The organism is Micromonospora sp. NPDC000316 (assembly GCF_042898885.1).
GTDB lineage: Bacteria > Actinomycetota > Actinomycetes > Mycobacteriales > Micromonosporaceae > Micromonospora.
Map to the genome: position 1 here is coordinate 54700 of NZ_JBIAZG010000011.1, position 115343 is coordinate 170042.

Consider the following 115343-nt stretch of genomic DNA (forward strand, 5'->3'; position numbering starts at 1 on the left):
GCGGGTGTCGGCCAGCCCGCCGTACAGGTCGACGACCTTGCGTCCCCGCACGTAGAGGGTGACCGCGGCGCCGACCTCACCCCGGGAGGCGAAGTTGTCGCGGAAGACGTCGGCGACGCGCCCGTAGCGGTCGTCGACGTCGCCGTGGATCTGCGGCTGCGTGGCCACTGCCTATCCCTTCACTGAGCCCTGGATCAGGGCCTTGATGAACTGTCGCTGGAAGATCAGGAACACGATGAGCGTCGGGGTGAGGATGAGCAGCGAGCCAGCGCACAGCAGCACCAGGTCGGTCCCCCACTGACCCTGGAACGCCCCCAGCGCGCCGGCCATCGTGCGTTTGGTGGCGTCGTCGACGAGGACGATGGCGAGCAGGAACTGGTTCCACGTCCAGAGGAACATCAGGATCGTCAGCGAGGCGATGGCCGGGCGGGCGAGCGGCACCTGGACCCGCCAGAACATCTGCCACGTGCTGGCGCCGTCCACCCTGGCTGCCTCGGACAACTCGACCGGCACGTTTGTGAAGTGCGCGCGCATCCAGAACACGGCGAACGGCATGTAGAGGCCGATCAGCGGCAGGATGATCGCCCACCGGGTGTTGAGCAGACCGAGGTCCTGCATCTGGTAGTAGAGCGGCGTGACCACGGCCTCGAAGGGCAGGGTCAGACCGAGCAGGAACAGCCCGAAGACGAACCGGCCGCCGGGCACCCGCAGCTGGCCGAGCCCGAACCCGGCCATGGTGGCGATGAGCACCGACACCGGCACGACGCCCGCCACGATGAGCAGGCTGGAGCGCAGCAGAGCGCCCATGTTGGCGGCGGTGAAGGCGTCGGCGAAGTTCCCCCACTGCGGGTCGGACGGCCACGCCAGGCCGCTGGGCACGGTGCCGCGCGGCTGCAACGCCGCCGACAGCATGCTCACGAACGGCAGCAGGGTGACGAGAATGAGGGCGATCAGGAACAGCCGGCCCGTCACCTGTTCACGTCGGCTCAGGTTCACGGCTTGTCCTCCCGGGTCAGGCGCTGGATCGGCAGCACGAACGCCAGCACCAGCGCCATCAGCACGACGGCCAGAGCCGAGGCCAGCCCGACCTGACGCTGTGAGAAGGCGAGGCGGTAGATCTCCAGACCGGGAACGGTGGTCTGGAGGCCGGGGCCGCCGCTTGTGGAGATGTAGACGATGTCGAAGCTGGCGAGCGCGGCGATGATCGTCACGGTGAGGCAGACGCCGATCTCCTGCCGCAGGCTGGGGAGGGTGACCGCGAGGAACTCACGGACCGGCCCGGCGCCGTCGAGGCGGGCTGCCTCGTAGAGCGCAGGATCGATCTTGCTCATGCCGGTGACAAGCAGGATCGTGCAGAGACCGAGCAGGACCCAGGCGCCGATCACGCCCACGGCCGGCAGCGCCGTGTCGAAGTCGCCGAGCCAGGCGCGGGCCAGGCCGCCCAGACCGACAGCGCGCAGCACCTGGTTGATCAGGCCGTTCGACGACAGCAGCCAGCTCCACGCGATGCCCGCCGCCACGAGTGGAATGACCTGTGGCAGGAACAGGATCGTCCGGACCACCGTCCCGAACGCTCCAGTGGTGATCCGGCGAACCACGCTCGCCACCAGCAGCCCGAGCGCCACCGGAATGAAGCTGAAGAAGACGATCAGGATGATCGCGTTTCCGATGATCTTCAGCAGGTCGCTGTCGGTGAACACGGTGAGGTAGTTGTCCAGCCCCGCCCAACGGGCCACGCCGACCCCGTTCCAGTCGTACAGCGAGTACTGGACGGTCAGGGCGAGAGGGCGCAGCACGAAGATCGCGTACATCACCAGGGCGGGCAGGACGTACAACCAGCCGGTCCCGGCCGCGCGGGCCCACCGACGTCGGTGGGCCCGCGGGGACGAGGGGTGGGCGGGACGATCCGGCGACGACACCGCGTCGTCCCGCCCGGTTGGTGCGCTGCCGAGGGCAGACGTCATCGGGACAGTTCCTTCTCGTACTCGGCCTGGACCGCCTTCACGTACCCCTCGGGCGTCTGCTGACCGGCGACCAGCTTCTGCATCTCGGGCGTGATCGCGGCGGCGAAGATGCCACCTGTCGCGTTCGCGGTGAAGTCGACAGCGCCGTTCTCGGCCCCGAGCTGCTGCGACGCCTTGAGCGTCTCGGCCAGGACGGTGTTCGGGGCGGCGGCCGGCACCGGAAGGTCGCTCGGGCCGCCCGGGCTGGAGCCGCCGACCGTGACCGCGATCTCGCGGGCCTTGGCGTTGGTGTGGACCCAGTTCAGGAAGTACGCGGCGGCGTCCGGGTTCTTGGCCTTGGCGGAGACGCCGAAGGTGTTCGGTGCGGACATCGCCACGTGCTTGCCGCCGGCGGACTCGGTGGGGAACAGGAAGAAGCCGACGTTGCCGGGCATCGCCTTGTCGAGGTTGGCCGACTCCCAGTCACCGTTGAACATGAACAGGCCGTTGCCCTTCTGGAACTCCCCCACCATGCCCGCGTAGTCCAGGGCGTTGGCGTCCTTCGGGAAGTAGCCGGCCTGGGCCCACTTCTGGATGGTCTGGGTGGCCTTCAGCGCGGCCGGGGTGTCGAAGGTGGCCCCCGGCTTCTGGAAGATCCAGTCGGCGACCTGGGTCGGGTCGCCGAACTGGTTCTGCAGCGCCTGGTGCGGGAAGTTGATGCCCGCGGTGTTCTTGTTGAACTGCATGATCGGCTGGACGCCGCCGGTCTTGGCCTTGGCGAGCAGCTCCTCGAACTCGGCCACCGTTGCCGGCGGCTGGGTCATGCCGACCTGCTCGGCCAGCTTCTTGTTGTAGAACACGCCTGTGACGCTGTAGCCGAGGCCCATCCCGTACAGCGACCCGGAGCCCCGGATGTTCTCGCCGACACGCAACTGCATCAGCTGCGAGGCCGGGAACTTGTCCCAGCCGTACGCGGTGAAGTACGGGTCGAGGTTCTTGAGCAGGCTGTCCTTCACCAGGTCGACCATCGTGGGCAGCCGGATGATGTCGGGCGAGTTGTCCGAGGCCATCACCCGCGGCGCGTTCTCCACGATCACCGTGAACTGGTCCTCGCGAATGTTGAACGTGACGTTCGAGTGCTGCTTGGAGAACTCGTCGGCCAGCGCCTTGGCCAGGGGGAAGCCGGTCTCCGCGTACATCTCCAGGGTGATCGGCGCGGTGCCGAGCTCGGTCTTGACGGCGGCGTCGGGTTCGGCGTTCGACGACCGGTCCGTGCCCGGTGCGCTACAGGCCGTCGCGGCCAGCCCGATGGCCAGCAGCGGCGCCAGGAGCAGCGCTCGACGTCGCGACAGTTTTGTCAGCAGTACTGCCATTTCAGGGCTCCTTGAATTCCTTCACGCGTCCCGCGACCGTGGCCGCGCGACGGCTCCACCGGGACCGCCGCAGTCAGCGGACCGACACGACGCGCACGTCGCGACCGGTCGCACCGCAGCGGCGCGCGTACCGTCACCAATGACCCTCAGTACGGCGACCAGAGCACGCAAAAGGTGGTCGCTAAACTGATTTAGCAGAGCATGCGCGTGAGGCGAGAAGCTGTCAAGGACCCCCCTGCAACGGTCTGGAAACATCGAGTTCACACCACTGCGGGCGGAACCGGGGCGGGCCCTCGGACGGCGACGCATCATGATGGGCGGGAGCGGTGCCTGTGGCACCGCGCCTGATTCGGAGGACTGATGGGCCGCAACAGAGCAACCCTGGCCGATGTCGCGCGGCGAGCTGGGCTGTCCAAGACCGCCGCGTCGATGGTGCTCAACGGCCGGGAGGGCACCCGACTGTCGGCCGAGGCGCACCAGCGCGTGTTCGCCGCCGCCGAGGAGCTCGGCTACCGGCCCAACCTCGCCGCGCGCAGCCTGCGTACCCGCAAGACGGCCACCATCGCCTTCGTCTCCGACATCGTCGCCACCACCCGCTTCGCCGGCGGCCTCATCCGCGGCGCCCTGGACGCGGCCCGGGAGCGGGACCACGTGCTGCTCATCACCGAGACGCAGGGCGACGCCACATTCGAGCAGTACGCCATCGAGGCCATGCTCGACCGGCAGGTCGACGGGGTGATCTACGCGGCGATGGCCACCCGACGGCTCACGGTGCCGCCGGCCATCCTCGGCGGCCCGGTGGTGTTGCTCAACGCCACCAGCTCCGACACCCTGCCGAGCGTCCTTCCCGACGACGAGCGGGCCGGTCGCTCCGTCGCCACCGCCCTGTTGGAGCACGGCCACCGCGAAGCGATCGCGCTCATCGGTCGCAACCGCCTCAAGGAGGGCGACCCCGAGGTCTCCCTCGCCGCCCGGGCACGTCTGCGCGGCATCCACCAGGCGCTCGGCGACGCGGGCGTCACCCTCCTGGCCGAGTGCTTCTGCACCGACTGGCTGCCCGAGCACGGCTACGCCGCGATGCGCGGGCTTCTGAACAGGCAGCAGCGGCCCAGCGCGGTCATCTGCATGAACGACCGGCTGGCCTTCGGCGCGTACCAGGCGCTCGGCGAGGCGGGGCTTACCGTCCCGGACGACATCTCGGTGATCTCGTTCGACGACGACCCGATCGCCGCCTGGCTGCGTCCCAGCCTGGCCACCACCGCGCTGCCCCACGAGCAGATGGGGCGGCGCGCGGTCGAGCTGCTCCTGGACGGCGGCGCCGCCGAGCCGACACTGGTCGGCATGCCCCTGCGCCGCCGCAAATCCCTCGCGCCTCCCGCTGGGTAGATTCGCCACGACGTGCGCCGACCGGCTGCGGGCCGTTTCCAGCTAAAACGGTTTAGTGCTAGGTTTCCGGCCATGCTTCGTCTAGCCGACCACTGGGTGTGGGACAGCTGGTACGCGCAGGACGACAACGGCCTCTGGCACATGTTCTTCCTGCGCGCGTCCCGCGCCCTGCACGACCCGCACCGCCGCCACCACCGCGCCACGATCGGCCACGCCGTCTCGACTGACCTGCGCTCCTGGCGGCTGGTGGCCGACGCCGTGGTCCCCGCCGACGCCCCCGCCTGGGACGACCTGGCGACGTGGACCGGGTGCACGGTCCGGGGCCCGGACGGACTGTGGTTCCTGTACTACACAGGCGTGAGCCGTGCCGAGGACGGCCTCGTCCAGCGCATCGGTCTGGCCGTCTCCGACGACCTGACCACCTGGCGCCGGTACGGCACCGACCCGATCGTGCAGGCCGACCCGACCTGGTACGAGCTGCTCGATCGAGACCTGTGGTACGAGCAGGCCTGGCGCGACCCGTGGGTGTTCCCCGACCCCGACGGCGAGGGCTGGCACATGCTCATCACGGCGCGCGCCAACACCGGGGCGGCGGACACCCGCGGCGTCGTCGGGCACGCCACCTCCGCCGACCTGGTCACCTGGACCGTCCAACCACCGCTGTCGACACCGGCCGGGTTCGGCCACCTGGAGGTCCCCCAGGTCGCGGTCATGGGCGGGCAGCCTCTGCTGCTCTTCTCCACCGACGCCAGCGCCAGCGCCCGCAGCGACGACCACCGGATCTGGGTGGTGCCCGGCGCGAGCGTCCGTGGCCCGTGGGACGTCGCGGCCGCCCAGCCGTTCACGCACCCGCACCTGTACGCGCCCCGGTTGGTGCCCGGCCCTGCCGACGACTGGTCACTTCTCGGGTTCCTCGACCAGGTCGACGGGACGTTCGTCGGCGAGATCACCGACCCCATTCCGGTGCGCTACCGAGCGTCGACAGGACTGACCGTGGACCCGGTGGAAACTGTCGCGACGCGCTGACGCCCGCGCCCCGTGTCGCCGGTTGGTCGGCAGACCGGGTTCTGGTCGGCGCGGCCGATCAGGCGCCGAGCGCGTCATGAGCGTGATTCCGCCCTGGCATCAAGATGCCGGAGCGGAATCACGCCTGTTGAGGTACCCGGGTGGGCCTACCAGGCAGGCGGGGAGGTCGTCACCCGGATCCGTGGATCACCCCTCTAGCGCTGGGTCCAGCGCTGGTTGGCCGCGCCTGTGCACGACCAGAGGATCACCGGCGTGCCGTTCGCTGTCGCGTTGTTGGACACGTCGAGGCACAGGCCCGACTGCGCCCCGCTGATCGTGCCGTTGGCGTTGACCGTCCAGCGTTGGTTAGCCCCGCCGTTGCAGTCCCAGATCTGGACCTTCACGCCCGCCGAGGCGTTCAGCGGGGCGTCCAGGCACTTGCCGAGCGACTGCAGGGTCTGGCCGTTCGCCGTCCAGCGCTGATTGGCTGCCCCGTTGCAGTCCCAGATCACCGGCTGGGTGCCGTTGGCGGTGTTGCTGTTGGGGACGTCCAGACAACGGCCCGAGGCGGCGCTGGCCAGCGCGCTCGACGTCGTCGGCGGCGGAGTGGTGGTGCCGCCGCCGGAGACCCGGTAGACCACCGTGCCGTGCGCCGGGACGCTTGCGGAGATGGCGCCGGTGCTGCTGGTGGTGGCGTTGGTCCAGGCGTCCACGAGCGTGAAGGAGCTGCCGGACTTGCCGATGGCGGCGGCCGTCGTCGAGATCGTCGTCGTCGAGCTGCCCTGGTTGAACAGGGCGACTGCCACGTCACCGCCTGCCAGCGGCTTGGCGAGAACCCGGCGGGTGCCGTCGAACGAGACCTGCGTGGCCTGCAGACCGAGCGAGTCCTGGTTGATGGCGATCAGGTTGCGGTTGGTCAGGATGCTCAGGGTCGCCGACGACATGGAGCGGACGTCGTTGCCGGCGATCAGCGGCGACGCCATGACCGCCCACATCGCGAAGTGGCTGCGCATCTCGGTGTCGTTCATGCCGCCCCGGCCGACCTCCATCATGTCCGGGTCGGTGAATCCGCCGGGCCGCGCGTACCGGGCCAGCGGGACGTTGACGTTGATGATGTTCTGGATCCCCATCGGGTAGCCGTTGGTCTGGCCGGTGTCCCACGCGTTGGTGATGTCCTCCGTGGTCCGCCACATGTTCGACACGTCGCTCCAGTCGCGCTGCGGACCGGTCTTGGCGTGGATGCTGTTGGGGTTGATGCTGTAGACGATCGGCCGGCCGGTCGCGGCAAGCGCGTCACGCATCTTCGCGAACGTGGTCACCTGCTCGTCGATGCTGCCGTTGGGCGAGCACCAGTCGTACTTGAGGAAGTCGACGCCCCAGGCGGCGAACTGCCGGGCGTCCTGCGCCTCGTGGCCCCGGCTGCCGGTCGCGCCGGGGTAGGAGCCGAAGTACTGGGCGCAGGTCTTGTCGACAGGCACCTGGTAGAGGCCGAACTTCAACCCTCGGGCGTGCAGATAGTCGCCGAGTGCCTTCATGCCACTGGGAAAGCGGGTCGGGTCGCCCTGGATGTTGCCGGAGCTGTCGCGGTTCGGGTTGAACCAGCAGTCGTCGACAACGACGTACTGGTAGCCGAGGTCGCGCATCCCACTGCTGACGATGGAGTCGGCCGTCTGCCGGATCAACGCCTCGTTGATGTTGCAGCCGAACGAGTTCCAGCTGTTCCACCCCATCGGTGGTGTCCGGGCGACGCCGTTCTCCAGCGCCTGGGCCATCGGGACGCGGATGCCCACCAGGACGGCGGCGAGCAGCAGCGCGGCCGCCGCCGCCCGCCCCCAGGTGCGGGCTCGGATGATTCGCTTCATGCGCAGGCCATCCTTTCGGTGATGTCGTCCACCACGGACGGATGCCGAACCAGGCGGACGGGCCTTGCTGTTAGCGTTAACAGAAGCGCAGGTCATGTTACGGAGACGTTTCCACGAATTCAACTACTTCCATGCGTGATCCGATGGGACGGCCGACGGCGGGGCCGCCGACCGCCCACCCGCTCATCTCACGAGAACTGCGCGAAGAACCGCCACACCTCGCCCTTGGTCCAGGTGCTGATGCCGCTCTCGGCGTACGTGCCGTCCACCGGCCCCGGCATGTGGCCGTTGTCGAAGGCGGCCCACTGCACCGGGTAGCCGGCCCGGCAACCCGAGTAGGCGGTGGTGACGTGCGTCCGACTGCCGGCTGCCGGCTCACGCGGGCTCTGCGCGGCGCAGCCGTTGTTGCGCACGAACGTGTCCCGCAACGAGCGACCGGCCGAGATGTTGAGCACCGAGTCGCTGATGCCGTGCAGTCCGAAGTACGCGATCGGCTGCGTTCCACCACTGCACCCGCTGAGCTGGGCGCCGCTGAAGACCGCGACAGCCCGGAACACGTTCGCCCGCGCACAGGCGAGCGCGTAGCTCATGCCACCGCCATAGCTGAAGCCGAGCGCGAAACGCTGCGTCGGGTTGACGCAGAGGTCACCCTCGATCAGCCGGATCATGTCGTCGACGAATGTGATGTCCTCACCACCGGAGTTGGCCCAGCCGTTGCCGAGGCCCTGCGGTGCGACAAGGATCGCGCTGTTGTTCGACTGCTCCTGCTGCCCGTAGTAGGACCACGGGGTGCCGCTTGTGCCACCCGAGTTGACCTCGCCGGCGGTGCCGCCCCGCCAGTGGAACGCGAACATCAACCGGTAGCGGTTGCTGTTGTTGTAGTTGGCGGGGACCCGCAGGATGAAGCTGCGACTCTTGCCGTTGCTCTGGATCGTGTGCGTGCCGCTGGACAACGTGGGGTTCTTGCCGCAACCGCCGCCCGTGCCGCTGTCGCCGGACACCTTGACCAACTGCCACTGCTGGTTGGCGCCGTTGAAATCCGAGTACTGCACGACGTTGGCGCCGTCGGCGGTCGAGGCGCCCTGCACCTCCACGACCTTGCCACTGAGTCGGCTGACCAGCCGTACGTTGCCGGCGTCCGAGTCGGCCAGCCGGAACTGCTGGTTCGTCGCGTTGTTGTCGGTCCACTGCACGACCGCCGCCCCGTCGGCTGTCGACCGGTTACTGACATCGAGGACCTTGCCCGAGTGCCGGGACTTCAACCGGTAGAAGCCCTCACCGGAGTCCACGAACTGCCACTGCTGGTTGGCGCCGTTGTTGCGCGTCCACTGGGTCGTCCGCGCGCCGTCGTTGGTGGCCAGGCCGTACACGTCGAGCGCCTTGCCGCTGTTGCGGTTGACCAGGACGTACCAGGCGTTGGTGTCCACGGTCGCCGCCGAGGCCGGCGCCGGGTTGGCCGCGACGAGCGCGCCGGCGGCGAGCAGGGCCGCCGCCGCGGCGGCCAGGCCGGACCGCCAGCGGCGTCGGGGTTGCGGGGTGGGACGAGCCGCACCGTTTGCTCTCATGATTCACTCCCTGGATAGGGCCACGCGTGCGGTGCGCCACGTTGACGCGGCCGGCCCACATTCACGGCCACGCGTTAGCGCTAACACGCCTACTGACAAATGACGTGCATCAATTTCCTTGCGTGGACCGTGCCGACCGACGGTCCACGGCGTACGGGTGTGCCCCGGCCGACCACGAGCGACGGCCAGCCGGGGCGAGCCGGATCAGCTCCGCAGTTGCCACTGCTGGTTCGCGCCGCCGTTGCACGACCAGAGGATGAGCTTGGTGCCGTTCGCCGTCGCGGCGCCGTTCGCGTCCAGGCAGAGACCCGACTGCACGCCGGTGATCGTGCCGTTGGCGTTGATGTTCCACTGCTGGTTGGCCTGGCCGTTGCAGTCCCAGATCACCACAGTGGTCCCGTTGCTGGTCCCCTGCCCGGAGGCGTCCAGGCACTTGGTGCCGTACACCATCAGTTGCCGGCTGGCGGTGGCCGTCCACCGTTGGTTGGTGGCCCCGACGCAGTCCCACAGTTGGGCCTGCGTGCCGTTTGTCGTACTGGAGCCGCCGATCTCGGCGCAGCGCCCGGACTGGACGCCCACGATCTGCGTGTTCTGCGGGTTGGTGCCGCCGCCGCTCTGGACGCCGGCACTGTTGATCACCGCCTGGGCACCCGACGGCCAGTTGCCGTTGGCGACCGTGACGTTGCCGGAGACGACGTTGCCCCGATCACCGTTTGTCACGTTCGTGCTGTTGTTCGTCGACCAGTTGTTGGTGACGGTGAAGTTGCCCATGTTCTCCGCGTACCAGTAGTTGGCCGTGGCCCAGGTGCCGGTGGAGGAGAACACGTTGTTGCGGGCCGTGTAGTAGCGCGAGCCCTCGTCGAAGTAGAGGCCGAACCAGCCGTTGGTGCGCAGGCAGTAGTTCTCGTTGATGGTGCCGCCCTGGTTCGCCGAGAGCGTGTAGATGCACCCGCCGTCGGTCATCTGCTGCATGACGTCGTGCACGTAGTTGCCGATGACCTGGTTGTTGGAGGCGGTGGTGGCCGTCGTGTACCGCGGTTGGTAGTTGTAGAGGCCACGGTTGGCGTAGTGCTGGCTGCCGCCCGCATCGTTGGCGCCCCAGCCGTAGCCGACCGACAAGCCGGTGTACGGCATGTTGTAGACCTCGTTGTGCGAGATCAGAGCCGTGTTCACGTAGGTGGTCAGGATCGACACGACGCCCCGGTATTCCAGGCCGAGATCGTGCACCCGGTTGTTGCTGACGGTGATGTTCCGGTTGACCATCCGCTGGTCGCTCGGGTGGTGGGCGTCGGCGCGTACGCCACCGACCACGATGCCGCCGGCCGAGTTGCGAGCGATCTCCGAGCGGGTGATCGTGATGTTGCTGGCGCCCAGGCCGACGCCGCTGGCGTGGGCGTTGGCGTCGTTGCCGATGCCGATCGCCGTCTGCCCCAGGTTGACGAACTGGGAGTCGCTGAAGGTGATGGTGTTGGCGGCGGAGACCTGCACGGCGGCGGGCATCTGGTTCCAGTTGGGCCGGGTGGCCTCGAACTGGGGGCAGCCCGCCTGGCAGGAGGTGAGCGCGTCCGACGGGCGAGCCCAGGTGCCGGTGATGTGCGCGCCGGTCTGCTGGTCGGCGAAGCCGTTGCTGCTGCTGGGGCCGAGCCAGCTGGTGCCGGTGAAGGTGATCCCGCTGAACGAGATGTGGTGCGCGGGCGCGTCGTAGGTGCCGCCGACGTTCACCAGGGACTGCAACTGCGGCAGCTCCACGGCGACGCTGCTCATGTTCTGCCCGGCCAGGGGGATGTAGTTGAGCTGGCCGCTGCTCGGGTTGAGATACCACTCCCCCGGTGAGTCGAGGAACTCGTACGCGTTGGTGAGGTAGAACGGGCCGGCGCGGTGCGGGCTGGACAGGGTGTCGAACCCGAAGGTGTTGTTGTTCCACGCGGGCTGCTGCATGGTCAGGAAGTTGCCGCTGATGCTCTGCACCGGCGAGTACCTGTCGGTGAACGAGCCGACGCTCTCCACCTCGACCCGGCTCTGGTTGCCGAGATTGTTGAGATAGTTGAGCGCGCTGTTGCTGAACCGCATGCCGCTTGTGGTGAACGTGAAGTCGGACCTGTTCACCGCGGTACGCGCCCGCGTCGCGACGACCCCGTTGACGTAGAGCTGACGACTGTCGAGCCCCGTACCGACGTTTGCTCGCCAGATGTTCTTCCCGGAGTCGACGAGCGACCACCCGGTGACCGCCCGGGCACCGGTGATCGTCGGGCGCGCGGAGGCGGCCGCCCGCCAGATCACCTGGTAGCCGTTGTTGCCGGAGTCGGCGGCTGTCAACCGCAGCGGCGACGAGAGCCGGTACGCACCGTCGGCCAACTCCACGACGATGTCGCCGGTCATCGCGGTGTTGCGGCTGCGCACCGCGGTCTGCGCGGCGGTCAGCGAGCACGGTTGGCTGGCGGAGCAGGTGGTGCCGGCGCCGGAGGGGGACGCGTAAAGGGTGGTGGTGGCCGCGAGGGCCGGGGACGCCGAGGCGGTCACCGCGACCAGGGCTGTCAACGCTGTCGCGGCGGCGCCGGCGAGCATTCGGCGCAGTGGTGGACTCGATGAGACGGACACGGGACGGTCTCCTGACACGAGGGGGTGTGGGGGTGGCGGATTCGCCTCAACCGGGCGGGGTCGGGGCACGGTGGGGCTCGCCGAGGATCTCCCGGAGATAGCGCAGGCCGTCGGTGGCGAGACGGTCCTGCGAGGGTGCCAGCGGACGCCAGATCGACGCGGCGGTCGCGATTGTCTCGTTGTCCGCCGTGAACGACTCGATGCAGACCGGGCCGCGATATCCGGTGGCCCGCAGGACTGTGAAGAAGCGGGGCCAGTCGAAGTGGTCCGCGCCGGGGGCGCCGCGGTCGGTGCCGCTGACCTGGACGTGCTTGACGTACGGGCCGGCGACGGCGAGGGCGGCGTAGGGATCGGCCTCCTCGATGTTCATGTGGTACGTGTCGATCATGATGCCGACGTTCGGGGGCAGCCCGTCGATCAGCTCGATGGTCTGCTCGACGGTGTTGACGACACTCGTCTCGTAGCGGTTCAGCGCCTCCACACCGATGCTCACGCCCCACTCGCCGGCTCGCTCGGCCACCGGCGTCAGGGCACGCCGGAACTGGGCGTAGCACTCCGCGCGGGCCGCCGACGACATCCGCCAGGTGCGGCCGACGGCGGCGTACACCGGGCCGCCGACGCACGGCGCGCCGACGGCCGCCGCGCTCGCCACGCACCCCATGAGGTACGCCACTGTCGACTCGACGACGGCCGGCGCGGCGTTCACCAGATCCCGCCCGGGCGGGGTGACCGCGCAGACGCCGGCCGCGACGAGGCCGTGTGCCGCCAGCAGGTCCCGGGTGCGGGCCGGGTCCCAGTCGCCGGGCTGCTCGATCGGCAGCTCCACCGCGTCGAACCCGAACGAGGCGATCCGCGGGATCAGCTCGGCGAGGGCCGCGTCGTCGACAGGTGAGGCCCACACCCAGGGGTTGACGCCGACGGCGTACACCTGCCGCTACTTCCAGCGCTGCGGATAGCCGGGCAGGTCGGTGCAGCCGCACATCGCGTAGTGCAGCGGCGGCATGCTCGGGTCGAGATACCGGTCCAGGTTGTCCTGCGTGATCGTCGGCTGCGGCAGCTTCCACGGGTTGGAGACGGAGGTGCCGTCGAGGATGTTCAGCGCGGCGATGATCGGCGTACGCCACTGGTAGGTCGGGTAGGTCGGGGCGATCGCCGTGAGGTTCTTGTCCTTCCACAGCTTCAGGAAGTCGAGCTGGTCCTCACCGTTTATCGGCGGCACGGGTTTGCCCGCGTCCTGGAACGCCTCGACAGCCGCCACGGCTACCGCTCCGGCGTCCATCCAGACACCGTCGATCGTGCCGTACCGCTGGATGTAGTCGTTGACGATCTTCTTGGTCTTGGCGGGGTCGCCGTCGGTGAACTCGACGCCGACGACGTCGACCTTCGCCTTGTCGAACGCGACCTTCGCCGCCGACCAGCGGGTCTCCAGGACGTCGACACCGGGCAGGATCCTCAGGGCGAGGACCTTACCGCCGGGCTTCATCCGCTGGCTGACGAACGCGGCTCCGACGTGGCCGAACCCGTACCCGCCGATGGGGTTGATGAACGTCACCGGGCACTTCGTGTTGACACCTCGGTCGAAGACCACGACCGGCAGCCCCGCCTTACAGGCCGCCTCGACGGCAGGGGTGAGCGTGGCTGTGGTGTTCGGCGAAACGATCAGGGCATCGCAGTTCTTGCCGAGCAGGTCGTTGATGTCCGCGATCTGCTTCTGGTCCTTGCCCTCGGCGTCGACGTGCACGAACTCGCTGATCCGGCTCCGCTGCGCGTCGACCTCCGCCAGCATGGTCTTGAACCCGACCTGCCGCCAGGGGTTGTTCAACGCCGCGTTCGAGAAGCAGATCTTGTGTGGACCCTTGTTCTTGAACTTCGCGGTGTCCACCATCGTCGGGTTGAGCACCTGCTCCCACGGTTTGTCGGCGGGCCCGGCCGGGGCGACGTCGAGCAGCGCCAACTCGTTGTCGTAGTCGGCCTGCACGAAGAACTTCGACTGCTCCCCGGTGCCCGCCCCCGCAGCCGCGGAGGTGGTGGCCGACGGGGACGCGGTCGGCTCGTCGGTGGCGCAACCGGCGAGCACCAGCAGGCTCACGGCGGCCAACACGGTTATGGAACGCTTCATCAATTCCCCTTCATCTGGAGGAAGAACGGAGGGCCGAGACCGCCACGGCGAGCAGGATGATCGCGCCCTGGACGGTTGATCTGAGGGCGCCGGAGACGCCCGTGAAGTTCATGAGCGCGAAGAGCGTCTCGAGGGTCAGCGCGCCGAGCATGGCGCCGACGACCGAGCCGCGACCGCCGCCGAGCACGACCCCGCCGAGGACGACGGCGGTGATCGCGCCGAACTCCAGGCCGACACCGGCCTGGAACGACACCCCGCTGTACCCGCCGAGGAGGATCGCCGCGACCGCCGCCACGAGCCCGCTGAGGATGAACGCGATCGTCTTGGTGCGGCCGACCCGTACCCCGCTCAACTCCGCGGTGCGCGGGTTGTCGCCGACGGCGACAAGCGTGCGGCCGAAGTCGGAGCGCATCAGCAGCACGGCGACCACCGCCACCGCCACCAGGACGAGCAGGGCGTACGGGATGCGGCCGAGCAGCGGCACGTCCTCGATGGCCCGCCGGCCGAAGCGGCGGAAGTCCTCGGAGAGGCCGCCCTTCGGGGCGCCGTCGGACCACAGGTACACCGCGCCGACGAGGATCAGGAACATGCCGAGGGTGGTGATGAAAGACGGCACCCGCAGCACAGTGGTGACCAGACCGTTGACCAACCCGACGAGCGCGCCGCCGACGAGCAGCAGCACGACCACCGGCCAGGTGCGCGACGGCTCGCTGTCGATGAGCCGGGCGGCGACGACCACCTGCGCCGTGACCAGCGACCCCACGGAGAGGTCGAACTCCCCGCACACGATCACGAAGTACTGGCCGGCGGCGAGCAGGATGATCGGCGCGGAACGGCCGAGGAACGACATCAGCGACGGCGGGGCGAGGAAGTCGGGCTGCACGGCCGCGACGAGGATCAACAGCACCGCCAGGATCGCGGCGATCGGCACGACCCCGTCGGTGCGGATCCGCAGTGGCAGAGCGCGGCGCTCGGCGATCCGCATGGCTACGATCCCGCCTTTCGGAGAGCCCGTCGGGCGTAGACGGCTACCGCCGCGATGATGATCACGCCTCGGATCACCTGCTTGAAGAAGGCGTCGACCTCGAGCTGGTTGAAGATGGCGTCGATGCTGGCGAGCAGCAGCACACCGCCGACAGTGCCGAGGACACCACCGCGACCGCCGGCGAGGGCGGTGCCGCCGAGCACCACCGCGGCGATCGACTCCAGGTCGTAGAGGCCCTCGGTGCCGACCCGGGGCGCGCCGGAGCCGAGCCGGCTCGCGAGGTACACCCCGGCGAGGCCGGCGCAGAGCGAACACAGCACGTGGGCGGTGACGAGCACCCGGTCGTTGCGGACACCGGAGAGCCGGGCCACCTCCGGGTCGCCGCCCACGGCGACCAGGTGATGGCCGAAGCGGGTACGCGTCAACGCGAACCACGCCGCAGCCGTCACGGCGAGCAGCAGCAGGAACGACACCGGCACCGGCCCGACACGCTGGTAGCCGAGCGTCCGCACGAGGACAGGCGCGCTCTCGCCCGCCGGGCCGTCGTAGCCGTTGTCGAGGTAGCCCTTGAGCAGCAGCCCGACGCCGAGGGTCGCGATGAACGCGTTGATCCGCAGCTTGGTGACCAGCAGCCCGTTGAGCAGGCCGACGGCGGCACTTACCGTGAGCGCCAGCCCGATCGCCGGGAGCACCGCGCCGTCGCTGCCGCTCATCGCCTCCGCGCCGACGAGAGTGCTGAGGCTGATCACGTACGCCACCGAGAGGTCCAGCGAGCCGCCGAGGATGACAAGCGTCTGACCGACGGCGACGAGCCCGAGGCCGGCGGCGACGTGCAGCAGGCTCACCGTCGTCGACTGGTTGAAGAGTTGGCCGCCGTCGAGCAGGACGACCAACCAGCCGACCACGAGTGTGAGAGCCAGAGCCACGAACACGCCCGGGACGGGACGCCGGGCCGGCAGAAGGGACAGTGCACTCACTGGGCCGCCGCCCGTACGGTCCCGATCGCAACTGCCACCACGTCCTCCTCGGTCGAGGCGGCGGGCAGTTCCCCCGCGACGCGGCCGTCGCGCAGGACGATGATCCGGTCGCTCATGCCCAGCAGCTCGGGCAACTCCGACGAGATCATCAGGACCGCCGCGCCGTCGCGGGCGAGACTGCGCACGAGGTCGTGGATGGCCGACTTCGCGCCGACGTCGATGCCCCGGGTCGGCTCGTCGAAGAGCAGGATCCGTGGGTTGATCGCGAGCCAGCGGGCCAGGACGACCTTCTGCTGGTTGCCGCCGGAGAGAAACCGGATCTCCTGGTCGTCGCCGGCCGCGCGGACCTGGACGGCGTCGAGCAGCTCACGGACCCGGACGGCACGGGCGGCACGGCCGGACCGGGTCGCGAAGACGGCCCGGCTGGCGAGCAGCGCGTTGTCGAGCACCGACTGCCGGGCCACGATCCCCTCGCCCTTGCGGTCCTCGGTGACGTAGGCGATGCCCGCCCGCATCGCGGCGCGCGTCGACCGCAGCCGGACCGGCCTGCCGTCGAGCGTGACCTCGCCGGTCGTGAACGGGGACACGCCGAACAGCGCGCGGGCCAACGCCGACCGCCCGGAGCCCTGGAGGCCGCCGACACCGAGCACCTCACCGGCGCGCAACTCGAGGTTGACGCCCCGCAGCTTGCGGTTGCCCGCGTCGCGGACGGTGAGCCGGACCGGACCGACGTCGGCGGCGTCGGCCCGGTCCGGGTAATAGCTGGACAGCTCCCGCCCGACCATGTGCCGCACCAACTCGTCGGCGGTGGTGGTCGCGGTGTCCACAGTGGTCACCCGGCGGCCGTCCTTCAAAACCGTGATCCGGCTGGACAGGTCGAAGACCTCCGTGAGCCGGTGTGAGACGTACAGCAGGCCGATGCCGCGTTCCTGGAGGCGGCGTACCAGCCCGTAGAGCAGCGCGACCTCGTGGTCGGCAAGTGCCGCCGTCGGCTCGTCCATGATGAGCAGCCGCGCGTCCAGGGCGAGCGCCTTGGCGATCTCGACGACCTGTTGCTGCGCGACGCCGAGCCGCCCCACCCGGGCGTCGGCAGGCAGCGCCGTCTCCCCGATCGAGGCGAGCAGCCGGGTGGTGCGGTCGAGCATCGCCCGGCGGTCGACGAGCCCGCGGCGGACCGGCTCGTGCCCGAGGTAGACGTTCTCCGCGACCGTGCGTTCCGGCAGCAGGTTGAACTCCTGGTGGATGATGCCGACGCCGGCCCGCTGGGCGTCACGCGGCCCACGGAACGCGCGTGGTTCGCCGGCGAACTCGACGGTGCCCTCGTCCGGGGCGTACCCGCCCGAGACGATCTTCATGAGGGTCGACTTGCCGGCGCCGTTCTCACCCACGACGGCGTGCACCTCGCCCGGCGCGACGTCGAGGTCGACACCGTCGAGGACGCGGACCCCGAGGAAGGACTTGCCGATGCCCCGAAGGGCGAGCAGCGGTGCCGGACGCGCATCTGACATCCCGGGAGCCCTTCACAGATAGTAGTCATCAGCACGATCGGCGCACCGACTCGGCTGCCGTCCGCTGCACGGGTGACGCACTTTCGCAGCCTGTCGCGGATGCTTACGTTTTTATGGTGCAAACATTTCCTTGACATCGACGAAACATCACACGTATGAAGATAGATGTTTGGATGCGGGTGCGCAATCCTCGATCCGCGACCACAGCCAGGACCATCCCGCGCACATCGGCGGTGGCCGGCGGCGCGTGGACGCCAGGTGCGCTCACCCTCATCTCGGACAAGATCGGATGTTCATCGCTTTATTGACAGATGTCGATGTTTAGCTCATCCTGACGTCGACACCCGCAGGACGACACGCCGCCAACCTCACGCTGCGTGATGTTCTGCGGGCCTGACTGCCGTTTCGGCGGACGGCACGACGACCGACCAGCACTCGTGCCCCACGGTGTCCAGGCACAACCTGAGGCGCTGTCGGGCCGTGGTCGCACTCCCCTGCCCGCCCGACCTAGGAGACGGCATGCGCCGCAACACCCTGCTCATCGCCATGATCGCCGGCCTGTTACTGGCACTCGGCCTCGCACCCCCAGCGGCGGCGGCGCCTGCCTTCCGCGCCCTGCTGTTCACCAAGACCGCCGGTTACCGGCACGACTCGATCCCCGCCGGGATCAGCATGTTCCAGCAGCAGGCGGCGGCCAACAACTTCGAGCTGGTGCAGACCGAGGACGCGAGCGTCTTCACGCCCGCGAACCTGGCCACCTTCGACGTCGTCATCATGTTCCAGACCTCCGGCATGGTCTGGACGTCGGCGGCCCAGCGCCAGGCCATCGAGGGCTACCTCGCCAGCGGTAAGGGCATCGTCGGCGTCCACAACGCCACCGACATGGGCATCGAGGCCGAATACCCGTGGTGGGACCAGACCGTCAACGGCGGCGCCCACATGCCTGAGCACTCCCCCGGCGTGCTGCCCGGCACCGCCATCGTCGCCGACAAGCAGCACCCGTCGACGGCAGGCCTACCGGATCGCTGGAACCGCAGCGAGGAGTGGTACAACTTCGACACCAACCCGCGCGGCAACGTGCACGTCCTGGTGACCGCCGACGAGCGCACCTACAACCCGGGCTCCCGCGCGATGGGCCCGGACCACCCGATCTCCTGGTGCCGCAACGCCGGCGGCGGCCGGGTGTGGGCCACCGCGATGGGCCACGCCATCGACTCCTACAGCGAGACGAACTTCCGTAACCACGTCCTCGGTGGCGTGAAGTGGGCCGCCGGCAACGTGCCCGGCGACTGCGGTGGCACCGTCTGGGGCAACTTCGAGAAGCGCACCCTCGACGACAACACCGTCGACCCCATGGCGCTGGCCGTGGCACCGGACGGCCGTGTCATATACGTCCAGCGCGGCGGCCAGGTCAAGATCTTCAAGCCGTCCACGAACAGCACCGTGACCGCTGCCACGCTCAGTGTCTACACCGGAGGCGAGGACGGGCTGACCGGCATGGCGCTGGACCCCAACTTCGCCAGCAACGGGTACGTCTACCTGTACCACTCACCGGCGAGCAGCAGCACCGACGTCAACCGCGTCTCCCGCTACACGCTCACCGGCGACACGCTCAACCTGTCCAGCGAGGCCCGGATCATCGACATCCCCGCGTACCGTGACCGGACCTTCCCCGAGCCCGGCCACACCGGCGGGTACATCGACTTCGGCCCGGACGGCAACCTCTACATCGCCACCGGCGACGACACGCCGCCGAACCTCGACCCCAACTGGCAGGGCTACGCCCCGCTGGACTGGCGCTCGGGCAAGTCCAACCTCGACGCCGCCCGGTCCGCCGGCAACACCAACGACCTGCGCGGCAAGCTGCTGCGCGTCCGCCCGCAGGCCAGCGGCGGCTACACCATCCCCACGGGCAACCTCTACGCCCAGGGCACCGCGCAGACCAAGCCGGAAATCTACGCGATGGGCTTCCGCAACCCGTTCCGCTTCTCGATCGACCCGGCCAACGGCTGGGTCTACCTGGCCGACTACGGACCGGACCGCAACCCGCCCACCACCAACCGCGGCCCCGAGGGCCTTGTCGAGCTCAACGTGATCAAGGCGCCCGGCAACTACGGCTGGCCGTTCTGCCACGGCGACAACCAGCCGTACGCGCCGTTCAACCCGGACACCGGCGTCGTCGGCTCCAAGTTCAACTGCTCGGCGCCGGTCAACAACTCGCCGAACAACACGGGCCTGACCAGCCTGCGCCCGGTCGTCGCACCCAACATGTGGTACGGCTACGGCACCTCGCCGACGTTCCCGGAGCTCGGCTCGGGTGGCTCCGCGCCGATGGGTGGCCCGGTCTACCGCTACGACGCGGCGAACCCGTCGGCGACGAAGTTCCCGCCCTACTACGACGGCGTGCACTTCTTCTACGAGTGGTCGCGCAGCTACATCAAGGAGGTGCACTTCGACTCCGCCACGGCGGTGACCCGCACCAACCCGTTCCTGCCGACGGCGCGGTTCAACAAGCCGATGGACATGGAGTTCGGCAAGGACGGCTCGCTCTACCTGCTGGAGTGGGGCACCAACTTCGGCGGCGGCAACAGCGACTCCGGGCTCCACCGGATCGACTACATCCAGGGCGGCCGGTCGCCGATCGCCAAGGCCGTCGGCACGCCCACGAGTGGCAGCGCGCCGCTCACCGTCCAGTTCAGCAGCGCCGGCACGACCGACCCGGACCCGGGCAACACGCTGAGCTACCAGTGGACGTTCGGCGACGGCACCACCTCCACGGCGGCCAACCCGTCGAAGGTGTACACCACAAACGGCAACTACACGGCGCAGTTGAAGGTCACCGACAACACCGGTAAGACGGGCTTCGCCAACGTCCAGATCACCGTCGGCAACAGCGCTCCGGTCGTCACCATCACCACCCCGCCCAACGGAGGCATGCTCACCTTCGGTGACAAGGTGCCGTACCAGATCACCGTCACCGACCCGGACGGCGGAACTGTCGACTGCTCGAAGGTGGTCCTCAACCCGGCGCTCGGTCACGACGACCACGCCCACGAGACCACCGAGTATCCGGGTTGCTCGGGCACCATCTCCACCGACCTGCTCGGTGGGCACCCCGATGGCGCGAACCTGTTCTACGTGCTGAACGCCAGGTACACCGACAGCGGCGGCGCGGGCGGCGCGGCTCCGCTCACCGGCACCGCGCAGGTGATCCTCCAGCCCAAGCACAAGCAGGCTGAGTACTACAGCAGCCAGTCCGGCACCCGGGTCATCGAACAGTCCGGCGCGGAGAGCGGCAAGCGCGTCGGCGACATCTCCAACAACGACTGGGTCGCGTTCAACCCGATGAGCCTGTCGGGCATCACGAACGTCAGCTACCGGCTGTCGTCGCCGTCCGGTGGCGGCACGATCGAGCTGCGCGCCGGCTCACCGACCGGCACGCTGCTGGCCACGACGACGGTGCCCAGCACCGGTGGCTGGGACAACTACCAGTCCACCGCGCCGGTGAGCGTCGCCGCCCTCGGCGGGACGCAGACGCTCTACCTGGTGTTCAAGGGCAGCGGCAACAACTGGTTCGATCTCGACGCGTACACCTTCGGGGGTGCCGGTGTCGGCGTTCCCGGCAGCGGCACCGGCGTGGCGGGAAAGACCTGGACGCTCACCGCGCAGCACAGCGGCAAGCTGATGGACGTCAGCGGCGTCTCCACCGCCGACGGCGCCCAGATCACCCAGTGGGCGGCCACCGGCGGCAACAACCAGAAGTGGCAGGCAGTCGACGCCGGCAGCGGCGCCGTCTATCTGAAGGCGGTGCACAGCGGCAAGTGCCTCGACGTCGTCGGCGGGTCGACCGCACAGGGTGCTTTCCTGCAACAGAGCACCTGCACCAACGCCAACCAGCAGAAGTTCCTCGTCACGGCGACGACCACGACCGGTGTGTACACGGTCAAGAGCGTGCCGAGCGGGCTCTGCGTCGATGTCAACGGCGCGTCCACGGCGGACGGGGCACGGCTGCTGCAGTGGGGTTGCCACACCGCCACCAACCAGCAGTGGCGGTTCACAGCGGTATAACCGGCAGGCGCCGGCCACCCGATGATCGGGTGGCCGGCGCTCCGGTGTCAGCCGAGCGTCTACGTCCCGAGCAGCCCGGCCGCGCGCAACGCCGGCCAGAGCTCGTTCGGGACGTCGGCCTCGGCCCGGCGCAGGGTCTCGGCCACCTGGGCGGTGTCGCGCAGCCCGACGACAGTCGAGACCACGGCCGGGTGCTGGCGGACGTACGCCAGTGCCGCCTGCGGCAGGGTGACGCCGTAGGCCTCGCACACGTCGGCGATCCGCCGGGCGCGCATGATCAGCTCCGGTGGGGCCTGCTGGTAGTTGTAGACCGCGTCGGCAGGCGGCCGGTCCCGGGCCAGCAGCCCGGAGTTGTAGACACCCGCGACCACCACACCGACCCCGCGGGCCTGCGCGGCGGGCAGCAGGTCGGCAAGCGCGCCCTGCTCCAGCAGCGTGTACCGGCCGGCGCACATCATGACGTCGACATCGGTCTCCTCGACGAACCGGGCCAGCATCGCCGACTGGTTCATGCCTGCGCCGATCGCGCCGATGACGCCCTCGTCGCGCAGCCGGACCAGCGCCGGAACGGCCTCGGTCGCCGCCTGCTCCCAGTGCTCGTCCGGGTCGTGCAGGTAGACCACGTCGACGCGGTCCAAGCCGGTGCGCTCCAGGCTGGCCTCCAACGACCGGCGTACGCCGTCGCGGCTGAAGTCCCAGACCCGCCGGTGGTCGGCCGGCACGTCGAAGCCGTCGGTGTCCCGCTCATGTGCGGTCTCCGGCGACGGTACGAGCAGCCGCCCCACCTTCGTCGACACCACGTACTCGTCGCGGGGGCGGGAGCGCAGGGCGGCGCCGAGACGCCGCTCGGACAGCCCGAGCCCGTAGTGCGGCGCGGTGTCGAAGTATCGGATGCCCGCCGCCCACGCGGCGTCCACGGCGGCGGCGAACTCGTCGTCGGAGGTCCCCCGGTACAGGTTGCCGCCCTGGGCGGCGCCGAAGCCGAGGGCGGTGAGGTGGACCGCCGGCCGGCGTGGCAGCGCCCGGGAGGTCACGGCTCCCCCAGCCGGTAGGAGCGGCGGGCGGTGTCGCGCCAGATCGCCGCCCGCTCGATGTCGCCGAGCGGGTCGAGCAGTTCGGCGAGCACGTCGACCCACCTGGTGTACGAGCTGGCGAGCAGGCACACCGGCCAGTCGGAGCCGAACATGAGGCGGTCGGGGCCGAACGCGTCGAGGGCGTGGTCGACGGCGGGCCGTAGGTCAGCTGCCGACCAGGACGGTCCGTCCACCTCGGTCACCAGGCCGGAGAGCTTCGCGCTGACGTTCGGCTGGGCGGCCAGCGCCCGCAGGTCTCCGGGCCAGCCGCCGAGGCTCCGCCGTCCGAGCGCGGGTTTGCCGAGATGGTCGAGGACGAACGACACCTCGGGCAGGTCGCGGACGAGCCGGGTGGCCGCCGGGAGTTGGCGGTCGCGGACCAGCAGGTCGAAGGTGAGGTCGACGGCACCGACCGCCGCGATGCCCCGCCGGACGTCAGGCCTGTCGAGGTACGCGGGGTCGGGCTCGGACTGGACCAGATCGCGGATGCCGACCAGCCGTTGACCGCCGCGTGCGGCACGGAGCCGGTCGAGGCGCTCGTCGATGTCGTCGGCGGCGAGGTCCACCCAGCCGACGACGCCGCCGATGAGGGGGTCGTCGGCCGCGACGCCCAGCAGGTGTTCGGTCTCCGTCACGGAGGCGATGGACTGCACGACGACGGTCTCGGTGACGCCTGCGGCGCGGGCCACCGGGGCGAGGTCCGCCGCGGTGAAGTCGTTGTCGATCGCCGCCATTGTCTGCGGGTCGATCCACGGCTGCGGGTGCCGCGCGCGGATCCAGAGGTGGTGGTGGGCGTCGACGATGCCGGGCCGCCCGGCCGGTTGGGTCCGCGTCATCGGCCGAGCCAGCCGCCGTCGACGGGCAGGACGGTGCCGTGTACGTAGTCCGAGGCCGGGGACGCCAGGAAGACGGCGGCGCCGGCCAGGTCGTCGGCCCGTCCCCACCGCCCGGCCGGGATCCGGCCCAGGATGGCCTGGTTGCGGTCGGGGTCGTCGCGGAGCGCCTGGGTGTTGTCGGTGGCGACGTAGCCGGGTGCGATGGCGTTGACGTTCACTCCGCGTCCCGCCCATTCGTTGGCAAGCGCCCTGGTCAGACCGGCCAGGCCCGACTTGGCAGCGGTGTAGCTCGCCACGTTGACGCCGCCCTGGAAACTGAGCAACGAGGCAGTGAAAATGATCTTGCCGTGACCTCTGTCGACCATCTGTCGACCGATCTCCCGGCTCAACACGAACTGACTGGACAGGTTGACCTGCACCACCCGGTCCCACATCTCGTCGGGGTGCTCCACCGCGGGTGCCCGGGCGATCGTGCCACCGTTGTTGACAAGGATGTCCACCGGGCCGAGCGCGGCGACGTCCTCGACCAACCGGTAGACAGCCGCACGGTCACCCAGATCCGTGCGGAAGCCGGTGAACCGGCGACCGGCCGCCCGGACCCGCTGCTCCACAGCGCTGCCCTCGGGCTCCAACTGCGCCGACACCCCGATGATGTCCGCGCCGGCAAGCGCCAGGGCCTCCGCCATCGCCAGGCCGATGCCCCGCCGCGCGCCGGTCACCAGCGCGGTGCGCCCGGAAATGTCGAACAGCGCGCTCATCGGCCGTCCTCGCGCCAGTCAAGCAGCACCTTGAGGACGCCCCCGCCACCCTCCAGCGCCGTGAACGCGTCGGTGACACCTTCGACCGGCAGCACCCGGGAAATCAACTCCCGGGCCGGAACGACACCCTCCGCGACGAGCCGGATCGCCTCGGCGACATCCGCGCGCTGGTACAACCGCGCGCCGACCAACTCCAACTCGCGCCAGAAGAACCTGTGCAGGTTCACCGCGCGTGGCTGCGGGTGGATCGCCACGAGCACCAACCGGCCACGGGTCGTGAGCACGTCGACTGCCGTTCCGACCCCGCCCGCCGAGCCGGACACCTCGAACGCCACGTCTGCGCCCGCACCGCCGGTCCGTTCGTTCACCAACGCCACCACGTCGGTCGGCCCGGGGTCGACAGTCTCGATCCCGATCCTCGAGGCCACCGACCGGCGGAAACCGTCCGGTTCGACGAGCAGGACCTCCGCGCCGCGCGCCCGGGCCACGGCGGCGATGAGCACACCCACCGGGCCACCGCCCACCACCACTACCTGCTCGCCCGGCGCCACCCGACCCCGGCCGACGTCGTGCACGGCGACCGCCACCGGCTCGACGAGCGCCGCGTGGTCCAGCGGCAGATCGTCGGGGAGCGCGAACACCAGATCCGCCGGGACCGTCCACGACGACTGCATGGCGCCGGGCGAGTCGATGCCCAGGAAGTCCATGGCGTGACAGATGTGCGAGTCGCCCCGGCGGCACGCCGGGCACCGCCCGCAGGCGCGCGTCGGCATCACCGTGACGGCCTGCCCGACCGACAAGCCGGTCACACCGTCACCGATCGCGGCGATCCGGCCCGACATCTCGTGGCCGAGCACCGCCGACGCGCCCACCCGCGCGTCCATGTCGCCGTGGAAGATGTGCAGGTCCGTGCCGCAGATCCCGGTGTACGCCACATCGATGCGTACCTGCCCGGGACCTGGCGCCTGCGGGGCGCGATCCTCGATCGCGAGGTCGCGCGCCCCCCGGTAGACAACTGCCCTCATCGCTGCTCCGCCTCGACCTCGTTGGTGTCCGTCGGTCCGAACGGTCGTTGGTGCGCCGCCCCGCGGCGTACCCCCGGCCGTGGTTTCCCCGCCCCGCTCCGGGCGGCGATGGGGTGGCGCCGGGTGGCCACGGTCGGCGCGGCGAGCGGTCCGGTGCGGGCGCCAGCCGTCAGCGCGGCGGCGACCGCCGCCGATGTCCGTCTGGAGGCTACGAACGAGGGTGGCACTCGGATTCCTTTCGATGGGAGACGCGCTGCGGGTTCAGGGCCGCCGCGTCAGGGCCGAACGGATGCGGCGTCCTGGCGGACCGCCACGGAGTTGGTGAGCAGGGATTCGACCCGCAACTCCGGCATGGTGTGGTCGGCCTCCGCCAGCAGCCGGAGGCCTGCCCGCTCCGGGCGGACGTTCGGGCTGTCCGCGCTCGGGCTGCCCGGCCGGTGTCCGGCCGCCACGATCGCCGCCTCGTCGACCCGGACACCGAGACCGGGTGTGTCGCCGAGGACGAACGCACCGTCCTCGATGTGCAGATCGACGCGCAGGCCGATCGGTGGCCGCAGGTCCTGCAATTCGCTGACCAGGTGGTTGGGCACCGAGGTCGCGGCGTGCAGCAGGCCGACAGGGATGTTGCCGATGGGGCTGACCGGCAGGTCGTGGGCGTGCGCCAGGGCCGCCACCCGCAGGAAGTGGGTGACGCCCCAGACGGCGGCCATCTGCACGATGTCGACAGCGCCCGCGCTGATCAACGGCCGGTACTGCTCCAGCCCGGTGAGGTTCTCGCCGGTGGCGACGGCGGCCCGGACGCCCCGACCGACGGCGGCCAGGCCCTCGGCGTCCCACCGCCGGACCGGCTCCTCGATCCAGGCCAGGTCCAGTGTGCGCTCCAGCTCGCAGACGTGCCGCACGGCCTGCTTGCGCGACCACGCTTCGTTGACGTCGAGCATCAGGCCGGGCCGACGCCCGTGGCCCGCCTCGGTCAGCACGTCGCGTACCAGGGCGAGCCGCTGCCGGTCCCGCTCGACGTCGAGGCCGCCCTTGAGCTTGGCGGCGCGCAGGCCGTACCCCGCATAGGTCTCGTACTCCGCGACGAGTTCGTCGTCGCTCAGGGCGATGTCGAGACCCGAGGCGTACGCGGGGACGTGCCGGTCCCGGCCGCCGAGCAACCGCCACAGCGGCTCACCGGCGGCCTGCGCCTTGATGTCCCACAGTGCGGTGTCGAGCGCGCCGATGGTCCCAAACGCCAGGCCCGCGTGGCCGGCCTTGAAGGTCTGCCGGAGCATCCGGTCGTACAGGGTGGTCACCGCGCGGGGATCCTCCCCGTCGATGGCCTCGAAGATCGACTCGATCTCCACGTGCGGCCCCAGGCCGACGCCACTGATCCCCTCGTCGGTCTCGACGATGACGATCGACACCGTTGTGGTGCCGTGGGGAAGGACGCCATTGGCGTCGCCGACGGGCCGACCCCATTGCTGGACGGTCGTCAGGGTCCGATACCCGGTGATGCGCATGTCAGCCTTTCGTGGAACCAGCGGCGACGCCGTCGGCGATCTGGCGCTGAAGGAACAGGTAGACCGCCAGGACGGGAATCGCGGCGATGAGCACCCCGGAGGCGAACGTGGGGATGTCCTCGGAGTACTGCCCGCGCAGCGAGGTCACCCCGACCATCAGGGTGCGGTGGTCGGCCGACGGCATCATCAGCAGCGCGATGAGCACGTCGTTCCAGCAGAACAGGGTGTTGAGGATGCCTACCGAGAGCAGCGCCGGGGCACCCAGCGGCAGCATGATCCGGCGGTAGACGCCGTACACGGTGTTGCCGTCGATCCGGGCCGCGTCGACGATCTCCGTCGGGATTGTCTTGTAGTAGCTGGTCATCAAGAAGATCGTGAACGGCAGGAACTGCGCGACGTAGGCGAGGATCAGCCCCGGGTACGTGTCGACGAGACCGCTGTCGGCCATGATCCGGGCCAACGGCACCATGATCACTTGGAAGGGGACGAAGAGCGCCGCGAGGCAGCCGATGAACAACGCCGACGAGCCACGGAACCGCAGTTGGCTCAGCGCGAAACCGGCCATCGACCCGAACAGCAGCAGCAGGAACACCGAGCAGGCCACCACGAGCAGCGAGTTGGCGGTGTAGCGGGCCATGCCGACGCTGCTCCACGCCGTGGAGATGTTCTCCCAGCGCAGGGAGTCGGCGAGGGAGAAGCGGTCGAGAATGTACTCCCGCCGGGTCTTCATCGCGACGTTGGCGGTGAACAGCAGCGGGTAGATCGTCGCGAGGGCGAGGAGCCCCATCGGAATGACGAGCAACAAGCGGCCCAGTCGGACGCGGGACATCAGTCCACCCTCCCCGTTCGGCGGAGCAGTTTGAGTTGCAGCAACCCGACGACGAGCATGATGACGAAGAGCACCGTCGACGCTGCCGACGCCAGCGCCGGGCGGTTCATCTGGCCCTGCTGGATCCAGATGTAGTACTCCGGCAGGTACGTCGACCCCTCCGGGCCACCAGTCGTCATGACGTACAGCAGGCCGAACATGGAGGTCAGCATCCCGATCATCGTGGTCACGAAGACGAACTGGATGGTGCGGGTGAGGCTCGGGATGATCACGTGCCGGATGACCTGGGGCAGCGACGCGCCGTCGACCCGGGCGGCGTCCAGCAGCGCGGCGTCAAGCGTCGCGAAGCCGGCCAGGAACACCACAAGCGCCATCCCGAACGTCGCCCAGACGTGCACGCCGACGACTGCGAACATCGCGACGTCCGGGTCGCCGAGCCAGTCCACCGGGCCGATGCCGACGGCGCCGAGCACCGAGTTGACCGGGCCGTCGAAGGACAGCAACAGGTTGAAGATCGCGCCGACGATGACCGGGGACAGCACCGCCGGGAAGAAGTAGACGCTGCGATAGAACCGGTGCCCGGGTACGCGCAGGTAGATGAACGTGGCGATGATGCCCGGGATCGCCACCGCCACCGGCAGGAGCAGCACCAGCAACCCGACGTTGCGCAGCGCACCCCGGAACAGTGGGTCGTGGAACAGGTCGACGTAGTTGTCGAGGCCGACGGCAGCGCCGTCACGCTCGCCGTCGCCGGTGAAGGAGAAGTTGACGCCGAGCAGCAACGGCCACAGCCGCATCAGCACGAGGATCAGGACGGCCGGGGCGACAAGCACGAACGGCGCGAGGAGTTCGGTGCGGCGGCCCCCGCCGCCACGCCGGACAGCGGTACGAGCGCGGGGCGGCGGTGTGGGCTGCACCCCGCCGGCCCGCCCGGTCGAAACCGGACGGACCGACGGGAGCGACTTTCCGATCGACACGAGATCAGCTCGCCGCGTCGGATGCGGCCATCTGCTTCACGACCTCGTCGACGGTGATCGAGCCGCTCAGCAACTGCTGGGACAGCCGCCCCATCAGGTCGATCGTCTTGGACGAGAGCGCCACGTGCGGCGCGGGCTTGCCGGTCTTGAGCTCGGAGACGATCGTGGTCACGGCCGGCCCGCCCGCCGACACATCGATTGTCGTGTCGGCGGTGATCGCGCCGGCGTTGGCGTAGAACGCCTGCAGCGCGTCGGTGGAGGTCAGTGAGCGCACCAGGTCGGCGGCAACCTTCGGATCCTTGGTCCACTTGGCGACCGCGTAACCGATGCCACCGTCGTACGGCAGGCTCGGGGTGCTGCCCGCGGTCACCACGGGGGTCGTCATGACGCCGAGCTTTTCGGGCGTGACGAACTCGTTGAAGTCCTTCCAGTGCCCGATGTCGGACATCAGGCCGATGATGTGGGCGGCCTTACCGGACTGGAAGACGGCGAACGCGTCGTTGAACATCGCCGTGGAGTTCGCCCCGTCGTTGTTCAACCCCGCCGTGCCGGTCTCCTTCCACAGCTCGAAGATCCGCTTCACGTTCGGCGAGTTCCAGTCGCGCTTGCCGGCGATCCAGTTGTCGTACTCCTGGCCGGTGAGGACGCCCGACGCCAGGGCGGACAGGAAGAACTGGATGCCGATGCCCTCCTTGTTGCCGACGGCGAAGCACTTGGCACCCGTCGCCTTGGTGATGGTGCCGCAGTTGGCGAGGAACTCCGCCCAGGTCGTGGCCGGCTTCGCCGGGTCGAGGCCGGCCTTCTCGTAGAGCGCCTTGTTGTAGTAGATCGGGTGCCCCTGGAGGGTCACCGGCGCGGCGTAGGTCTTGCTGTCCTTGGCGAACGCGTCCCAGCCGGCCAGCCGCTGCCGGTCCTCGGCCACGTACTCGTCAAGCGGCAGGAGCGAGCCGACCCGGTCGCGGATCTGGCCACCGCCGTTGAACAGGATGACGTCCGGCCCCTTGCCGGCCTGGATGGCCGCGCCCAGCAGCGTGTAGTACTGGTCGAACGGCTGCGCGACGAACTCGACTTTGACGTCCTTGTGCTTCTTGGCGAAGTCGGCCTTGGCCTTCTCCACGTACGCGGCGGAGCTGGCCTCGCCGGACTTCCAGTCCCAGACGACCAGCTTGTCGGCCGACCCCGAGGATGACGAGCCCGATCCTGTCGCGCTGCCACAGCCCGTCAGGGCCAGCCCCGCAACGAGGACTGCGGCCCACACTGCTCGTTGCTTCATCGTTGCTCACCTTCATATGGAGAGTGGCCGCAGAACCGGCCGTCGATGCAAGAATGACCGAGAACGTAACTCGTATGACGTATCACGTCAACGTTTACCCGTACACTGGGGCGGAATCGTGGCTTCGGGCGGCCACGCGGAGGTGAACATGGCGGCATCGAAAGAGACGACCGTGAACGGGACGGCGACACGCACCTGGGCACGCCGACCAGCCAATCTGGCGCGGGCGATCACCGCCGAGTTGGTGAACCGGATCGTCCAGGGCGTGCACCCCTCGGGCACCCCGCTCCCCCCCGAGCCGGTGCTCTGCGAGACCTTCTCGGTGAGCCGGACCGTCATCCGGGAGGCGGTGAAGATCCTCCAGGAGAAGGGCCTCGTGCAGGTCCGCCAGGGCAGCGGCACGCTCGTCACCCCGCCGTCGTCGTGGGACATGCTCGACGAACTCGTCCTCGCGGCGACCATCGCCGAGGACGACAGCCTGGCGATTCTCGACGACCTGGTGGTCACCCGGCGGGTGCTCGAATCCGACATGGCGAATGTCGCCGCCCGGCTCGCCGACCAGGAGACCATCGACAGGCTGCGGGCCCTCGTCGACCGGATGGACGAACTCGTCGACGACCACCTCACCTACCAGGAGCACGACCGCGCCTTCCACGACACGGTCATGCAGGCATCCGGAAACCGGATCGCACGGGGTGTCGTCCGGTCGCTGGAGAGCCAGGTCGTCAACACCGCGCGGTACATGGGCCAGCCCGAGCGCGCTTTGTGCGTGGCATCCAACCAGGGGCACCGGCGCATCTACGAACGCATCGCCGCCCACGACCCCGACGGCGCCGCCCAGGCGATGTTCACCCACATCACCGAGGCCTGGCTCGTCCGTCGCAGCGGGCCGGGCAGCCCCACGCGCCTGCAACGCTGACGATCGGGCGGCCGGAGCAGCCCCGGCCGTGACCTGCGCGCTGGACTGCCGGGTCGGCTGAGATTCAGGGTCGTCCATGGCTTGTGAATGTTAGCGATAACAGACTACTCTCGGGCCGCAGAGGCGAAGGGCACGCTTCACCGCTCCACCCGACCCCGGGCCGATGGAGCCGCGCACGAGCAACGCCCCGCTGGCGGGTGTCCGGGCCTCTCCACAGGACGTTGAGCACCGCCGCCCGCCCCCGCGCGGGAGCCGCGGGCATCCGACAAGACCTCTGTGTGTCGATCCACGACACCGCCACGCGCCAAGTCGAGCACCGTCGGTGACGACAGGCCTCCGCGCGGTGCCGATGCCCCCTGCCCGCGGCCCGCCTCCACTCAATCGATCCGTCAGGTGAGCGTCCCATCCCTGGGAGGTACCGATGAAAACCACACCGCCGACGAGGACCCGACTCAGGCGCACGGGCGCCTGGCTGATGAGCCTGCTGCTCGTCTCGACGCTGCTGCCGGCCAGCACGGCGCGCGCGGACAACCCCATCGTCCAGCACATCTACACCGCCGACCCCGCCCCGCTTGTGCACGACGGACGCGTCTACCTCTACACGGGCCACGACGAGGACGGCTCCACGTACTTCACGATGAAGGACTGGCGGGTGTGGTCTTCCGCCGACATGGTCAACTGGACCGACCACGGCTCCCCGCTCAGTGTCAACACCTTCAGTTGGGCAAGCGCCAACGCGTGGGCCGGCCAGGTCATCGCCCGCAACGGGAAGTTCTACTGGTACGTCCCGGTGACCGCACGGGCCACCAACTCGATGGCCATCGGCGTGGCCGTGTCCGACAGCCCCACCGGGCCGTTCCGGGACGCCATCGGCCGGCCCCTTGTGGGCAACGGCGAGATCGACCCCACCGTCTTCGTCGACGACGACGGCCAGGCGTACCTGTACTGGGGAAACCCCAACCTGTGGTACGTGAAGCTGAACGCGGACATGATCTCGTACAGCGGTAGCGCCACCAAGATCCCGCTCACCACCGCCGGCTTCGGCGCCCGGTCCGGCAACGCGAGCCGGCCCACGCTGTACGAGGAAGGCCCGTGGGTCTACAAGCGCAACGGCGTCTACTACAACGTGTTCGCGGCGGAGTGCTGCTCGGAGTTCATCGGCTACTCGACAGCCACCGGCCCGACCGGCCCGTGGACGTACCGGGGGACGATCATGCCTCGGCAGGGTGGCAGCTTCACCAATCACGCGGGCGTCATCGACTTCAACGGCGGCTCGTACTTCTTCTACCACAACGGCGCGCTGCCCGGCGGCGGCGGTTACACCCGCTCGGTGGCCGTGGAGAAGTTCACCTACAACACCAACGGCACCATCCCGACGATCAATATGACCACGACTGGCGCACCGCAGATCGGCACGCTGAATCCCTACGTACGGCAGGAGGCCGAGACGATCACCTGGGGCTCCGGCATCGAGACGGAGCCGGCGAGCGAGGGCGGGATGAACGTCGGCTTCATCGAGAACGGCGACTACATCAAGGTCAAGGGTGTGGGCTTTGGCTCCGGTGCGACGTCGTTCAGCGCCCGGGTGGCCTCGGCGACCTCCGGCGGCACCATCGAACTGCGTCTCGGCAGCCCCACCGGCACGCGGGTGGGTAGCTGTGCCGTGCCGGGCACGGGCGGATGGCAGAACTGGCAGACCGTCTCCTGCGCGGTCAGCGGCGCCAGCGGCAACCAGGACCTGTATCTGCGGTTCACCGGGGGCAGCGGCAACCTGTTCAACGTCAACTGGTGGCAGTTCCAGAGCGGCGGCAACCCCACGCCGACACCGTCCCCGACAGCGATCCCCACGCCGACACCGATTCCCACGCCCACGCCCACTACGACGCCGACGCCGACGAGCCCGGGTGGGCAGTCCTGCGCCGCCACCCACACGGTGGTCAACAGCTGGCAGGGCGGCTTCGAGGGGCGGGTGACAGTCACCAACGCCGGGGCCAGCACGATCAACGGCTGGCGGGTCACGCTCACCCTCGCCTCGGGGCAGACCGTGGCGCAGAGCTGGAACGGCACCTTCACCCAACAGGGCAACCAGGCGACCCTGGCGAACGCCGCCTACAACGGTCAGCTCGCGGCGGGAGCGTCGACCACTGTGGGCTATCTCAGCGCGAGCACCGGTGGCAACCAACCGCCGAGCAACGTGACCTGCGCGCCGGCCTGACGTCCGCGGTGCCGGCCCGCCTCGTCGGGGCAACGACGAGACGGGCCCGCCCCCGTCGGCCACTCAGGCCCGGAAGCATCATATCTTTTCCATTCAGATTGCTCTATGGTTTCGTCATTGTGTCGGATGCATGACCGGTCTGCACCAGCGCAGACACCCGACAGGGAGACGGTCGACCCGACGAGCGCCGTCCCGAGGAGGCCCCGATATGTCAGATGTAACGCGCAGGCAGGCGCTCACGATCGGGGCAGCGGGCGCCACCGGAGCGCTGCTGCCGCTCTCCCTGCTCGCCGACGACCCGGCCCCCGCGTCAGCCCAGGCGGCGGCCGCCGCCAACGACCTGGCGCTGTGGTACGACGAATCGGCCGGCACCGAGTGGTTGCGGGCACTACCGATCGGCAACGGTCGCCTCGGCGCCATGGTCTTCGGCAACGTCGACCGCGAAACGCTCCAGCTCAACGAGGACACCGTCTGGGCCGGCGGTCCACACGACCCCAGCAACACCCGGGGCGCCGGATCGATCGCGGAGATCCGCCGCCGGGTCTTCGCCAACCAGTGGACGCAGGCGCAGGATCTGATCAACCAGACGATGCTCGGCAACCCGGTGGGACAGCTGGCGTACCAGCCGGTGGGCAACCTCCGCCTGACCTTCGGCACCTCGACCAGCGCGTCGCAGTACACCAGGCGGCTCGACCTCGCCACGGCGATCACCTCGGTGGCGTACGTGCTCAACGGCGTACGCCACGAGCGGGAGGTCTTCGCCAGCGCGCCGGACCAGGTCATCGTGGTGCGTCTGAACGCCGACCGGGCGGCCTCGCTCACCTTCTCCGCCACGTTCGACAGCCCGCAACGCACCACGGTGTCCAGCCCGGACGGCGCCACGATCGCCCTCGACGGCACGTCCGGCAGCCAGGAGGGCGTCACCGGCGCGGTCCGCTTCTACGCCCTGACCCACGCCACAGTCACCGGTGGCACCGTCACCAGCTCCGGCGGCACACTGCGGGTCTCCGGCGCCACAAGTGCCACGCTGCTGATCTCGATCGGCTCCAGCTACGTCACCTACCGCAACGTCGGTGGTGACTACCAGGGCATCGCCCGTCGGCACCTCACCGCCGCCCGCGCTCGCGGTTACGACGAGCTCCGCGCCCGGCATGTCGCCGACTACCAGGCGCTGTTCGGGCGGGTGAGCCTCGACCTGGGCCGCACCGCCGCCGCCGACCGGACGACCGACGAACGGATCGCGCAGCACAGCAGCTCCACCGACCCGCATTTCTCCACGCTGCTGTTCCAGTACGGCCGGTACCTGCTGATCTCGTCCTCCCGCCCGGGCAGCCAGCCGGCGAACCTCCAGGGCATCTGGAACGACCAGATGACGCCGTCGTGGGACTCGAAGTACACGATCAACGTCAACCTGCCGATGAACTACTGGCCTGCCAACTCGACGAACCTGGCCGAGTGTCACCGCCCGGTCTTCGACATGATCAAGGATCTCGCGGTGGCCGGCGCGCGGACCGCCCAGGTGCAGTACGGCGCCGGCGGATGGGTCACCCACCACAACACCGACGCGTGGCGGGCCACATCGGTCGTCGACGGCGCGTTCTGGGGCATGTGGCAGACCGGCGGCGCCTGGCTGAGCACCCTGATCTGGGATCACTACCTGTTCACCGGTGACGTCGAGTTCCTGCGGTCGCACTACCCGGCGATGAAGGGGGCCGCGCAGTTCTTCCTGGACACCCTCCAGACCGAGCCGACCCTGGGCTGGCTCGTCACCAACCCGTCGAACTCACCGGAGCTGTCCCACCACGCGAACGCCAGCGTCTGCGCGGGGCCCACCATGGACAACCAGATCCTGCGCGACCTGTTCAACGGCTGCGCCCGGGCCAGTGAGATCCTCGACGTGGACCCCACGTTCCGGGCACAGGTCCGCGCGACCCGCGACCGGCTCCCACCGACCCGGGTCGGCTCGCGCGGCAACGTGCTGGAGTGGCTGTACGACTGGGTGGAGACCGAGCCCAACCACCGGCACGTCTCCCACCTGTACGGCCTGCACCCCAGCAACCAGATCACCCGCCGGGGCACCCCGCAGTTGTACGAGGCGGCGCGGCGGACCCTTGAGTTGCGCGGTGACGACGGGACGGGCTGGTCGCTGGCCTGGAAAATCAACTTCTGGGCGCGGCTGGAGGACGGCGCGCGGGCACACCGGATCCTGCGCGGCCTGGTCACCACTGCCAGGTTGGCGCCGAACATGTTCGACCTGCACCCGCCGTTCCAGATCGACGGCAACTTCGGCGCCACCGCGGGCATCGCCGAGATGCTGCTGCACAGCCACAACGGCGAGCTGCACATCCTTCCGGCGCTGCCGAGCGCCTGGCCGCAGGGCCGGGTGACCGGCCTGCGCGGGCGCGGTGGCTACACGGTGGGCATCGCGTGGAGCGCCGGCCAACCTCAGGAGGTCCTGATCAGCGCCGACCGCGGCGGCACGGTCCGGTTGCGCTCGCGCCTGTTCACCGCCACCTACTCGGTCGTCGACGCGGCCACCGGCGCCCCGGCCCGCACCACCACCATCGAGTCCGACGTCATCGAGCTCACCGTGCAGGCGGGACAGACCTACCGGGCGTACCCCGGAACCAGCCCGACCCCGACGGCGAGCCCGACGCCCACGCCGATCCCGACGCCCACCCCCACGCCGACAAGCACTCCCCCGCCGTCCGGTTCGGCGACGGCCACCTACGCCATCACCAACTCGTGGGCCGGCGGCTTCCAGGCCACCGTGACCGTCACCGCCGGCTCCGCGCCGATCAACGGGTGGACCGTCTCCTGGACCTTCCCCAACGGGCAGACAATCGGCCAGCTCTGGAGCGGCACCCACACCCAGACCGGATCGGCCGTACGCGTGACGAACGCCGCCTACAACGGCGCGCTCGCCGCCGGCGCCTCGACCACATTCGGGTTCACCGGCTCCTGGAACGGCACCAACAACCCGCCGGCCAGCCTCACCTGCACCACGAGCTGAGCCCGCCAGTCTCCCGCGCGGGAGCTTGGTTCGGCCACCCGCCTACCGGGCGGCGGGTGGCCGAGCCCCACGCGTGACCGCTGCTAGAAGTCGTCGTCGAAGGCGACCGCGCCCGTCACACCGACCTGGTACGCCGACACCCGCCGCTCGAAGAAGTTGGACAGCTCCTGCACGTCCTGCAACTCCATGAAGGCGAACGGGTTGGCCGAACCGTAGTGCGGCGCGATGCCGAGCTGGGCAAGGCGGCGGTCGGCGACGTGCTGGAGGTACTCCCGCATGTCCGGCAACGTCAGGCCGGGCACGCCGTGGCCCAGCAGGTCCTCGGCGAACTGCACCTCGCACTCGACGGCCTCGGTGAGCATCTGGCGGACCTGCTCGGCGAGGTCGTCGTCGAACAGGTCCGGCTCCTCGGCGCGGACGGTGTCGACCACGTCGAACGCGAACGCCATGTGCATCGACTCGTCGCGGAACACCCAGTTGGTGCCGGAGGCCAGGCCGTGCAGCAGACCCCTGGAGCGCAGGAAGTAGACGTACGCGAACGCGCCGTAGAAGAACAGCCCCTCGATGCAGGCGGCGAAGCAGATCAGGTTGAGCAGGAACGTCCGCCGGTCATCACGGGTTCGCAGCTCCCGTAGGTCGCCGAGGGAGTCGATCCAGCGGAAGCAGAACTCGGCCTTGCGCCGGATCGAGGGAATGTTCTCGATGGCGGCGAAGGCCTCGAACCGCTCGGTCTCGTCGGGGACGTACGTGTCGAGCAGGTTGAGATAGAACTGGACGTGCACGGCCTCCTCGAACAGTTGCCGGGACAGGTAGAGCCGACCCTCGGGGCTGTTGACGTGCTGATAGAGGTTGAGCACCAGATTGTTGGCGACGATCGTGTCGCCGGTGGCGAAGAACGCGACGAGGCGGCCGACCAGGTGCCGTTCGGCCGGTGACAGCCTGTCCAGGTCGGCGAGGTCGGCGTGCAGGTCGACCTCCTCCACCGTCCATGTGTTGCGGATGGCGTCGCGGAACCTGTCGAAGAAGTGCGGGTAGCGCATCGGGCGCAGGGTGAGATCCATCCCGGGGTCGAGCAGCATGTGCGTGGTCCTCGTGTCGGTGTCGGTCGTGGTGGCGGCGGCGGTCACTGGCAGGCCTCGCACGACTCGGGGTTCTCCAGCGAGCAGGCAAGCGCGTCCGCGTCGGTCGTGGGCGGCGCGAGGACCGCCACGGTGGCCTGCTGGATGCGGGTGGCGGGACGCGATCGCAGGTAGTAGGTGGTCTTCAGCCCGGCCTTCCAGGCGTACAGGTACATCGAGGAGAGCTTGCCGATGGTGGGCGAGGCCAGGAACAGGTTCAGCGACTGGGACTGGTCGATGAACGGGGCGCGGGCGGCGGCCAGGTCGACAAGCGCCCGCTGCGGCAGCTCCCACGCGGTGCGGAACAACTCCCGCACGTCGGCCGGCAGCTCGTCGACGCCCTGCACCGACCCCTCGGCACGGCGGATCGCCGACCGGATCGCGTCGGTCCACAGGCCACGGGCCTTCAGCTCGCGCACCAGAGCGGTGTTGACCTGAAGGAACTCCCCCGACAGCGTCTCGCGCTTGAACAGGTTGGACACCTGCGGCTCGACGCACTCGTAGCAGCCGGCGATCGAGGCGATTGTCGCCGTCGGCGCGACCGCCACGAGCAGCGAGTTGCGCAGCCCGTACGCCCGCACCCGCTCGCGCAGCGCGGCCCAGCGCGCGGTCTGCGTACCCTCGACACCCCACAGGTCTGGTTGCAGGTCGCCCCGCGCGGCCCGGGTCTGCCCGAACGCCGGGTGCGCGCCGAAGCGGCGGGCCAGGTCGGCGGAGGTCTCCAGCGCGGTCAGGTACAGCTCCTCGCTGATCCGGGTGGACAGCTCCCGCGCAGCCGGCGAGTCGAACGGCAGCCGCAGCGCGAAGAACACGTCCTGGAGGCCCATCAGCCCGAGCCCGACGGGCCGCCAGCGGGGGTTGCTCGCCGCCGCCTGCGCTGTCGGGTAGTAGTTGATGTCGATGACCCGGTCGAGGAACGTCACAGCCGTGCGGACCGTCTCGCGCAGCCGATGCCAGTCGATGCCGCTGCCGGTGAGGTGCGCGGCGACGTTCACCGAGCCGAGGTTGCACACCGCCGTCTCGGCGTCGCTGGACACCTCGATGATCTCGGTGCAGAGGTTGGACAGGTGCACGACGTTGCCCGGCTCGGCCGTCTGGTTGCACAGCCGGTTGGCGGCGTCCTTGAACGTCATCCACCCGTTGCCGGTCTGGGCCAGGGTGCGCATCATCTTCCCGTACAGCTCTCGGGCCGGGACCTGCCGCACGTAGCGGCCCTGCGCCTCGGCCTCCCGGTACGCGGCGTCGAACCGCTCCCCCCACAGGTCGGGCAGCTCCGGCACCTCGTGGGGGTCGAACAGCGACCACATCGCGTCGGCCTCGACCCGGCGCATGAACTCGTCCGGGATCCAGTTGGCCAGGTTCAGGTTGTGGGTACGCCGGGCGTCCTCGCCGGTGTTGTCCCGCAGTTGCAGGAACTCCTCGACGTCCGGGTGCCACGGCTCCAGGTAGACGCAGGCCGCGCCCTTGCGCCGGCCGCCCTGGTTGACGGCGGCGACGCTCGCGTCAAGCGTGCGCAGCCACGGCACGATCCCGTTGGACTGCCCGTTGGTGCCACGGATCAGCGCGCCCCGGGACCGGACCCGGGAGTATGCGATGCCGATGCCCCCGGCGAACTTGGACAGGTTGGCGACCTGCGCGTACCGCTGGTAGATCGAGTCCAGCTCGTCGCGCGGCGAGTCGACCAGATAGCAGGAGGACATCTGCGTGTGCCGGGTGCCGGAGTTGAACAGCGTCGGCGAGCTGGGCAGGTAGGCCAGGCTGGACATCAGCCGGTAGAAGCCGACCGCCTCGTCCGGCGTACGGGACAGGCCGCAGGCCACCCGCAGCAGCCAGTACTGCGGGGTCTCCAGCACCAGCCGGCTCGTCGGGTGGCGCAGCAGGTATCTGTCGTAGACGGTACGCAGGCCGAAGTACTCGAAGCGGCGGTCGCCGTCCGGGTCGATCGCGTCGTCGAGCATCTCGGCGTGCGTCGCGACGAACGCGGCGGTGTCGTCGCCGATCAGGCCCTCGGCGTGACCGATCCGGATCGAGGCGCTGAACGAGGTGACGCCCTGCCGACGCACCTCCTTGTCGACGTAACCGGACAGCAGCCGGGCGGCCAGGCGCGAGTATTGCGGTTCCTCACCGATCATCTCGGCCGCGGTGTGGATGGAGAGCCGATCCAACTCGGCAGTCGTCGCTCCGTCGTACAGGCCGCTTATCGTGCGGGTGGCCACGCGCAGCGGGTCGACGTCGGCGAGGTCGTCGGCCCACCGCTCGACCGCCCGGACGATCCTGTTGACGTCCACCGGCTCGGTGGCGCCGTCGCGCTTGCGGACCTGCATCGGCGTCCGCCGCAGGGCCGTCGCGCCGCTGGCCGGGACTACCTCGGTGACTGTCACCACTCACTCCTCGCGAGTTCGAGACCAGATGGCCCTCGGACGCGCGGAGACAGACACCGGCGGACGCCACGCCCGAAAGGCGTGGGTCAGGTGGCGTCAGCCGTCCCACGCGGCCTCGGACCGCCGTCCACCCGGGTGCGGGTGTACGGCGCGCTGGCAGGTCTTCGGACTCGCGGGCACGACCGGGCTCGCCGGTCTCCTACCGGCCGTCGCTTCCCAGACCGTGTGGCCCAGTGCTGATGACGGCTGTCGTTCCCACTCACCGCTGCGGGACAGTCCCGGATTTCCACCGGGTTCCCTCTTGCCTCGACCACCGGAGCGGCCGAACCAGCTGCGCTCGACACCATATATAGGGGCGGCAGCGTTTGTCACACCCCACATGTCGGCGTCGGCGTGTCGCCGGCGCCGACGCCCACCACCATCGATCGACGGGTCAGCCCGCGAGGGCGATCGGCTCCGAGGCCCGCGTCCGGCGCTCGGCCGCGAAGCTGACCGCCGCCAGGCCCAGGCCGAGGATCGCGAGGATCACTCCCACCCAGGCCGGCGCGAGATAGCCGAAGCCCGCGGCGATGACGACACTGCCCAGCCCGGCACCGAGGCTGTTGGCGACGTTCATGGCGGACTGGCTCATCGCCGCTCCCATCAACTGCGCGCCCGGCGCCACGGTGATCAGGCGCGCCTGGAGGACCGGCCCCAGGTAGAGGCTTGTCGCGCCCACCAGGAACGCGCCCACGAACAGGCCGACACCGTTCGACGCGACGAGGCCGAAGACGGCGATGCTGACGATCATGGCGACGAAACCGACGACCATGCTCCGGCGCAGGTCCCGGTCGGCGAGCCAACCGCCCAGGGCGTTGCCGACTGTCATGCCCAGACCCACCGCGACGAGCACCCACGGCACTGTCGCGGCCGAGAGGCCTGCGACGTCTGTGGTGACCGGCGCGAGGTAGGTGTTGACAGCGAACAGCCCGGCGAGGCCCACCGCCCCGGTGGCCGCCACGAGCCACACCTGCGAGGTCCGCAGGGACCGCAACTCGGCGGCCGGCGAGGCGTCGACCGCTGCCACGACCTCCGGGACGACGGCCAGGACCGCCAGCAGCGTGAGCACGAACACGCCGGCGATCACCAGGTACGCGGCACGCCAGCCGACCGCCTGCCCGAGCCGCGTCACCGCCGGCACGCCCACCAGGTTGCTCACGGTCAGACCACCGAGCACTGCGGCGAACCCCCGGGCCTCGTTGCCGGGGCCGAGCATGGCCGCCGCGAGCAGACCCGCCGCACCGAAGTACGCGCCGTGCGGCAGCGCCGCGACGAACCGGGCCACGAGCACCAGGTCGAACGTCGGCGCGAGCGCCGACGCGACGGTGCCGACGATGAAGAGAGCGAGCAGACCGAGCACGAGCTTCTTACGCGGCAGTCGGGCGGTCAGCGCGGCGATCAGGGGCGCGCCCACCACCACGCCGAGCGCGTAGGCGCTGATCGTCCAACCCGCGCGGGCCACCGCGTCCGACGACGACACGGCGTACTGCTGTGGCAGCAGGCCGCGTGCGATGTCGGGCAGCAGGCCCATCGCGGCGAACTCGGTGAGGCCGACCGCGACACCGCCCAGCGCCAACGCGAGAACCGCCAGCAGGCGTCGATTTCTGCTCAGTGCATGCACCGAGCGAATTTAGCAACAGCGTTGCGTAATAGGGTGGTGAGATGACGCGCACCACAGCCGACGTCACATTCCTGCGCGGCTACAACCAGGCACTGGTCATGGCGCTGGGACGTACCGTGCGGACGTTCGAGCGGTCGACGGTTGTCGACGCCACAGGCCTGACTCCCCAGGCGGTCTCCAAGGTCATCGCCCGCCTGACAGTCGACGGCCTGATCCGTCCCGCAGGTGTCCGCCGCCCCGGCATCGGCAAGCCCGCGATCGTCTACGAACTCGTGCCCGACAGCCGGTACGCGATCGGCGCGCACGTTGCCCGCCGTACGCTGCGGCTGGTCCTTGTCGACCTGGCCGGCACCGTGCACCACTGCGCGGTCAGCCCACTGCCCGGTGACTTCACTCCGGCGCAACTCCTCGACGCGCTGAGTGCCGGCATCGACGCGCTACCCGGCGTCACCGACCTGCGCGGCCGGCTGACCGGCGTGGGCATCGGCATGATCGGCCCGCTGGACCACGCGCAGGGCGTGGTCCGCGACGCCCACGGGCTGCGGCACTGGCACGACATCCCGCTGCGCGAACTCGCCGAGGCGCACCTGGGCCTGCCCGTGCATCTCGACAAGGACGTCACCGCGGGGATCACCGCCGAGGCATGGCGGCACGGCGGGACGTTCGGCGACGCCGCCCTCATCATGGTCGAGTCCGGCATCGGCGCCGGCTTCTGGCTGGGCGGCACCGCCCACCGGGGCGTGCACACGAACGCCGGGGAGTTCGGCCACACAGTTGTCGCCCTGGACGGGCCGCCCTGCGTCTGCGGGCGGCACGGCTGCCTGGAGATCGTGCACCACCACGCCGCCGAGGCCGGCGACATCGCGCGGGCGGCCCGCGTCCTGGCGGTCGGCGTGGTCAACCTGCTCCAGACCCTCGACCTCTCCCGCGTGGTGCTTGCCGGCGCCGACCTCCTGCGCCACGCGCAGACCTACCTCGCGGCTGTCGAGGAGGCCGTGCACACCGACGTGCCCCGCGCGGACTGGCTCACCACCGACGTGACGCTGTCCAGCCTCGGCGCGGACGTGATCGCCGCCGGCGCCGCCATGCAGGTCCTCGACAAGCACTACGGCGTTCCGGATCTCACCCCGCTCTAGGTCCGGACGCCTGCGGAACGCGCGTGGGGCGGGCCGTGACCACGGCCCGCCCCACGCGGCTGCGCTACCGCCTACTCACTTCGCGCCGGTGACGGTGAACGGCCTGGACACCGTCGTCGCCGACCGGGCGCCGGCAACCGTGACGCTCGTCGTGCCCGCCTTCGCCGCGCCCGGGACACCGACGGTCGCGCCGGAGATCACGCCGTCGCCGTTCGCCCGCACGGTGCTGACCGCGAGGCCGTCGCCGAGGGTGATCGTGACCGTCTCGTTCGGCACGAACCCGGACCCGTCGACGGTGATCGACGTGCCGCGCGGACCCGCCGTGCTCAGCAGCGCCACCCGTGGCTGGTAGCCCGGCGCCTCCGCCCGCCCGGTCACCTGGACGGTGGCCGTGGCCGGCGTACGGGTGGACACGCCCGTCGCGGTGACGGCGTACCTGCCGGGCTGCGCGTCGCCCGAGGTCGGGAGCGAGGCGCGGACCGTTCCCGTCGCGGAGGCCGCGACAGTCGTGGTCCGGGACGGGTCGGTGCCGACGCTCACGGTCACCTGCTCGCCGGCGGCGAACCCGCTGCCGTCGACGGTGATCGTGTCGCCGGTGACGACGGTGCCGGCCTTCGACAGCGCGATCGTCGGCTGGGATCCACCCCGGGCGACTGTCACAGTGAAGGCCGTGGTGCTGCTGGCCCGGGTGTCCCACGCCGTGACGTGCACCGTGTAGGTGCCCTCCCGCGCGTAGGTGTGCTGCCCGCTCATCGCACCTGACGATCCGATGGCGACGTCGTCCGGAGCCGTGCCGTCGCCCCACTGGACGCGGGCGCGGTAGCCGGTCGTGCCGGGAACGCCGCCGGTCACCGAACCGAGGTTCGCCGCGAGGGCCTGCCCGGCGGTCGCCGTCTGGTCCTTCGGGGCCACCGTCGCCAGCGCGGGGGCCGGCGTGCCGTCGTTGGCGACGGCGAACACGTGGATCCGGCCCGCCGAACGGGGATCGCCGGTCTGCGTCGGCAGGGTCACCGACACAAGCGTCTTGCCCGCTGGGATCTGGTACGGCGCGGTGGCGAACAGGAACGGCTGGGCGCCGTCCCGGCTCGTGCCGGACAGCCGGTACGCCGTCTTGGCGACGACGATGTTGCCGTAGGACGGGGTGCCGTTGGCGTTGCCGCCGAGCGTCCAGTCACTCAGCTGGATCGGGATGCTCGCCGTGCTGCCGTCGCTGAACGTCGCCGTGCCCGTGGTGCTCTGGTTGCCCTGCGTTCCGGCACCGATGAACGAGATGCTCCGGGCGTCGTCGGGCAGGTCGAGAGCGACAGTCGCACCGTTGCCTGTGGCGTTGTCGGGCTGCCCGGCCGGGATCGCCGGCAGCGTGAACCGCAGCGCCGTCCCGGGGACCTGCTGCTGCTGGCCCTGGACCGCGCCGCCCGCCGTCAGGGCGGCCCGCGCGTACGCCCACGACTTGGCGTCGCAGTCCGCCGCGAGGACCCCTTCGTCACCGATGCAGACGCTGTCGAACGCCGCGGTGAGGCCGGACTTCGGCACGTACGCCACCTCGACGCCGACCGTCGCGGAGCTCTGGCTCTCGCCGTCGCTGACCGTGACGTTCGCCTGGTGGTAGCCCGGCGTGGCGTAGGTGTGCGACCCACCGATGCGGTAGACAGCCCGCGAGCTGAGCGTCAGGGTGCCCTCGGTGACGGGCGTGCCGTCACCCCAGTCGATCGTGGCCCGGTAGCCGTCGGCGGCACCGCCGGTCACGGACGCCAGCGGCACCGAGACGGGTGCGGCGGTCGTCGCGTGCACGCTGCCGGCGGCGGTCACCGTGATGTCGCCGCCGCCGATGTCGAGGTCACCGCCGGCGAGCAGCTCGATCTCGGCGAGGGTGGTCTGCGCGGCGCCGACGGTCTTCGTCACCGCGAGGCGGAACTGGGCGAACCGACCCGGCTTGTCGATCTCGTACGGGCGGGTCTGGTTGCGCCACGGGAACACCTGGCCCTTGCGGGAGTCCACAGTGGTCCAGGTGATGCCGTCGTTGGAGCCCTGCAACAGCCAGTCCCCCGGGTCACCCACACTCGCGCCGGAGGTGACCGTGTAGAACGTCGGCTTCTGCTTGCCGCCACGGAACGCCCAGGTGATCTGCGGCGTCGCCGAGGCGAAGGTCAGCTGCGTGGTCGACGAGTCGTCGAACAGCTTCGACGCGTCCTGACCGCCGGTGGCGGTTGCGGTGCCGAGACCGGGGCCTGTGGTGTCCTGCAACGGCTTCGGTGCCTCGTTGCCCTTGGTCAGCGACGGCGGGGCGTCGTTCTTGCCGCTGCCCCACGACGACGGGTTGGGGCCCATCTGGAAGTCGATGGTGCCGCCCTTGGCGAGCGTGGCCACGTCCAGGGACAGGCCGCGCTGCTTCTTGCCGTTGACCTTCACGTCCTGCACGTACACGTTGCGGGTGCTGTTGTTCGGCGCGTTGACCACGATGTCGCCGCTGCTGCGCCGGACTGTCATCTTGGTGAACTGCGGCGAGCCGATGGCCCAGTGGGTCGACCCGGCCTGCAACGGGTAGATGCCCAGCGAGCTGAGGACGTACCACGCCGACATCTCGCCGTTGTCCTCGTCGCCCAGGTAGCCCTGGCCGATCTCGCTGCCGACGTAGAGGCGCCGCAGGATCTCGCGTACCGCCGCCTGGGTCTTGGCCGGTGCGCCGGCGAAGTCGTACATGTACGGGATGTGGTGCGACGGCTGGTTGCTCATGCCGAGCTGGCCCATCCGCACCGCCCGCGCCTCGAGCATCTCGTGGATGATGCCGCCGTACCCGCCGGGACGGTCGGCGTTCTCCGGGGTGGCGAAGAAGGTGTCGAGCTTGTCCCGCAGCGCCTTCTGACCGCCGTACAGGTTGGCAAGGCCCGTGCCGTCCTGCTGGGCGGTGAACGCGAAGTTCCACCCGTTGGTCTCGGTGTAGACGCCACCCCAGTCCAGCGGGTCACCGGCGAGGAAGTTGCCGGAGGCGTCGCGGCCCTGGAAGAGCTTGGTCTTCGGGTCGAAGAGGTGCACGTAGTTGCGAGCCCGCTCCAGGAAGTAGCGCGACTCCTCCTTGAGCCGGTCACGCTGCGACTTCGGCGTGGCCGGGTCCTTGGCGAGAGCTGCGGCCATGTTGCCGATGCCGTAGTCGTTGATGAAGCCCTCAAGCGCCCACGACACCGACTCCCCCGTGGAGGTCGGGGTGTAGCCGAGGAACAGCGAGGTCTCGATTCCCTTGCGGCCGACCGCGCCGCGCCCGGACGCGACGGTCGCGTCCTTCACCGCCGCGTCGTACGCCGCGAGCGGGTCGGGCAGCTTGACCCCACTGAGGTACGCCTGGGCCAGTGCCACGTTCGCGCTGGTGCCGGTCATCAGGTCGGCGTAGCCGGGCGACGACCACCGGGCGATCCAGCCACCGTCACGGTAGTGCTGGACGAACCCGTCGGAGATCTTGGCGGCGACGTCCGGGTACAGCAGCGCGTAGGCGGGCCACACGGTGCGGTAGGTGTCCCAGAAGCCGTTGTTGACGTAGATCTGCCCGTCGACGATCTTCGCGCCGGTGTGGGTGGCGGTCGACGTGCCTGTCGGCGCCGACACCGGGCTCGCGTACTGCCAGCGTGGCTTGGCGGCGGTGCCGGTGTTCTCCGACTGCGAGTTCGGGTAGAGGTTGAGCCGGTACAGGTTGGAGTACATGGTCACGAGCTGCGCCTCGGTCGCGCCGCGCAACTCGACGCGGCCGAGCCGGTCCTTCCACGCCGCGGTGGCGGCGGCGCGGATCTGGTCGAAGCTGCGCCCTGTCGCCTCCAGGTCGAGGTTGCGGCGGGCCTGGTCGACCGAGAGGAACGACGTCGCGAGCCGCATCGTCACCTGCCGGTTCGCCGAGACGTCGAAGGTCGCCGACGTCGCCGACGAGGCCGTGGGCGCCCGGTCGAAGGCACCGGACACGAACATCCGGCTGCGTCCGGCCGACAGGCCACTTCCGTTGTCGACCCAACCGGTGAACGTGCCGTCCGTACCGATGGTGAAGGTGCCGTTGTAGAAGACGAGGCTTCCGGTCGGCGACCCGGACGGGAAGGTGAACCGCATGATGCCGGCGTGGTCGGTGGGCGACATCTCCGCGACCAGGCCGTTCTGCAACGCGACCCGGTAGAGGTCGGGCTGTGCCGTCTCGTCCGCGTGCCGGAAGGCGACCGCCCGGCTGGCCGGCGTCCCGGTCAGCGAACCGTCGCCGGCCACCGGCATGACCGACATCTGGTTGCGGTCACCCATCCACGGGCTGGGCTCGTGGGAGATCGCGAGGCCCTGGAGCGTGGGCAGGTTTGCCGCGTTGTTCGTCCGGTGGTACTGGTACTCCCAGGAGTCGGACGTCGCGTCGGTCACCGGCGTGAAGAAGTTGAAGCCGTTCGGCACGGCGGTGATCGGCAGGTTGTTGCCGCGCGAGAATCCGCTCGTCGAGTTGGTCCCGCGCCGGGTGTCGACGTAGTTGGTCAGCCGGGAGCCGTCGATCGACGTCGGCGTGCCCGTCACCTCGACGTCGTCGAGCCAGCTGGTGAACCGGGTGTCAGCGGCGGCCTGCGGATTGTCGTAGGCGAGCAGGATGCGGTCGATGGTCTTGCCCCGGGCGACAGTGCCGATGTCGGCCTGCACCGAGTTCCACTGGTCGGCGACGAGCGCCTTCGAGGTGCCCTGCCCGGCGGCTGTCAGCGGGTTGCCGTGCTGGTCGACGGCCGACCGTCCACTGAGGTAGCTGCCGTCGGTGAAGTGCAGGTCGACGGCCGCGAAGGTGGACGGGTACTGCCCGTCCGCGCCCGTGAACTCGGGGAAGATCTTGTAGGACAGCCGGGTGTGGGGGCCGACCGGGATGGCGACGTCGAACAGCTTGTTCGTGGCGTACGAGCGACCGTCGGTCTCGGCCCCGCCCGCGTAGCGCAGGGCGGCGAGCCCGGTGAAGCCGACGTTCGGCTTCGTGGTGTATCCGCCGGCCGGACCGGCGCCGACGACGCTGACCATGGGCGGAGCCGGCGGCCGGGTGTTCGAGCCGTCGCTGATGTCGAAGTCGGCGAGCTGCACGAGGGGTGCGCCGGAGTTCGCCGAGATGGTCAGCCGGTAGTACGCGTAGGCCGTCGTGTTGGTGACGCTGTAGGTGTTCGTGGCGAACCGCTTGGCGAAGCTCTGCCCCGTCTGCCGGTTGAGATCGGTCCAGGTGCTGCCGTCGGCGGAGCCCTGGAGCGTGAAGTCCCTGGGGTCGCGCGTCGGTTCGTCGTCGGCCGAGGTCAGCGCGTACCGCGCAACGACCGTCGGCGTGGTGAGGCGGTACGTCACCGAGCCGGTCCGTTCGAAGGCCAGCCACTTGGTCGCGGGATCGCCGTCGGCGAGTTTCGCGGCGGTCTCGTTGGGCGGGTTCTCGGCGGTCGCGGTGACCGCGGCGACCTGGCCGAGCAGGCTGCCGGGCAGGACCCGGCGGGTCGATCCGGTCAGGTTCGCCTGAACCGGCCGACCTTTCGCGTCGACCTCGACGGTGGTCGCGGCGGGCTGCGGGTCGGCCTGCTCGAACGACGAGCTGAAGGCGCCGGCCGGCGCGGCGCCGGGTGCGGCGCTGGCCAGGGGCGCGGCGACGACAAGCCCCACCGGCAGCAGGGCGACGGTTGTCGCCGCGACCAGCCGGAGGGACACGGTGCGCGCACGGGTGAGATACGGCATGGGGGCGGGGCCTTTCGACTCGATCTGGTCGAGCGGGTCGTACGTGTGGTGGTCGGTCGTCGGTCGTCGGTGCCGGCCTGACATCGTTGTCATCGGGTCTCGACGACATGCGACAGCAGGACCGGTGGGTGGTGGCAGATGTTTCCGGCAGACCCCTTGCCGTGTCAATGGGTTGACCGAAAGGAAACCTAACGGCTTGCCCCATGTGGACGTCAGCGCCTCACCGGCCGCCCGCGGCGGGCTGCCGGGCTGATCGAGCGCGCTACACCGGGTGTTCCGCCGACGGCCACACTCGATTGATCATCGGTTCGGATGCGCTTCGTACCGTTCCGGCCATGACTGTCCTACCCGCATCATCCTCGCCCGGCCGCGCGCCGCGGTTCGTCGCCGTGCGCGCCCGGGCCGCCGCGGCCGTCGCCGCCCTCGCCGTCACCGGCGGCGCCGTCGCGATGGCCGTGGCGACCTCGCCGCCCGCCACCGCCATGCCGGGCGCCGTCGTCGTCTCGGAGAGCTTCTCCGCCGGGTCGCTGCCCGCCGGCTGGAACGCGGTCGACGGCACCTGGAAGGTCGAGAACGGCCGGTTGTACGGCACCTCGGCCAGTTCCGGCGAGAACAACAAGATCACGTTCGGTCGGCACCTGAACGACTTCCGCCTCGAGGCGACCATGCGGTTCGAGTCGGTGTCGGCGGCCACCCGCTGGGCGTCGCTCGGCATCGACGTACCGGCCAACGGCGCCACCCCGTGGTGGATCGCCACCATGCGCAGTGGCACTACCGCCGCCAACGGTCTCGAATTCGCCCAGCGGACCACCGGCAACGCATGGGTCGTGACGAACACCGCGTCCGCCCCGTACGCCGCCGGCACCGGCCGGGACGTGCGCGTCGCGGTGGAGGTGCACGGCAACCAGGCCCGCTGGATCTTCGACGGGCGGGAGGCGATGCGCACGAGCAGCCTCCAGCGTTCCGCCAACGGCGTCCAGGGGCTCTTCGTCAACGGCGCCACCGTCTCGTACGACGACGTCACCGTCACCGAACTGCCCGCGAACGGCTACCTCCGCCCCGAGGGCAGCCCACTTACCGTGATCGCGCACCGCGGCGCGTCCGCCGCCGCGCCGGAGAACACCCTTGTGGCGCAGGAGATCGCGCGCAGGGGCGGCGCCGACTGGATCGAGAACGACGTCCAGCCGAGCAAGGACGGCATCCCGTTCATCCTGCACGACGGCACGGTCGACCGGACCACCGACGGAACGGGCAACATCCGCGACCTGACCGCCGCTCAGATCAAGGCGCTCGACGCCGGTTCCTGGTTCGGCCCGCAGTACGTGGGTGAGCGGGTACCCACCCTGGCCGAGCAACTCGCCGACCTGCGTACTCGCGGTGGCAACCTGTTGGTGGAGATCAAGGGCCGGCACACCCGCGACGAGGTCGCGACGATCATCCGGGTGATCCGGGACCAGCAGATGATGGGCCGGGTCTTCATCCAGAGCTTCGAGGTCGACGCCCTGAGGTACACCTACGAGATCGCCCCCGAACTCTCGCTCGGCCTGCTCCGCAGCAGCCTCGACGCCGACCCGGTGGCGATCTCGAAGGAGCTGCACCTGACCGCGTACAACCCGGACGGCAACGCGCTGCTGGCCAAGCCGGAGGTCGTCGCGCCGCTGCACGCCGCCGGCGTCGCCGTGATGGCCTGGACGATGGACTCCGCCGGTCTGTGGCAGCGGCTGGAGCGGATCGGCGCTGACGCGGTCATCACCAACCGCCCGTCCGAGCTGGTCGGCTGGAACTCGGCCTTCCTGCAACGGCCCGACACGGTGCCGACCGTGGCGATCACCTCGCCGGCCGACGGTGCGCGTCTGGACCGGGCCCAGTCCCCGGTGATCGCGGTCGCCGCCACCAACGCGGACACGGTCACCGTCACCCTCGACGGCACGACGACGGCGGTCGGGCGTGAGCTGGACCTGGCCAAGCTGACCGCGGGCAAACACACGATCCGCGCCGAGGTGACCGGTCCCGCGGGCACCGCGACCGTGACCAGCACCTTCACCGTGACGGCGAGCCAGGCAAGCCTCGGCTACCTGATCCTCACCTCCGGCGCCCAGCCCGGAGCCCTCACCGCGATGACCACCCACGTGGCGCACGGCCAGTACGACCAGCTGGCCACGTACGCCGACCGGCAGGCGGGCAGGCTCGTGCCTGCGGAGGTCGCCAGCGTCATCGCCGCCGACGCGCGGGCTCTCGCGCTGAGGTAGCCCGCGGCACCACCGGGAGTCCCCGCCATCGGCCCGGATGGCGGGGGCTCCCCTCACTCCCGGGTGGCGAGCGTCGCTCATGATTGGGGGGTGATTCGCTTCGTGCTCAACGTGCTCTGGCTCATCTTCGGTGGCGGCATCGTGCTGGCGTTCGGCTACGGCCTCGCCGCGCTTATCTGTTTCGTCCTTGTCGTCACCATCCCGTTCGGTGTCGCGTCGCTACGCCTGGCCGTCTACTCGCTGTGGCCCTTCGGCCGCACCCTGGTGCCCAAGCCGGGCGCGGGGGTCGGCTCGGGGCTGGCGAACGTGCTGTGGGTGGTCCTGGCGGGCTGGTGGCTCGCCCTGTCCCACATCGTCGCCGGCATCGCCCTCTGCGTCACGATCATCGGCATCCCGTTCGGCATCGCCAACTTCAAGCTCGTCCCGGCCGCCTTCTGGCCGCTGGGACGCGAGGTGGTCGACGCGCCCTGACCGCCCGCCGGGCCGGCGAGTTGATCGAGGCGGCCCGTCGTGTCCCGACGGGCCGCCCGGGGCCCGCCCGCAGCGTCGATAGTGGACAATCCGTGGTGCGATCCCGATCCGCCGCGGTGGTGACCGCCACCGACGACCCGTCGATAGGAGCCTGGCATGGCCGGCCCGGATGCCGAACTCACCGCGAAGCTTCAGCCCGACGTGCCGCACGCGGCGCGGATCTGGAACTACTGGATGGGTGGCAAGGACAACTTCCAGTCCGACCGGGCGGCCGGCGACGCCGTGGCGGAGGTCTACCCCGAGATCGTCGTGATGGCGCAGCAGTCCCGCGGGTTCCTGGTGCGGACCGTGCGCTACCTGGCCGCCGAGGCGGGCATCCGGCAGTTCCTGGACATCGGCACCGGCCTGCCCTCCATGCAGAACACCCACGCGGTCGCCCAGGGCATCGCGCCCGAGTCGCGGATCGTCTACGTCGACAATGATCCGATGGTTCTCGTGCACGCCCGGGCGCTGCTGTCCAGCACGACGTCGCAGGGCGTCACCACGTACGTGCCGGCCGACTACCACGACCCGGAGAAGATCCTCGTCGAGGCCGCGCAGACGCTCGACTTCGACAAGCCGATCGCCGTGATGTACATGGGCGTGCTCGGCTACGAGCCGGACCTGGAGGTGGTGCGGTCGATAATCGGGCGGACGATGGGCGCGACCGCCTCCGGCAGCCACCTGGTCTTCTGGGATGGCACCAACACCAGCCCGTCGGTGGTCGCCGGGGCGCAGCGGCTGGCCGACAACGGCGGTGTCCCGTACATCCTGCGCAGCCCGGAGGATCTCGCCAGCTGCTTCGCGGGGCTGACGATTGTGGACCCCGGTCTGGTGCCGATCCCGCTGTGGCGTCCGGACGACGCCGACGCGAAGGGAATCGACGCCTACGGCGCGGTGGCCCGCAAGCCCTGACCGCCGCCGGCCCCGGGGTCCCTGTCCCTTCCGGATCACGGGACGTAGCCTGCTCGGATGCGACACACCCTCACTCCCGGCGACGACACCCTGCACGGTCACTTCCGGGCGGACGCCACGCCGGTGCTCACCGTCGACCCCGGCGACACCGTCACCTATCGCACCCTGGACTGCTGGTGGTCGGCCGGCCCGTACCCGGGTGGGCCCAACCGGGACCGGCCCCGGGTCCCGCAGCGCCAGCCCGACGACGGGCACGCGCTGATCGGCCCGGTCGCGGTCCGCGGCGCTCGGGCCGGCCAGACCCTTGAGGTACGCCTCGACGCCATCATTCCCGGCACCTGGGGAACGACTGTGGCCGGTGGTTGGCAGAGCGGCTTCAACAAGCGTTACGGCGTCGAGGAGGAGGGGGTGGTGCACGCCTGGGAGCTGGACCCGGCGTCGATGACGGGCCGCAACCAGTCCGGCCACACGGTGGCGCTGCGCCCGTTCATGGGAGTGCTCGGCATGCCGCCGGCCGAGCCGGGACGCCACTCGACGATCCCGCCCCGAGCGTGCGGCGGCAACCTGGACTGCAAGGACCTGACGGCGGGCAGCACGCTGCTGCTGCCGATCCCTGTCGACGGGGCGCTGTTCTCGGTCGGGGACGGGCACGCCGCGCAGGGCGACGGGGAGGTCGGCGGCACCGCGATCGAGTGCCCGATGGACGAGGTCACACTGACCCTCGACGTACGCGACGACTTCCCGGTGACCGGCCCGGTGGCCCGCACCGCGGACGCCTGGTTGACGCTTGGCGTCGGCGCGTCCCTCGACGACGCCACGTTCATGGCTCTCGACTCGATGCTGACCCTGATGCAGCGGCTGCACGGCCTCAGTCGCCCGGAGGCGGTGGCGCTGGCGAGCGTCCTTGTCGACGTACGGGTGACGCAGATCGTCAACGAAACCGTCGGCGCGCACGCGGTGCTGCGCCACGACGCCCTCCGCTGACCGCCCGTCGAGATCGGGGGTCTGGGTCAGCGGAGGCGGCGGGCGGCGAACCGCGCCGGCGGCACGGCGATCGCCTCCTGCGCGGCGATCAACTGGATCTCCCGGGTGCCCGCCGCGAGTGTCGCTTCGAGGACGGCGAAGACGGAGGCGATTGTGTGCTCCAGGGCCGTCGCGGGTGAACGGGTCGTCCACAGGTGCGCGAGGTACAGCGCCGCCGTGACGTCGCCTCCGCCGTTCGGGTTGATCGGCAGCAGCGGGGTGGTCACCGCCCAGGCGCCCTCGTCCGAGACGGCCACCACCTCCAGGGAGCCCTCCGGCACGTCGCCGTGCAGGACGCTTGTGACCAGGACGTGCCGGGGCCCTGTCGCGCGGACGACGTCGACCGCCTCCAGCACCTGCGGCAGCGAGTTCGTCGTGCGCCCGGCGAGGAAGTCCAGCTCGAAGTGGTTAGGTGTGATGATGTCGGCGCGCGGCACGACGGTGTCGCGCAGGTACTCCGGGATGCCGGGCCGGACGAACATCCCGCGCCCGGCGTCGCCCATCACCGGGTCGCAGCAGTAGACCGCGTTCGGGTTGGCGGCCTTCACCCGGTCCACCGCCGCCAGGATCACCGCGCCCATGGCCGGGTCACCCTGGTAGCCCGACAGGACGGCGTCGGCGCTGCCGAGCACCTCACGGTCCGCGATGCCGGCGATCACGTCGGCCACGTCCTCCGGCGCCAGCATCGGCCCGCGCCACGCGCCGTAGCCGGTGTGGTTGGAGAAGTGGACCGTCAGGACCGGCCACACCTCGTGCCCGAGCCGTTGCAGGGGGAAGACGGCCGCCGAGTTGCCGACGTGACCGTAGGCGACCGACGACTGGATGGACAGGATCTTCACCGGCCCATCATGGCGGTTGCCGCCGGTGCCGCACGCCCGGCCCGCCGGATCTGTCGAATGACACACGTCGGGCCGCGCGGAGCGGGCTGGCTCGCCTACACGTCGTGGTGGACGTACTCCTGGCTCTGGCGCTCCTTCGGGACCACGAGGTCGGGCGTGCTCCAGGACCGCCACAGCTGGCTGTAGCCTCCCCCTGCCGCCAGCAACTCCTCATGGGTGCCCTGCTCGGCGACGCGCCCGTGCTCCAGCACGACGACGCGGTCCGCGGTGGCCGCCTGGCTGAGTCGGTGGGCGACGATAAGTGTCGTACGGCCCTCGGTGGCCGCCACGGCGGCACGGTCGAGGTCCCGCGCGCCCGCGCTGCCGGCCTCCGCTGTGGCCTCGTCGAGGATCGCGACGGAGGGGTCGGCGAGGACGAGGCGGGCGAGGGCGAGTTGTTGGGCCTGGGCGGCGGTGAGGTGCCGCCCGCCCTCCCCCACGGCGGTGTCGAGGCCGTCCGGCAGGGTACGCAGCCAGGACGTGGCGCCGACGAGGTCGAGCGCGGATGCCATCTCGGCGTCGGTGGCGTCCGGGTCGGCGAGGCGCAGGTCGTCCCGCAGCGGCCCGGCGAAGACGTGCACCTCCTGGCTGATCAGGGCGATCTCCCGACGGACCCGGTGCTCACCCAGATGCGTCAGGGGCACGCCGCGCAGGCGTACCGATCCGTCGGCGGGCGCGATGATGCCTGCGGTGATGCCGGCGAGCGTGCTCTTGCCCGCTCCGCTCGCTCCGACGAGGGCGACGCGTTCGCCGGGCGCGAGGCGCAGGGCGATGTCCTGCAGGACGACGGGGCCGTCGTCGTAACGGTGCCCGCCGATGATCACCTCAAGCGCCGGCTCGGCCGCCGCCCCGGAGGCCTCGGATCGGGCGGGCTCGGCTCGGTGCCGGCGGACCTGGGCCGGGCCGCGTCGGTCACGGACGCCGGATCGGGCGGGTTCGGAGCCGTCGGAGGTGGCCGGCAGTGACGTGACGCCGACGAGCCGGGCGAGGCTCGCCCCGGCCTGCAACACGGAGTCCGACTGAAGCAGCAGCAGGCCGATCGGGTTGAACAGCCTGTGGAAGTAGAGCGCGGCGGTGGTGGCGGCACCCACCGTGGACAGGCCGTCGCGCACCAGCAGGAAGCCGACGAGCAGCACGGCGGCGAGCCCCACGAACTCCGACCTGTTGATCCGCAGGCCGAATCGTGTGTGCAGGCTGAAGATCTCCAACGACAGGTCGCGGGCGATCGCGGAACGATCGGCGATGCGGGCGACGTGGGCGTCCTCCATCCGGTACGCCCGCACTGTCGCCGCGCCGCGCAGCGCCCCGGCCATGGCCTGTGCCCGCTCGCCGGTCGCCACCCGCTCACGCGCGTAGTACGGAACCGACCGCTTGAGGTACCAGCGCAGCGCCACCGCGTACGCCGGTGCTGCCGCCAGCCCGGCGAGACCGAGCCGCCAGTCGAGGACGAACAGCCCCGCCGCGGTCAGCACGATCGACAGCAGCGCACCGAGAAAGGTGGGGCCGCTTGTGGTGATCACGTTCGTCACCACTGCCACGTCGTCGCCGGCCCGGGCGATCAGGTCCCCGGTCCCGGCCCGTTCCAGGGTGGCCGAGGGCAGGTGCAGTGCGCGGTCGAGGACCCGTTCCCGCAGCCGCGCGAGAACTGTCTCGCCGAGGCGGGCGGCGACCGCGGCACCGGCGGCGGTGAGCAGGCCGGCGAGCACCGCGGCGCCCGCGATCACACCCGCCCAGGCCACGATCCGTTCCGTGCCGGAGCCGTCGATGACGTCGTCGACGAGCCGGCCGAGCACCCAGGGGGCGACGAGCCCGGTCGCGGACGCGGCGACGAGCAGCGTGACGGCGATGGCGCTGAGCCCGGGCAGCCGGGCGAACTCGGCGCGCAGGGCGGCCCAGGTCTGCCCGGCGGTGGCCGTCGGCAGCAGTCGCCGGGATTGCGTGTCGGTGGTGGTCGGCTCGTCGGTCACCGCAGGACCTCCTCCCGGTAGCGGGCGTCGCTGGCGAGCAACTGGTCGTGCGGGCCCTCGGCGATGACCCGCCCACCGTCGATCACGGCCACCCGGTGGGTGACGCGCAGCAGGGCCGGACTGTTGGTGATGAGCACAGTGCCCCGGCCGGCCGCCGTCCGGGCGCCGGCGAGGCCTTCGGCGAGCTGCACCTCGGTCACCGCGTCGACAGCCGTGGTCGGGTTGTGCAGCACCAGCACCGGCGGGTCGGCGACGAGTGCCCGGGCGAGCCCGATCCGCTGTCGTTGCCCGCCGGACAGGTTCGCGCCCCGCTCGGTGAGCACGCGGTCGATGCCATGCGGGTGCGCGGCCAGCACGTCCTGCGCCGCGGCGGCCCGCACGGCGGCGTGCAGGACGGTCTCGTCGACGCTGGCCCCGGCGGCGAGGTTGGCGCGCAGCGTCCCCTCGAACAGCGCCACGTCGTGCTGCTCGACGAGGACCGCGCCGCGGACGGCGTCGATGTCCAACTCCTCGGCGGGCACGCCGTCGACGTACACCGTGCCCTGGTAATCCTCGCGGGGCACCCGGCCGGACAGCAGCGCGACAAGCGCCTCGGCCTCGCTCGGGTCGTAGGCCAGCACACCGAGGACCTCACCCGCGTTCACCTGCACGCAGACGCCGTCGAGCCCGGCGTACCCGACCTTGTCGAGGGTGAGCCGCGCCGGGCTCGGCGCGGGCTGCCCGGCGGTGCCCGGCCGGGTCAGCGGGGCGGCGCCGAGGATCCGGGCGACCCGTCCCGCCGACGCGCGTGCCATGGCGAACAACTGCACGCAGTAGCCGAGTGTCTGCACGGGTTCGGCGACGAACTGGGCCAGCCCGACGACGGCGACCAGCTCACCGATGGTGAGCCGGCCCTGCAAGGCGAGCCAGCCGGCGACGCCGGCGACCGCCGCGAGGAAGAGACCGTTGACCATTGTGGTGAGGCCGAGGTGCAGGCCCTTGGTGGTGGCGGCCCGCAGTGTGACGTCCAGGGCGTGGCCGCTGGCCACCGCGTACTGGCGTGCGGCGTGATGTTGCGCGCCGATGCCGCGCAGCACCCGCAGGCCCGTGACGAGATCGACGGCGAGCGCGGTCGTCGCGGCGAGAGCCTCCTGCTGGGACGCGCTGCGCCGGGTGAGCAGCGGCGCCATCCGTTGCAGCAGGACGACCACCAGGGGTACGCCGAGGAGCACCCCGAGCCCGAGCGGAACGTCCACGACGAGCAGCGCGACGGCCGCGACGACGATCGCGGTGACCGCCGCGGCGCACATCCCCGCGACCCGCACCACGAGCGCGGACAACTCGGCGTCGGAGGCGGTGACGGCCAGCAGGTCGCCGTCGCGCATGCCGGAGCGGTGTCCGCGCGGGTCCAGGGCGCTTGTGGCGATCTCGACCCGGACGGCGTGTGCCTCCCTCTCCACTGCGGCGTAGGTGAGGCGGGCGCCGGAGCGGTAGGCGTAGGCCAGAACTGTGAACAGGACGGCAAGACCGGCGAGCGAGAGCAGCAGCGCGGGCACGTCCCCGGTGGCCACCGCACGGTCGATGATCACGCCGATGGCGACCGGGACGAGGGCCTCGGCGGCCTGGTGGGTGCAGAGCAGCGCGGTGCCGCCCAGCACCCGGCCACGTTGACGGCGCAGGGCGCGGCGCAGCACCACACCGCCGGTGATCTCCTGGACTGCCATCGCGTCAGGCGCCGGCGAGCGGGGCTAGGGCGTCGCCGGCTCGGCCCGCGGACGGGATGACGTGGTGGCGGCCGATCGGCAGCATGAGCGGCTTCTCCGACGTCGGATCAATGATGACCTGGCTTTCCAGACCGAACACGGCGCGGACGCACTCCTGAGTCAGGACCTGCGTCGGCTCCCCCGCGGCGTGCAGCTTACCGGCGGCCAGCGCGATGAGGTGATCCGCGTACCGGGCGGCGAGGTTGAGGTCGTGCAGCACCATGACGATTGTCGTCCCACGCGTCTTGTTGAGGTCGGTGAGCAGGTCGAGCACCTCGACCTGGTGGCTGACGTCGAGGAACGTCGTCGGCTCGTCGAGCAGCAGCAGGTCCGTCTGCTGGGCCAGGGCCATGGCGATCCAAACCCGCTGCCGCTGGCCGCCGGAGAGTTCGTCGACCGAGCGGTCGGCGAGGTCCGCGGTCTGTGTCGCGTCCAGGGCCGCCGCCACCGCGGCGTCGTCCTCCCTGCTCCACCGCGAGAGCACGCGCTGGTGCGGGTTGCGCCCGCGTCCGACCAGGTCGGCCACGGTGATGCCCTCGGGTGCCGTGGGTGACTGGGGAAGCAGGCCGAGGGTACGGGCCAACTGCTTGGCCGGCAGCCGGTGCACCTCTTTGCCGTCGAGCAGGACGTGGCCGGCGCGCGGCGCGAGAAGGCGCGACATCGACCGCAGCAGCGTCGACTTGCCGCACGCGTTCGCGCCGACGATCGCCGTGATTTTTCCGGGCGGCACGACGAGGTCGAGTGAGGAGATGACGACGCGGTCCTTGTAGCCGAGCATGAGACTCTCGACCGCGAGCGTATGAGTGGTTGTCACAGCGAGCCTCCCGCGCGGTTCGTCCGGATGAGCAGGTAGATGAGGTACGGGGCGCCGAGCACACCTGTGACGACACCCACCGGGTAGCGCGTGTCGAAGGCGAACTGGCCGACGAAGTCCGCGACGAGCACCAGCAGGGCGCCGACAAGCGCGGACGGCACCAGCAGCGAGCCGGCCGGGCCGATGAGTCGGGCGGCGATCGGCCCGGACAGGAAGGCCACGAAGGCGATCGGCCCGGTCGCCGCGGTGGCGAAGGCGATCAGGCCGACGGCCGCGACGATGACCAGGATCCGGGTGCGTTCGAGGCGGACCCCGAGCGCCGCCGCCGTGTCGTCACCCAGCTGCATCGTGGACAGGTTGCGGGCCTGGCTCAGCAGCACCGGCGCCAGGACTGCCACGGCGAGGGCCACCGGAGCGGCCTGCCTCCAGGTCGCGCCGTTGAGGCTGCCGGTGAGCCAGCGCAGAGCCTCCTGCAGGTCCCACTCGGCGGCCTGGGTCAGGACGTACGCGGTCAGGCTGTCGAGCATCGCGGCCATGCCGATGCCGATGAGGACGAGGCGGGTGCCGGCGACACCGTCCTTGAACGACAGCAGGTAGATGACGAGCGCCACCGCCAGCCCGGCGACGATCGCGAAGGCGGACACCCCCGCCTCGCCGAGGTTCAGCATCACGATCGCGAAGGCGGCCGCGGCGCTCGCGCCGGAGCTGATGCCGATCATGTCGGGGCTCGCGAGGGGGTTGCGCAGCATCGTCTGGAAGGTGACGCCGCCGAGCCCGAAGCAGGCCCCGGCCAGGATCGCGAGGACAGCCCTCGGCAGGCGGAGCGTGCCCACGGTGAAGGAAGCCCCTGCGACGTCCTCGCCGGCGATCACCGCCAGGACGTCGGCCGGTGGGTAGAAGGTGCGCCCCGCCATCAGCGAGCCGGCGAACGCCGCGACGACGAGCACGGCGAGGAGGGCGAGGACGCCACGGCGTCGACGCGTACGCCGTGTCCGTCCGTGGGTGACGGCCGTCAGAGTCGCAGTGCTCACAGCTCGCGTACCTTCTGCCGGCGGACGATGTAGATGAAGAACGGGGCGCCGATCAGCGCCGTCACGATGCCCACGTCGATCTCCGCCGGGCGGGCCACCACCCGGCCGACGACGTCGGCGGCGGTCAGCAACGACGCGCCCAGCAGCGCGGAGAACGGCAGCAGCCACCTGTGGTCGAGCCCGATGAGCAGGCGGCACACGTGCGGCACGACGAGACCGACGAACCCGATGGGTCCGGCGACCGCCGTGGCGGCGCCACACAGCAGCACCGAACCGGCGCCCGCGACGCCCCGCACCACGGCGACCCGCTCGCCGAGCCCCGCCGCGAGGTCGTCACCGAGGGCCAGCGAGTTCAGGGCCCGGCCCGACAGGAGGCAGACCACGAGACCCACGGCCAGGAACGGCAGGGCGTGCCGGATGCTGTCGTAGGTGGCACCGCCGACCCCGCCGATCTGCCACGACCGGAAGTTGCCGGCGACATCGTTGCGGGGCAGCACGAAGGCGCTGATCAGCGACGCCAGCGCGGCGGAGGTGGCGGCGCCCGCGAGCGCGAGTTTGAGCGGTGTCGCGCCGCCGCGCCCGAGGGAGCCGACGGCGTACACGAAGACCGCCGCCAGGCCGGCGCCGAGGATCGCCACCCACAGGTAGCTGGTCGGCGCGGACAGGCCGAACAGGACCATGCCGGTGACCACCGCGAGCGACGCCCCCATGTTCACGCCCAGGATCCCGGGGTCGGCAAGCGGGTTGCGGGTCACGCCCTGCATCACCGCGCCGGCCAGGCCGAGCGCCGCGCCGACGAGCACGGCGAGCAGGGTGCGCGGGATCCGTTTGGTGACGGCGGCCTGCTCCATGGTGTCGTCCACGCCCTGGAACGCGGCGACGATGTCGGACAGGCCGACGCTGCGGGAGCCGAGCGCGACCGACGCCGCCATGAGCGCCAGCAGCACCGCGATGGCGACGAGAAACCAGAGCAGGCGTACCCGTGCCGGACGCCGCACCTCGGCGGCGTCCGGCACGACACGCGTGTCAAGCGTGGTCATGACAGCTGGTCGGCAGCCTTCGCGAGCATCGCGACGTAGTCGTCAAGCACGAACGGGATGGCCAGCGGGGTGGGGTTCGCGGCGGTGCCGAGCGGGGTGGCGCCGGAGAGCATGACCACCGAGCCACGCTTGATCGCGGGGATCTTCGACAGCAGCGGGTCGGCCTGCGCGGCGGCGAGGAGCTTGTCGTCACCGTAGGCGACGATGATGTCCACGTCGTTGAAGACCTGGATCTGCTCGGCGCTCTGGCTCAGGCTGAACTTGTCGGTGCCTGCGGAGAGGGTGGCGATGCTCGCCGGCACCTTCAGGCCGAGGTCAGCGAAGAACTGGGCCCGGGTGTCGTGCGTCGTGTAGAAGCCGATCTTGCTCAGGTCGGTGGGGTCGATGTGCGTCATGAACATCGCCGACTTCCCGGCCAACTGCGGGTACTTCCCGGCGGCGTCGGTCATCTGCTTCTCGATGTCGGCGATGAGCGCGTCGCCCTCCTTGGCGAGGCCGAGGGCCTGGCTCTCCAGCTTGATCGTGTCGCGCCACGCCGTGGCCCAGGGTGCCTCGGGGTAGGCGACGACCGGGGCGATCTTGCTGAGGGTGTCGTAGTCCTGCGCCGTCAGGCCCGAGTACGCGGCGAGGATGACGTCCGGCCGGGTGTCCGCGACGGCCTCGAAGTTGATGCCGTCGTTCTCGTCGAACAGCACCGGCGCGGTCCCGCCGAGCGTCTTGAGCTTCTCGGCGACCCACGGCAGGACGCCGTCGCCGTCGTCGTCGCCGAAGTTGGCCTTCGCCATGCCCACGGGGACGATGCCGAGGGCGAGGGGAACCTCGTGGTTGGCCCAGGCCACTGTCGCGACCCGCTTGGGCTGCTCCTTGATCGTCGTGGTGCCGAGCGCGTGCTTGATCGTGATCGGGAAAGCGGCGGAACTGCCGGCGGCGGAGGTGTCCTCCGGCTCGGTCGAGTCGCCACAGGCGGCCAGCGCCAATGTCGCGGCCAGGGCGACGAACCCGGCCAGGAAGCGGTGTGAGCGCATGCGTCTAGACTCCAATTGCTTGGTGAGGGAAGGCTAACCTAACACAGCAATGTGAGCCGATCTCACTGACTCCCTTACCCTCGGTGACCATCGATCTTGTCGGGGGTGCCGGTTAGCCTGTGGGCACTGTCGCCGCGCCGGCCACGTCGAGCCGGTCGCTGACCCCCTCGGAGGCCCCCATGTCCCAGGAGACGACTTACCTCGAACTGTCCGAAGTGGACGGTGCGCACAAGTTCTACGAGGTCGCCGTCGACGACGCCACGCTGACCGTGCGCTACGGCCGGATCGGCGACCAGGGGCAGACAAAGGCCAGCGCCTATCCGGACAACGCCCGCGCCCGGGCGGCCGCGGCGAAGAAGATCGGGGAAAAGGTCCGCAAGGGGTACGCCCCGGCGATCCCCGGCGTCCGGCCGAAGCGCACCGTCTCCCGCCGGCAGATCGTCAGCACCCGATCCACCGCGCGCACCGCCCCGGTGCTGTGGCGCTACGACTCCGGCGCCCCGGCCTTCGGCATCTTCGTCGACGGGCAGCACTGCATGGTGGGCAACGAGCACGGGGTGATCACCACAGTCGGCCACGATGCCCAGGTGCGCGGCCAGGTCCGCCTCCCGGACGGGGTGAAGTGCATCGTCGCCGACGACTCCTGGGTCTACGCCGGTTGCGACGACGGCAACGTCTACGACCTCTCCGGCAAGGTGCCCCGTGTGGCGTACGCGATCGCACCGGAGATCGACATCTACTGGCTGGACATCCACGACGGCGTCCTGGGCGTCTCGGACGCCGACGGCGGGATCGCCGCCATCGACCACGAGGACGAGTTCCTGTGGCGCCGACCCGGGCGAGGCCGCGCGGCCTGGATGGTGCGCTGCGACACCGACGCGGTCTACCACGGCCACTCCCAGGGTGTGACCGGCTACGACTGGCGCACCGGCCGCGAACTGTGGCACACCCGGACGGGCTCGGTGCTCTTCGGCTGGCAGGAGCACGGCAGTGTGTTCGCCGGGACGGGCACCCGCGAGGTGGTGCGGCTGGCCAAGGACGGCCGGGTCGAGCGCAGTTACCGGTGCGACGCCCCGGTCTTCTCCTGCGCCACCGCCGAGGGCGGTCGGTACGTCTTCGCCGGCGACAGCCAGTCCTCGATCTACTGCTTCGACGCGGCGGGCACCCGGCTGTGGAAGCTCGGCACCGGCTGCGGTTCGGCGTACTCGATGCAGTTCCGCGACGACAGGCTCTACGTCGTCACCACTGGCGGCCATCTGGCGTGCATCGACGCCAGCGAGCCGGCGATCCGGTCGGCACAGGTCGGTGACGTGCCGCAGGTGTTGGACGTCAAGGCGCCCCGCGAGGCGCCGCGGACGGTGGAGCCGATGCTCGTCGAGGTGACGAGCGACGCCGGTGCGGGCGTGGTGGTGCAGTGCCTGAACGACAGCGGGCGGCTTCGGGTGCAGGTGCTCTCCGACGGCTACCGGCGTGACTGGTCTGTGCAGTTCCCCAAGGGCATCCGCGAGCCGGGCGCCCGCTACCTGGTGACCGAGGTCCGCGAGTCCGGCCGAGGCGGGTTCTACCGCGCGTACGGCGACATCCGTCGGCTGCGCTGAGCCGGTGCGCGGCACCCGGCCCGCCCGGCTCTCGACGAGGGCGGCCCGGACGCTCGCCGTCCGGGCCGCCCGATCGGTCGTACGCTCAGCCGCCGAGGCTCGCCGCGGCCGAGGCGATCGACGAGGCAAAGTAGCTCACCTGGGTGTAGACACCCGGGTAGTTGGGTCGGGCGCAGCCATTGCCCCAGCTGACGATGCCGACCTGGATCCAGGCGTTTGCGGCGTCGCGGCGGAACATCGGGCCACCGGAGTCTCCCTGGCAGGTGTCCACCCCGCCGCTGGCATAGCCGGCGCAGATCTCCTGGGCGGCGATGACGTCACCGCGGTAGTAGGAGTTGCAGGTGGAGTCGCTGACGAACGGGACGCTCGCCTTGAGCAGGTACCGCTGCTGGGCGCCGCCCTCGCGTGCGGCACCCCAGCCGGCGACGGTGAAGGTGCCGCTGTCGTACGCGGTGGTGGTGGCGATCTTCAGCGTGCTCAGCCCGGTGACGGGGGTCGCCAACCGGATCAGCGCCCAGTCCCGGCCGTTGCCGTTGTAGCCGGGCGCCCGGTAGACGTAGTTCGACCGGACGGTGATCCGGCTGGACGACTGGAGGTCGACGGTGCCGAGCGTCGCGGTGATGCTGGTGTTGGTGCCCGTGGCGCCCACACAGTGCGCGGCGGTGAGCACCAGTTGCGGGCTGTAGAGGGAGCCGCCGCAGCCCATCGAGAGCCGCACCATGAACGGGAACTCCCCCTGGGCGGCGCGGCTGCCACCGACGACGTTCGGCGTGATCGGGCTGTCGGCCGCCGCCGGGGCGGCGAGGGTGAGGCTGGCCGCGGCCAGCGCGGCGGCCAACAGGCCGGTGAGGGTACGCCAGCGAACCATGCATTCCTCCGCATCGGGACGGCACGCCTCGTGAGCGCACCCCATTCGAGATAGCGGTCATCATATTGAGACACATGGATATTCTGCGCCATCCTCTCTGGGTCGTACCCCGGCGTTATGACACCGTCCGGCGCCGCAACGGGCACCGCCGGGCCGGTGTCCGGGCTCACCGGGGAAAGGACTCCTGGCCGGCCAGTACGACCAGTTCCTCGGCGCGGGCCGACAGCGGCGCTGTCGCCCCGTCGAGCCACACCAGATAGCCCGCCGGCGGACCCGGCGCACCCCACCTGGCGCCGACGATCGTGGCCAACCGAGCCTCGTCCGGCCCGGTGAGCAGGCGTACCCGGGTGCCCGGCGCATGTCCGTCGTCGGCGACGATGCGCAGCGCGTCGAGGATCTGCCGGACACCGGCGATCGGCAGGCCCTGGACCTCCGGCTCACCCGCGTACCCAACACGCGGCGTCATCATCGCGCGGACGTGCGCGGTCTGCCGGATCGCTTCCTGGCGGATCCGCCGGTCCGCGCCGCGTTCGGCGATGGCCAGCGCCTCCTCGATGACCGACCAGAGCATCAGCGGCTCCCGGTCGAGCAGCCTGCGGGCCTCGCGGTCGACTTCGGCGCAGGCCGTGTCGAGCGCGGTGTCCTCGCCCAGCTCCGCGATCCAGGCGAGGTCGCCCACGTCGGGCAGCAGCCCTGGCGACTCGACCGCCACCACGAGGTACACCATCGCGAGCAGGTCCTCGCGGCCCTCGCCGTGGTAGAGCGCGCCCACACCTGTGCCCGCGCGCCCACGGCTGGGCGGGAAGCGCTCGGCGAGGTGCCGGGCGCGGCCGTCCGGCAGCACCGAGGCTCGCCGCGTGTCCGCCACCCGTTCCTGGAACGAACGCCGCTCACGGCGTTCGACGAGCAGCTGACGGTGTGGGTCGAAGCCGATCGGATAGATCGTCCGCCCGTACGTGGAGAGGGTCTCGCCGGGTTGCAGACCGACCGACTCGATGTGCCGGGCGGCCACAGAGTAGGCGACGCCGGCGCGGGCAGCCTGCTCGCGGATCGCGCGCTTACGGGCACGGCCCGGGGTCGGGGTGCGACGGGGGTTGTGATCAGACATGGCGCCTCCGGTGCAGCCCCACGCACTCCACCGAACAGGCGGCGTGGTCGGCACGCCGGACTTCGCCACGACGGCGCGGAGTCGGAGACTCTTGGCCCCAGCATGCGGTCGGGCGTGGGCCACCACATCGGGCGCTGGCAGGCGCTCTGCCGTGGCCAGCATATCGCGAACCGCGCTGTCAGCCGCCCCGCCCGCGCCCCGGTGTCAGGTCGTGTCGGTGGTCGTGTCGGCGGCGTGTCGGCGGGGTGTCAGGCGACCCGCGCACGCTCTGGGGCATGACAGTTGACCTGATGATCGAGGCCGAGGGCCTCGTCAAGGCATTCGGGAAGACGAGGGCGTTGCAGGGCGTGGACCTCGCCGTCCCTCGGGGCACGGTGCTCGGGGTGCTCGGCCCCAACGGCGCCGGCAAGACCACCGCCGTCCGCATCCTCTCCACGCTCCTGACCCCGGACGCCGGAACCGCCCGGATCGGCGGCTTCGACGTGGTCCGCGACGCCGAGCGGGTCCGGCAGAGCATCGGCCTCACCGGCCAGTACGCCTCGGTCGACGAGGACCTGACCGGGCGGCAGAACCTGGAGTTGTTCGGCACGCTGCTGGAGTTGGGGCGCACCGGCGCACGGCGGCGGGCCGCCGAACTGCTCGACTGGTTCGACCTGACCGACGCCGCGAACCGGCAGGCCAAGACGTACTCCGGTGGTATGCGGCGACGGTTGGACCTGGCCGCCAGCCTGGTCGGCTCCCCCGACGTGATCTTCCTGGACGAGCCGACGACAGGCCTCGACCCCGCCAAGCGCGAGGACATGTGGGGCGTGGTCCGGTCGCTTGTGGCGAACGGCTCGACGGTGCTGCTGACCACGCAGTACCTGGAGGAGGCCGACGCGCTCGCCGACGCGATCACGGTGATCGACCACGGGCGTGTCATCGCGCACGACACACCCGAAGGGCTCAAGCGGGTGGTGGGCGGCCAGACGCTCGAGGTCCGGCCGAGCGACCCCGCGCACCTGCCCCGGATCGCGGCGATCCTGTCCGAGGTCGGCTCCGGCGCGCAGGCCGACGAGATCCGCAAGGGTGTCCTGGCGGTGCCGGTCGCCGACGACGCGGCCCTGACCGAGAGCGTCGCGCGGTTCGCCACCGCCGGCATCGCGGTCACCGAACTCTCCCTGCACCTGCCGAGCCTCGACGAGGTGTTCTTCACCCTCACCGGGCGTACGGCATCCGACGACGACACCACCGACCGCACGGAGGTCGCAGCATGAGCACACTTGTCGACGCAGCACCCCCGGCGGGGCCGGCGTTCTCGACGGCCGCGCCGCGACCGCGCCCGTTCCGGCTCCTGCGGCACTCCCTGGCGCTTGCCAAGCGGAGCCTCATCAAGACCTGGCGTACGCCCGAGGCGCTCGTCGACGTCACGCTGCAACCGGTGCTGTTCCTGATCATCTTCGTGTACATCTTCGGCGGCGCGGTCGCCGGATCGACCCACGACTACCTGCAGTTCCTGCTGCCCGGCATCCTGGCGCAGACCATCGCCACGGGTGCCATCGCGATCGGCGTCAACCTCAACACCGACATCGCCAAGGGCATCTTCGACAGGTTCCGCTCACTGCCGATCCCCCGCTCCGCTCCCCTGGTGGGCGCGGTCCTGGGCGACGTCGTCCGGTACGTGATCGTCACGGCCACGACCCTCGGAATCGGTTACCTGATGGGCTTCCGGATCGACACCGACGTCTTCCGGGCGCTCGCCGGATGTCTGCTCGCTGTGCTGTTCGCGCTCTGCCTGAGCTGGCTGCCGGTCTACGTGTCGATGAAGGTGCGCACCCCGGGTGCCGTGCAGGGCCTGATGTTCGCCCTGATCATGCCGCTGAGCTTCGCGTCGAACGTGTTCGTCAGCGCCGACACCCTGCCGGGCTGGATGCGGGCGTTCGTGGACGTCAACCCGATGACCCACCTGGTGGCATCGGTACGCGGGCTGTTCCTCGGCACCCCGCTGGGGTCGCACGTGTGGTGGACACTCGCCTGGTGCGCGGGCTTCGTGGCGGTGTTCATGCCGCTGGCGCTGCGCGCGTACCGCAGAAAGATCTGACCTCAGGCGAGCAGGTCGCCCATCAACTCGCGGATCCGGGCGGTGGTCGCACCCACCGCCCGCTCCCGCCACGCGGCAAGCAACGGCTCACGCTGCCCCTCGTCGCCGAGGGTGGCGATGAGCCGTTCGCCGTATCCGGGCGGGAAGAAGGACTCGACGTGGCTGCCGATCCGCGTGGCGAGAGCTGCCAGTTCGCGTGCGACGCCCACGTCACCCCGATACGCCGCGAGTTCGGCGCCGCCCAGCGCCCACGCCCCGATCACCGGCAGGTCGCGCGAGGCCAGCGCCTCGTCGCGGGCGAGCGCCAGCAGGGTGACCGCCCGGGAGTCGACGTCCCCGGCCGACGCCGGTCGCACCTCGGCGATCCGCAGGTGCAGACCGGCCAACCCGACCCGGAGCATGACACGCGGTTGCGGCGGTGGCCCGGTCCACTCGGCGAGTGTCTGGTTCACCTCGTCGGCGTACGCGAGCGCCTCGTCGTAGCGGGCCTGCTGCCAGGCGAGGTGGGCCAGGCCGAGGTACGCCTGGGCGACGTCCGCGTGCTCGGCCTGGCCCGATGTCGCGGTCTCACGCAACCGTCGCGCCGCCTCCGGATCCCCGCTCAGGGCAAGGTGCATGTCCAGCCGGACCCGGATCGACCGTGCGTCCTGGGTGGCGCCAACGAGTTCCATGTGCCGGACGCTGCGCGCCAGCCATTCGGCCGACCGGGCCTCCCCGGCCGGGATCAGGAACTGCCCGGCGGCCCCGGCCGCCATCGCCATCCCCCAGTGGTCGCCGACGGCCTCGAACCGGTGGTACGCCTGCTCGGCGTCGGTGATCGACGCCTGCGGCATGCCGCCGTTCTCCCGGATCGCCGCGCGGGCGAACAGACCCAGCCCCTGCACGTACGGGTCCGGGTGCGCGATCATCCGGTCGGCGCTCCGAAGGCTCTTTTCCAGGTCCGACTCGTCGAAGTCGGGCAGCGCCGAGGCGAGCGCGGTGAGCCGGGGCGACAACTCGGCGGGCCGCTGCGCCAGGAGCCTCTGCAGGACCCGCCGAGCCAGCACGGCGAGCCGCAGTTCACCCCCGATGCCGGCGTTCACCCCGATCACCAGGGACATCCAGGCGAGCCGGTCGGCGTCCGGCAGTGGTCGTCCGCTGGCCGGACCCCCGTGAATCGCCGAGCGTCGCCGCTGCCACGGGTCGTCGATGTGCAGCAGGCCCCGCGCCCATCCGCTGACCTCGAGGTGCAGGCCGCGCACCGTCCAGAGGTGCAGCAACGCGGTGGCGACGTCGACCGCGGCTGGCTCGTCGTCGTGCCCGAGCGCCCAGCGCAGACCCGCGATCAGGTTGTCCTGCTCGGCGGCACAGCCGTCGAGCGCCTCAACCTGGTCGGGGCCGACGAACCGCGCACCGAGGGCGACGGCCCGTTCGCGGGCCCAGTCGACCAGTCCGGCCATGGCGCCGTCCCGGCCGCCGGCCGCGTCGAGGCGGGCTTCGCCGTACTCGCGGACGGTTTCGAGCATCCGGTAGCGCGGCGGGCTCTCACCCTCGACAAGGGTCAACAGGGACTGTTCGACGAGGGTCGCCAGGCCACGTCGGGCGTCCGGGCGTTGCGCGACGGCGGCGGCGAGATCGGCGGTGAACGGCGCGGGAATGACCGCGAGCCGCGCAAGCAGCGACTGGTCGTCGGGGGCGAGCAGTTCGCGGCTCCAGTCGACCATCGCCCAGAGGCTCGCATGGCGCTCCGGCAGACCGCGCAGGGCGTCGTCGAGCAGCGCGAACCGATCGGTCAGCCCCGCGAGCACGTCGTCGATCGGCATGTGGCGCAGTCGCGCGGCGGCCAGTTCGAGCGCCAGGGGCAGGTTGTCGAGGCGGTGGCACAGGGCGAGCGCCCGCTCGGCGTCCCAGGTCGGCACCGCGCCGCCGGCCCGCGCCCGGGATTCGATGAGCCCGAGCGCGTCAGGGTCCGGCAGCACGGGCAGCCGGTGGACCGTCTCGCCCGCCAGGCCCAGCGGGGCCCGGCTCGTCGCCAGCACCGCGACCTCCGGCGAGGTGGCGGCCAGCAGGTCCGCGACGACTGTGGCCGCCGCGTCGAGGACGTGCTCGCAGTTGTCCAGCACGATCAGCCCGTCGACGTCCGACCCCACGGCGCGCAGCCGTTCCTGCGGGCTGAGTACCCGCCGTTCGAGGCCCAGGCTGCCGCCGGTGGCCGAGGTCTCCGCGCCACCGAGCACCGCGAGCACCGTGGGCAGCACCTCGTCGGGCGAGCGGAGGCCGGCGAGTTCGACCACCCGCACCGGCCGCCCGGCCGCGACCGTGCGCCGCGCCACCTCGACGGCGAGCCGGGTCTTGCCGGCGCCGCCGGTCGCCACGACCGTGACCAGGGCCGCCTCGGTGAGGGCGGCGCGGACTGCCTCGACGTCCCGCTCCCGGCCGACGAGGGCGGTCACCGGGCGGCGCCACGCGGCGGGCAGGGTGATCCGCGCCGGCTGCCGGTGCGGCGCCGCGGCGGACGGTGCGGTGAGTTCGCCGCGCAGCAACTCCAGGTGGACCTGTGCGATCACCGGTGACGGGTCGGTGCCGTACCGGTCGGCCAGGTCGTCGCGGAGTCGCTCGACCACCTCCAGCGCCTCGGCCTCGCGCCCCTGTGCGGCGAGCATCCGTACGAGCAGGGCGGCGGACGGCTCGTGCGGTGGCGTACGCGCGACGAGCCGACGCATGTCGACCTCGTCGAACGGCCCCGCGCCGGCGAGCGCCGTCCGGGCGCGCAGCGCGGCGATGTCCGCGAACAGGTGCGCGTCGTCGGCGCTACCGAGTTCGGGCACCTCGGGGAAGAGGGCGCGGGCCTCGTCGGCGGCGGCGCGGGCGGCGTGGGCGTCACCGGCCCGCAGTGCGACGTGCGCCTCATCGGCGAGCGTCCGCGCCCGGACCGCGTCGACGGTGACCTCCTCGGCGGGCAGGCGGTAGCCGCCCGGCACCGCGAGCACGGGCAGCCCGAGGCGGCGCACCCGGGACACGAGCGCCTGGACCGCGCCTGTGGCGTCGTCGGGTGGCGTGCCGTCCCAGACGGCCTCCACGAGCAGGCTGCTGGAGACCGCCCGGCCCCGCGCGTCGACGAGCGCCCGGACCACGGCGGCGAGCCGTTCACCCCGCACCGGCCGGCCGTCGACCGCGAGCGGGCCGAGGATCGTGATCTGCACGGACCCAGCATCCCTCACCCGTTCGAGGGGCGCGGCAGGGCCGGGCTCAGCGTTCGGCTTGACAGTTCATCATCAAGTTAGGTTAGCCTCCCCTCATGCAAGGCTCCCTGACACAGACCCTGCCCGTCGCGCCGTGGCGCGTTTTCGCCGTCACCGTACGCGCGGTACGCCGACTCAGCCCGACCTTCACCCGGGTGACCTTCACCGGGGATGATCTCGACAGGTTCGCCGACAACGGTCACGACCAGCGGATCAAGCTGGTGCTGCCGCTGCCCGGCCAGCGTGGGGTGCACCTGCCGCAGGGGCCGGACTGGTACGCGGCCTGGCGAGCCCTGCCCGAGCACAAGCGCAACCCGGTGCGCACCTACACCGTGCGGGCGGTCCGTTCGCATCTGGCCGAGGTCGACGTCGACCTGGTGCTGCACGGCGACAGCGGGCCGGCGACGCGCTGGGCACGACGGGCGAGCGTCGGTGACGAGATCGCCCTCGTCGGGCCGGATGCCGGCTACGACGGCAACCACGGCGGCGTCGAGTTCCGGCCGGCCGGGACGGGATGCGTTCTGCTGGCCGGCGACGAGACTGCCGTGCCGGCGATCAGCGCCATCTGCGAGCGGCTCGCGCCCCACACCCGGGGCATCGTCATGCTGGAGGTGCCGGACGCCGACGACGTGCTGCCACTGACGACTCCACCCCAGGTCGAGGTCCGCTGGCTGCCCCGGGGCACGGGTGGGCACGGCAGCCGGCTGGTGCCCGCAGTCGCCGCCGCCGCGGAGGAGCTGCTGGCCGCCGGCGCGGTCGGGACCGCCCAGCCTGTCGCGGACGTGGACGTGGACACCGAGATCCTGTGGGAGGTGCCCGCCGAGGTGCCGACGACACCGCTGTACGCGTGGTTGGCCGGAGAGGCCGGGGTCATCTCTGCCCTGCGCCGGCACCTGGTCGCCGAGCGGGGTGTGGACCGGCGGTCGGTGGCCTTCATGGGCTACTGGCGACTCGGCCGCGCCGCCTGAGGCCGACACCGCCCCTGCTCGCGTCCGGCAACCGCGCTGCCGGGTCGTCGGCATCGACACTGGCCGCGCTCTCCGGGCGGCAGCGGAGCGCCAGGTGCGTCCGGTGCCCTGTGGTGCGTACAGTTTCGGGTCGGTAGTTGGGGTGGGGCCGGCTGACCCGGCACCGGAAACGGGACGAGACACAGACGCATGACGGCGGACACGCAACCGGAAAACGGTCAGCACGCGATTGACCGAAGCCGACTGGAGACCTGTCTCAGCGTCTTTGCGGCGTTGGAGGCGCTGCCTCCGGATCACCCCGACGTGGTGCGGGTGCAGCGGGCCACCGCACGGCTCTACAAGGTGATCAAGCAGCGGCGACGGGAGGAGCGGCGCGACGCCATCCTCGCCGCCGACCGGGCGGTGACCGAGGCCACCGCCACCGGCGCCCCCGGCCGGATCGACGACGAGACCCAGGGCATCCCACTGGCCTCGCCCACCTCCGGCACCACGGCGGGCGTCCTGCACAACCCGCGCGGCTGCTACGTCTGCAAGCAGCGCTACCGCGAGGTCGACGCCTTCTACCACCAGCTCTGCCCGTCCTGTGCCGCGCTCAACCGGGAGCGCCGGGACGCCCGCACCGACCTGACCGGCCGCCGCGCGCTGCTCACCGGCGGCCGAGCGAAGATCGGCATGTACATCGCGCTGCGGCTGCTGCGCGACGGCGCGCACACGACGGTGACCACGCGGTTCCCGCACGACGCGGTCCGCAGGTTCGCCGCGATGCCGGACAGCGCGGACTGGCTGCACCGCCTGCGGATCGTCGGGATCGACCTGCGCGACCCCGCCCAGGTGATCGCCCTGGCCGACTCGGTGAGCGAACAGGGCCCCCTCGACATCCTGATCAACAACGCGGCGCAGACCGTCCGCCGCTCACCAGGGGCGTACGCGCACCTCGTCGCCGCGGAGTCCGCGGCCCTGCCCGAGGGTCCCCTGCCGGAGCTGATCACGTTCGCCAAGTCGCCCGGTGGCCCGACCGGGAGCCTTACCGCCGGGCCGGAGTCGACAGCGCTCACCCCGCACGCGCTCACCGCGCTGGCGTTGACGAGTGGCTCCGCCTCACCGGAGCGGATCGCGGCGTCCACCGCCATCGACGCCGGCGGCCTGGTGCCGGACCTCGACTCGGTGAACAGCTGGGTGCAGCGGGTGCAGGAGGTCGACCCGGTCGAGCTGCTCGAGGTGCAGCTGTGCAACGTGACCGCGCCGTTCGTGCTGGTCAGCCGCTTGCGACCGGCGATGGCCGCGGCGAAGGCCCGCCGCAAGTACATAGTGAACGTCTCGGCGATGGAGGGGCAGTTCGGGCGCGGCTACAAGGGCCCCGGGCACCCGCACACCAACATGGCCAAGGCGGCGCTCAACATGCTGACCCGCACCAGCGCGGAGGAGATGCTTACCGACGGCATCCTGATGACGAGCGTCGACACCGGCTGGATCACCGACGAGCGGCCCCACCCGACCAAGATGCGGCTTGCCGACGAGGGATTCCACGCCCCGCTGGACCTGGTCGACGGCGCGGCCCGGGTGTACGACCCGATCGTCCGCGGTGAGCTGGGTGAGGACTTGTACGGCTGCTTCCTGAAGGACTACGCGCCCTGCGCCTGGTGACCACACGTACGACGAGGAGACGACGCAATGGCATCTGACCAGGATCCGTGGCCGACGCTTGACGAGCTGCTGCGCGAGGAGGCTGAGCTGGAGCTCGCGGGCCTGTCCGAGACCGACGCGTACGAGCTGGGCATGCGTGCCGTCGCCGCCGCGACCCAGCGGCGACTGCCGGTCGCGGTCGGCGTGTGGCGTGCCGGGCGTCAGCTGTTCCACTGTGGCCTGCCCGGCTCGACCCAGGACAACGACGCGTGGCTGCGCCGCAAGGGACGCGTGGTGATGCGGTTCGAGCACTCGTCGCTGTACATGGCCCGGCTGTGCCGGGACCGGGACGTGACACTGACGCAGAAGTACGGCCTGCCTGCCGCCCGGTACGCGGCGGCCGGCGGCGCGGTGCCGTTGCGGGTGCGGGGAACGGGCGTCGTCGGCTGGATGGGGATCTCCGGGCTCCCGCAACTGGACGACCACCGCTTCGTCGTCGACATCCTCCGCGACACCCCGCGCTAGCCGACGCCGACGGCCCGGCCCAACCCGACCGGGCCGCCGCGTCGGTCAGCGCGCCCGCCGGTTGGCGCGTACCGCGCCCAGGATCACCCCCGGGGAGACCAGCGCGAACGGATGCTCCTGCATGGAGACGACCCCGTTGAACCGGCGCGCGATCGCCACGTCCGTGATGGTCGCCTCGATGATCTGTCGGCTGGCCCAGCTGGAGATCCGGTATCCGCGCGGGTAGGGCCCGTCGACGTGCGGCAGCGCCAGGTCGGCGGAGGTCGACATCGACCAGGCGGCGTCGACCACGACCTTCTGCAGGTCGAAGAAACGGCGGGCGGGCACTGTCAGGTCCGGGTTCGACCGCAGGTACGTCGACAGGCAGGCGGCGTGCAGGGCCGCCGCCGTCATCCCCTGCCCGTAGACCGGGTTGAACGAGGCGACGGCGTCACCGACGCTGACGAGCCCCGCCGGAAACCGCCGCAGCGCGTGGAAGTCCCGTCGCCGGCTGTCGGAGTGGTGGTAGGTCCGCACGTCGCCGAGCATCTCGTTGGCGGTGATCTCGCCGAACTCCGGCGGAAACTGCCCTCGTAATCGACTGACGAAGTCCTGGGCGGTGCTCCCCGGACGGTCGTCGCCGTAGCCGGCCATCATTGCCATCCACCGGCCGCCCTCGATGGCGAAGAACGCGGCGCCGGCCACGTCCGTCATCGTCGCCGGGGTGTTCAGCGCCAGGACGACCTTCGACGCCGGATCCTCCTCCGTACGCCGGAACAGGGTGGTCGCGTAGTTCAGGTGCACGGGCATCCGCCGGGCGACGGGCCGTTCCCAGCCGGCCCGCTCCAGCCAGTCGGAGAGCCGGCTCGACCGCCCCATCGCGTCGACCACCAGGTCACCGCCCTCGACGCCGGGCACCCCGTCGACCTCGCAGCGGACGCCGGTGACCGCCCCGCCGTCGAAGACGAGGCCCGTGGCACGGGCGGTGACGGTCTTGACGTTGGGCAGCCGAAGAACCTGCTGACGGATCAGCCCCTCCAACAGGGGCCGGCTGCCCGCCAGGCTGTCGTCGTCGTCCGGGACGATCACCTTGAGGCGGCCGTCGAGGTAGCTGCGCCGGGCGGCGGGTGGCGCCTCGACCGCGCCCTGGGCCACCGCCTGCGCACGGAACCCGGGAAACATGCGCTCGAACTGGAAGAGACCGCCGGGTAGCAGCGCGTGCAGCTGCGTCCCCTGTGGCACGCCGGGCCGCGCGCCGCTGAGCTGCGGGTCGTCCCTGTCGACGATGACCACGCTCTCCGCGTGGTCGGACAGGACCCGGGCGGCCAGCAGGCCGGCGACACTGCCGCCGAGCACCACCGCCTTACCCAGGACCGGGGATGGCTGGTCGGGCGGGCGCACGGCGTTCAGCGCGGCAAAGACCCGAACCGGGGAGAGGGACATCTTGCTCTCCAAAAGGTACGAGGGGGTTCCCTCCCCCGTGTCTGCCAGCGGACGGTGCATGGCGGGCCGGGGGACGGTCGATCGGCGTGAAGCTCGTCGATCGTCGCACAGCTACCGAGCGCCCACTGACCGTATCCAGCCGGGTGACAACCGGCCGACCGATGGAGTGCGTGCGTCGACGTCCGGCCGGGTCGGTTGCCGGGCGCCCCTACCAACTGTCACGATCTCCGGCATGCTCGTCGCTCGTCGTACTCTGCTCGGGGTGGGCCTGGCCGCCGCGACCTCCGCCCTCGCCGGCTGCGGTGACAAGGGCGGGCCAGCGCCCGGTTCGGCCGCCCCCGGCGACGCGGTGACCTCGACCGACGCCGCCGGAAACAGGGTGGGGTTCGGCTCGGCCGGAAACACGAAGCCACCACCGTCGGGCTCACCGAGCGCCACCGCGTCCCCGAGCGCTGGGGCGGGGACCGCCGGCCAGGCCCGGTACGCGCAGGACGTGACGGCGCTGCTCCGCGAGCACCTGCCCGCCACACCACAGACAGTCCAGCACAAGGGCTTCCCCGGTGCCGTCGCCGTCGTCCTGGTCGACGGGAAGACGACCGTGCACACAGCCGTCGGTGAGGCGCTGCGCTACGGGGCGGGCCCGAAACTGCTCGCGGCGAGCCAACGCGTCGCGATGCGCCCCGACGCCATCTTCGACCTCGCCTCGGTCACGAAGGTGTACACGGCCATCCTGCTGCTCCAGCAGGTCGACAAGGGGCGTGTCGACCTGGCCGCGCCGGTCCGCGACTATCTGCCCGCCTTCACCGGCACGGGCAAGGACCGGATCACCGTCGAGATGCTGCTCACCCACACCAGCGGCCTTCCCGTCGGCGCGAAGGTCACCGGCCTCGCCGACAACGCGGCACGGTGGAACGCCGTGCTCGGCACGGGGCTGGTTTCCGGTGCCGTGCCCGGGGACACGTTCCGCTATTCCAGTGTCGGCCTCATGGTCGCCGGCAAGATCGTCGAGAAGGTCACCGGTCAGCGGCTCGACCAGGCGCTCAAGAGCAACCTCACCGGCCCGCTCGGCCTGCGCGACACCGGCTTCAACCCCCACACCTGGCTGTCGAGCGGCGCGAAGGCCAGTCGCCTCGTCGCCACCGACGCCCGCTCGTCGCGGGGCCTGCTCCGGGGCACCGTCCACGACGACGTCGCCAACCACCTCGGCGGCGTCGCCGGTCACGCGGGCATCTTCGCCACCGCCACCGACCTCGCGGCCATCGGTCAGATGCTCCTCAACGGGGGCACCTACCAGGGCAGACGAATCCTCGCCGCGGCGACGGTGCGGCGGATGCTCACCAACCTCAACGCCGGGAAACCGGCGGTCGACCCGGAGCGGCCCCACCGCACCTCCGCACACGGCCTCGGGGTCGTCCTCAACCAGAGCTGGTTCATGGGCAGGCTCGCCTCCGCCCGGACCTTCGGCCACACCGGCTTCGCCGGCCCCTCGCTCGTTGTCGACCCCAACCGCAGACTCGTCCTCGCCCTGCTCACCAACCGCGCGCACCCCAACTGGAGCTGGGCGAACCCCGATCCGGCCCGCGCCGCCGTCGGCAACCTGCTCGCCAAAGAGGTCAACTAACCGCAGCGCCAGTGCACCATCGCCCCGCGTCGTCCCCCCGATTGCCGGGAAGCCGCAGGACGGTGTGGACCGCCGACCGCCACCCTGACACGATGCTTGCGCTAGAAGTGCAAATACTTCGTCGCCCAAGGTGGAGGATCAATGCACACGTCCCGCCGGAGATTGCTCTCCCTGATGGCCGCGGCCGCCCTCGCGGTAGGCCTGTCCGTCGCCCCCGTGCCCCGCGCCGCCGACGCCGCCGCCCCACAGGCGTACCGGCCGGTGATCTTCGTACACGGCAGCGCCGGGTCCGCCTCGCAGTTCGAGTCCCAGGCCAGGCGCCTCACCAGCAACGGCTACCCGATCGACATCATCGAGGCCCACGAGTACGACTCGCCGAACATCGCGACGATCCTGCCCCAGGTGTACGCGGGGCTCGACGCGAGGATTTCCCGCCTGCTGGCGGCGACCGGCGCGGACCGAGTCGACCTGCTCGCGCACTCCCTGGGCACCTTCGTCATGCAGGGCTATCTCACCAGCTCACCGACACGCGCCGCCCGGGTCGCGCACTACGTCAACCTGGACGGACGCACTGCGACCTCCCCGCCGGGCGATGTGCCGACCCTCGCCATCTGGGGTGAGGGCGACCCGGCCCGCACCATCGTGGGCGCGACAAACGTGCACCTGCCGGACGAGTCCCACACCCAGACCGTGTCGTCGCCGGAGTCGTTCGGCGAGATCTTCCGGTTCCTCCGGGGCCGCGCGCCGCACACGACGCGGATCGTGCCGCAGATCCTCGGCACCGCCCGGGTCTCCGGCCGCGCGGTCCTCTTCCCGAGCAACGTCGGCGTCACCGACGCGATCCTTGAGGTCTACCCGGTCAGCCACCTGACCGGCGGTCGGCTCTCGTCCCGGCCCGCGCATCGGGTCCCGCTGACGGGCGACGGCTCGTTCGGCCCCTTCCCGGTGCTCGCCACTGCCCGCTACGAATTCGCGATCGTGCGCTCCGGCGCCCCGACGCACCACTTCTACTTCCAGCCGTTCCTGCGCTCGGACTCGTTCGTACGCCTTGCGACAAGCGTGCCGGGGGAAGGTCTCGGCGCGCTCGTCGACACGAGTGACCGGCACACGGCGCTTACCATCCAGCGCCAGAAGGAGTGGTGGGGCGACCAGGGCGATGCCGGCGACAACCTCTGGATCAACGGCCGGGATGTCCTGAACCCGGCGAACACGCCGCGCGCCAAGAGGACGATCGCCATCTTCGCGTTCGACGACGGCAGCGACGGCGTGACCGATCTGACCGCCCCGTTGCCGGAGTTCTTCAGCCAGACCTTCATCACCGGCATGGATGTGTTCATCCCGGCAACACCGGCACACCTCGGTGTCGTACGCGTCACCGTCGGACAACGCGGCGGCGGGTACGACGTGGTGAACGTGCCGAACTGGCGGTCGAGCGCCCACCGGATCACCGTTAACGTCGACGACTTCTGAGTCACCCGCCGGGCGGCCCGGCCACGTCAGCTCGTGACGTGGCCGGGCCGTTCCCTGTATGTCGGCCGACGCACCGCCGGCCGCCCAGCCATGCACGGTATGTCGCTCGTGCGGAGTGCGACACCACTTGGTCGGCATCCGCGCAGGCGTGCATTGGCTCGTGTCCACTCCAACCGTTTCGCCACTCGATCCGCCCTGAAAGGCCCTCCACTATGGCCGAACCGCCGAAAGTCCGGGATCGCATGGGCTAAATGTTCGTCCATTGAAATGCGTCTAGCGTAGGGCGAACATTTCGACTAGGTTTCGCGACATCGCCTCCCCGCCGAGGACGGCGATGCGAAATGTGCCCGACACCCTCGCCCGAGGGGTCCGCGAATACACGGCAACGGATAGGGGCGTGAGCATGAGACGTGTGACCGGAGTGGCTACAGCGCTACTCCTGATAGCCGGAGTGGCCATCAGTCCACCGGCAGCATCAGCACAACCCGCACGCGCGGCCACGAACGTGGCAGCGTCGACGACGATCAACACGCTGGCCCGAGATGTCGAACGGGTCGAGTCCCTTCGCGAGGTCAAGGACGTCCAGCGCACCTACACCCACCTGGCGCAGTTCGGGCGGTGGGCCGAGATGGCCCAACTGTTCGCCACCGACGGCACGTTGCAGTGGGGTGACCAGACCACCGCCGGCCGCGACGCGATCGCGGCGTGGCTCGAGGCCGACGCCGGTGCCATGAACGGCATCCGGCCGGGCTCGCTGCACACAGTGGTCATCGACCAGCCCCTGGTGAACCTCTCGGCCGACGGCACCACCGCCAAGGGCCGCTGGTCCGGCCTGCGCTTCCTGGGTGACGGCCAGGGCGAGGCGCGGATCGAGGGCGGAATCTACGAGAACGAGTACGTCCTCAAGGACGGCCGCTGGCAGATCGGCCTTCTCCGCTACTACCCGCAGTACGCCGGCGCGTACGCCACCGGCTGGCGCAACGTCGGCGGCGCCCTGCCGATCGTTCCCTACCACTTCACCCCCGACCAGGCCGGTGTACCCATCCCGCCGCCGACGGGCGCCGCTCCGGCCACGACGGCGACCGCCGCCGAGCTGGCGGCCAGGATCAACCGACTCAACGACGAGGACGCGGTCCGCAACCTCCAGCACTCCTACGGCTACTACGTCGACCGCCGCATGTGGTCCGACGTGGTGGACCTCTTCGTCCCGACCGGCAAGGTCCAGATCGACGGCGTGGGCGTCTACAACGGCAGCGCCGGCGTTCGTCAGGCGATGGAGCGGATGGGGCCGGAGAACCTCTCCCAGGGCATCCTCAACGAGCGACCGCTGTTCGACACGATCGTCGAGGTCAACCCCAACGGGCAGGAGGCCGTCGCCCGCGGCATCGAGTTCGCCATGGTGGGCGACGCCAACACCCGCGCGGCGTCGTGGGAGTTCTCCGTCTTCCGCAACTCGTTCGTCAAGGACGGCGGGCTGTGGAAGCTCAAGGACATGACGATCACCCCCCTGATCGTCGCCACCTACGCCGACGGTTGGGGCAATGGCGGCGTAGCCGCGCCAGCCACAGTCGTACCTGCGTTCCTCGACGTGGCCGGTCGCAGCGCGAAGCCGGCGGGTACCGCGGTGCCGAGCACCGACCTCGCCGACCTCAAGCGTCGGCTCGACCGCTCGCAGGCGTTCGACGGCGCCGAGAACGTCTCGATGGCCTACACCGCCTACCTCGACGACCTGCGGATCGTGGAGATGTCGCAGATCCACGCGGCGAACGGCCACAAGCTGTCGCCGTTCGCGGGCTACTTCGTCGGGCCCGAGCGCATCGCGCAGGCCGGGCTCACCGTCTACGGCAGCAACCCGTCGACGATGCGTAACAGCCTCTCCATGCACTGGCGTCCGCAACCTGTGGTCATCGTGTCGGAGGACGGCCGGTCGGCCACCCTCCGCGCACGGCTGCTCCAACCGCGCACGTCGATCAACAACCCCGGCACCTTCAACGGCGCCATGTACAACGACGAGTTCGTGCTGGAGAACGGCATCTGGCGGGTATGGAGCCTGACCATCGACGAGTTCTACTGGCAGTCGGTCAACTGGGCCGGCGGCTGGGCGGCGGCGAACCCGCGCAACCCCGACCTGGCCGACCCGGCGCCGAGCACCCTGGTGACCAGGTATCGGCCGGACGTCCTGCTCAGCGAGATGGGCGTACGCGGGGAAGGGTTCCAGGGCGGCACCGGCAAGTTCGTCACCTGGCCGGCGATCGTGCCCATGTGGTTCCACTACCGCAACCCGGTGACCGGGCGCGAGCCGGCGCACTACTGGCCCGACTGCGCACCGTGCGAGGTGCGGCCCGACTGGCGGATGACTGCCCACGGCTACCAGAAGCCGCCGACGGGGCCGCAGATCGACGGATGGGACCTGGACGCTCCGGCGCTCAACAAGGCCCTGCCCAGCATCAGCGGCACCGGGCTGTGGGGGCAACGCCTCACCGCATCCCCCGGGACCTGGAACGTCGACGGGCTGTCGTTCGCCTACCAGTGGCTGCGCGACGGCGAGCCGATCAGCGGCGCGAGCGCGGCAAACTACACCGTGCAGCACGCCGACGTCGGGCACGAGGTCCGGGTGAGGGTCACCGCGACCGGCCCGGGACGTCCACCGGCCACCGCCACGAGCGGCCCGGTGAGCGGCGCCTACCCGGCGTGGAACTCCGGCACGGTCTACACCGGCGGTGAGTACGTCACCCACGACGGCGCCGTGCACGTGTCGCAGTGGTGGACGCAGAACCAGGCGCCGGGAGCCTCACCGTGGGGCTCGTGGATGCAGGTCGGCGCTCCGGCGACATGCGCGACCGGCACCCACCTGAGTTGGACCGCGTCGTGGGTCTACACCGGCGGCGAGACCGTCGCCCACGGCGGCAAGCTCTGGAAGGCCCAGTGGTGGACGCGCAACCAGACGCCCGGCACGCCGAACGGGCCGTGGCAGCAGGTAGGCACCTGCTGATCTGACACCTGGCACAACGAGAACCGCACCGGGTTGGCCGAAGTTCCAGCCAACCCGGTGCGGTTCTCGTTGTGCCGTCAGGCGGTGAGGGCTATGTACTTCTCCTCCAGGAACTCCAGGATCCCCTCGGAGCCGCCCTCCCGGCCGAGGCCACTCTGCTTGACTCCCCCGAACGGGGCTGCCGGATCGCTGACGACACCCCTGTTGACCGCCACCATTCCGGCTTCGAGACGACGGGCGACGGCGATCGCCTCCCGCTCCTCACCGAAGACGTACGCCATGAGGCCGTAGACGGTGTCGTTCGCCATCCGGACGGCCTCGTCGACGTCGTCGAAGCGGACCACAGCGGTCACCGGCCCGAAGATCTCGGTGGTGGTGATCGTCGAGCCGTGGGTGACGTCGGTGAGCAGCGTCGCGTCGTAGAACGCGCCCTCGGGCGACGACTGGCCACCGCGCACAAGCGTCGCCCCCTGCGACACGGCGGTCCGCACGAGGGTCGCGACCTTGTCCCGCTCGTGCACGGAGACCAGAGCGCCCAGGTCGTTGCCACGGTCGAGCCCACTGCCCACCGAGATGCCGGCGAGCGCGGCATCCATCCGCGCCACGAACTCGTCGTGCACGGAGCTGTGCACGTAGAAGCGGTTGGCCGCGGTGCAGGCCGAGCCGCCGTTGCGCATCTTCGCCAGCAGGGCGCCCGCGACTGTGGTCTCCAGGTCGGCGCCGGGCAGCACGATGACAGGTGCGTTCCCGCCCAGCTCCATCGAGGTGCTCACCACACTGTCGGCGCAGGCGTGCAGCAGCTCCCGGCCGACCTCTGTCGAACCTGTGAACGACAGCTTCCGGACCTCGGGGCGGTCGATCATCCGCTTCACGAGCGGGCCGGTCGGGACCGGGGTGACCAGGTTGACGACGCCGCGTGGGACACCTGCCCGGCGCAGGACCTCGACGATGTAGGCCGCGGTCAGGGGTGTCTCCCGGGCGGGCTTGAGGATCGTCGTGCAGCCGGCGGCGAGGGCGGGGCCGAGCTTGCGGGTGGCCATCGCGGCGGGAAAGTTCCACGGGGTGATGAGCAGCGAGACACCTATCGGCTGCCGGTCCACGATGATCCGCTTGTCGCCGCCGGGCGAGAGCCGGTAGTCCCCCGGCACGCGCACGGCCTCCTCGGCGAACCAGCGGAAGAACTCCTTCGCGTAGCCGGCCTCCCCGATCGCGTCCGCCCAGGACTTGCCGTTCTCGCGGACCATCAGCTCGGCGAAGACGTCGACCTCGGCGGTGAGGATCTCGTAGGCGGCGCGGAGCAGCTCGCTCCGCTCGCGCGGCGCGGTCGCCGCCCAGGCGTCCTGCGCTGCGGCCGCCGCGTCGACGGCGTCCATGCAGTCCTGTTCGGAGGCGATCGCGAAGCGGGCGATCGTCGACAGGTCGGCGGGGTCGACGACGTCGAAACGCTCACCGCCCGAGCCGGCCCGCCACTGCCCGTCGATGAACAGGTCCGTGTGCAGTGTCATGGGGCACTCCGATCCGCCAGGGCGCCCGCGTGGGCTCGTTCGAGGATGTCGAGCAGCAGGTCACGCGACGGCGCGACAGGGGCTATCGCGATCAGGCGCGTCGACCCGAGCGCCAGGTCGACGATCCGCGGCAGGTGGGCGCGCTCGACGCCGATCTCGGCGAGGCTTGCGGGTACGCCGATCTCACGGTTGATCCGCGCGATCCGGGCGATGGTCCGCTCGGCGGAGGCCTCGCCGGGCGGGATCCCCTCGATCGCGGCACCGAGCGCCGCCGTCCGCTCCGCGACGTCCGCCTCGGCGCGCAGCGCGTCGAGGACGTACGGGAGCATCAGGCCCGTGCCGAGCCCGTGGGGGGTCTTGGTAAGCGCGCCGATCGGATACTGAAGCGCGTGGCACAGGTGGGTGCCGGTCGAACCGAAGGCGATCCCCCCGAGGAGCGCGCCCATCGCGACCTCCTGGCGGGCCCGCCGGTCGGCGGGTTCCCGCACCGCGACCGGCAGCCACGGGCCGAGGTGCCCCGCGGCCCGCAGCGCGATGCCGTCGGTGAGGGCGTTGCGACCGGTGAACACCGGCAGTGGGGCGGACCAGTCGAGGTCGAAGGGCCGCGCCGTGTACGACTCGACCGCGTGCACGAGCGCGTCGATGCCGGAGTACGCGGTCACCGTGGCGGGTGTCCCGATGGTGAACTCCGGGTCGACGACTGCCGCGACCGGCACCAGGAAGGGGCTGGAGATGCCGACCTTGAGTTCCCGCATCGGGTCCGAGACGACCGCGACGGGTGTCACCTCCGACCCGGTGCCGGCTGTCGTCGGCACCGCCACGACCGGGATCACCGGGCCGGGCACGAGGTTCTCGCCGTAGTACCGGCTGAGCGGGCCGTCGTGGGCGCAGAGCAACGCGATCAGCTTGGCCGCGTCGAGCGCGCTGCCCCCGCCGATCGCGAGGATGACGTCCGCGCCGTACGCCCGCGCCGTCGCGCCGGCGACGTCCAGGGTGTCGACGGGCAACTCCGGTGTGATGTCGGAATGGACGCGCACGTCGAGCCCGGCCGCGGTCAGGGCGCCGATCGTCTCGTCGAAGAACGGGGTCCGCGTGAGGAACGGGTCGACGACGGCGAGCACTCGCCGGCCGTGCACGCGGACGATCTCCGGCAGTTGGGCGCGGGCTCCGTACCCGAAGTGCACACGTGGCGGGAGCCGGAGGGTCCCGACGACGCCGTCGGACGGCTCAGGCACTGAAACCACCGTCGACGGGCAGCACGACGCCGCTGAGGTGACTGGCCCGGTCGCTGAGCAGGAACGCCGCCGTGACGCCGACCTCGGTCCCGGTTCCCACCTTGCGCAGCGGTGTCGCGGCGATCCGCGCCTCCACACCGCCGGGGATGGCCAGTCGGGTCTTCGCGAGCATGGGTGTCTCGGTGGGGCCCGGCGCGATGACGTTCACCCTGATGCCGAGCGGGCCGAAGTCGTGGGCGGCGGTGCGGGTCAGCCCGATGACGGCGTGCTTGGTGGCCTGGTAGCCGCCCATGCCGGAGCTGCCGCGCAGCCCACCGATGCTGCTGACGTTGACGATCGCGCCCGCGCCCTGTCGGCGCATGACGCGTACCTCCTCACGGATGCACAGCCAGGTGCCCTTCACGTTGACCGCCAGGATCCGGTCGAAGTCCGACTCGGAGACCTCGTCGAGGCGGCCGGCCTGCGTCATCGCTGCGTTGTTGAAGGCGCCGTCGAGCCGGCCGAACCGCTCGACAGTGGCGTCGACGAACCGGGCGACGTCCTGCGCCACCGACACGTCGCCTGTCGCGTAGGCGACGTCGTGCCCGGCCGACGTGAGTTCGGCGGCGAGCGCGGCGAGCGGTTCTTCGGTGCGCGCCACGAGCATCAAAGCCGCGCCGTCGGCCGCCAGGACGCGCGCCGTGTCGGCACCGATCCCCGCGCTCGCGCCGACGACAAGGACGACCTTGCCGTTCAGCGGCGGTCGGATCGTTTGTGCGTCAGTCATGGACTCTCCAATTCGTATGTCACGGTCCTGGCCGCGTCGACGGCCGCCTTCGCGGCGGCGCCGAACAAACTCGCGTCGTTGCTCATGGTCGTGAACCGGAAGCCCGCGCTCGCGGCAGCGCGGACGGACTCCACAGTGGCTCCGCCGGCGTTGCCCACCGGGACTCCCGCGGCGCGTCCGTGCGCGACGGCCGCCGCGATCAGGGCGACGACGTGCGGGTCGGACTCGGTCCTGCCCTCGCTCACCGAGAGATCGGCGGCGCCGACGAGCAACGCGTCGACACCCTCGACCGCGGCGATCGCCCCGGCGTTGCGCACGCCGACGGCGCTCTCGATCTGCGCGATGAGCACGACCTCCCGCTGGCCGTAGCGGAGGTACTCCGCGCGGGAGCGGGCACCCCACGCGCCGGCCCGGCTGGTCGAGCCGACACCCCGCGACCCGAGCGGCGGGAAGCGCACGAGCGACACCGCCGCGCGGGCCTGCTCGACCGTGTCGACGTGCGGCATCATGATGCCCTCGGCGCCGGCGTCGAGCATCCGCTGCACAACGCCCGCGTCGGCGCCCGGCACCCGCACCAGGGGCGCGACACCCAGATAGAGCGCGGTGCCGATGAGCTGGTACGCCGACTCCAACGTGATCGGCGAGTGTTCCAGGTCGATGACGGCGAAGTCGAAACCGGCGAGCGCCACCAGCTCCATGATCTCCATCGCCGGGATCTTGACCCAGGTGCCGAGGGCCGGCGCGTAAACGTCGGCGAGGGCCTCGCGGAATCGGCTCGACCGCTCCGGCGGGCCGGTCACGCCATCGGGTAGTCGTCGGCGTTCAACACCCACCCCGAGGCGGAGAAGTCCTCGCGCGGCGGAGAGAAGATGTCGATGAGCTGCTGGTGCGGGCCGACCCCCTGGGTCGTGTGCACGGTCGGCGGCGGGATGACGCAGATCGACGGAGTGGCGATCTCGCGGCTCTCGTCGGGCCGCCAGCGCGTCGAGTCGGGACCCCACGGGTAGCGGATGTGGTGCATGAACCTGCCCTTGACCGCTAGCGAGACCTGCTCGAAATCGTCGTGGTGGTGCGGCGACAGCTTGTGGACGTCGCGGGGCTTCGGCTCCTCGGCCAGGAAGTTGACCATGAGGTTGGTGGTGCGGAAGATGCGCCCGAACCGGCCCTCGGCGATCGGGGTGTCCGCCAACCGGTAGACGCGCAGCGCGAAACCGCCGACCGGGTCGGGCCACGGGTGCAGCGGAGTGACCCGCTCGTCGGGCTCGGCGTACGCGGCCGCGTTTACCGCGCTCGCGCACAGGTCCTCCGCGCGGACGGAGAACAGCCGGATGAGTATGCCGTCGCCGTCGACCCGGATCTCGCTGTCGCCCGGCGGCACGACCACGAACGCCTCCTCGGAGACGGATTCGGTGCCGTCGCCTGCCGACACCGTCACGGGTGCGCTAGACGAGTACATGAGAACGGCGTACTCGTCCGGTTGCGCGGTGCGGGCGAACACGTCGCCGGCCTTTGCCTCGGTGTAGGCGATCACCAGGTTGGCGGCGCGGGCGATCCAGGTCCTGCTGCCGTTCGGCCCGACCACCGTCGGGGCGAACGTGTGGAACTCGATCCACTGCGCGGGCCTGATGGGCGTGGACACATCCACGGCCCGGGTGGGAGTCGCGGTCGTCAAACGCGACCGGATGTCGTCTGCGGCGTACGTACTCATGTGCGTGCGCTCCCTTCGGCGGTCTCGATGCCGCGCAGCGCGAGCATCGCGCGGGCATCGGCTGGCGTGGCGATCTCCTTGCCGAGATCTTCGATCACGTCGCGGATCTTGCGGACCTGCTGGGCGTTGCTCTCCGCGAGCTGTCCCTTGCCGATCCAGAGGCTGTCCTCGAGGCCCACCCGCACGTGCCCGCCGAGCCAGGCGCTGTGCGTGCCGAACTGCATCTGGTCCCGCCCGGCGGCGAACGCGGAGAACGAGTAGTCGTCGCCGAACAACTTGTCGGCGATGCGCACCATGTGTTCGAGGTTCTCGTGGTCGGCGCCGATGCCGCCCAGGATGCCGAAGACACCCTGGATCAGCAGCGGCGGCGTCGCCAGGCCCTTGTCGACGAAGTGGGCGAGCGAGTACAGGTGACCGATGTCGTAGCACTCGTACTCGAAGCGGGTGCCGTTGGCGCCGAGCGTGCGCAGCGTGTGCTCGATGCGGTCGAACGTGTTGACGAACGGCTGGGAGTAGGTGTTGAGCACGTAGGGCTTCTCCCACGCGTGCCTCCACTCGGTCACCCTGTCGGCGATCCCGGAGTACACGAAGTTCATCGACCCCATGTTCATCGAGGCGAGTTCGGGGCGGAACCGGATGGCCGCCGCGAGCCGCTGCTCCATCGTCATCGCCGACGACCCGCCGGTGGTGATGTTGATGACGGCGTCGGTGCGCTCGGTGATGCGCGGAATGATCTGCTCGAAGATCTCGGGTTCGAAGGCAGGTCGTCCGTCCGGATGCCGCGCGTGGATGTGCACGACGGCCGAGCCGGCCTCCACCGCCTCGACGGCCGCCTGCGCCACGTCCGCCGCGGACAGCGGCAGGTAGGGGCTCTGCGAGGGTACGTTCACCGAGCCTGTCACCGCCGTCGTGATGATGACCTTCTCAGCCGTACGCATCAGTTGGTCTCCTCGAGACCAAGCAGGTAGGCGGTGTTGCGGCAGATCATCTGGCGGATGTCGGCGGCGGAGATGCCGTGGTCGAGCAGCTGCTGGACGATCAGGATGTACGCGTCCACGGGCAGCGGGTTGCCCTGCTGGCCGAGGTCCGAGTCGAGCACCGTGCGCTCCGGGCCGATCTTGTTGATCCAGTCGACGAGTCGCTGGATCGGCCAGCGGGGAGCGGGCACCTGCGGGTGGTACATCGAGAGTTCGTGCTCGACGAACGCGCCGTAGCCGAGCATCGTCTCGATGTCGGGTTCGGAGACGTCGACGATGAAGTCGGGGTGGTGCAGCAGGATGCGCTTGACCCCGTTCGCGCTTGCCGTCTTGAAGTAGGCACTCATCGACTCGCCGTCGAGGTGGCCCCCGGTCAGCATGATCCCGGCGTCGGCGACCAGGCGGGTGACGAGGTCCGCCTCCTCGGACACGTCACCGGCGGCGTTGAAGATCGACACCTCCGACTCGTAGAGGTTGCCCGTGGCGCTCGGGAAACCGTCGTCGTGGCTGTGGGCGCGGATGTGCTGGCCCGCCGACACGGTCGGCCCCCAGACGCAGCGGCCACCCATGTTGATCGCCACCGCCACGGCCGAGGGGTTGACGCCGCCGACCTCGGAGTTGAGCGCCACCCCGCCGTACATGGGCGTGGGCGCGGTCGCCAGTTGCGTTCGCATGGCGAGCAGGTCCATCACCGTGTTGTGGTGGTGGGACTTGCACAGGATCGCGCGCATGTTGATCCGGGCCGCGTCGTGCGACGCCTCCACGTGATCGAACCGGCGGGGGAACGGACTCGGGCCGGAGTGGCAGTGGAGGTCGACGGCGCCGTCCAGCACCTTGAGCAGAGCGGGCGTCGGCGTGAGCGTCTCCTCGGCGACGGACATCCGAGTACCTCCTTGGGTCGGTGGGTTGTTCGGGATGCGTAACGGAAGTTCAATATACGGATCACGTTCACGTGTGTCCACAGCGTCGAGCGCGTCCGACACCACCGCCAGGCCCCTATCGTGTTCACAATACGAAGCTGAGGGTTGCCCTATGAACTTTCGGCTGCTCTACTTGCACGACACAGACCGGACACATGCACGACACGGACCCGAAGTGGCTCGGAGGCGGTGTGACATGAGCGGTGAGCGGCACGGGCATCGCGCACGCCGCACCGGCAACCCGGGCAGCGCGGCCGGCGGTCCCACGCGGACGGCCACGATCCAGTCCATTGATCGCGCCGCGAGTGTCCTCGCGCTTCTCGACCAGGACACGTGCAGCCTCACACCGGCGCTCGTGGCCGATCGGCTCGGCCTGAACCGGACGACAGCACACCGATATCTGCAGTCGTTGCAGCGCGCCGGGTTCCTCAGCGCCTCATACGGGCCGGGACCACTGCTCGACCAGCTCTCCGCGCTGGTGTCGGTGCGCCAGCAGATCCTCACGCTCGCGCCGGCGGTCATGCGTCAGCTGTCGGACACGACGGGGCTCACCACAGTCCTGAGCTTCCTCGGCCGCTCGGGGGCGGTGGTGACGCTCGTCGAGGAGGCCAACCAGGGCACCATCGTGCTAACCGTGCGCGTCGGCACGGTGCTCGGACTCCGGGCGGCGCAGACCCGCGTCCTCCTGGCGTTCCAGTCCGATCCGGCGGCGGTGGCCCGCGCACACGAGCGGCTCACCCCTGCGGAGGCCGCCGCGGAGCAGCACGCGCTCGTCGGCGTGCGGCGCCACCGGGTCGCCTGGGCGGACCTCGACCGCGAGGGTTTCGTGTCGGTAGCGGTGCCGATCTTCGCCACCCGCAACGTCCAGGCCGCGATGGCACTTCTCGGCACGACCGCGATGCTGCGCCCCGCGGGCCAGTCGACCGAGCGCGTTCACGCGCTCGAACAGGCGGCGCAGACCCTGGGCTCGCTGGTCGCGAGCTGATCCCATGCAGGACAGGCGAGCCCGAACTGACGGGCGAAAGGCGGAGTTGAAGATGCCAGGTCCCGCGAAGCGGCGCACCCCGAGCCCACAGTGGCTCCTGCTCGTGCCGGCGTTCGCACTGATCACCGTGATCCTGCTCGTCCCACTCGGCCAGGGCCTGATCCGCAGTGCCGGAAGTCCCGACTGGACGCTCCAGCACTACCAGACGCTCTTCACCGACGGGGTGACGCTGCGGGTGCTCGCCCGCACCGCGATGACGGCGGCAATGGTCACCGTCATCGCCTTTCTGCTCGGCTACCCGTACGCGTACCTGATGACCCGGGTCGGGCCGCGCCTGCGCGGCATCCTCCTGGTGATCGTCCTGATCCCGTTCTGGACGTCGGTGATGGCCCGCAACTTCGCGTGGATCATCATCTTGCAGCGCAACGGGCCGGTGCACTCGTTCCTGGAGCAGTTCGGCCTGGACATCGTGCTCTACGGCACGGTCGGCGGGGTGACCATCGCCATGAGCCAGGTGCTGCTCCCGTTCATGGTGCTGCCACTGTTCAGCGCGCTCAGCGGCATCGACAGGCGACTGCTGCTGGCGGCGCGCGGGCTCGGCTCCCATCCGCTCGTGGCGTTCTGGAAGGTGTACTGGCCGCTGTCGCGCGGCGGTGTCGTAGCCGGGCTGATCCTCGTCTTCACGCTGAGCCTCGGCTTCTACGTCACGCCGGCCCTGCTGGGCTCACCGCAGCAGTCGCTCGTCGCGCAACTGCTCGGCCAGCGCACGACCCAGCTCCTCGACTTCGCCGGGGCCAGCGCGCTGGGGATGCTCGTGCTCGTCGTCACCCTCGTGCTCGTGGCCTGGGCGAACCGCCTCGGGGGCACGATCTCGGCTATCGGCGTCGTCGCCGCCACTCGTCCGAAGGACCAGTCATGACCCGCGCGTTGAGTGACATCGAGACGGAGGCGGGTGCGCCGCCGGCGCCCCGCCCGCGCCGCACCCGCCGACGCGGGCGAGGGGTGGACCCGATCCCGTGGTGGCTGTACGTCATCGTGCTGCTCGTCGGGCTGTACTTCATCCTCCCGACCCTGATCGTCATCCCGATGAGCTTCAGCTCCGCGTCGACGTTCCAGTTCCCGCCGGAGGGCTTCTCGCTCAAGCTGTACGAGAACTTCTTCACCAACCCGGTGTGGCTGACCTCGCTGCGCAATTCGGTGCTTGTGGCAGTGCTCTCGGCCACGCTCGCGACAGTGGTCGGGACCGCCGCCGCGCTGGGCCTGCACAACCTGACCGGCCGGCTGGCGCGCTTCGCGCGGACCGTCCTGATGATCTCGATCGTCACGCCGGCGATCGTCATCGCGGTGGCGGTCTACATCTCCTTCCTGAAGTGGCAGCTCGTCGGCACCATCACCGGTTACGTGCTCGCGCACGCCGCGATAGCCGTGCCGTTCGTGCTGGTGTCGGTGACAAGTGCGCTCGGCGGGTTCGACCCGAAGCTGCTGCGCGCGTCCGCGTCACTGGGCGCCCCGCCGCACCGGACCTTCCTGCGCGTGACGATGCCGCTGATCAGCCGGGGAATCGTCACGGGTGCCATCTTCGCCTTCGTGACGTCGTTCGACGAGGTCGTGATCGCCCTCTTCCTGCGCTCTCCCCTGTTCCAGACGCTGCCCGTGCAGATGTACAACAGCGTCACCGTCGAGATCGACCCGACGATCGCCGCGTCATCAAGCCTCGTGGTCACCGCGGTCACCATCATCTGCCTCGTCCTGCAGTTCGTGGGTAGCCGAGGAAAGTCCCGATAGGAGTTCGCATGCCTGCAACGCCGTCCCCCACTGTCGCGCCCGCGCCCGCGTCCATCCCAGCGCGGGCCGGTACACAGATCCGCCTCAACGGTGTGACAAAGGACTACGGACTGGCGATCCCCGCCGTCGCGGACGTCTCACTCACGATCGAGCCGGGCGAGTTCATGACGCTGCTCGGGCCGAGTGGTTCCGGAAAGACCACGACGCTCAACCTCATCGCGGGATTCGAGACGCTCACCGCGGGATCGATCTCGTTCAACGGGGCCGACGTCAGCGCGCTGCCCCCGCACAAGCGCAACCTGGGCATGCTCTTCCAGAACTACGCGCTCTTTCCGCACATGACGATCGCCCAGAACGTCGCCTATCCGCTGCGCGAGCGGCGGGTGCCCCGGGCCGAGATCACCCGCAAGGTCGCCGAGGTGCTCGAACTCGTCCAGCTGACCGGCCGGGACGACAACTATCCGGCCCAGTTGTCGGGGGGCCAGCAGCAGCGGGTCGCCCTCGCCCGCGCCATCGTCTTCGGTCCGACCGCGCTGCTCCTCGACGAACCGCTGGGGGCGCTCGACCGCAACCTGCGGGCCTCCCTGCAGATGGAAATCCAGCGGATCCACCGCGAGGTGGGGTCGACGTTCGTGTTCGTCACGCACGACCAGGAGGAGGCGATGAACCTGTCGGACCGCATCGCGCTCTTCAACGACGGCCGCATCGAGCAGGTGGGCACGCCGGAATCGCTCTACGAGGCCCCGGAAACGCTCTTCACCGCGCGTTTCCTCGGCGACTCGAACGTCTTCGAGCTGGCGCGGCGCGCGGACGACACAGTGGTGTGGGAGAACACCGTCTGGGCGCTGGACTCCCGTACGGTGTCGGCCCGGGCGAGTGCCGGTGGGCGCGCCGCGCTCGTGGTGCGGCCGGAGGACGTCCGCGTCGGCGCCGACGACGCCGCGGTGCCGGCCGGGGTGAACTCGGTGCCCGCGACCATCCGGGACATCGGCTACATGGGCGCCTACCGCACCGCCGTCCTCTCCTTCGGTCGGGACGGGACGGTGGGGCGCGCGAGGTTCGACGCGACGCAGACGGACCTGAGCGTCGGCCAGTCGGTCACCGCCTGGTGGCGCGTCGACAAGCAACGTGTCGTGGCCGTCTAAACGTTCACTGGCCGAACATCTATCGACGTATTCCAAACATCATGCCTGAATGGCCCTTGCGTAGCCTCGTCGACCTCGCCTAGCGTTCATATTACGAAGTCAAGACCCATACTTTGAACAATTAGAGCCGACGAGCGAACCCCTTAGACCGAAGGAAGTGACATGGTGACCAGAACTAGTCGCGGCCTCGCGACCATCAGCGCGATCACCGCCGTGGCCCTGCTGGCCGCCTGTGGCGGCGAGACAGCCACCGCGACCGACCCCGACGGGCCCGTCAAGCTGACGTTCGTCGCCTACGGCGGCGTCGGCCAGGAGGCGATGATCGAGCACTACCAGAAGCCCTACTCCGCCGCGAACCCCAACGTCACGTTCGTCAACTCGTCGCCCCCGGACGTCTCCCAGGTCAAGGCCCAGGTGCAGAGCAACTCCGTGCTGTGGGACGTGGTCGCGGTCGCCCCCGCTGCCGCCACCCAGAACTGCGGGACGCTCTTCGAGAAGCTGGACTTCTCCGCGGTCGACAAGAAGGACCTCGTCGAGGGCACCGTCGGCGAGTGCTACATCGGCAACTTCATCAACGCGTCGCCGTTCGCGTACCGCACCGACGCGTTCCCGGACGCCACAAAGGCGCCGAAGACGATCGAGGACTTCTTCGACGTCCAGAAGTTCCCGGGCCGGCGCGGCATCCTCACCAACATCCAGAACGGCATCCTCGAATATCCGCTGCTCGCCGACGGCGTGGCCCCGAAGGACCTCTACCCGCTCGACGTCGACCGCGCGCTCAAGAAGCTCGACACCATCCGCAAGGTCACGACGTTCGCCCCGAACGTCGGCGCCCTGCAACAGGCGGTCGGCTCGAAGCAGGTCGACATGTTCCTGCTGGCCGACTCCCGACTCGTGCCACTGATGGACGACGGCACCGACGTCACTGTCGTCTGGGACGTGACAGTCACCTCCATCAACGCCTTCGCCGTCCCGAAGGGTTCGAAGAACGTCCAGGCCGCACAACGGTTCCTGCCGCAGGTCGTGACCCCAGAAGCGGTCGCCGGCATCTCCGAGGCCCTCGGCACCGCGCCGGTGAACAAGGCCGCCAAGTCGAACCTCTCGCAGAACGCGAAGAAGGTCGAGGTCTACGGCCCCGCCAACACCGGCGAGACAGTCCTTCAGGACGTCGACTGGTACGCTGCCAACTTCAACGAGGTGACCACCAAGCTCACCAACTGGTTGGCGGGATGACGCCACTCCCCCGCGGGTCGCACTGAACCCTCGGAGTTCCCTCTGTGAACTACGATTCAGCGATGGTGAACTTTGATCCGGCCGATGCCTCGAGTTCCGACATCCGGGCCGTTGCACGTGTCGGGCAGATCCTCGCGCTGTTCGGCCCTCGGGTCCTCGAGCTCACAGCGGCGGACGTGGCCGAACGCACCGGGCTGAATCGCACCACCGCCTACCGGTACTGCGCGTCGATGGTGGCCGCGGGCATCCTCGAAAGGGGCACCCGGCGGGGGACGTTCGCACTCGGCGGGCTGATGCTGGAGTTGGGCATTCAGGCCCTGGGCCGCCAACGCATCGTCGAGATCGCCGGCCCTCACCTGCGGAAGCTGCGCACCGCCGTCCGGATGACGGCGGTGCTCAGCATCCGCGGCGCGCAGGAACCGGTGGTCGCCCTCGTCGAGGAGGACACGAGTCGGATGGTGGTGGTGACTGTGCACGCCGGCTCGAAACTCGACATGACAGCGGCCCAGACCCACCTGTTCTTCGCGTACGCCGACCCGTCCGTGCTGGACGCCGCCGCCGCCGGGATGTCGGCGGTCGACCGCGCCCGGCTGGAGTCCGAGATCTACTCCGCCCGCCGGCAGGGGTTCAGCATCGCCCGGCACAGCGGCGGTCTGTTCGCCATGGCGGCGCCGGTCTTCGACGAGCAGGGAATGTGCGCCACCGTGGCAATCCTCGGGGCCGGGGAACTCGACCTGGCCACCGCACTCGAGCAACTCCTGGCAACCGCCACCGCGCTCAGCGACGAACTGAAGGCTCCAGGTGAAGGGCCACATGCCGACCTATGACGACCTCTCCTCCGCCGACCCACCCCACTCCAGTTGGGATGTCTTCGGCCGTGACGACGAAATGGGCACCATCAACCTCCTGACGCCGGAGCGCGTCGCGGCGGCCGCGCGACTGGTCCGCAGCGGCCAGCGATTCAACCTCGACTACCCCGTCAACGCGTTCGAGCCATACCCCACCGGCACCCGCCCCGCCACCGAGCACCACGTGTTCGCCAACAACGAGTTCCACCGCGACGACTGGCTCGACTCGTTCTATCTCCAGTCGACGTCACAGGTGGACGCGCTGCGCCACATCGGCCACCCGCGACACGGCTTCTACAACGGGCTCGCGGCCGCCGACAACACGAGCGAGTCGACCCGGCTGGGCATCCACAACTGGGCCGAGTCGGGCATCGCGGGACGGGGCGTGCTGCTGGACGTGCCGCGCTTCTTCGCCGCGCACCGCCGGGAGTACGACTGCGAGACGACAGTAGTCCTCGACGCGCCCACCCTGGACGCCATCGCGGCGGAGCAGGGCGTCCAGTGGCAGGGCGGTGACATCCTGCTGCTGCGCACCGGCTGGGCCGAGAACTACGTGTCGAAGACCCGGTCGCAGCGCATCGAGTTCAACACCCGCAACAAGTCCCCCGGGCTGGCCCAACGCGAGCAGACACTGCGGTGGCTGTGGGACCACGAGATCGCGCTCGTCGCGAGTGACACGCCCGCGGTCGAAGCCGATCCCGTCATCGACTCGGACTTCCGGATGGCCGACGAACGCGCACCCGAGCGCGGGGTGAACCACAGCGGCATGCTGCACCGACCGTTGATCGCCCTGCTCGGCATGGCCATGGGCGAGCTGTGGAAGCTCGATCAGCTCGCCACGAGCTGCGCGCAGGACGGCCGCTACGACTTCTTCCTGACCTGCAAGCCACTGAACATCCCAGGCGGGGTCGGCTCCCCGCCCAACGCGCTCGCCATCAAGTGAGCGCCCACCGCAACTGAGGCCACGTCGGCGACGAGCGCCGGGCCGGACGCCTGATGACGTCCGGCCCGGCGTGCCCATCCGGGTTCCTAGAGCCGGGCCGCGCCCGCCGCGCTGGCCGCCTGCTCGGCCGAGGTACGGCGAAGATCCGCCCGCTGCTCGCCGGCCTCCTCGCGGTCCGGGTTCACCACCCGGGCGGCCCGGTTGGCGGTCGCGGTCGCCTGGTCACCTGTCACGCCGCCGCGGATCCGGTTGTTCGCGGCCACCTGTGCCACCGGGTTGTTGGACGTCACCGTCAACTGGCCGTTGATGATGGTGTCGTCCACGGTGACGCCACCTGTGGTGCTGGTGATGCTGACGTCCGCGCCCCAGTAGCCGCCGGAGGCGCAGCTGTCGAGGACCCCGTTCGGGCCGAGTTGCACGCCGCCCAGGTTGCCGGCGAAGGTGGCCCGGCCCCGGACGGCACTGCCGCACACCACACTGCCGGTGGCGCTGTTGAGCACCGACAGCGTGCCGTCGACGAACGAGTCGTGCACGTCGGTGTAGTAGGTGCCGGTGCTGCTGAGGTTGCGCTGCACCTGCGTTCCGCGGTCGAGCCGGACCTCACCGGCGCTCACGTTGACGTGCCCGGCGATCGTCGACTCCTCCGCGAACAGGAAGCTGTCGATGGTCGCGGAACCCTTCGGCCGTACGGTCACGGTGCCGGTCTGGGCGTCTTTCAGGAAGATGCCGTACCCGCCGGCGGCCAGGACCACCTGGCCGTCGACGCTCGTGTCGGTGGCGTCGAGGTAGCCGTCGGCGGCGACGCGCACCTCACCGCTGACCCGGCCGCCGGTGACCACCAGGTTGCCGCCGGCCGCGACAGTGACGTTGCCGGTGATCGTGGTGCCGGTCAGCGAGCAGGACTTGCCGGCCGGCACGAGCAGGTCGTTGGGCACGGTCACCGCACCGCCGGTGCCGATGCAGTGGGTGACCAGGTCGGCGTGCGCGGTGGGCGCCACCGCCAGCACCGAGCCGGCGACGACGGCGGTCACGGTGGCCAGCTTGACGACTGTACGTCTGGGCATCGTTGTACTCCCTGTCGATGAGATTCGAGGACTCATGCGCCGACGTCCGATCGGGCCGCGGCCCGGACGATGGCGCCCTGCTGCCGCCGGTCGAGCGTGCCGCCGGTCACGAGTGCTGTGGTGACCGCTTCGACGTGCCTGACGAACTGGGCGTGGCCTGCGTAGTTGGCGTGTTCGTCGATCAGATCGTTTATCGTGCAGCCGTCGCCGGTGTCGACGTTCGCCACTCCTGTGTCGTCGCCGTCGATGACCACCGTGGCCCGGGTGTCGGATTCGGGGCAGGCGTCGGTGCCGTCGGCCACCACTGTGAACGTCGTCGACTGCTCGGCGGAGGTGTTCTGAGCGGTGTCGGTCGCCCGGTATCGGACGGTGTGCGCGCCCGGGGCACGGACGGTGACCGGGCTGGTGTACGCGGTCCAGCCGCCGCCGTCGAGCGCGTACTCGATCTTCGCCACGCCCGACTCGTCGTCGGTCGCGGTGACGGTGACCGTGGCGCCACCGACGTACGCGCCGTCCCCGTCGCGCTCGCCGGTGACGGTGGCGGACACGGCGGGTGGCGTGGTGTCCTCGGCCGGCGGTGCGACGACCGTGAAGTGCTCCATCTGCTCCGCCGACGTGTTGCCGGCGACGTCTGTCGCCCGGTAGTGCAGCATGTGCATCCCCACCGCGTTCACCACTATCGGGTTCGCGTACGCGGTGAAGGCGCCCCCGTCCAGCGAGTACTCGATGGTGGCGACACCGGAACCCGCGTCGGTGGCGGTGAGCGTGGCGGTGGCCGTACCGACGTAGTTGCCGTCGCCGTCGCGGTCGCCGGACAGCGCGGCCGTGACCACCGGCGGGGTGGTGTCCTCCTGGGTCGGCTCGACGATGCGGAACGACACCGAGCCGACAGCGCTTGTGTTGCCGGCCTGGTCGGTGGCGCGGAACTGCACCGAGTGGTCGCCGATCGCTGTGACGCGCACCGGCTGTGTGTACGGCTGGAAGCTCGTGTCGTCGACCTGGTATTCGACGGTCTCCACACCGGAGTCGGTGTCGGTGGCCGTCACGGTCACCGTCGCGGCCGCGATGTAGTTGCCGTCCTGGTCGCGGTCTCCCGACACGGCGCCCGTCACCGTCGGCGCTGTGGTGTCGTCGCCGCCACCGCCGTCGGTCACCACCAACTCGCCCACCATCTGGCTGTGGCCGGGGATGGTGCAGAAGTAGCGGTACCGGCCCGGGGTCAGCGTCACGGCCGCCTGGTGTCGCCCGTCGTTGGCGTCGAACGGGTTGGCCAGGATGTTCAGCGTGACGTCGTGGTTGTAGCCCTCGGTGGTGGTGTCGAAGGTCAGGGTGTGCGGCATCCCTGTGGTGTTGCCGGTGGCCGCGCTGTTCTCCCAGATGATCGTGGTCGCACCGGCCACCGCCTGCGTGGGGGCGGACTTGTAGCGGGTGATGTCGTCGTCGGCGGTCCAGGTCAGCACCTGTTCCGCGGCGCGTGGGGCGGCGGAGGCGGGCGTCGCTGCCCACGGGATCACCGTGAGCAGGAGCGCCGCCAGCGCTGCCGTCAGTTGTCGGGGCATCGTCTCTCCTAGAGTTCCCGCACGCGGATGTTGCGGAACTCGGTCAGGTCGTTGTCACCGTGGTTCTGCAGGCCGATGAAGCCGCGCAGGAACTGCCGCAGATCGGTGGGCGGGTCGCCGGCGCGGGAGGACTGCTTGCCCGGCGTGTTGTCGAACTCGTTGATCACCACACCGTTGCGGATCATGGTGTAGTGCTGGCCGACTGCGCGGATCTCGTAGTCGTTCCACTGGTTCTTCGGTGTGACGCCGGCCTGGGCCAGCGGCACGGAGTCGAAGTTGTAGACCGAGCCGGTCTTCTGCGGCTCACCTGTCTCACCGTCGTAGATCTGGATCTCGTGCCCGCAGTAGATCGCCATCCACGCCTGCGAGGTCCGGGCCGATCCGACAGTGCCGCAGCTGCCCGGAGGGCGCTGCTCCAGCGGGGTCCGCAGGTCGGGGAACCTGATGAACACGCCGGTGTTGGCCCGATTGTCAGCGGGCGCGATGTCGCGGAACTGCACCTTCAGGGAGAAGTCCCCGAGTTCCTTCGTGTGCCAGAGCATGCCCATGCCACCGCTGGAGCGCAGCGCCCCGTCCGGCTGGATGGCGAACGACCCGGTCGGCGCCTGTTGCCAGCCACGTAGCGACTCCACGGTGCCGTCGTAGAGCGGTTCGTACCCGGTGTGCCCGTCCCGACCGATCTCCGACGCGGAGGCCAGGCGGGTGAGCGTGCCGGACTCGCGGGCGGTGAGCAGTTCGTCGTCCTGGAGCGCGCGGGTCACCGCTGTCACGTGTCGGACGAAGCTGTTGTGGTCGGGCCAGGTGCTCTCGTCGTCGATCAGGTCGTTTATGGTGCAGCCCTGCCCGACCGTGCGGTTGGGCACCTTGCTGTCCGTGTCGTCGAGCCACACGGTCTGCCGGGCATCGGGCACCGCGCAACCCACAGTGACAGTGGACTGCACTGTCGCCTTCTCACCGTCGGCGTACGTCACCGTCAGCTTCGCCGTGTAGGTGCCGACAGTGGCGTACGTGTGCCGGGGGTTGGCCTCGGTCGACGTGGCGCCGTCGCCAAACTCCCAACGGTGGCTGACGCCGCCGGAGCGGGAGCCGTCGAAGGCGATTGTCAACGGCTTGTTCTGCACGGCTACCGAGTTCGCCGCCGGTGCCGGGGTGGGCGCGCCGCCGGTGTAGGTGATCCGGATCAGCTTCTGGTTGGGGTGCAGGCTGAAGAACCCGCCTCCGTAGTCCAGCAGGTAGAGCGCGCCGTCCGGGCCGAACTTGGCGTCCATCCAGCTCTGCAACCGGGTGTCGCCGTTACCGCTGGGGATGATGGCCCGCAGCGACTCGGCGTACACCGGCGGGGTTGCCTGTGGCACGCCGGCCGGGTCGACGGTGACGGCGACGCGGTTGTTGGCGTTCGACTGGTCGCCGATGAACCACTTTTCGTCCCAGTACTCCGGCCAGGCCACCGTGCTGTTGGCGTCGACGAGGTCGCGGTGGTAGGTCGGACCGGACATGATGGCCTGTCCGCCGCCGCGCAGGTAGGGCTGGGTGTAGGTGGCGTCGGCCGCGACGTAGGTCGGCAGGCCGCTGCCGTCGGTCCTCTTCGGGAAGACCGGTCCCCCGCCGTCGGGCGAATACCAGATCATGTTGTCCCGGGCCGCCGGGATGTCCACCAGACCTGTGTTGCGGGGGGACTCGTTCTTCAGGTTGTCGCAGTCGTACCAGCCGGTCAGCACCGTCGCGTCGGTGGTGCTGCGGTCCCGGTACGGCTGCCGGTTGCCCATGCAGTACGGCCAACCCTGGTTGCCGGCGGAGGTGATGATGGTGGCGGTCTCGTACTTCGCCGGGCCGAGGGTGGGGCTTGGCGACGAAGCGTCCGGGCCGACCCAGCCGGCGGTCAGCCACTGGTGCTCCGGGTCGATCTGGAGTCGGGCGATGTTGCGCACGCCCATCACGTAGATCTCCGGACGGGTCTTCTCGGTGCCCGGTGGGAACAGGTTGCCCTCCGGGATGGTGTACGTGCCGTCCGCCTCCGGGTGGATCCGGATGATCTTTCCGGCGAGGTCGTTCGTGTTACCCGACGTACGGCGGGCGTCCTGGAACGAGATCCCCTCGTACTCCTGGGTCCAGTTGTTGCCGGAGTAGCCCTGCGACCCCTCGGAGGAGTTGTTGTCGCCGGAGCCCACGTAGAGGTTGCCCTTGGCGTCGAACGCCATGCCGCCGCCGGCGTGGCAGCAGCTGTGGATCTGCACCGGAAACTCCAGCAGGTCCTTGCGGGTGCCCTGGTCGATCCTCTGCGCCTCGCGGTCGTAGGTGAACCGCGAGATGGTGCGCTGCCCGACCCGCTTCACCCTGTCGATCGACTCGTGCGGCATCCAGTAGACGTAGAGCCAGCCGTTGTCGGCGAACTTCGGGTCCGGCACGATGCCGAGCAGGCCCTCCTCGTTCTTCACCAACTCGGAGCCGCTGCCCCGGTTGCCCATCACCTCAAGGGTGGTGAGCAGCTTCGCCTGCTTGGTGCGCGGGTCCCACGAGTGGATGGTGCCGCAGCCCTTACCGACGTTCGGGTTGTTCCAGTCCGCGATCGGGCCGCTCGGGCAGGCGGCCTTGCCGACGTAGAAGACCGTGCCGTCGGGCGCGATGGTCAGCCCGTGCGGCTCACCGATCTGGTCCAGCTGACCGGTCTGGTTGGCAGCGGTGAGTCGCTCCACCTTGTAGTTGGACGCGATGGTGGCCTGGCAGTCGCCGCGTACACGGCCGGTGGTCCAGTTGAGAGCGCCGGTGAGGTGCGTGCGGAACGCCTCTTCGCCGTAGCTGCCCTCGGTGTGGCCCATGCCCGTGTAGAACGACCGGCCGCCGTCGTAGTCCCGGCACCAGGACACCGGGTGGAACGGACCGTTGGCGCCCGGCCCGGGGTTGTAGTGCCGCTCCTGCACCTGGGCCAGGGTGTGCACGGTGCCGAGTGGGTTCGGGTCCCAGTTGTCCCAGCGGTCCGAGCGGGTGAGCGTCATCGGCAGCGACGCGGTGGCCGGGTGGTTCCGGTCCAGGATGTCGACCACCGACCGACTCACCGGCGGCAACTGCGGAGCTGTGGCGTCGCCGGTGAAGAGCCGCAGGTCGGCGAGCTGGATCAGCGGCTCGCCGCTGTTCGCGGTGATGTTCAGCCGGAAGTGCGTGAACTCCTGGGGCGTGGCGATGTCGAAGCGGCGGGTCTGGAACCGCTCCGGGAAGACCTGACCGGTCCGCCGGTCCAGGTCGGTCCAGCTCTGCCCGTCCGCCGAGCCCTGCAACGTCCAGTCCTTCGGATCGCGGCCGGTGAAGTCGTTCGCCGACGTCAGCGCGTACCCGGTGACCCGCTTGGCCGCGCTCAGCTCGTAGGCGACCCAGCCGGTCGCGGTGCGGACCAGCCACTTGGTGTTGGCGTCGCCGTCGGTGAGCTTCTCCTTTGTCTCGTCCGGTGCGTTCTCGCCGCTGGCGGTCACCCGGGCGACCGGCTCGGCCACCGGGATGGCGCCGGCAGGGCGTGCGCCGATCAGGCCGGTGAACCAGGTCGAGTCGACCTGCGCGCGGGCGGCGTCGGCGATGCCGACGAAGCCGCCGCCGGCCTTCATGTAGCTCTGCAGCGCCGACTCCTGGTCGCGGTTGAGCGCGGCGCCCGTCGCGGACAGAAAGACCACGCTGCGGTACGCCGACAGCCCGGCCGTGGTGAACACGTTTGGGTCACTTGTGGTGATGACATCGATGTCATTACCGGCAGCAAGTTGCCGGATGGTGTCCGCTGCGCGCGCCACCGGGTCCTGCTGCTCGGCCACCGGCCCGTGGAACACCAGGACCGCGGTCTTCTGCGGTGCCGCCGCCTGCGGTGCCGCTGCCGTTCGCGGCGCGGCTGCCGCCGACGTCGCCGGGATGAGTGTCGCGACTGCCGCTATCGCGGCGAGTGCGCGTCGTACGTTTCTGGTCATGCCCGTCCCCACTCTCGGTTTCGGTCAGTTGCCATGCGTGTGGGTGTGGCCCTGGAAGCGGTGGATCGCCTCCTCGGCGCCCGGCGGCATGCTGCCGTCGGCGTTGCGCACCAGGAAGATGCCGGCCATGCCGCCGTCGGAGTGGAACTGCACGTGGCAGTGGTACATCCAGGCGCCGGGCCCGACGCCCTCTCCGGCGAGGACCTGGAAGCCGAAGGAGCTGCCCGGGTTGAGGTCCTTGTTGTCGATCACGAGGCTCGGGTCGGCCGGACCCTCCAGCATCCCGGTGCGGTTGTCCGCCCAGCGGTGCGCGTGCAGGTGGAAGGTGTGGAAGGTGCCGCCGTGCCCGATGGCGATCCACTCCACCCGCTCGCCGAGGTTCGCCTCGAACATCGGAGTGTCCGGCGCCATCTTGTTGTTGATCATCATGTCGTTGAACACGACTGTGAACTGCTTGTCCGGCAGGATGTCGCCGCGCCGCCGGACGACGAGCGCCCCGTACAGCCCCTTGGCTATTCCGCCGGTGCCGTGGTCGGTGCCCATGGCGTGATCGTGGTAGTGCCAGTAGCCGGCGCTGCCCGGCATGTACCGCCGGCCCGTCGCGGCGAACATCTCCCGCGAGCGCCAGACGTACGTGCGCGTCTCACCCGGGTTGTTGAACGAGGCGTTGAGCGGGCTGCCGTCGGAGTCGGTGCTGTAGTCCACCCCGTGTGGATGGATGGACAGCCGCTGGCTTGTGGTGTTGACAAGCGTGATCTCCAGGGTGTCACCCTCGTAGATCTCCAGCACCGGCCCCGGCACGGTGGCCTGGCCGGGCGCTAGCCCGTAGCCGAACAGGCCGCCGGGCAGCTGCTCGGCGTAGAGGGTGACCTTCTTCGTGACGCCGGCTGCGGCCCGAGCGGGGCTGCCGCCGAAGGCGGTGCCGATCGCCGGGGCGGCCGCGCCCAGCGCGCCGGCGGCAAGTGCTCCGGTGGCGATCAGCGATCTGCGGGACAGCTGGCGGTGAGGGCCAGCGGCATGATCGTCCATGGGTCTCCGTTCCCGACCGGGCGAAGACGCGACGAAGGGCAGGGTGCATCAACCGCCGAGCACGGGGCGGAGGCACGACTGAGGTGAGGCTCGTCGCGGGCTTTGCTCGGAAGACTCAGAACTTTCGGTGGATGACAGCAACTTATGTAATCCATCGACGAAAGTACAGGTCTGATTGCAAGAAGATTTCCTTGACATCACGGCAATCGTCGATTGACATGAGACCGGGACGCAGGCCGGGGCGTGCCTCAGCCCCGCACGCCCCGCGTCATCCAGTCACCATCGACGATGGTGCGGCATCCGGGGCGCACGACGGCCCGCCATCGCCGACGTCGCGTTGATCATGAAAGCCGCAGGCGAGCGGCTCGGCCGAAGGCGATCCCGGGGCAGCCCGGGGCGGTCCGTCAGAGCTTGTGGCGGTCGTCGGCCGGCAGGCCGGGAGCTGCCGGCGGCTCCGGCGACTGTGCGGGCTGGCCGAGCTGCGCGACGTGGGTCGGGTCGAGGACCCGGGAGAGGAACGCGCGGGTCCGTTCGTGCTTCGGCGCGCCGAGCACCTCCTGCGGCGGGCCCTGCTCGACCACCACACCGCCGTCCATGAACACGACCCGGTCGGCGACGTCCCTGGCGAACGCCATCTCGTGGGTGACCACCATCATCGTCATGCCGTCCTCGGCCAGCTTGCGCATGACCGTGAGCACGTCGCCGACCAGTTCCGGGTCGAGCGCGGAGGTCGGCTCGTCGAAGAGCATCAGCTTGGGCTCCATCGACAACGACCGGGCGATGGCTGCCCGCTGCTGCTGCCCGCCCGAGAGCTGCGCCGGGAACGCGTCGGCCTTGTCGGAGAGCCCGACCCGCTCCAGGTTGGCCCGCGCGATCCGCTCGGCCTCGGCGCGACCACGCCGCAGCACCCGCCGCTGCGCGATTGTGAGGTTTTTCAGCACGGTCAGGTGCGGGAACAGGTTGAACGACTGGAACACCATGCCGATGCCACGGCGTACCGCGTCGATCTCGACATCCGGGTCGGTCATCTCGACGCCGTTCACCCAGATCGTGCCGGCCGTCGGCTCCTCCAGGAGGTCGACGCAGCGCAGCAGCGTCGACTTGCCGGACCCGGACGGCCCGATCACGCAGACCACCTCACCCTGCCCGACCTCGAAGTCGATGCCCTTGAGCACCTTTAGTGGCCCGAAGGACTTGTGCAGGTCGCGGATCTCGACGGCGGGGCGGGGCGGCGTTGTCGTCATGCGGGTCACCGGGCCTTGGCGTAGCGGAGTTCGAGGCGTCGTACCACCTGGGACAGAGGCAGGGTGATGACCAGGTAGGCGAGACCGGCCACCAACAGCGGAGTGGCGTTCACCCGGTCGTTGAGCATGTCCCGGCCGAACTTGGTGATCTCGATGGTCTGTGCCGTCACGCCGAGCACGTAGGCGAGCGACGAGTCCTTGGTGAGCAGGATGAGTTCGTTGGTCAGCGGCGGGATGACGATCCGGAACGCCTGCGGAATGACGATCGTGCGCATGGCGGTGAAGTGCGACATGCCGAGGGTGCGCGCCGCCTCCATCTGCCCCTTCGGCACCGCCTGGATGCCGGCCCGGATGGTCTCGGCCATGTACGCCGCCGCGGTCAGACCGAGGCCGATAGCTATCGAACCGAACACGCCGCCCGGAATCTCGCGCTCCGGAAAGGCGATCGGGATGCCGTACCCGACGAGGAAGAGCACAAGCAGCGCGGGCAGACCCCGGAACAGCTCGATGTACGCGGTCGCCACCCAGCGGTACGGCGCCACCCGGGACAGCCGCATCAGCGCGAGGATGGTGCCGAACACGAGGCCGAACGCGAACGCGCCAAGCGTGTAGAGCACCGTGTTGCGCAGCGCGACCGTGATGATCGTCGGGAACATCGACTCGATGATGTCGACGCGGAAGAACGCGTCCTTCAACCTGCCCCAGTCGGCGGCGAAGGCCACCGCGGCGATGAGGGCGATGAAGACCAGGTACTGGAGCCCGAGGGACAGCCGCTCCCGCTGGCGGCGTCGCAGCTTCACGTTCGCTCGTTGCCTTCCCGGAGGTTACCGAAGAGGAGGGCGCGCGGGGCGCGCGCCCTCCTGCACCGCACTTCGATCAGGCGCTCGGACGCTTGCCGATCCACTTCTCGTAGATGGCGTCGTACGTGCCGTCCTGCTTGGCCTTGGCAAGCGTTTCATTGATCTTCTTGAGCAGTTCCGGGTTGCCGTCCTTCTTCACCGAGAACCCGTACTGCTCGCCGGTGTCGAACTCGGCGGCCACCTCGAACCCACCCGGGTTCTTCTTCAGGTACTCGGTCCAGACCGGCAGGTCGTTGATGGCGGCCTCGACCTGACCGTTGGCGACGGCCTGCTGCAGGGCGGCGAGATCCTCGAACTCGACGAGCTGCAGGCCCTTCTCCTTCTCGAACTTGCGGGCGTAGTCCCGGCCGGTGGTGGACGCCTGGACGCCGAGCTTGCGGTCCTTGAGGTCGTCGAGCGACTTGTACGGCTTCCCGGTCTTGACCAGCAGCGCCTGAGTGGCGTCGAAGTACGGGTCGGAGAAGTTCATGACCTTCTGCCGCTCTTCGGTGATGGTCATGCCGGCGGCCGCCGCGTCGCACTTGCCGGTGTTCAGGTCCTGGCCGGACTTGATCCCCTCGAACGGGGTGTCGATGATCGTCTGCTCGACGCCCAACTCCTTGGCGACGAGGTCCATCACCTCGACGTCGAACCCGGTCACCTTGCCGCCGGCGTCCTTCGACTGGAACGGCGGGTACGGCAGGTGGGTGCAGACGGTCAGCTTGCCGGCCTGGACCAGCTTGACCCCGCTCGCCTGGACCTCGCTGTCGTCCTTCTTGGCGCAGCCGGCGCTCAGTGCGAGGGCGGTGACCGCCACGACGAGTCCGGCCTGCCGGACTGCGCTCTGGAACCTCACGACGGTGTCCCTCCGGTTCGGCTGCATCCGTTACGGGCAGCCAGGTTGGTGCGAATGCGGGTCTCGACAGGGGGACGGTACTGCCCCGACAGGGCGTATCCAAGATCACAGAGGACGGGTGAGGTAACTGTCACAGCAGCGGGCCCGCCGGCGGGACGGCGGCACCACCCCGTGGCGGCGGTCCATCGCCTGGGACAGGCGGTTGAGTAACCGCCCAACCTCGAACGAGTAAGGGAGTGGGGCGGGACGACACAGCATGACGACCTCGGCTGCGAGACGATCACATCACTGCCGCATCCGACCGACCGGCGCACGCCGAGCACGACAGGACCGAGGGGGGCACCTCCGATGTCGGACACTACTCCCACGACGCCCCAGATGGCGTTTGCGCAGTTCGTTCGCCAGGCCGTCGAGGACGCGCGGGAAAAGCGCGGCTGGACGGTCGGCGACCTCGCGCGACACACAGGCATCAGCCGCTCGACGCTGTTCCGCTGGCTCGCCGGCGACTGGCAGCGCTATCCGGAGCTGGCGAAGGTACGCAGCCTGTGCGCCACGCTCGGGCTCTCCATCGCCGCCGCGATCCGGCCGCTCGCGATGGCGGGCACCGCCGCCCCGGCCGGCCCTCCGGCGCTCACGCAGGTCGAGGCGGACATGGGCAGCATCCGCGAACGGCTGCTGGATGAGTCCGTCCCGGCCGCGGACAAGCGCCAGATTCGCGCCCTGCTGCACCGCCTGGCCCGCCGGGACGTCCCGCTGAACGTTCGGCAGTCATCGGCGACGCATGTCGCCCACCGCAGCACCCCGCCCCAGCCACGGGTGTCGCGGATGTAGCCTCCCGGTGCCGCAGTGCCGCACGGGGTCAGTGGGCGGTGCCGCCCGACCTCGCAGGGCCGGCCCCGGAGGGCCGGTGACCGATGCGGGGCGCCCGCACCACCGAGGCGTTACCGGACTCCGGGCGGAAGTCCCGCGCGGCCGAGGCCACCATCTCGTCCGGATCGCGCCCGAGCGCCTCGCGGATGTGTGGCGGGACGACCTCGGAGGTCGCCATCGCCAGTCGGACCTGCACCGAACGGTCGTTGACGAGGCGTTGCAGGTCCGCCTCGTCGAGTTCCACCGAGCGGACCAGCGCGGCACGGACGTCGACCACCGGGTCGTCTGCCAGTGCGCTGCGCTGCGCGGCGGTGGTCCGCCGGTTGCGCGCGAGCCCCTTGCGGACGCGTCCGGTGCGGTCGGCCATCAGCGCGGTGATGACGTCGGGATCGTGGGTGTGGGTGGCGAGCCGCTCCCGCACCTCGGGTGAGACGTCGTCGACAAGCCGGGCCGCCAGGTCGGGCTCCAGCTCGCGGCTCTCCGCGAGGAGGCCGCGAAGTTCCTTGTCGGGCGCCTCGACCATGGCCCGGCGGACCGACTCGTCGCACGCCGGGTTGCCGGCCACCGCCCAGCGGACCCACCGGTCCGCGTCCTTGACGAGACGCAGGAGGTTGCCGACCGACGCCGACGGGTTCCTCGCCACCGCCTCCCGAACGTCACGATCGTGGTCCCGGGCCAGTGGCCGCAGGGCCTGCGCGGGCGCGTCGCTGCGGCCGGCGACGGCCTTGCGAACCACGGGCGACGGGTCGGACGCCAGGTCGATGAGGGTCATCTGTGACGTCGCCGGGTCCTGCGCCACGCCGAGGCGCTCCTCGCCACCGGTCGCGCCGGGGGCGGTGCCGCCCGACCCGTTGTGCCGGTCGGATCCGCCGACGTGCTGCTGCTTGCCCATGCGCGCAATCATGGCACGAGCCGATCCGGGCACCGCCGCTCAGTGATCCTCGCCGCTGGTCGCGCCGCCGAACAGCCCAGGATGGCCGAAGAGCCCCGGCAGACCGCCGGTGTGCAGGAAGACCACCCTGGCGCCGCGCGGAAAGGTGCCGGCCAGCAGCGCCGCCATCGCCCGACCGGTGTACGTCGGGTCCAGGAAGATCCCCTCCGCGCGGGCGGCCGTCGCCAGCGCCGCCCGTACGCCGTCGGTGAGTGTGGCGTAGCCGGCACCAACCTGTGAGCCGTCGATCCGCAGCGCGGCCGGCTCGACCTCGCCGGGCAGCAGGCCGGCGACCGTCGAACGGGGGTCGGGCAGGGCGCCGACGTCCACACCGACCACCCGATCGGCGCCCAGTTCGCGTACGAGCCCGGCCATCGTCCCGCCGGAGCCGAGCGCTACGACGACCTCCGCCCCGGCGATGTCCGGCACCTGGGTGCGCAGCTCCCGGCCGCAGTCCACGTACCCCTCGACTGAAGCCTGTGAGGTGCCGCCGAAGGGGATGACCCACGCCGACCGCCGCTGCGCCTCGACCGCCACCACCTCGGCCAGCGGAGCGTTTCCGGCCCAGACGACATCCGCTCCCGCCAACTCGTCGAGCAGCAGGTTCCCGCGCCGATCCGGCGGGGGCGGGCCGGCGAGCACCAGCACGCAGCCGAGGCCCAGCCGCGCGGCCGCCGCGGCGGTCAGCCGCGCGTGGTTGCTCTGCGGCGCCCCCGAGGTGATGAGCGTGGTGGCGCCGGCCGCGACCGCCTCGGCGCAGGTGTACCGCAGTTTGCGGACCTTGTTGCCACCACCACCGAGCCCGCCGAGGTCGTCACGCTTGAACCACAGCTCCGCCAGGCCCAGCCGGGCCGCGAGCCGGGGCGCGGGCTCCAACGGAGTCGGCCACGTGCCGAGGGAAACAGGTGCGATCATGCCGACAGCTAAGCACGGCGCTCGCCACGCCTGGCCGCCCTGCTGTCGGTCACCTCAGCGTGGGCGCGGCACGACCAGGCCGCACTCGTACGCGATGACAACGAGTTGGGCGCGGTCCCGCGCGTGCAACTTGGCCATGGCCCGGTTGACGTGCGTCTTCGCGGTCAGCGGACTGATCACCATGCGATCGGCGATCTCGTCGTTGGAGAGCCCACGCGCGACAAGGGCGACGGTTTCCCGTTCCCGGTTGGTCAGCCCTGCCAATCCGGCGTGGGCACGCAGGTGGGGCGGCTCGGTGACGTAGGTGTCGATGAGTCTGCGGGTGATCGACGGTGCGAGCAGCGCGTCACCGCGTGCCGCGACGCGGACGGCGTGCAGGAAGTCCTCCGGCTCGATGTCCTTGACGAGGAACCCGGCCGCGCCGGCGCAGTGCGTGGAAGACATGCTCGTCGAGGCCGTAGTTGGTCAGGATGACGACGTGCACCCCGGCCAGGGTCGGCTGCTGCTGGCGATGCCCCGGATCGCCAGCAGCAGCCGGGCTCACTGCCGCTCGGCCTCGTCCGACGCACCGGTGATCATCGAGACGATCTCGTTGCGGCTGGTCTCCTCGATGTTCCGGACACCGACCTGGCGGCCGCGGCGCAGCACCGCCACCCGGTCGGCGATCCGGAACACCTGGTCGAGGTTGTGGCTGACGACGAGGACTGCGGCGCCGCGCTCCCGCAGCTTCATGATCAGCTGCTCCACCTTGGCGGTCTCGGCCACCCCCAGCGCGGCTGTCGGCTCGTCCATCAACACCAGGCCGCTCGCCCAGTGGGTGGCTCGGCAGATCGCCACCGCCTGACGCTGCCCGCCGGAGAGGTCCCTGATCGTCGCCTTCGCGCTGGGGATGCGGACGTCCAGGGCGTCCACAAGTTCCTGGGTCTCCCGTGCCATCCGGCGGCGGTCCAGCAGCCGCAGCGGGCCGCGGGTCAACTCCCGGCCGAGGAACATGTTCATGTAGACCGGCTGCGAGTCGGCAAGGGCCAGGTCCTGGTAGACCACCTCGACACCCTGCCGTCGGGCGTCGGAGGCGTCCCGGAACGTCACAGGCCGGCCGTGCATCCGCAGCTCGCCTTCGGTCGGCTGGTACACCCCGGAAATGATCTTCACGAGGGTGGACTTGCCGGCGCCGTTGTCGCCGACCAGCGCGGTGATCTGACCGGCGGCCAGTTCGAGGTCGAACCGCTCGATCGCGACGACCCCGCCGAACTGCTTGCGGATGTCGCGCAGCTGCAACGGAGGGGTGCCCGTGCCGGCCGCGTCGCCGGCCGGGACGGTGTTCTGGGTGACAGTGCTCATGATGCCCTCCCTGTGCTGCCGGACGCGTGGGTGTGCGGGTCGCCGTCGTCGAGCCGGATCGGCGTCGACCCGTCGGCGGCGTAGACGCCGGTGACGGCCGGAGCGCCGGAACGCACGCCGGTCACGCCCGCTGTCAGTGCCCGGGTAACGAAGACCTGCGGCCGGAATCCGAACAGGACTGTGTCGCCGGGTGCGACGGACGGTACCGCGCCGACGTCGGCCATCGCGTAGTAGTCGATCGCCTCCGGCGCGGGCATCTCCACGTCGACCAGGTGCGCGTCGTCGAGACCACCGCCCCGGGGCACGATCAGGGCGCGGGTGCCGCCCAGACCCAGCACGGGGTCGACGTAGAGCCCGCCACCGAAGACGTACGCCCGGCCGTCCCACAGGTGCGACACCTCGCTGACGTAGAGCACGGCGGGCTCCTCGACCAGGTCGGTGACAGCGTGCCAGGGCGTCGTTCCGGTCAGCCCGTGACCGGGTTCGACCTGCGTGGCGCCGGCCTCGGCGAGCATGCCGAGGATCGCGGCGGACGTCGTACCCGGGGCGTTGATCTCGACGTGGGACCGCCCGGCGGCGCGCAACGCGGCGGCGGCGCTCCGCAGGGTGTCGAGGTTCGCAGTCGGCACCACCCGGCCGGCGGCCGGGTCGAACAGCTGGGTCGGGAAGCTCGTGACACCGGCGAACCGTGCCCCGGAAAGGGCATCGAGCCGGTCGGCGACCGCGACGATCTCGTCGGCCGGGTAGCCGCCCTCGTGACCGCGATAGAAGCGGTCGCCGGGGGCGCTGATCCGGGCGAGCAGCGCCTGCTCCCGGCCGGTCGCGGCGCTCGCGGCTGCCGCCTCGCCGGCCTTTGTGTCGTTGAAGACCGTCCAGTAGCTCGGGGCGAGCGCGGCCGCCGTGGCCGCCTCGTGCCGGGGAATCTGCACCAGGTGACCGAGGTGACCGATGCCGAGCCCGCCCCGCCGGTCGGCCAGCGCGCACTGGAGGTCCACGGCGACCGCCTCGGTGATGCCGGCGTCGCGGATCGTCCGGCAGAAGTCGGGGTTGCGCCCGACCTGCTTGGTCATCGCGTACGCGGAGAGCCCGTGGCGGTCGGCCTCGCGCCGGATGGCGGCGGCGTTTGTCGCCACGGTGTCCAGGTCCAGCGCGTAGCAGTTGGCCGGCAGGTCACCTCTGCCGTGCAGGTCCGCGGCAGCGGCCAGGAGGCCCGGGTTGCGGCGTCGCAGCAGTTCCAGAAACATGCGTCAGCTTCCTTCCGGGTCAGCTGCGCCGCTCGCGCAGCGAGAGGGAGACGGCCACGAGGATGATCGCGCCGCGCGCCATCATCTGCTGGGACACGGAGAGCCCGGCCAGGATCAGGCCGTTGTTGAGCATGCCCATGAGCAGGCTGCCCAGCAGCGCCCCGACGATGGAGCCCTTGCCGCCGAACAGGCTGGTCCCGCCGACGATCACCGCGGCGATCACGGACATCAGGTCGGCCTCGCCGAGGGTGTACCGGGCGCCCTGCAAGCGGCCGGCGTAGAGCAGACCGGCCATCGCGGCGCACATGGCGCTGCCCATCATCACCATGATCTTGACGCGGACCACGTTGATGCCGCTGACCCGGGCCGCGCCCACGTTGTCGCCGATCGCGAGGGTGTGCGCGCCGTACCGGGTCTGCCGCAGCACGAGGTAGCCGACGATCACGGCCGCCACCGACCAGAGCACCAGGCCGGGGATGCCGAAGACCTCGCCCTGGCCGAAGATCGCGAGGAACGCCTCGTTGCCGACCGGCACCGACTGCAGGCCGGTGACCTCGCGGGCCAGACCGGCCACCGCACCCATCGTGGCGAGCGTGACCAGGAACGACGGCAGCCGCACGAGGGTGACGAAGACCCCGTTGACAAGGCCGACCGCCGCGCCGGCGAGCAACCCGGCCGCCGCGCCGAGCAGCATGCTGTCGGTCTCCCGCAACGTCACAGCGCCGACCAGCGCGGAGAGCGCGACGACCGAGCCGATCGACAGGTCGATCTCACCGGCCGCCAGCACGAAGACCAGGCCGACCGCCATGACGGTGATCGGCGCGGTCTGGATGACGATGTTCGTGAGGTTGCTGGTGGTGAGGAAGCCGTTGCTGCCCTGCGTGATGGCAAAGAACAGGAACACGACGGCGAAGCCGATGTAGACCACGTAGTCGCGCCAGTTGAATCTGCTCCAGGCCGGCCCGCTTCTGGCCTTCACAGCAGCATCGGTCTGGGTCATCTATCGTCCCTCCGCTGTTTCCAAAGAGGCGGTCCAGCCGGGCTGGGTCGCAACGGGCCGCGCCGCCGAACCGAGGTGGGCGGGCAGGTCGTGGTGGGTCGGCGAATCGGTGTGGACGCCGGCCTCGGTGCGGGCGACAGCGATGGCGCCGAGCAGGCCGGCGCGGTCGCCGAGCAGACTGGTCTTGATCTCCGGGGCGTCCGCGTTCAACGCGGCGACCCAGCGCCGGACCGGCTCGACAAGCTCGACCCGGGAGCCAATTCCTCCGCCGAGGACTACCGCCTCCGGGTCGAGGACCGCTGTGACCGCGACGATTGCCAACGCGATGAAGCGGGCCTCCTCGTCGATTGCCGCCCGGGCGCCCTCGTCGCCGGCCGCGGCCCGGTCGAAGACATCGGGCACGCTTGCCTGCTCGCCGCTCACCGCCCGGTAGCGGGCGGCGAGGGCCGCGCCGGCCACCGCCTGCTCCAGCGCGCCGTGGACCTGGTTCGCGGGGTCGAACGGGTCGGTGCCCAGTGGCAGGTAGGAGATCTCCCCCGCGGCGCCACGGGCGCCACGGACCAGTTCGCCGTTGAGCACGATGCCCATGCCGATCCCGGTGCCGACGGCCACGAAGACGAAATGCCGATGGGTACGTCCGCTGCCCAGCCACAGTTCTCCGGCGGCTGCCATGTTGACGTCGTTGTCCAGCACCACCGGGTGGCCCAGCCGGCTTGTCAACTCGGCCCGGATGTCGAAGGAGCCGAGTTCGGAGACGTTCGGGGAGAGGTCGACGGTGCCGGTGGCAGGATCCGGGGCGCCCGGCAGGCCGATCGCGCTGACCCGCACGTCGGACCACGGCACGCCGCCACGGACAGCGAGGTCGCGCAGCAGCGCGTCGATCTGCTCGGCGACCGCCAGCCCACCGCGCGGGTCGGTGGCCAGCACGTCCTCGGCCACGAGGTGACCGGAGAGGTCGGCGAGCGCGGCCCGGAGCTTGGTGCCGCCGAGGTCCACACCGGCGACGTACCCCGGGGATCCGGTCTGCGGGTTCGGGTGGCCGGCCATCAGGCGACCGTCAGGAGTCGGGCCGGGTTGGCCACCAGCATCGCGTCGAGCGCCTCCGGCGGCACACCGAGCCGGGCGAGACCCGGCACGATCTCCTGACCGAGGTACGAGTAGCCGAGGCGGCCGTGCGTGCCCGGGTTCAGGTACGCCTCCGCGCCGGTCAGGTCCATCGAGAGCAGGATCCGGTCGGCGTACCCGTCTCGGACCAGCCCCGCGAGCATGTCCAGCCGGGCACGGTCGGGCCTGTGGTACGCCCGCTTGCCGAACTCGCCCTCGGGCGGGTTGTCCGGCAGTGGGGCGAGCACGAAGTCCCAGAACTGCTTGCCGAGGGTGTCGAAGGCGATGTTGACGCCTGTCGCGAGCACCGCCCGCAGGTAGTCCGGGTCGGGGTTGATGTCCAGGTGGCCGATGACGATGCGGGAGAGGTCGGCTTTCTCCTCGCGGAGGATCTCGACCTGCTCCAGTGCCATGGTGCCGTGCGTGGTGTGGGTGTTCACCGCCAGTCCGGTGGCCACGTGGGCGCGGGCGGCGGCGCGCAGGCACTTCTCCTCGTGCGGGGTGATCTCGTTGAGGCCGGTGGCCTGCTCGCCGAAGATGCCGACCTTGACCCCGGTGTCGCCCACCCCGATCGTGGCGTCGGCGACGAACCGCTCCCGCATCTCGTCCACGCTGGCGTTCAGCGCCCAGCCCGGCGAGTACGGCTCCAGGTAGATCGCCGATCCGGCGACGACGTGCAGGCCGGTGCGTTCGGCCACCTCACGCAGCAGTGTGACGTCGTGGCCCACCACCTCGTACGGGGACAGGTCGACGATCGTGCCGAAGCCCAGTTCCGGCAGGCCGCGTACGGCGTCGACGGCGAGGTCCGCGCGGTCGTCGCCGGCACCGCCGGACAGCCACGGCCCGGGCACCAGCGCGCCGAGGTGCTCGTGACTCAGCACCCGGCCGAGCGACTCGGGGGACACTGGCCCGAGGACTGTCTGGACGTACCCCATCTGGCTTTTCCTTCCGTCGCGCTTCGCAGGGGCTCGCGGCCCCGGCCGTGTCGCCTGGCCGGGGGTGCGGTCCGGGGTCTCGTCAGGGAGAGCCCCGGACCGCGCCTACCTGCTGTCAGTTGCCGCGCACCTCGGCCGGCGGCTCCTGGCCGTAGTCGTCGCGCCAGGCCTCGGCGATGTTCTCCTTGGTGGCGGCCATCGGCGAGCCGACGACCAGCTCCGGCGCCTTCTTGCCGAGCAGCCCGTAGGCCGAGACGATGCCCAGGCTCTGGCCGAGCCGGGTGGAGCCGTTGGCGACGATGCCGACGATGTTGCCGCCCTTGACCAGGTCGGCGGCGAGGTTCGCCTCCAGGTCGTTCGTGACGATCTTGACGTCGGTACGACCCTGCTGCCGGGTCGCGGCGAGCACGCCCTCGGCGGCGGTGGCCCAGGCGACGTAGACGCCGTTCAGGTCGGAGTGGCGGGTCAGCATCGCGGTGGCGATGTCCTCGGTCCGCGCCGGGTCGGAGAACCCGGTCTCCTCGACGATCTTGATGTCGGGGTAGAGGAAGTTCAGCCAGTCCTTGAACGCCTTGTCCCGCTGGTTGGTGAACCAGAAGTCGGCGTCGTGGTAGATGTAGCCGACCTTGCCCTTGCCGCCGAGCGCCTTGCCGAGCATTTCCGCGTTGGCCTTACCGAACGCGGTCAGGTCGGCGGTGACGATGCCGACGATCTGCTCCCCGGCCTTGTAGCCCTTCGGCGGGGTGGTCATCACGACCAGCTTGACGCCGGCGTCGACAGCGGGCTTGAAGGCCGCCGCGGCCGCGGTGGGGTCGACAGCGATCGTGACGATCAGGTCGGGCTTGAGCGCCAGGACGGTCTGCAGGTTGTTGGCCTGCCGGGCGGCGTCGAACTCGGCGCTGGTGCTGGCCAGCACCTTGATGCCGAGCTGGTCGAACTCCTTGCGGACGCCGGACTCCACAGCCTTGGTCAGCGCGGAACCCTCGTGCCAGACGAAGGCGGCCGAGAAGTTGCCGTCCTTGACCTTCTGCTGCTCCTCGGGGGTCAGCGAGAGCTGGTCGGCGGCGGTCGGCGTCTCCCCGCCGGGGCCGACGAACGACAGGCTCGGTTCGGTCCGGGGGCCGCTCGACGCGCCGCCGTCATCACCGGACGTCTCGTTCGAGCAGGCGCTGACCATGAGCGCCAGGGCGCAGATCGCGCCCAGAACTGCCCCACGCCTACGGGTGAGATTCATAGCTCTTCCCTCCACAGCAACGGGCCCGGAGCCGGTGGCTCCGGACTGAGACGGGGTTCCGACGTGACCAGCACGGCACGTGACAAGGGACCCGTGCCGTCACCCCGGCTCCGGTCCGTACCGGCGGGGCGGCGGCCTCTATTTCCGTTCAGGGTGAAAGTATTAACGTCCCTGCTCACACCCGTCAAGAGGCCCGCTCGGAGATTTCGGCCACGCGGTTCGACCATAAAGATGGGCATCTGTCCGGCTACGACGGAAATGCAGCCGACAGCGCGGGCTACCGGCGGTATCCCTGAGCCGGGCGAACCGACACGCGCTCGGGTGTTGCGGCGGCCAGGGCGCAGCCTTAACATTCGGTCGGAAAGAAATAGGGGAGGTGGACGTGGAAGCACAGGCGCCGCGACGCGCGAACCGGTCGACGGTGCTGACGCACGTCCTCACCCACGGCCCGGTGACCCGCACCGCCATCGGCCAGGAGACCGACCTCTCCCCCGCCACGGTGTCACGCATCGTCGAACAACTCCTCGACGAAGGGCTGCTGACCGAGACCGACGGCACCCCGAGCACCACCCGGGGCCGGCGGGCGACACGGGTGGCGATCGCCGCCGGACGGGGCGTGGTCTGCGGAGTCGACGTCGGCGGCTCCAACGTCCGACTGGTGGTGGCCGACCTCGCCGCCACACCGCT

Annotated in this window: 85 protein-coding genes, 2 pseudogenes and 1 riboswitch (2 of these 88 only partly in view); of the genes and pseudogenes, 29 read left to right on the forward strand and 58 right to left on the reverse strand. The window is 70.4% G+C overall.

Features of this window, described 5'->3' with window-relative positions:
- The 4 genes in view from ACFY2Q_RS21000 to ACFY2Q_RS21015 are tightly spaced (at most 3 nt apart) and all read right to left on the reverse strand, a layout consistent with a single transcriptional unit that may run on beyond the window.
- A protein-coding gene (locus ACFY2Q_RS21000; protein WP_387132660.1) for a serine hydrolase domain-containing protein crosses the window boundary here: on the reverse strand, nt 1–168 show its 5' portion. The gene continues 987 nt to the left of window position 1, outside the view; the window shows 168 of its 1155 coding nt (coding positions 1–168); the start codon lies at nt 166–168; its stop codon lies off the left edge, out of view.
- A gap of 3 nt (nt 169–171) precedes the next feature.
- Nucleotides 172–996, reverse strand: a complete 825-nt coding sequence (locus ACFY2Q_RS21005; protein ID WP_357002157.1) for a carbohydrate ABC transporter permease — start codon at nt 994–996, stop codon at nt 172–174.
- On the reverse strand, nt 993–1964 hold the full coding sequence (locus tag ACFY2Q_RS21010) for a carbohydrate ABC transporter permease (RefSeq protein ID WP_387132661.1): 972 nt from the start codon (nt 1962–1964) through the stop codon (nt 993–995). Before ACFY2Q_RS21010 ends, ACFY2Q_RS21005 begins: the two co-directional genes overlap by 4 nt.
- Nucleotides 1961–3316, reverse strand: a complete 1356-nt coding sequence (locus ACFY2Q_RS21015; RefSeq protein ID WP_387132663.1) for an ABC transporter substrate-binding protein — start codon at nt 3314–3316, stop codon at nt 1961–1963. Before ACFY2Q_RS21015 ends, ACFY2Q_RS21010 begins: the two co-directional genes overlap by 4 nt.
- Before the next feature lie 360 nt (nt 3317–3676).
- Here ACFY2Q_RS21015 and ACFY2Q_RS21020 point away from each other — a divergent pair, with 360 nt between their 5' ends.
- Nucleotides 3677–4702, forward strand: coding sequence for a LacI family DNA-binding transcriptional regulator (locus ACFY2Q_RS21020; RefSeq protein ID WP_387132665.1), 1026 nt, complete (start codon nt 3677–3679; stop codon nt 4700–4702).
- A gap of 72 nt (nt 4703–4774) precedes the next feature.
- A complete protein-coding gene (locus ACFY2Q_RS21025) occupies nt 4775–5728 on the forward strand; it encodes a family 43 glycosylhydrolase (RefSeq protein ID WP_387132667.1) in 954 nt (317 codons plus the stop codon).
- A 194-nt stretch (nt 5729–5922) separates the two neighbouring features.
- Here the strand turns inward: ACFY2Q_RS21025 and ACFY2Q_RS21030 are convergent, their stop codons facing one another.
- The 8 genes from ACFY2Q_RS21030 to ACFY2Q_RS21065 all read right to left on the reverse strand — a co-directional run bounded on the left by ACFY2Q_RS21030 (nt 5923) and on the right by ACFY2Q_RS21065 (nt 17321).
- The gene (locus ACFY2Q_RS21030; RefSeq protein ID WP_387132668.1) at nt 5923–7569 is read right to left on the reverse strand and encodes a glycoside hydrolase family 27 protein; all 1647 of its coding nucleotides are present in this window, start codon (nt 7567–7569) and stop codon (nt 5923–5925) included.
- Nucleotides 7570–7757: 188 nt separating this feature from the next.
- Nucleotides 7758–9134, reverse strand: a complete 1377-nt coding sequence (locus ACFY2Q_RS21035; protein WP_387132670.1) for an RICIN domain-containing protein — start codon at nt 9132–9134, stop codon at nt 7758–7760.
- 204 nt (nt 9135–9338) lie between these two features.
- Nucleotides 9339–11699 (reverse strand): RICIN domain-containing protein, encoded by a 2361-nt coding sequence (locus ACFY2Q_RS21040; protein WP_387132895.1) that lies wholly within the window; start codon nt 11697–11699, stop codon nt 9339–9341.
- 79 nt (nt 11700–11778) lie between these two features.
- Nucleotides 11779–12660, reverse strand: coding sequence for a sugar phosphate isomerase/epimerase family protein (locus ACFY2Q_RS21045; RefSeq protein ID WP_387132672.1), 882 nt, complete (start codon nt 12658–12660; stop codon nt 11779–11781).
- Between the two features lie 6 nt (nt 12661–12666).
- Nucleotides 12667–13851 (reverse strand): substrate-binding domain-containing protein, encoded by a 1185-nt coding sequence (locus tag ACFY2Q_RS21050; protein ID WP_387132674.1) that lies wholly within the window; start codon nt 13849–13851, stop codon nt 12667–12669.
- A gap of 10 nt (nt 13852–13861) precedes the next feature.
- Nucleotides 13862–14836 (reverse strand): ABC transporter permease, encoded by a 975-nt coding sequence (locus ACFY2Q_RS21055; protein WP_387132677.1) that lies wholly within the window; start codon nt 14834–14836, stop codon nt 13862–13864.
- A 2-nt stretch (nt 14837–14838) separates the two neighbouring features.
- Nucleotides 14839–15768, reverse strand: coding sequence for an ABC transporter permease (locus ACFY2Q_RS21060; RefSeq protein ID WP_387132678.1), 930 nt, complete (start codon nt 15766–15768; stop codon nt 14839–14841).
- A 41-nt stretch (nt 15769–15809) separates the two neighbouring features.
- Entirely contained in the window at nt 15810–17321 is a 1512-nt protein-coding gene (locus tag ACFY2Q_RS21065) for a sugar ABC transporter ATP-binding protein (protein ID WP_387132680.1), read from the reverse strand.
- Between the two features lie 519 nt (nt 17322–17840).
- Here ACFY2Q_RS21065 and ACFY2Q_RS21070 point away from each other — a divergent pair.
- Nucleotides 17841–21389 (forward strand): ThuA domain-containing protein, encoded by a 3549-nt coding sequence (locus tag ACFY2Q_RS21070; RefSeq protein ID WP_387132682.1) that lies wholly within the window; start codon nt 17841–17843, stop codon nt 21387–21389.
- A gap of 59 nt (nt 21390–21448) precedes the next feature.
- Here ACFY2Q_RS21070 and ACFY2Q_RS21075 read toward each other — a convergent pair whose 3' ends face one another.
- The 8 genes from ACFY2Q_RS21075 to ACFY2Q_RS21110 all read right to left on the reverse strand — a co-directional run bounded on the left by ACFY2Q_RS21075 (nt 21449) and on the right by ACFY2Q_RS21110 (nt 29665).
- Nucleotides 21449–22423: an aldo/keto reductase gene (locus tag ACFY2Q_RS21075; RefSeq protein ID WP_387132684.1), complete on the reverse strand. Its 975-nt coding sequence runs from the start codon at nt 22421–22423 to the stop codon at nt 21449–21451.
- Nucleotides 22420–23298 (reverse strand): amidohydrolase family protein, encoded by an 879-nt coding sequence (locus tag ACFY2Q_RS21080; RefSeq protein WP_387132685.1) that lies wholly within the window; start codon nt 23296–23298, stop codon nt 22420–22422. The genes ACFY2Q_RS21075 and ACFY2Q_RS21080 overlap by 4 nt, the downstream gene beginning before the upstream one ends.
- On the reverse strand, nt 23295–24056 hold the full coding sequence (locus tag ACFY2Q_RS21085; RefSeq protein ID WP_387132686.1) for an SDR family oxidoreductase: 762 nt from the start codon (nt 24054–24056) through the stop codon (nt 23295–23297). The genes ACFY2Q_RS21080 and ACFY2Q_RS21085 overlap by 4 nt, the downstream gene beginning before the upstream one ends.
- Nucleotides 24053–25081, reverse strand: a complete 1029-nt coding sequence (locus tag ACFY2Q_RS21090) for a zinc-binding dehydrogenase (RefSeq protein WP_387132687.1) — start codon at nt 25079–25081, stop codon at nt 24053–24055. The genes ACFY2Q_RS21085 and ACFY2Q_RS21090 overlap by 4 nt, the downstream gene beginning before the upstream one ends.
- Nucleotides 25082–25356: 275 nt before the next feature.
- A complete protein-coding gene (locus ACFY2Q_RS21095) occupies nt 25357–26586 on the reverse strand; it encodes a mandelate racemase/muconate lactonizing enzyme family protein (RefSeq protein WP_387132690.1) in 1230 nt (409 codons plus the stop codon).
- 1 nt (nt 26587) lies between these two features.
- On the reverse strand, nt 26588–27415 hold the full coding sequence (locus tag ACFY2Q_RS21100) for a carbohydrate ABC transporter permease (RefSeq protein ID WP_387132691.1): 828 nt from the start codon (nt 27413–27415) through the stop codon (nt 26588–26590).
- Nucleotides 27415–28392 (reverse strand): carbohydrate ABC transporter permease, encoded by a 978-nt coding sequence (locus tag ACFY2Q_RS21105; protein WP_387132694.1) that lies wholly within the window; start codon nt 28390–28392, stop codon nt 27415–27417. Before ACFY2Q_RS21105 ends, ACFY2Q_RS21100 begins: the two co-directional genes overlap by 1 nt.
- Before the next feature lie 4 nt (nt 28393–28396).
- Nucleotides 28397–29665, reverse strand: a complete 1269-nt coding sequence (locus ACFY2Q_RS21110; protein ID WP_387132697.1) for an ABC transporter substrate-binding protein — start codon at nt 29663–29665, stop codon at nt 28397–28399.
- A gap of 148 nt (nt 29666–29813) precedes the next feature.
- Here ACFY2Q_RS21110 and ACFY2Q_RS21115 point away from each other — a divergent pair, with 148 nt between their 5' ends.
- The 3 genes from ACFY2Q_RS21115 to ACFY2Q_RS21125 all read left to right on the forward strand — a co-directional run bounded on the left by ACFY2Q_RS21115 (nt 29814) and on the right by ACFY2Q_RS21125 (nt 35812).
- On the forward strand, nt 29814–30584 hold the full coding sequence (locus ACFY2Q_RS21115) for a FadR/GntR family transcriptional regulator (protein ID WP_387132699.1): 771 nt from the start codon (nt 29814–29816) through the stop codon (nt 30582–30584).
- A 421-nt stretch (nt 30585–31005) separates the two neighbouring features.
- On the forward strand, nt 31006–32799 hold the full coding sequence (locus tag ACFY2Q_RS21120) for a family 43 glycosylhydrolase (protein ID WP_387132701.1): 1794 nt from the start codon (nt 31006–31008) through the stop codon (nt 32797–32799).
- 208 nt (nt 32800–33007) lie between these two features.
- Nucleotides 33008–35812: a glycoside hydrolase N-terminal domain-containing protein gene (locus ACFY2Q_RS21125; RefSeq protein WP_387132704.1), complete on the forward strand. Its 2805-nt coding sequence runs from the start codon at nt 33008–33010 to the stop codon at nt 35810–35812.
- Between the two features lie 83 nt (nt 35813–35895).
- Here the strand turns inward: ACFY2Q_RS21125 and ACFY2Q_RS21130 are convergent, their stop codons facing one another.
- From ACFY2Q_RS21130 to ACFY2Q_RS21140, 3 genes are all read right to left on the reverse strand, one after another.
- On the reverse strand, nt 35896–36891 hold the full coding sequence (locus tag ACFY2Q_RS21130) for a ribonucleotide-diphosphate reductase subunit beta (protein WP_387132898.1): 996 nt from the start codon (nt 36889–36891) through the stop codon (nt 35896–35898).
- A 44-nt stretch (nt 36892–36935) separates the two neighbouring features.
- On the reverse strand, nt 36936–39254 hold the full coding sequence (locus tag ACFY2Q_RS21135) for a ribonucleoside-diphosphate reductase subunit alpha (protein ID WP_387132901.1): 2319 nt from the start codon (nt 39252–39254) through the stop codon (nt 36936–36938).
- Nucleotides 39255–39448: 194 nt separating this feature from the next.
- A riboswitch (cobalamin riboswitch) is annotated at nt 39449–39658 on the reverse strand.
- An 86-nt stretch (nt 39659–39744) separates the two neighbouring features.
- Nucleotides 39745–40971 (reverse strand): MFS transporter, encoded by a 1227-nt coding sequence (locus tag ACFY2Q_RS21140; RefSeq protein ID WP_387132706.1) that lies wholly within the window; start codon nt 40969–40971, stop codon nt 39745–39747.
- Between the two features lie 41 nt (nt 40972–41012).
- Between ACFY2Q_RS21140 and ACFY2Q_RS21145 the strand changes: the two genes are divergently transcribed.
- Complete coding sequence (locus tag ACFY2Q_RS21145; protein ID WP_387132708.1) at nt 41013–42107, forward strand: ROK family protein; 1095 nt, start codon at nt 41013–41015, stop codon at nt 42105–42107.
- A 75-nt stretch (nt 42108–42182) separates the two neighbouring features.
- Here the strand turns inward: ACFY2Q_RS21145 and ACFY2Q_RS21150 are convergent, their stop codons facing one another.
- A complete protein-coding gene (locus ACFY2Q_RS21150) occupies nt 42183–47900 on the reverse strand; it encodes a GH92 family glycosyl hydrolase (protein WP_387132710.1) in 5718 nt (1905 codons plus the stop codon).
- A gap of 242 nt (nt 47901–48142) precedes the next feature.
- On the opposite strand from ACFY2Q_RS21150, the gene ACFY2Q_RS21155 reads away from it, so the two are divergent.
- The 4 genes from ACFY2Q_RS21155 to ACFY2Q_RS21170 all read left to right on the forward strand — a co-directional run bounded on the left by ACFY2Q_RS21155 (nt 48143) and on the right by ACFY2Q_RS21170 (nt 52465).
- The gene (locus tag ACFY2Q_RS21155; RefSeq protein ID WP_387132712.1) at nt 48143–50056 is read left to right on the forward strand and encodes a glycerophosphodiester phosphodiesterase family protein; all 1914 of its coding nucleotides are present in this window, start codon (nt 48143–48145) and stop codon (nt 50054–50056) included.
- 90 nt (nt 50057–50146) lie between these two features.
- Nucleotides 50147–50527 (forward strand): YccF domain-containing protein, encoded by a 381-nt coding sequence (locus tag ACFY2Q_RS21160; protein WP_387132714.1) that lies wholly within the window; start codon nt 50147–50149, stop codon nt 50525–50527.
- 156 nt (nt 50528–50683) lie between these two features.
- Complete coding sequence (locus tag ACFY2Q_RS21165) at nt 50684–51481, forward strand: SAM-dependent methyltransferase (protein ID WP_387132716.1); 798 nt, start codon at nt 50684–50686, stop codon at nt 51479–51481.
- A 57-nt stretch (nt 51482–51538) separates the two neighbouring features.
- On the forward strand, nt 51539–52465 hold the full coding sequence (locus ACFY2Q_RS21170; protein WP_387132719.1) for an acetamidase/formamidase family protein: 927 nt from the start codon (nt 51539–51541) through the stop codon (nt 52463–52465).
- 26 nt (nt 52466–52491) lie between these two features.
- On the opposite strand, the gene pdxY is transcribed toward ACFY2Q_RS21170, so the two are convergent.
- The 7 genes from pdxY to ACFY2Q_RS21205 form a co-directional block, all read right to left on the reverse strand.
- Nucleotides 52492–53343 (reverse strand): pyridoxal kinase PdxY, encoded by an 852-nt coding sequence (pdxY, locus tag ACFY2Q_RS21175; protein WP_387132722.1) that lies wholly within the window; start codon nt 53341–53343, stop codon nt 52492–52494.
- 95 nt (nt 53344–53438) lie between these two features.
- Nucleotides 53439–55349 (reverse strand): ABC transporter ATP-binding protein, encoded by a 1911-nt coding sequence (locus ACFY2Q_RS21180; protein WP_387132725.1) that lies wholly within the window; start codon nt 55347–55349, stop codon nt 53439–53441.
- On the reverse strand, nt 55346–57052 hold the full coding sequence (locus ACFY2Q_RS21185; RefSeq protein ID WP_387132727.1) for an ABC transporter transmembrane domain-containing protein: 1707 nt from the start codon (nt 57050–57052) through the stop codon (nt 55346–55348). Before ACFY2Q_RS21185 ends, ACFY2Q_RS21180 begins: the two co-directional genes overlap by 4 nt.
- Nucleotides 57053–57056: 4 nt before the next feature.
- Nucleotides 57057–57905, reverse strand: a complete 849-nt coding sequence (locus tag ACFY2Q_RS21190; RefSeq protein ID WP_387132728.1) for an ABC transporter ATP-binding protein — start codon at nt 57903–57905, stop codon at nt 57057–57059.
- Nucleotides 57902–58936, reverse strand: a complete 1035-nt coding sequence (locus tag ACFY2Q_RS21195; protein WP_387132730.1) for a FecCD family ABC transporter permease — start codon at nt 58934–58936, stop codon at nt 57902–57904. Before ACFY2Q_RS21195 ends, ACFY2Q_RS21190 begins: the two co-directional genes overlap by 4 nt.
- The gene (locus ACFY2Q_RS21200) at nt 58933–59976 is read right to left on the reverse strand and encodes a FecCD family ABC transporter permease (protein WP_387132732.1); all 1044 of its coding nucleotides are present in this window, start codon (nt 59974–59976) and stop codon (nt 58933–58935) included. Before ACFY2Q_RS21200 ends, ACFY2Q_RS21195 begins: the two co-directional genes overlap by 4 nt.
- The gene (locus ACFY2Q_RS21205; RefSeq protein ID WP_387132735.1) at nt 59973–61001 is read right to left on the reverse strand and encodes an iron-siderophore ABC transporter substrate-binding protein; all 1029 of its coding nucleotides are present in this window, start codon (nt 60999–61001) and stop codon (nt 59973–59975) included. Before ACFY2Q_RS21205 ends, ACFY2Q_RS21200 begins: the two co-directional genes overlap by 4 nt.
- Nucleotides 61002–61180: 179 nt before the next feature.
- Between ACFY2Q_RS21205 and ACFY2Q_RS21210 the strand changes: the two genes are divergently transcribed.
- The gene (locus ACFY2Q_RS21210) at nt 61181–62599 is read left to right on the forward strand and encodes a WGR domain-containing protein (RefSeq protein WP_387132736.1); all 1419 of its coding nucleotides are present in this window, start codon (nt 61181–61183) and stop codon (nt 62597–62599) included.
- An 85-nt stretch (nt 62600–62684) separates the two neighbouring features.
- Here the strand turns inward: ACFY2Q_RS21210 and ACFY2Q_RS21215 are convergent, their stop codons facing one another.
- On the reverse strand, nt 62685–63467 hold the full coding sequence (locus tag ACFY2Q_RS21215; RefSeq protein ID WP_387132738.1) for a S1 family peptidase: 783 nt from the start codon (nt 63465–63467) through the stop codon (nt 62685–62687).
- 166 nt (nt 63468–63633) lie between these two features.
- The gene (locus tag ACFY2Q_RS21220) at nt 63634–64575 is read right to left on the reverse strand and encodes a hypothetical protein (RefSeq protein ID WP_387132740.1); all 942 of its coding nucleotides are present in this window, start codon (nt 64573–64575) and stop codon (nt 63634–63636) included.
- A 275-nt stretch (nt 64576–64850) separates the two neighbouring features.
- Here ACFY2Q_RS21220 and ACFY2Q_RS21225 point away from each other — a divergent pair, with 275 nt between their 5' ends.
- Together ACFY2Q_RS21225 and ACFY2Q_RS21230 are read left to right on the forward strand one after the other, a co-directional pair.
- Complete coding sequence (locus ACFY2Q_RS21225) at nt 64851–65831, forward strand: ATP-binding cassette domain-containing protein (RefSeq protein ID WP_387132742.1); 981 nt, start codon at nt 64851–64853, stop codon at nt 65829–65831.
- Entirely contained in the window at nt 65828–66655 is an 828-nt protein-coding gene (locus tag ACFY2Q_RS21230) for an ABC transporter permease (protein ID WP_387132744.1), read from the forward strand. The genes ACFY2Q_RS21225 and ACFY2Q_RS21230 overlap by 4 nt, the downstream gene beginning before the upstream one ends.
- Nucleotides 66656–66657: 2 nt before the next feature.
- Here the strand turns inward: ACFY2Q_RS21230 and ACFY2Q_RS21235 are convergent, their stop codons facing one another.
- Nucleotides 66658–69837, reverse strand: a complete 3180-nt coding sequence (locus ACFY2Q_RS21235) for a BTAD domain-containing putative transcriptional regulator (protein ID WP_387132745.1) — start codon at nt 69835–69837, stop codon at nt 66658–66660.
- Nucleotides 69838–69944: 107 nt separating this feature from the next.
- On the opposite strand from ACFY2Q_RS21235, the gene ACFY2Q_RS21240 reads away from it, so the two are divergent.
- The 3 genes from ACFY2Q_RS21240 to ACFY2Q_RS21250 all read left to right on the forward strand — a co-directional run bounded on the left by ACFY2Q_RS21240 (nt 69945) and on the right by ACFY2Q_RS21250 (nt 72992).
- Entirely contained in the window at nt 69945–70844 is a 900-nt protein-coding gene (locus ACFY2Q_RS21240; RefSeq protein WP_387132902.1) for a siderophore-interacting protein, read from the forward strand.
- Nucleotides 70845–71033: 189 nt separating this feature from the next.
- Nucleotides 71034–72488 carry an SDR family NAD(P)-dependent oxidoreductase gene (locus ACFY2Q_RS21245; RefSeq protein ID WP_387132748.1) on the forward strand — a complete coding sequence of 485 codons (1455 nt, stop codon included), beginning with the start codon at nt 71034–71036 and terminating at the stop codon, nt 72486–72488.
- A gap of 27 nt (nt 72489–72515) precedes the next feature.
- A complete protein-coding gene (locus ACFY2Q_RS21250; protein WP_387132750.1) occupies nt 72516–72992 on the forward strand; it encodes a heme-degrading domain-containing protein in 477 nt (158 codons plus the stop codon).
- 45 nt (nt 72993–73037) lie between these two features.
- Here the strand turns inward: ACFY2Q_RS21250 and ACFY2Q_RS21255 are convergent, their stop codons facing one another.
- Nucleotides 73038–74414 carry an FAD-dependent oxidoreductase gene (locus ACFY2Q_RS21255; protein ID WP_387132752.1) on the reverse strand — a complete coding sequence of 459 codons (1377 nt, stop codon included), beginning with the start codon at nt 74412–74414 and terminating at the stop codon, nt 73038–73040.
- 232 nt (nt 74415–74646) lie between these two features.
- On the opposite strand from ACFY2Q_RS21255, the gene ACFY2Q_RS21260 reads away from it, so the two are divergent.
- The 3 genes from ACFY2Q_RS21260 to ACFY2Q_RS21270 all read left to right on the forward strand — a co-directional run bounded on the left by ACFY2Q_RS21260 (nt 74647) and on the right by ACFY2Q_RS21270 (nt 80497).
- Nucleotides 74647–76035, forward strand: a complete 1389-nt coding sequence (locus tag ACFY2Q_RS21260; protein WP_387132754.1) for a serine hydrolase domain-containing protein — start codon at nt 74647–74649, stop codon at nt 76033–76035.
- Between the two features lie 141 nt (nt 76036–76176).
- The gene (locus ACFY2Q_RS21265) at nt 76177–77505 is read left to right on the forward strand and encodes an alpha/beta hydrolase (RefSeq protein WP_387132757.1); all 1329 of its coding nucleotides are present in this window, start codon (nt 76177–76179) and stop codon (nt 77503–77505) included.
- A gap of 505 nt (nt 77506–78010) precedes the next feature.
- Nucleotides 78011–80497 carry a nuclear transport factor 2 family protein gene (locus ACFY2Q_RS21270; protein WP_387132760.1) on the forward strand — a complete coding sequence of 829 codons (2487 nt, stop codon included), beginning with the start codon at nt 78011–78013 and terminating at the stop codon, nt 80495–80497.
- Between the two features lie 77 nt (nt 80498–80574).
- Here the strand turns inward: ACFY2Q_RS21270 and ACFY2Q_RS21275 are convergent, their stop codons facing one another.
- From ACFY2Q_RS21275 to ACFY2Q_RS21305, 7 genes are read right to left on the reverse strand one after another with little or no spacing between them, the layout of a single operon-like run.
- Nucleotides 80575–82002: an NAD-dependent succinate-semialdehyde dehydrogenase gene (locus ACFY2Q_RS21275; RefSeq protein ID WP_387132762.1), complete on the reverse strand. Its 1428-nt coding sequence runs from the start codon at nt 82000–82002 to the stop codon at nt 80575–80577.
- Nucleotides 81999–83237: an iron-containing alcohol dehydrogenase gene (locus ACFY2Q_RS21280; RefSeq protein ID WP_387132764.1), complete on the reverse strand. Its 1239-nt coding sequence runs from the start codon at nt 83235–83237 to the stop codon at nt 81999–82001. Before ACFY2Q_RS21280 ends, ACFY2Q_RS21275 begins: the two co-directional genes overlap by 4 nt.
- Nucleotides 83230–84003 carry an SDR family NAD(P)-dependent oxidoreductase gene (locus tag ACFY2Q_RS21285; RefSeq protein ID WP_387132767.1) on the reverse strand — a complete coding sequence of 258 codons (774 nt, stop codon included), beginning with the start codon at nt 84001–84003 and terminating at the stop codon, nt 83230–83232. Before ACFY2Q_RS21285 ends, ACFY2Q_RS21280 begins: the two co-directional genes overlap by 8 nt.
- A complete protein-coding gene (locus ACFY2Q_RS21290; protein ID WP_387132769.1) occupies nt 84000–84803 on the reverse strand; it encodes an HpcH/HpaI aldolase/citrate lyase family protein in 804 nt (267 codons plus the stop codon). Before ACFY2Q_RS21290 ends, ACFY2Q_RS21285 begins: the two co-directional genes overlap by 4 nt.
- A complete protein-coding gene (locus tag ACFY2Q_RS21295) occupies nt 84800–85711 on the reverse strand; it encodes a hypothetical protein (RefSeq protein WP_387132771.1) in 912 nt (303 codons plus the stop codon). The genes ACFY2Q_RS21290 and ACFY2Q_RS21295 overlap by 4 nt, the downstream gene beginning before the upstream one ends.
- A complete protein-coding gene (locus ACFY2Q_RS21300) occupies nt 85708–86649 on the reverse strand; it encodes a 3-keto-5-aminohexanoate cleavage protein (RefSeq protein ID WP_387132773.1) in 942 nt (313 codons plus the stop codon). Before ACFY2Q_RS21300 ends, ACFY2Q_RS21295 begins: the two co-directional genes overlap by 4 nt.
- The gene (locus ACFY2Q_RS21305) at nt 86649–87569 is read right to left on the reverse strand and encodes a DUF6282 family protein (RefSeq protein ID WP_387132774.1); all 921 of its coding nucleotides are present in this window, start codon (nt 87567–87569) and stop codon (nt 86649–86651) included. The genes ACFY2Q_RS21300 and ACFY2Q_RS21305 overlap by 1 nt, the downstream gene beginning before the upstream one ends.
- Before the next feature lie 235 nt (nt 87570–87804).
- On the opposite strand from ACFY2Q_RS21305, the gene ACFY2Q_RS21310 reads away from it, so the two are divergent.
- The 7 genes from ACFY2Q_RS21310 to ACFY2Q_RS21340 all read left to right on the forward strand — a co-directional run bounded on the left by ACFY2Q_RS21310 (nt 87805) and on the right by ACFY2Q_RS21340 (nt 94547).
- Nucleotides 87805–88593: an IclR family transcriptional regulator gene (locus ACFY2Q_RS21310; protein WP_387132777.1), complete on the forward strand. Its 789-nt coding sequence runs from the start codon at nt 87805–87807 to the stop codon at nt 88591–88593.
- A gap of 52 nt (nt 88594–88645) precedes the next feature.
- A complete protein-coding gene (locus ACFY2Q_RS21315) occupies nt 88646–89512 on the forward strand; it encodes an ABC transporter permease (protein ID WP_387132780.1) in 867 nt (288 codons plus the stop codon).
- Nucleotides 89509–90378, forward strand: a complete 870-nt coding sequence (locus ACFY2Q_RS21320; protein ID WP_387132783.1) for an ABC transporter permease — start codon at nt 89509–89511, stop codon at nt 90376–90378. The genes ACFY2Q_RS21315 and ACFY2Q_RS21320 overlap by 4 nt, the downstream gene beginning before the upstream one ends.
- A gap of 8 nt (nt 90379–90386) precedes the next feature.
- Nucleotides 90387–91523: an ABC transporter ATP-binding protein gene (locus tag ACFY2Q_RS21325; protein ID WP_387132785.1), complete on the forward strand. Its 1137-nt coding sequence runs from the start codon at nt 90387–90389 to the stop codon at nt 91521–91523.
- Between the two features lie 162 nt (nt 91524–91685).
- Nucleotides 91686–92756: an extracellular solute-binding protein gene (locus tag ACFY2Q_RS21330; protein WP_387132787.1), complete on the forward strand. Its 1071-nt coding sequence runs from the start codon at nt 91686–91688 to the stop codon at nt 92754–92756.
- A 62-nt stretch (nt 92757–92818) separates the two neighbouring features.
- Nucleotides 92819–93583, forward strand: a complete 765-nt coding sequence (locus ACFY2Q_RS21335; protein WP_387132790.1) for an IclR family transcriptional regulator — start codon at nt 92819–92821, stop codon at nt 93581–93583.
- Nucleotides 93570–94547 (forward strand): cyclase family protein, encoded by a 978-nt coding sequence (locus tag ACFY2Q_RS21340; protein WP_387132792.1) that lies wholly within the window; start codon nt 93570–93572, stop codon nt 94545–94547. The genes ACFY2Q_RS21335 and ACFY2Q_RS21340 overlap by 14 nt, the downstream gene beginning before the upstream one ends.
- 86 nt (nt 94548–94633) lie before the next feature.
- Here the strand turns inward: ACFY2Q_RS21340 and ACFY2Q_RS21345 are convergent, their stop codons facing one another.
- The 7 genes from ACFY2Q_RS21345 to ACFY2Q_RS21375 all read right to left on the reverse strand — a co-directional run bounded on the left by ACFY2Q_RS21345 (nt 94634) and on the right by ACFY2Q_RS21375 (nt 105082).
- A complete protein-coding gene (locus tag ACFY2Q_RS21345; protein WP_387132795.1) occupies nt 94634–95611 on the reverse strand; it encodes a hypothetical protein in 978 nt (325 codons plus the stop codon).
- Between the two features lie 32 nt (nt 95612–95643).
- Nucleotides 95644–97170, reverse strand: coding sequence for an OmpL47-type beta-barrel domain-containing protein (locus tag ACFY2Q_RS21350; protein WP_387132798.1), 1527 nt, complete (start codon nt 97168–97170; stop codon nt 95644–95646).
- 8 nt (nt 97171–97178) lie between these two features.
- Nucleotides 97179–101114, reverse strand: coding sequence for a ThuA domain-containing protein (locus ACFY2Q_RS21355; RefSeq protein WP_387132801.1), 3936 nt, complete (start codon nt 101112–101114; stop codon nt 97179–97181).
- Nucleotides 101115–101138: 24 nt separating this feature from the next.
- Nucleotides 101139–102143: a multicopper oxidase domain-containing protein gene (locus ACFY2Q_RS21360; RefSeq protein ID WP_387132804.1), complete on the reverse strand. Its 1005-nt coding sequence runs from the start codon at nt 102141–102143 to the stop codon at nt 101139–101141.
- A 404-nt stretch (nt 102144–102547) separates the two neighbouring features.
- A complete protein-coding gene (locus ACFY2Q_RS21365; RefSeq protein ID WP_387132806.1) occupies nt 102548–103387 on the reverse strand; it encodes an amino acid ABC transporter ATP-binding protein in 840 nt (279 codons plus the stop codon).
- A gap of 5 nt (nt 103388–103392) precedes the next feature.
- Nucleotides 103393–104187, reverse strand: coding sequence for an amino acid ABC transporter permease (locus ACFY2Q_RS21370; RefSeq protein WP_387132808.1), 795 nt, complete (start codon nt 104185–104187; stop codon nt 103393–103395).
- Nucleotides 104188–104263: 76 nt separating this feature from the next.
- A complete protein-coding gene (locus tag ACFY2Q_RS21375) occupies nt 104264–105082 on the reverse strand; it encodes a basic amino acid ABC transporter substrate-binding protein (protein WP_387132809.1) in 819 nt (272 codons plus the stop codon).
- Nucleotides 105083–105430: 348 nt separating this feature from the next.
- Between ACFY2Q_RS21375 and ACFY2Q_RS21380 the strand changes: the two are divergent.
- A pseudogene (locus tag ACFY2Q_RS21380) lies at nt 105431–105832 on the forward strand (multiprotein-bridging factor 1 family protein); the annotation flags it as partial.
- 109 nt (nt 105833–105941) lie between these two features.
- Here the strand turns inward: ACFY2Q_RS21380 and ACFY2Q_RS21385 are convergent.
- The 9 genes and pseudogenes from ACFY2Q_RS21385 to ACFY2Q_RS21425 form a co-directional block, all read right to left on the reverse strand.
- Complete coding sequence (locus ACFY2Q_RS21385; RefSeq protein ID WP_387132812.1) at nt 105942–106844, reverse strand: hypothetical protein; 903 nt, start codon at nt 106842–106844, stop codon at nt 105942–105944.
- Between the two features lie 39 nt (nt 106845–106883).
- Nucleotides 106884–107798, reverse strand: coding sequence for a pyridoxal-phosphate dependent enzyme (locus tag ACFY2Q_RS21390; RefSeq protein ID WP_387132814.1), 915 nt, complete (start codon nt 107796–107798; stop codon nt 106884–106886).
- Between the two features lie 54 nt (nt 107799–107852).
- Nucleotides 107853–108297, reverse strand: a pseudogene (locus ACFY2Q_RS21395) (LuxR C-terminal-related transcriptional regulator); the annotation flags it as partial.
- 41 nt (nt 108298–108338) lie between these two features.
- Complete coding sequence (locus ACFY2Q_RS21400) at nt 108339–109139, reverse strand: ATP-binding cassette domain-containing protein (protein WP_387132817.1); 801 nt, start codon at nt 109137–109139, stop codon at nt 108339–108341.
- Nucleotides 109136–110383, reverse strand: a complete 1248-nt coding sequence (locus ACFY2Q_RS21405) for an alanine racemase (RefSeq protein ID WP_387132819.1) — start codon at nt 110381–110383, stop codon at nt 109136–109138. Before ACFY2Q_RS21405 ends, ACFY2Q_RS21400 begins: the two co-directional genes overlap by 4 nt.
- Nucleotides 110384–110402: 19 nt before the next feature.
- Nucleotides 110403–111383: an ABC transporter permease gene (locus tag ACFY2Q_RS21410; protein ID WP_387132821.1), complete on the reverse strand. Its 981-nt coding sequence runs from the start codon at nt 111381–111383 to the stop codon at nt 110403–110405.
- Nucleotides 111384–112430, reverse strand: a complete 1047-nt coding sequence (locus tag ACFY2Q_RS21415; RefSeq protein ID WP_387132823.1) for an ROK family protein — start codon at nt 112428–112430, stop codon at nt 111384–111386.
- Complete coding sequence (locus ACFY2Q_RS21420; protein ID WP_387132825.1) at nt 112430–113422, reverse strand: phosphotriesterase; 993 nt, start codon at nt 113420–113422, stop codon at nt 112430–112432. Before ACFY2Q_RS21420 ends, ACFY2Q_RS21415 begins: the two co-directional genes overlap by 1 nt.
- A gap of 115 nt (nt 113423–113537) precedes the next feature.
- Nucleotides 113538–114656, reverse strand: a complete 1119-nt coding sequence (locus ACFY2Q_RS21425; protein WP_387132827.1) for a substrate-binding domain-containing protein — start codon at nt 114654–114656, stop codon at nt 113538–113540.
- A 382-nt stretch (nt 114657–115038) separates the two neighbouring features.
- On the opposite strand from ACFY2Q_RS21425, the gene ACFY2Q_RS21430 reads away from it, so the two are divergent.
- On the forward strand, nt 115039–115343 hold the 5' end (the start) of the coding sequence (locus ACFY2Q_RS21430) for an ROK family protein (protein WP_387132830.1). Its footprint extends 889 nt past the window's final position; 305 of the gene's 1194 nt are visible here — the first part of the coding sequence; the start codon lies at nt 115039–115041; its stop codon lies beyond the right edge, outside the window.

Bases quoted from the DNA above. Each gene is read 5' to 3' on its own strand.
- ACFY2Q_RS21225 (WP_387132742.1), top strand. From the start codon at position 64,851: ATGACAGTTGACCTGATGATCGAGGCCGAGGGCCTCGTCAAGGCATTC.
- ACFY2Q_RS21320 (WP_387132783.1), top strand. From the start codon at position 89,509: ATGACCCGCGCGTTGAGTGACATCGAGACGGAGGCGGGTGCGCCGCCG.
- ACFY2Q_RS21100 (WP_387132691.1), bottom strand. From the start codon at position 27,415: ATGTCCCGCGTCCGACTGGGCCGCTTGTTGCTCGTCATTCCGATGGGG.
- ACFY2Q_RS21250 (WP_387132750.1), top strand. From the start codon at position 72,516: ATGGCATCTGACCAGGATCCGTGGCCGACGCTTGACGAGCTGCTGCGC.
- ACFY2Q_RS21085 (WP_387132686.1), bottom strand. From the start codon at position 24,056: ATGAGCGCGCTGTTCGACATTTCCGGGCGCACCGCGCTGGTGACCGGC.
- ACFY2Q_RS21330 (WP_387132787.1), top strand. From the start codon at position 91,686: ATGGTGACCAGAACTAGTCGCGGCCTCGCGACCATCAGCGCGATCACC.
- ACFY2Q_RS21155 (WP_387132712.1), top strand. From the start codon at position 48,143: ATGACTGTCCTACCCGCATCATCCTCGCCCGGCCGCGCGCCGCGGTTC.
- ACFY2Q_RS21400 (WP_387132817.1), bottom strand. From the start codon at position 109,139: ATGAGCACTGTCACCCAGAACACCGTCCCGGCCGGCGACGCGGCCGGC.
- ACFY2Q_RS21210 (WP_387132736.1), top strand. From the start codon at position 61,181: ATGTCCCAGGAGACGACTTACCTCGAACTGTCCGAAGTGGACGGTGCG.
- ACFY2Q_RS21260 (WP_387132754.1), top strand. From the start codon at position 74,647: ATGCTCGTCGCTCGTCGTACTCTGCTCGGGGTGGGCCTGGCCGCCGCG.
- ACFY2Q_RS21365 (WP_387132806.1), bottom strand. From the start codon at position 103,387: ATGACGACAACGCCGCCCCGCCCCGCCGTCGAGATCCGCGACCTGCAC.
- ACFY2Q_RS21255 (WP_387132752.1), bottom strand. From the start codon at position 74,414: ATGTCCCTCTCCCCGGTTCGGGTCTTTGCCGCGCTGAACGCCGTGCGC.
- ACFY2Q_RS21125 (WP_387132704.1), top strand. From the start codon at position 33,008: ATGTCAGATGTAACGCGCAGGCAGGCGCTCACGATCGGGGCAGCGGGC.
- ACFY2Q_RS21170 (WP_387132719.1), top strand. From the start codon at position 51,539: ATGCGACACACCCTCACTCCCGGCGACGACACCCTGCACGGTCACTTC.
- ACFY2Q_RS21325 (WP_387132785.1), top strand. From the start codon at position 90,387: ATGCCTGCAACGCCGTCCCCCACTGTCGCGCCCGCGCCCGCGTCCATC.
- ACFY2Q_RS21215 (WP_387132738.1), bottom strand. From the start codon at position 63,467: ATGGTTCGCTGGCGTACCCTCACCGGCCTGTTGGCCGCCGCGCTGGCC.
- ACFY2Q_RS21050 (WP_387132674.1), bottom strand. From the start codon at position 13,851: ATGAAGCGTTCCATAACCGTGTTGGCCGCCGTGAGCCTGCTGGTGCTC.
- ACFY2Q_RS21220 (WP_387132740.1), bottom strand. From the start codon at position 64,575: ATGTCTGATCACAACCCCCGTCGCACCCCGACCCCGGGCCGTGCCCGT.
- ACFY2Q_RS21030 (WP_387132668.1), bottom strand. From the start codon at position 7,569: ATGAAGCGAATCATCCGAGCCCGCACCTGGGGGCGGGCGGCGGCGGCC.
- ACFY2Q_RS21025 (WP_387132667.1), top strand. From the start codon at position 4,775: ATGCTTCGTCTAGCCGACCACTGGGTGTGGGACAGCTGGTACGCGCAG.
- ACFY2Q_RS21090 (WP_387132687.1), bottom strand. From the start codon at position 25,081: ATGAGGGCAGTTGTCTACCGGGGGGCGCGCGACCTCGCGATCGAGGAT.
- ACFY2Q_RS21415 (WP_387132823.1), bottom strand. From the start codon at position 112,430: ATGGCCGGCCACCCGAACCCGCAGACCGGATCCCCGGGGTACGTCGCC.
- ACFY2Q_RS21345 (WP_387132795.1), bottom strand. From the start codon at position 95,611: ATGCCCAGACGTACAGTCGTCAAGCTGGCCACCGTGACCGCCGTCGTC.
- ACFY2Q_RS21185 (WP_387132727.1), bottom strand. From the start codon at position 57,052: ATGGCAGTCCAGGAGATCACCGGCGGTGTGGTGCTGCGCCGCGCCCTG.
- ACFY2Q_RS21305 (WP_387132774.1), bottom strand. From the start codon at position 87,569: ATGTCCGTCGCCGAGGAGACGCTCACGCCGACGCCCGCTCTGCTCAAG.
- ACFY2Q_RS21095 (WP_387132690.1), bottom strand. From the start codon at position 26,586: ATGCGCATCACCGGGTATCGGACCCTGACGACCGTCCAGCAATGGGGT.
- ACFY2Q_RS21335 (WP_387132790.1), top strand. From the start codon at position 92,819: ATGGTGAACTTTGATCCGGCCGATGCCTCGAGTTCCGACATCCGGGCC.
- ACFY2Q_RS21285 (WP_387132767.1), bottom strand. From the start codon at position 84,003: ATGACTGACGCACAAACGATCCGACCGCCGCTGAACGGCAAGGTCGTC.
- ACFY2Q_RS21425 (WP_387132827.1), bottom strand. From the start codon at position 114,656: ATGAATCTCACCCGTAGGCGTGGGGCAGTTCTGGGCGCGATCTGCGCC.
- ACFY2Q_RS21080 (WP_387132685.1), bottom strand. From the start codon at position 23,298: ATGACGCGGACCCAACCGGCCGGGCGGCCCGGCATCGTCGACGCCCAC.
- ACFY2Q_RS21310 (WP_387132777.1), top strand. From the start codon at position 87,805: ATGAGCGGTGAGCGGCACGGGCATCGCGCACGCCGCACCGGCAACCCG.
- ACFY2Q_RS21405 (WP_387132819.1), bottom strand. From the start codon at position 110,383: ATGTTTCTGGAACTGCTGCGACGCCGCAACCCGGGCCTCCTGGCCGCT.
- ACFY2Q_RS21040 (WP_387132895.1), bottom strand. From the start codon at position 11,699: ATGCTCGCCGGCGCCGCCGCGACAGCGTTGACAGCCCTGGTCGCGGTG.
- ACFY2Q_RS21355 (WP_387132801.1), bottom strand. From the start codon at position 101,114: ATGACCAGAAACGTACGACGCGCACTCGCCGCGATAGCGGCAGTCGCG.
- ACFY2Q_RS21340 (WP_387132792.1), top strand. From the start codon at position 93,570: ATGCCGACCTATGACGACCTCTCCTCCGCCGACCCACCCCACTCCAGT.
- ACFY2Q_RS21120 (WP_387132701.1), top strand. From the start codon at position 31,006: ATGAAAACCACACCGCCGACGAGGACCCGACTCAGGCGCACGGGCGCC.
- ACFY2Q_RS21130 (WP_387132898.1), bottom strand. From the start codon at position 36,891: ATGCTGCTCGACCCCGGGATGGATCTCACCCTGCGCCCGATGCGCTAC.
- ACFY2Q_RS21165 (WP_387132716.1), top strand. From the start codon at position 50,684: ATGGCCGGCCCGGATGCCGAACTCACCGCGAAGCTTCAGCCCGACGTG.
- ACFY2Q_RS21265 (WP_387132757.1), top strand. From the start codon at position 76,177: ATGCACACGTCCCGCCGGAGATTGCTCTCCCTGATGGCCGCGGCCGCC.
- ACFY2Q_RS21245 (WP_387132748.1), top strand. From the start codon at position 71,034: ATGACGGCGGACACGCAACCGGAAAACGGTCAGCACGCGATTGACCGA.
- ACFY2Q_RS21070 (WP_387132682.1), top strand. From the start codon at position 17,841: ATGCGCCGCAACACCCTGCTCATCGCCATGATCGCCGGCCTGTTACTG.
- ACFY2Q_RS21055 (WP_387132677.1), bottom strand. From the start codon at position 14,836: ATGCGGATCGCCGAGCGCCGCGCTCTGCCACTGCGGATCCGCACCGAC.
- ACFY2Q_RS21110 (WP_387132697.1), bottom strand. From the start codon at position 29,665: ATGAAGCAACGAGCAGTGTGGGCCGCAGTCCTCGTTGCGGGGCTGGCC.
- ACFY2Q_RS21410 (WP_387132821.1), bottom strand. From the start codon at position 111,383: ATGACCCAGACCGATGCTGCTGTGAAGGCCAGAAGCGGGCCGGCCTGG.
- ACFY2Q_RS21360 (WP_387132804.1), bottom strand. From the start codon at position 102,143: ATGGACGATCATGCCGCTGGCCCTCACCGCCAGCTGTCCCGCAGATCG.
- ACFY2Q_RS21150 (WP_387132710.1), bottom strand. From the start codon at position 47,900: ATGACAACGATGTCAGGCCGGCACCGACGACCGACGACCGACCACCAC.
- ACFY2Q_RS21275 (WP_387132762.1), bottom strand. From the start codon at position 82,002: ATGACACTGCACACGGACCTGTTCATCGACGGGCAGTGGCGGGCCGGC.
- ACFY2Q_RS21385 (WP_387132812.1), bottom strand. From the start codon at position 106,844: ATGGGCAAGCAGCAGCACGTCGGCGGATCCGACCGGCACAACGGGTCG.
- ACFY2Q_RS21020 (WP_387132665.1), top strand. From the start codon at position 3,677: ATGGGCCGCAACAGAGCAACCCTGGCCGATGTCGCGCGGCGAGCTGGG.
- ACFY2Q_RS21145 (WP_387132708.1), top strand. From the start codon at position 41,013: ATGACGCGCACCACAGCCGACGTCACATTCCTGCGCGGCTACAACCAG.
- ACFY2Q_RS21115 (WP_387132699.1), top strand. From the start codon at position 29,814: ATGGCGGCATCGAAAGAGACGACCGTGAACGGGACGGCGACACGCACC.
- ACFY2Q_RS21015 (WP_387132663.1), bottom strand. From the start codon at position 3,316: ATGGCAGTACTGCTGACAAAACTGTCGCGACGTCGAGCGCTGCTCCTG.
- ACFY2Q_RS21200 (WP_387132732.1), bottom strand. From the start codon at position 59,976: ATGACCACGCTTGACACGCGTGTCGTGCCGGACGCCGCCGAGGTGCGG.
- ACFY2Q_RS21390 (WP_387132814.1), bottom strand. From the start codon at position 107,798: ATGATCGCACCTGTTTCCCTCGGCACGTGGCCGACTCCGTTGGAGCCC.
- ACFY2Q_RS21300 (WP_387132773.1), bottom strand. From the start codon at position 86,649: ATGCGTACGGCTGAGAAGGTCATCATCACGACGGCGGTGACAGGCTCG.
- ACFY2Q_RS21065 (WP_387132680.1), bottom strand. From the start codon at position 17,321: ATGTCAGATGCGCGTCCGGCACCGCTGCTCGCCCTTCGGGGCATCGGC.
- ACFY2Q_RS21295 (WP_387132771.1), bottom strand. From the start codon at position 85,711: ATGAGTACGTACGCCGCAGACGACATCCGGTCGCGTTTGACGACCGCG.
- ACFY2Q_RS21350 (WP_387132798.1), bottom strand. From the start codon at position 97,170: ATGCCCCGACAACTGACGGCAGCGCTGGCGGCGCTCCTGCTCACGGTG.
- ACFY2Q_RS21135 (WP_387132901.1), bottom strand. From the start codon at position 39,254: ATGCAGGTCCGCAAGCGCGACGGCGCCACCGAGCCGGTGGACGTCAAC.
- ACFY2Q_RS21230 (WP_387132744.1), top strand. From the start codon at position 65,828: ATGAGCACACTTGTCGACGCAGCACCCCCGGCGGGGCCGGCGTTCTCG.
- ACFY2Q_RS21205 (WP_387132735.1), bottom strand. From the start codon at position 61,001: ATGCGCTCACACCGCTTCCTGGCCGGGTTCGTCGCCCTGGCCGCGACA.
- ACFY2Q_RS21035 (WP_387132670.1), bottom strand. From the start codon at position 9,134: ATGAGAGCAAACGGTGCGGCTCGTCCCACCCCGCAACCCCGACGCCGC.
- ACFY2Q_RS21315 (WP_387132780.1), top strand. From the start codon at position 88,646: ATGCCAGGTCCCGCGAAGCGGCGCACCCCGAGCCCACAGTGGCTCCTG.
- ACFY2Q_RS21420 (WP_387132825.1), bottom strand. From the start codon at position 113,422: ATGGGGTACGTCCAGACAGTCCTCGGGCCAGTGTCCCCCGAGTCGCTC.
- ACFY2Q_RS21010 (WP_387132661.1), bottom strand. From the start codon at position 1,964: ATGACGTCTGCCCTCGGCAGCGCACCAACCGGGCGGGACGACGCGGTG.